This window comes from Stenotrophomonas sp. 28608_Sma (assembly GCF_056486185.1).
Genome location: NZ_CM151308.1, coordinates 171432 through 286774, shown reverse-complemented (window position 1 = coordinate 286774; position 115343 = coordinate 171432). Strand labels below are relative to the sequence as shown.

Sequence of the window (115343 nt, the reverse complement as noted above, 5' to 3'; positions counted from 1 at the left end):
CGCCATATCGAGATCCAGGTGTTCGGCGACAGCCACGGTGAGGCGGTCTATCTGTTCGAGCGCGACTGCTCGGTGCAGCGCCGCCACCAGAAGGTGCTGGAAGAGGCGCCGGCGCCGGGCATGAGCGCAGAACGTCGTGCTGCAATGGGCAAGGCGGCAGTCGATGCCGCGCGCGCGGTGGGCTACGTCGGTGCCGGCACGGTGGAGTTCATCGCCGGCCCGGACGGCGATTTCTACTTCATGGAAATGAACACCCGCCTGCAGGTCGAGCACCCGGTGACCGAGTACATCACCGGCACCGACCTGGTGGAGTGGCAGCTGCGCGTGGCCTCGGGCCAGCCGCTGCCGCTGCGCCAGGAACAGCTGGCGATCCACGGCCACGCCATCGAAGCGCGCCTGTATGCCGAAGATGCCGACCGGGGCTTCCTGCCCTCCACCGGCACCCTGCGCCGCCTGCGCCTGCCGACCCCGTCGGCCCATGTGCGCGTGGATACCGGCGTGGAGGAAGGCGACAGCATCACCCCGTACTACGACCCGATGATCGCCAAGCTGATCGTCTGGGACGTGGACCGCGAGGCCGCACTGCGCCGCATGAGCCAGGCGCTGGCCGACTGCCAGGTGGTGGGCGTGACCACCAATGCCGGTTTCCTGCGTCGCCTGGTCAACACCGATTCGTTCGCGCACGCCAAGCTGGACACCGCGCTGATCGAGCGCGAGCAGGCGGCATTGAGTGCAGTGGGCGACACGGATGATGCCCTGTGGCTGCTGGCCGCTGTGGCTGCGGTTGCAAGCACGGGCGGCGCCAGCACCGACGCGCGCGATCCGCATTCGCCGTGGCAGGCCCAGGACGGCTGGCGCCTTGGCGCATCGGCACCGCGCGTGCTGCCGCTGCAGCAGGGCGAACGCAAGCAAACACTGAAGGTGTGGGCGCAGGCCGATGGTTGGCGCGTGCAGCGCGATGACGCCGCGCCGGTGCAGGTGCTTGGCACGGCCGATGCACAGCATCTGACCGTGCAGCTGGGCGAGCGCCGCTGGTCACCGCAGCTGCTGCGCGAAGGCGACCAGCTGTATCTGTTCGGCGCCGATGGCCAGCACCGCTTCACCCTGCACGATCCGGTGGGCGAATCGGACCACGCCGTGGCCGATGCCGGCAGCCTGCTGGCGCCGATGCCGGGCAAGATCGTCGCGACACTGGTCGCGGCCGGCACCGAGGTCAAGCGCGGCACGCCGCTGGTGGTGCTGGAAGCGATGAAGATGGAGCACACCCTGCAGGCACCGGCAGACGGCACGGTGAAGGGCTACCGCGCCAAGGCCGGCGACCAGGTGGGTGATGGTGCGGTGCTGGTGGACTTCGAAGCGGCGTGAACGATGACGCGCCGGGCCCTAGGGCCCGGCTGCATCGGCATTCCCTGCGCGTGGGTCCGCCCGCGGCCACACGTGGCCATCCGGGTCCAGCTCCGCGGTGATCTTTGTGCCACTGCGCCAGCCCAGCCCGCAGATCGCCAACGCACCTTCGGCCATCGGCTGCAGGCCAAGCGCACGCCCGGCCTCGGATTCATTGATGGCCGCTGTAACAAAAGCGCCCAGGCCCAGTGCGGTGGCCGACGCATACAGTGCCTGTGAAACATGGCCTGCATCCAGCGTGACAGCGCGGTAGGCCTTGGCATGGTTCCGATACTTCCAGAAGTTGCGCTCGAAGCGGCACACCAGCACCAGCAGCACGTGTGCATCGGCGAACCAATGCTGCCCGGCCAGCAAGCGCTGGCACAGCGACTCCAGGTCCTGTGGCTGTGCCGGCAGCCGGCCCAGCTCGTGCGCCACCGCATGGTAGTGATACAGCCCCGGGGCCATTCCCTCCACGTTGCGTACCAGCAAGTAGGCCTCCAGCGGATGCAGGCTGCCGGCTGAAGGCACGTTCTTCTTCAGGAACCGCACACCTGGATCGGTTTCCACCTCGGCCTGTGCCATCAGCACCTGCTGCAGCACGCGCGCCAGCAGTGGCAACGGCAGCGCACGCGCGCTATCGAAGTTGCGGCAGGTAGCCCGTGCCTGCAGCTGCGACTGCATCGGATCATCCTCGTAGCACGGCAGTGCCTGTGCTCCATGTATACGCGGAGGTGCCTCGGGTGGCGGACTGCCGTAGCTGCGCACCAGATCGCGTGCGGTCACCAGCTGGTGCTGCTCCATGTCCTGCACGCTGTCCACCTCGTCCCAGCACGACTGCTGGTAGTGCAGCGCCGACAGCGGCCACCAATGACTATCGCGCAGGCGCTGCTCGGCAGCGCAGGCCTTGGCGTGGGCCGGATCATCGCTGACCAGCAGGCCCTGCTGCAGCAATGACAGCACCCGACCGCGCGCGTCCGCTGCTTCCGGCAACGGCTGCCACTGTTCGGCACTGCAGGCCAGCAACCAGGCACAGCTTTCCGCGTCGATCACCTGCACCGACGGCAGGTGCGCCGCACGCACCTGCAGGACCGGCTGCAGCTGCACGCCGGTACCACCAGCCAGCAGTTCCTGCAGGTTGAAGGACGGGCGTTCGACCGGCTCGACGAACAAGGTCCGGCAACGACGGAATCTCATCGCAATGGCATCCGAGGGCTGTTCGGGGCGCCGATCATAGCGTGGCGGGTGCACGTACCCATCAACTTCGCGGCGCCACCGCCGATAATTCCATTTTCCCATTCTGCTGGTGCTGATCCCATGTCTGCTTCCCCCCTTTCCGCCGACGTTGTCCAGCAGCTGCTGGAGCGCCTGGCCAGCGATGATGCCTTCCGGTCCGAGTTTGCCAAGGATCCCGGCCTGGCCCTACTCGCACTAGGTGCGGACGAAGACACCGTGCGTGCCTGCCGTGCATCACTGGCGTCCCTGGGCAGCAAGATGGAGTTCGCCCAGGCCGCATCACGCATGCGGACCCTGCTTGGGACACGCGCCGCCTTCAATGTGCCGTTCCTGTTCGAGGATGGCTTGCCTGGTCTCCAGCAGGAGTAACGATCAGGGTGCCGCTGCGTCCGGGCTGCTGTGAGAGGCCACGGGACTCTCGATCAATGCCAGCCGCTGCACGTCGTTCACGTTCAACGGCAGCAGTGCGTAGTCGCCGATGTTCTCTGCAAAGGCCAGGCCGGCATGGTGTTGAAGCCAGCGCAGCTGACGCTGCGCTGCATCGTGCTGACCCTGGGATCGCAGCAGATCCAACTGCAGCACGCGCCACTGGAACAAACTTGCCTGGCGCTGCTGCGCCAACAACTGCTGTGCACGCAGCGTTTCTCCAGCGTCCAGGGCCATGCGTGCCTGCAGCAGGTTCCACAGTTCGCGCAGGCGCGGATCGTCGTCGCGTTCGGGCAGCGCCTGCAGCGCGTCCCTTCGCTGCATGACCACCGTTGCCTGGCCGGCGCGCAGCGCATGGTAGGCAGCGGCAAGAGCGATGAATGCGTTGCGCCGTGCCGGTGCAGGCTGGTCACGATCGATCGCCGCGAGCGCGCGATCGAGCACCTGCTGGTACTCATGTCCCGGCACGGAAACGCCTTGCCGTGCACGCCAGGCCAGCGCCTGCAAAGCGAGGATGTCACACATCCCACCTGCGCTGGGGCACTGCGACGCAGCCTGCTGCATGTCGCCCGCAGCTTCAGCGCTGCGACCCTGCATGGTCAGCACGGCAGCCCGCTCCATGCGTGTCCCGGGGCCCAATGGCCCCATCGCGGTGAACCCGGCGTTGGCCGCGTCGAAATCGCCAGCCAATGCGGCAATCACCGGCTCCATGCCATCGCCGTTCCAACCCGGGTGCAGCCGCGCACCGCGCAGGGCTGCTTCCGCTGCGGAGGCTTCGCCACGGGCCAATTGGATGCGTGCAACAAACGCCAGCACCAATGCACGGCGCGAATGCTGGCGTCCCAGCAGCGGCTGCGTCGCGGCCAGTGCGCCATCGTAGTCACCCTGCGCGAACTGCACCATCGAGTAGTTCATCCAGCCGGCCGGGTCGTCCGGGTACAACTCGGTCAGCATGCGCCATTTGTCAGCGATGCGTGCAGGCGGTGCCCCTTCGAAATCGGCCGCCCAGGCATCGAGATAGAGCTGGTCGCGCGCGGTCAGGTGCGTACGTTGGCTGACCGCCTTGCGGTACAGCGCCGCGGCCTGCTCCAGATTGCCCTTTGCGTGCTGGATGTTCATCTGCCCGACGTAGGCGAAGGCAAAGGCAGGATCCAGCCGGGTCGCCTGCTCGAAGAACATCAACGCATCGTCATAGCGCGCGGCAGCCGTTGCATCGACGCCCTTGGCATAGGCATGCAGTGCGTCCAGATTGGCGGTAGCCACGGTTGGCAGCGGCCGCTGGTCTGCGCCGACGTCACGAAGCGCTTCGCCAAGGTCCGTACGCAGCGCCGCAACCACGTGATCCGTCGAGGCGAGGATCGAATCCAGCCCGCGACCGTCGGCAAAGCGTGTGTAAACGGTCTGTCCGCTACGCGGATCCACGACTTCGACACTGACCCGTACTTTGCCATTGAGCTCCAGCACACTGGGGATCAGTACCGCACGAACTCCGTCACGCAGCGCGACCTCGATGGCCAGCCTGCGGTCCAGCCGCGCCTGCGGAGGGCGCTGCATCAGCTGCAGGGTGTCACGCACCTTCAGCTCGCTGAGGATGTTGACGAAACGCGACTGCCCCAGGCTGATGTACAGCGCCTGCTCCAGGCTGCTGTCCAACTGGGGATATGCCGTGGCGTTGTGCACCGCCGCCACGATCACCCAGTCGCGTTCGGCGAAGGCGATGGCCGGTGCCGGCCGAAACAGCGTCCACAGCACTCCGCATAGCGCCAGCATGAGTGCCGCCTCGGTCACCAGCGCCGCTGGGCGACGCCACAGCGGCAGATCCCGCCACGCTTTTTCACCCGAGCGCGGGCGACGTAGCGGGGCGCTGCCACGCAACCCCACTTCGAATACTTCCTGGCGTTCGCCGATGCCCTTGAAGCGCCAGCAGCCGTGATCCTTCCAGCGCAGCTCGTCAGCCGCCCAGGGCAGTTCGCTGGCTGCCCGACGCGTCATCTGTTCGGCGGCCGCGGACAGCAGGACCTGTCCAGGCCACGCCAGCTGCATCAGGCGCGCAGCCATGGGCTTGGCCAGGCCTTCCACCTCCACCGGTTTTGCGCCGTGGGCAACGGCCTCGGCACTGTTGTTCCACAGCAGCACGTCACCCACGTGCAGGCCGGCGCGTGCACGCAGAACAACGCCACGTTCGCGCCCCAGTGCATCAACGGCGTTCTGGTAGGAAAGAGCAAAGCCGATGCCATCGATGGGACGTTCGAACAGGATGAACAATCCGTCAGACCGATCGATCAGCTGGCCGTTCCAGCGCTGCTGCAGGCCAAGCACCAGGCGGTCATGCTGCTGGAACAGCTCAGCGGCGGCAATGTCACCGATCCGCTCGACCAGCTGCAGCGAATCGCACAGATCGGTGAACAGCAGAGTCCGCACCTGCGAACTCTGCATCGGGAGAAAATCCGGAATGCCGTCCATTGCCACCTCTGCTGCTCATTGTCCGCTTTCGGAGTCGCCGCCCCAGCGCAGGCAGTTGCCACCATCGCGCTTGGCCTGGTACAGCGCGCGGTCCGCGTTGGCGTACCACTCGCTCCAGCCTGCCTCCGGCGCCAGCAGGCTGGCACCGATGCTGACCAGGCTGACGTGCGGCGTGCCATGACTGCGTTCGAGCAGGCCATGCACCGCGCTGAGGATGAACTCGGCCGCGTGCTGCACGATCTCATGGTTGCCACGGCGCAGGATCAGGCAGAACTCATCGCCGCCGAGGCGGCAGGCCAGGTCCTGCTCACCGGCCATCGAGCGCAGGATGTTGCCCATGCTCTGCAGTACACGGTCGCCGGCCTGGTGGCCGTGGCGATCATTGATCTGCTTGAAGCGGTCGCAGTCGATCAGCAGCAGTGCCTGCGGCAACCCTTCGCCATCGGCGCGGCATTCCTGCAGGTACAGGGTGAGGCCACGACGGTTGTGCAGCCCGGTCAGTTCATCGGTACGTACCAGTTCACGGGTGTGGGTCAACTGGTGGGTGGTGATGTACAGGTTGTCCAGCGCGGTTTCCAGATCGTGGTTGCGCCGACGCAGCTGGCTGATCAGCGCCTGCTCGTTGGTCAGCACGCGCATGATCGTACGGCGCAGGAAGTAGGCGACCAGGCCGGGATCGGATTCCACCAGGCGATGGAAGTCGGCCGGGCCCAGCTCCAGTACTTCACAGTCGGCCAGCGCGCGTGCACTGGCGCTGCGCAGGTGATCGCCGACCAGCAGGCCAAGCTCACCGAAGAACTCATGCTGGCCGAGCGTCTTGATCACCAGGTCCTCGCCGAAGTCCAGTTCGATCTGGCCTTGGAGGATCACATACATCCGTTCGCCGCGATGGCCACGCTGGAACAGCCATTGTCCGGCATGAAGCTTGCATGGACGGGCAAATCTGGCGAACAATGCGACCTCGGCAGCGGACAGCAGCGCGTGCACGATCTCGGCCATCGCCACCCGGGCGATACCTGACGTCACATCACTGTTCTCGGCCGCACCCCTGCCGGTCATTCCCTGCACCCGCCGCCAGCGTCCCCTGGTGAGCCGCGGAGCATAGCACCGCTTTAAAGTGTGCGCCCTATCTCATTTTGACCCGTCTGCCGATCTTGATTGATGTGAAGATCGGTGGTGGCCCGTTCTGGTCACGGGTGTCCGGGCAAAACCCCTGCTGGATCAATCCGATGCTGGGTTTCACAGGCTTTCGGCCAAGTTGCCGGCACGCGGGGGTGCGCCTGATTGACGCTGGCTGCGCGCTGCTCCCTTGCATCGATACAACAACGCCGGCAGGTCCCCCGACCGGCCGGCGTTGTCTGGCCCTTCCCTGGCCACCCTGATCGGATTTCGAGGCTTCGGTAGCGCCGGCCGCTGGCCGGCTTCCCTGTGGTGCCCGAAGGATCGCGTGGTTGCCGGCCAGCGGCCGGCACTACCGCATCACGCCGCGCGTTCGCTGCGCCCGCCGTGGAACTGCTCTTCCTCAGTCGAGCCGGTCAATGCGGTGGTCGACGACTGGCCCTGCTGGATCGCCTGGGTCACCGCATCGAAGTAGCCGGTGCCAACCTCACGCTGATGCTTGACCGCAGTGAAGCCGCGCTCGGCCGCTTCAAACTCGGCTTCCTGCAGTTCCACGAACGCGCTCATCTGTCGACGTGCATAGCCGTGGGCCAGATTGAACATGCCGTAGTTCAATGCATGGAAGCCGGCCAGGGTGATGAACTGGAACTTGTAGCCGTAGCTGCCCAGCTCGCGCTGGAACTTGGCGATGGTGGCGTCGTCCAGGTTCTTCTTCCAGTTGAAGCTGGGCGAGCAGTTGTAGGCCAGCAGCTTGCCCGGGAACTTCGCATGGATCGCCTCGGCGAACTTGCGCGCGAACTCCAGGTCCGGCTTGCCGGTCTCGCACCACACCAGGTCGGCGTAGGGCGCATAGGCCAGGCCACGACTGATCGCCTGGTCCAGGCCGTTGCGGGTCTTGTAGAAGCCTTCCACGGTGCGCTCGCCGGTGGCGAATGGCTTGTCGTTGCCATCGATGTCGCTGGTCAGCAGATCCGCGGCTTCGGCATCGGTACGTGCCACCAGCAGGGTCGGCACGCCCAGCACGTCGGCGGCCAGGCGCGCAGCGTTGAGCTTCTCGATGGCCTCGCGGGTCGGCACCAGCACCTTGCCGCCCATGTGGCCACACTTCTTCACCGAGGCCAGCTGGTCTTCGAAATGCACGCCGGCGGCACCGGCCTCGATCATCGCCTTCATCAGTTCGAACGCATTGAGCACGCCGCCGAAACCGGCTTCCGCATCGGCCACGATCGGCTGCAGGAAGTCAATGTCGTCCTTGCCTTCGGCGTGGTGCAGCTGGTCGGCGCGCAGCAGCGTGTTGTTGATGCGCTTGACCACCGCCGGCACCGAATCGGCCGGGTACAGCGACTGGTCCGGGTACATCTGCCCGGCCAGGTTGGCGTCGGCCGCCACCTGCCAGCCGGACAGGTAGATCGCCTTCAGGCCGGCCTTGACCTGCTGCATGGCCTGGTTGCCGGTCAGTGCACCCAGCGCGTTGACGAACTCGCGCTCATGCAGCGATGCCCACAGCTTCTCTGCACCCAGGCGGGCCAGCGAATGCTCGATGTGGACGGTGCCGCGCAGGCGCACCACGTCGGCGGCGCTGTAATTGCGCTGGATGCCTTCCCAACGCGGGTTGGTATCCCAGTCGTGCTGGATCTGTTCGGCAGTGGGCAGCTTGCTCATGTCTTTCTCCAGTTCGGTTCGTGCGTGCAGCGGGGAGGGAAACGGCGGGATACGCGGGCGGCGATCAGTCGATGCGCGCGTAGGCCGGCAGGGTCAGGAAATCGGTCAGTTCGTCGCTGCGGCTCAGTTCGCCGAGCAGGGTGATGGCCTCGCCGATGCGTGCACCACCGGGCAGCGCGGCGGTATCGCCCAGCCGTGCCGGCAGCTGCGACAGGGTGGAATCCAGCAGCGCCAGGTCGATCGCGGTGCCATCGTCCAGTTGCTGGCCCGGCGTATGCAGCCACTGCCACAGCTGGCTGCGGCTGATCTCGGCGGTGGCCGCGTCCTCCATCAGGTGATGGATCGGCACGCAGCCGTTGCCATCCAGCCACGCCGCCAGGTAGCGCACACAGACTTCCACGTTGCCCTCAAAGCCGGCACGGGTGATGGTGCCCGGCGGCCGCGCGATCAGTTCGTCGCGGCCGACGCGCACATCCTGGCGCAGCACGCTGTGCTGGTTTGCACCGGGCATGTGTTCGTCGAAGATCGCCATCGCCACCGGAATCAGCGCCGGGTGCGCCACCCAGGTACCGTCGTGGCCGGCAGTGACCTCGCGCAGCTTGTCAGCGCGCACACGGGCCATCGCCTGCTCGTTGGCAGCGGCATCGTTGTTGATCGGAATCTGCGCGGCCATGCCGCCCATCGCATGCGCACCACGGCGATGGCAGGTCTGGATCAGCAGCTCCGAATACGCCTTCAGGAACGGCTGGGTCATGGTCACCTGGCCGCGTTCGGGCAGCACGCGGTCGGCATGGCGGCGGAAGGTCTTCAGGTACGAGAAGATGTAATCCCAGCGCCCGCAGTTCAGGCCGACGATGCGGTCACGCAGCGCGTGCAGGATCTCGTCCATCTCGAACACCGCCGGCAGCGTTTCGATCAGCACGGTCACCTTGATCTGGCCATGCGGCAGGCCGAGCATCCCTTCGATGTGCGACAGCGCGGTCTCCCACAGCGCCGCCTCTTCCATGCTCTGCAGCTTGGGCAGGTAGAAATACGGGCCGCGATCCTTGGCCTGCAGGGTGCGGGCGTTGTGGAAGGCAAACACCGCCGCGTCGAACAGGCCACCAGCGATGAACTGGCCATCGATGCGCACGTGCTTCTCGTCCAGGTGCCAGCCGCGCGGGCGCACGATCAGCACCGCCTGTTCGTCGAACGGGCGCAAGGTGTAGTGCTTGCCGGCCTTCCCGTTGGATGCCGGTGCGGTGTACTCGAGATCGCCACGCACCGCGGCGGCCAGCGACTGCTGCCCGGCCAGCAGGTTGCGCCAGGTCGGCGAGGTCGAATCCTCGAAGTCGGCCATGAACACCTTGGCGCCGGAGTTCAGCGCGTTGATGACCATCTTCGGGTCGGTCGGGCCGGTGATCTCGACGCGGCGGTCCTGCAGCGCGGCCGGCAGCGGGGCAACACGCCAGTCGCCGCTGCGGATCGCGGCGGTGTCCTCGCGGAAGTCCGGCAGGCCGCCCTGGTCGAAGAACGCCTGGCGCACGCGGCGTGCCTGCAGCCGTGCCTGCCGGCCCGGTTCCACCGCACGGTGCAGCGACACCAGCAGGGCCAGCAGCGGCGCCGGCAGCAGGGTGTCCTGGCCGGCCACGCGGGTCGCCAGGGCGATGCCGGGGGTGGCCTTGCTGGCGGGGGTGGGAACAGCGGAAGCGACGGCGGACATGGGGCGACTCCAGCGGTGGGGGAACGCCTCCACGGTGCCGTCGGCGCCGAGTATTTGGCAAAACAGTTTTTGCAATGCTCTACATAAGTTGTGCTAATACTTGTGACGCCATGACCACGCGCCCTTCGCCAAGTCCTCGTTTTTCCTACAAATCCGACCGGTTGAAGCCGCTGCGCGCGTTCTGCCAGACCGTGCGCCTGGGCTCGGTCTCACGGGCGGCTGAGGCGCTTTTCGTCAGCCAGCCGGCCATCAGCCTGCAGCTGCAGGCGCTGGAGCGTGAGCTGGGGGTACCCCTGTTCGAGCGCAGCGGGCGCCGCCTGGTGCCCAGCCGCGAGGGCCAGCTGCTCTACGAGATGGCACAGCCGCTGGTGGAGAGCCTGGACGGGCTGGAGGCGCGCTTCCGCGACAAGGTGCGCGGCCTGGACGCGGGCGAGCTGAACATCGCCGCCAACAGTTCGACCATCCTGTACCTGCTGCCGAAGATCGTCGAACGCTTCCGCCTGCACCATCCGGATGTGCGGCTGACCCTGCACAACGCGATCAGTGCCGATGGCACCGACCTGCTGCGCGAGGATGCCGCCGACCTGGCGATCGGCTCGATGACTGATGTGCCGGCCGATCTCAGCTACGCACCGGCCTACCGTTTCGAGCAGGTGCTGATCGCGCCGCACGACCATCCGCTGGCCAGCGGTGGCGAGCTGGAACTGGCCGACATCGCGCGTTTTCCGCTGGTGCTGCCACCGAAGCGGCAGATCACCTACCGCCTGGTCGACCAAGTATTCCAGCGCCACCGCATCGCCTACATCGTGGCATTGGAAGTGGGTGGCTGGGAGGTGATCAAGCAGTACGTGGCGATGGGCATGGGCATTTCCATCGTGCCGGCGCTGTGCCTGAACGAGGCGGACCGCGAGCGGCTGGCGGCGCGGTCGATGAAGCGCTGGTTCCCGGAGCGCAGTTACGGGGTGATCGTGCGGCGTGGCAAGGCGCTGTCGGCGCAGGCGCGGGCGTTTGTGGAGCTGATCCAGCCGGAGTTGTTCAGTCCGCGCGACTACGACCAGAGCGGGCATTCCGAGCGGTGAGGGTTGTTCGGCAGGGCTGCGCCCTGCACCTGCCGAATCAACGTCAACGGCAACTGCAACGTCAAAAGGCGGGCTTCCGTGAGATGGCGGGGTAGGTCCGGTTGCGGGGGACGCTGCAAGTACGTCCCTGTAAGCTCGGTCGCCGCTTGCTCGTGTGCGCTGTCCTGCGCACACGGCAAGACCGGGGTTGGGCGTCTTGCCCAACCCGCCCGAGGCATGCCTCGGGCCCATGCGGCTCACGCCCCCGCAACCGGACCCACCCCGCCTTCGACAGATCACTAGCGCAGTTGGTAGGTGTCGACCTTGGTCGACACGGTAGATCCACGCCATGCGTGGGTGACGTACAAATGATCGAACTGTTGGATCCACGGGCTCTGACCCTGCGTGAAGCTCACGGCGGGAGCGATTACGCCGTGGGACCGTGCACGATGGCGAGCCATTGCGCGAACGCGGTGTCGAAATGTGCGGGCTGCAGGTTGGTCCAACTGCATTGGTAGATCCGCTGCTCTGATTCAACATCGAGAATCTCGGCATCGCATTCGCCGGAACTCCAGTAGGTGATGCGGGCGATGACCTGCGCGGTACCGATGTCAAGCCTGCCAGCCGTGTTGGCGGTGGGGGGACAGCGCGTGGCGATGCCATGGGGTGCAGCCCAGGCCAGGAAGGCGTTCAACCATTCGCGGTGGATTGTCGGGTCGAAGGGCATGGGGTTCCGGCCAAGGTGGATTCCTGACCGTAAGATAGGCAGGCCGACCGGGCGCGTCATCTGCCGCTGCTGCATGTCCATCGAACTCCGCCATCTGCGCTATTTCCTCGCCGTTGCCGATACGCTGCACTTCGGACAGGCGGCGGAGCGGCTGGGCATGTCGCAGCCGCCGCTCAGCCAGCAGATCCGCCAGCTGGAAGATCTGATCGGTGCGCGCCTGTTCGTGCGCAGCCATCGTCGTGTGCAGCTGACGCCTGCCGGTGAGCTGCTGCAGGAACGTGCACGCGCCATCGTGCAGCAGGTGGAAACGGCGGTGGACGAGGTGCAGCGCGCGCAGCGCGGTGAGCAGGGTGAGCTGCGCATCGGATTGACCCGCGCCACGCCGCTGTCACCGCAGATTCCGCGTTCAATCCTGCAGTACCGCCAACGCTATCCGCAGGTGCGGCTGCAGCTGAGCGAGATGAACACCCTGCAGCAGATCGATGCACTGCTCGATGGCAGCCTGGACGTGGGCATCATCCGCAAGCGCGCGTTGCCGCCGGAACTGGTGGCGCACAGCCTGTTCGTCGATCCGCTGGCGTTGATCGTGCATGCCGACCATCCTGCCCTGCGCAGACTGTCGAAGCAGGGCACGCTGTCGATGCGCGACTTCGCGCAGGAGCCGTTCGTGGCGTTCCGCCGCAGTGCCGGTGCCGGCATCCACGACCACATGATCGCGCTGTGTGCGGCTTCCGGGTTCACTCCGCGCATCGTGCAGGAAGCCGGTGAGGCATCGACGCTGATCAGTCTGGCCGCTGCTGGCCTGGGTGCGGCGATCCTGCCGTCGTCCTGCGATCACATCCGGGTGGAAGGCGCGCGCTTCGTCGCGCTGGCCGATGCCGGTGCGCATTCGGAAGTGCAGCTGGCGTGGCACCGCGAGGGTGTGACGCCGTTGATCCGCAACTTCGCCGGGCTGTTGCGTGAGGCGTTCGCGGAAGGGTGAGGTGCAACCCACCCGGTAGCGGCCAACCTTGGTTGGCCCACGGCCACAGCGCCGACCAAGGTCGGCATCTACCAGAGCAGGATCACGCCGTCACCGGCTGCGGGGCGCGCTGCTGCAGCGCCCAGACAATGCCACCGCCGATCAGGGTCAGCACGGCGGCGAACAGGCACACGCCCAGCCAGTCCCACGCCGCATAGGCCAGGCCGCCTACACCACCGAGCACGCTGGAACCCAGATAGTAGGCAAACAGATACAGCGCCGAGGCTTCCGCGCGCATTGCACCTGCGCGGCTGCCGACCCAGCTGCTGGCCACGGAGTGACCGCCGAAGAACCCAAACGTGACCAGCGCGATACCCAGTGCCATCGTGCTCAGCCACGGCATCGCCAACAGCGCGATGCCGGCACCAATCAGTGCGAACGAGATCGACAGGATGCGCCCGCGCCCGTAACGCGTCGCCTGCTGGCCCATCCACGCCGAACTGAAGGTGCCCACCAGGTACACGCTGAAGATCAGCCCCACCACGGTCTGGCTGAGGTGGTACGGCGGCGCCAGCAGGTGATACCCGAGGTAGTTGTAGAGGGTGACGAACACGCCCATCAGCACGAACGAGGTAGCGAACAGCCACGGCAGCCCCGGGTCGGCGAACAGCGTGCGCCAGCGCGACGGCAATTGGCGCAGGCCGCCGCGACGTGCATGGAAGTGCCGCGACGGTGGCAGCTGCAGCCACAACAGCACGGTACTGGCGATGGCGATGATTGAGACGACGCCGATGCCCCAGCGCCAGCCCCAGTGGTCGGCGATGATGCCGGCCAGCAGGCGCCCGCTCATGCCACCGATGGCGTTGCCGCCGATGTACAGGCCCATCGCCAGGCCCAGCGCGCGGCTGTCCATTTCCTCGACCAGGTAGGTCATCGCCACTGCCGGCACGCCGCTCAACGCCAGGCCGAGCAGGGTGCGCAGTACCAGCAGCGTGGTCCAGTCATCCACCAGTGCCGTGCACAGCGACAGCGTGGCCGAGGCCAGCAGCGCGGCGATCATCATCGGGCGGCGGCCAACCGCGTCGGAGAGCAGGCCGGCCAGCAGCATCGCCACTGCCAGCGTGCCGGTGGTCAACGACAGCGACATCGCGCTGCCGGCGGCGGACACGCCGAAATGACGGCTGAACTCCGGCAGCAGCGGCTGCACGGTGTACAGCAGGCCGAAGGTGGAAAAGCCGGCCAGGAACAGCGCCAGCGCGGTGCGGCGGAAGGCTGGCGTGCCCTGCTGGATGCGGGTCTCGGCGATGGGATCGACAGTGGGGGGGCGGCGTTCGACGGCCGCCGCGGTTTCGCCAGTCATGGGATCGATGGGCCGGTGGGGCGGCCAAGCGTGGGAGGGAACGGGCCTCAGACTAGGCCCGTCGATCCAGTCGATCCATAACCTGGTAGGTCAGGATTGATACATAAGAAGTATCAATTCAGCTTACAGACGCTGCCACTCGAAACCGTCGCCACGACGGTAGTACACCGCCACGGCGCGGCCGTAGAGCTTGTCGGCGTCAACGAAGCCGAAGAAGCGACCGTCGAAGCTGTTGCCACGGTGGTCACCCAGCACCAGTACCTTGCCGTCCGGCACCACCAGGTCAGCGATGTCCGGGCCGCCGCCCATGTCCAGGTCGAGGCGGGCATGGCGGTCGCCGAAGGCTTCCACGTCCTGCAGGTCGGCGGTCTGCAGCGGCTGGCCGTTGATGCTCAGATGGCCTTCGCGCAGCTGCACATGATCACCGGCCACTGCAGCCACGCGCTTGATCAGGCGGGTGCCGTCGGCCGGCGAGTCGAATACCGCCACTTCGCCGCGCTGCGGGGTGCCGGTCGCCATCAGTTCCTTGCCGGTGAACGGCAGGCGCAGGCCATAGGCGCGCATGTCCACCACCACCCGGTCGCCGGGCTGCAGGGTCGGCTGCATCGAGCCGCTGGGCACCACGTAGTGGTTGGCGAGGGTATCGCGGGCGGCGGCGAGCAGGCCGAGCATCACCAGCAGCGGCAATGCTTCCTTCTTCAGCCAGGCCAGCGCGCGTTCGGAAAAGGGAGGGCGGGCAACAGCATCCATGACAGGCTCCGGGTAGGTGATAGCGGTATCAGACCACACGCAGGCGCCGCAGGTTCCCGGTAGCGCCGGACACGGGTTACGCAGGTTTTACGCCCCGGCCCGGCAGCGGGCATCGCACCTTTACGGGCAGCACGCGCATCGTGTGCCCACCGCGCCGCAGGGCGCATTCCGCAAGGTGTTGTATGACCCTCCTGGTGATCCGCCACGCATCTTCGTCGGCGCCGCGTCCGCAGCTGCCGGCACAGTTGGCCGGCCATCGCGTGCTGTGCAGCGACTGCGCCAGCCTGTCTGAAGTGCGCCAGTGCCTGTGCCAGCCGCAGGCGCGCTCGGCCGACTGGGTGCTGCTGGATGTCGGCGTGGCCGACGAGGCGCAATGGCAGGCCGAGGGGGGCGCGCTGCAGGCGGCGCTGGAACGGTTGCCGGCGCAGTACATCGAACTGCAGTCACCCAGCGAACCCGGCCTGGATGCGCGCCTGCGCCTGCAGCATGGTCCTGCCGCGGTAGTGGTCGACCAGCGCAGCCAGCAGGCCGGCTATCCGCTGTCGCTGGCCATCGTCGGCCGCCGCCTGGCACAGGAGGGCTGAGCCATGTCGATCTTCATCATCCGTGGCCCGGAAGCGTCCGGTGCGTTGATCCGCACAGCAATGCCGCTGCCGGCGCCGGTACTGAAGTCGCTGGTGCATCGCGCGATCGACGCCGGTACCAGTGTGGCGATCCGTGCCTGCGGTTCGGAACAGGAACTGCTGGATGCGCTGCGTGTGGCCGACCACAGCCGCGGCGAGGTGACCCTGCTGGATCCGGGTGCATGTGCCAACAGCCTGCGCCTGCAGCGCCTGCTGCCCTACCTGCACAACGCCTATGTGGAAGTGCATGACGACGGTGCAGTGGCCGAGCCGTGCCTGCCGGCCGGTGTCGGCCAGCGCCTGGGCATCGCCGCTGGTTACGGCGCGCAGAGCTATGTGCTGGCGCTGGATATCGCGCTGGATCACCTGGGCCTGGCCGAGCAGGCGAACCGGGTGCACGTGGGGACGTAAGCCGCTTGTGTAGAGTCGAGCTTGCTCGACTGGCTTTTCGCGGAAAGACCGTCGAGCAAGCTCGACGCTACACAAAGAAAAACGGCGGGGTTGCCCCCGCCGTTTTCTGTTTCTTATTTCAGCCCGCGGAACTTCAGCAGCGGTTCCACCGACGGGTCCTTGCCGCGGAAATCGCGGTACAGGGTCGACAGCTCCACGCTGTTGCCGCGCGAGAGGATCTTGTCGCGGAACTCCTGGCCGTTGGCCGCGGTCAGGCCACCGTGTTCGGTGAACCACTGGTAGGCGTCATGGTCCAGCACTTCGGCCCAGAAATAGGCGTAGTAACCGGCCGAGTAACCGCCACCCCAGATGTGATCGAAGTAGGTAGTGCGGTAGCGCGGCGGCACCTGCGGCAGGTCGACCTTGAACTTCTTCAGCGCGCTGGCTTCAAAGGCGCCAACATCCTGTAGCGGGGCGTCAGCCTTCTGCGTGTGCCAGGCCAGGTCGAGCAGTGCGGCCGACAGGTACTCGGTGGTCGCATAGCCCTGGTTGAAGCTGCGTGCCTTGAGGATCTTGTCGACCAGTTCCTGCGGCATCGCCTCGCCGGTCTTGTAGTGCTTGGCGTAGTTGGCGAACACCTTCGGATCCAGCGCCCAGTGCTCGTTGAACTGCGACGGGAACTCGACGAAATCACGCGAGGTGGCGGTGCCGGCGATCGACGGGTACTTCACGTTCGAGAACATGCCATGCAGTGCGTGGCCGAACTCATGGAACATCGTGGTCACGTCGTCGAAGCTGATCAGCGCAGGCTGGCCGGCGGCCGGCTTGGTGAAGTTGCAGACGTTGTAGACCACCGGCTTGGCACCGGTCAGGCCGTCCTGCTCGACGAACACGTCCATCCAGGCACCGCCGGACTTGCTGTCACGCTTGAAGTAGTCGGTGTAGAACAGGGCCAGCGAGGTGCCGTCCTTGTCGAACACTTCGTACACCTTCATGTCCGGGTTGTAGGTCGGAATGTCGGTACGCGGCTTGAACGTGATGCCGTACAGCTGGGTAGCGGCGTAGAAGACGCCGTTCTGCAGCACGTTGTCCAGTTCGAAGTACGGCTTGATCTGCGACTCGTCCAGATCGTACTTGGCCTTGCGCACCTGCTCGGCGTAGAAGTCCCAGTCCGAAGCAGCGACCTGGAAACCACCCTTCTGCGCGTCGATCACCTTCTGGATCTCGCCGGCTTCGGCACGCGCCTTGGCAGTGGCGGCCGGCACGGTGTCGGTCAGCAGCTTGAGCGCGGCAGCCGGGGTCTTGGCCATCTGGTCGCCCAGCTGGTAGTCGGCGAAGGTGTCGAAGCCGAGCAGCTTGGCCTTCTGCGCACGCAGCTGGGCCAGGCGCTGCACGGTCTGCCGGGTGTCGTTGGCATCGCCACGCTCGGCGCGGGTTTCCGAGGCCTTCAGCACGGCGGCACGCTGGTCGCGGTCACTCAGCGAGCCGAGCACCGGCTGCTGGGTGGTGTTCTGCAGCGGCAGCAGGAATTTGCCATCCAGCTTGCGATCCTTGGCTGCATTGGCGGCATTGTTGATCGCATTCTCGTCCAGGCCGGCCAGCTTGGCCTTGTCGTCGACGACAACGGCCGCAGCGGCGGTGGCCGCCACCAGGCGGGTGTGGAACTGGGTGGAAAGGGTGGTTTCTTCCACGTTGAGCTTGCGCAGGCTCGCCTTGTCGGCGTCGGACAGCTGCGCACCGGCGCGCACCAGACCGTCGTAGTAGTGCTCGACCAGGCGCTTCTGCACCGGGTCCAGCTCCAGCGTGTCACGCTGGTCGTACAGCGACTTCACGCGCGCGAACAGCTTCGGATCGAGGTTGATCTCGTCCTGGTGCGCGGCCAGCTTCGGCGCCACGTCTTCCTGGATCTTCTGGCGCGCATCGTTGGTATCGGCCTGGACCAGGCCGAAGAAGATGCGCGACACGCGGTTCAGCGTCTCGCCGCTGCGCTCCATCGCCACGATGGTGTTGTCGAAGGTGGCCGGCTCGCTGCTGTCAGCGATCTTGCGCACGTCGGCCAGGTGCTGGCGCATGCCTTCTTCGAACGCCGGCAGGTAGTCGCTGTCCTTGATCTTGTCGAACTGCGGCGCCTGGAACGGCAGCGTGCTGGCGCTCAGCAGCGGATTGGTGGAGGCTTCGGCCGGCTGCTGGGCCGGGGCTTTCTGGGCATCGGACACGGGGGTGGACTCCTTGCCGGAACAGGCCGCCAGCGCCAGGCTGATGGCGGCGGCCAGGACTACGGTACGCGACATGTAAAACACTCCTTGGGCAGACGGTACGGGATACCAGCCCTCCACCCTACTCCTGTCGCGCTCGCCCGGCATGTGCCGGACGTGGCGTCTATGCGGCGGCCTGCGGCTGGCTCAGACCGTACCGCGGGTCTTGCCGATCCAGGGCCGGTAGAACTCGCGGATGGCGGCCATGTCGGCGGCGTCATCGCCGGTCGGCGTGAACAGCGGGCCGATGCCGATGGTCTTTTCCGGGTAGTGGAAATACGCGGCCAGGATCGGCACGTCGGCCATCCGCGCGATCTTCAGGAAGCCGGCCTTCCAGTCCTTCACGGCCTTGCGGGTGCCCTCGGGCGTGATGGCGAACCACATCTTCTCGTTGTTGCGCAGCAGGTCCACGGCCTGGCCGACGGTGCCCTGCGGCGAGCTGCGGTCCAGCGGGATCACGCCCAGCTTGTGCAGCAGCGGGCCGAGCGGCCACCAGAACAGCGATGCCTTGCCCAGCACCTTCACCTTCATGCCCAGCGCGATCTTCGCGGCCATGCCCCACAGGCCATCCCAGTTGGACGAATGCGGGGCGATGATGAAGACCAGCCTGGGGATGTCAGGCAGGGTACCGGTCACCTTCCAGCCGCCCATGCGCAGGGTGCAGCGCGCCAGCCAGCGCAGGAAGGCGTTGGGTTTGACCTGCGGCATCTGCGGCGGCACGGCCGGCAGCAACGAAGTCGGGTTGTTCAAGCAATCACTCCCAGTCACGTGATGAGCGCCCGCGCTTGATCTGCGCGCGCCCGCGTTTGGCGTCCAGACGACGCAGTTTCGACCCGAGGGTCGGCTTGGTGGCCTTGCGCGGCTTGGGCACGCTCAGCCCGGCCTGGATGAAGGCCGCCAGCCGATCGCGCGCATCCTCGCGATTGCGATCCTGGGTCCGGAAACGTTGCGCGTCGATGACCAGCACGCCTTCGCCGGTCATGCGCCGGTCACGCCGCGCCAGCAGGCGCGCGCGCAATGGTTCGGGCAACGAGGGCGAGTTGGCCACATCGAAACGTAGTTCCACCGCGGTGGAGACCTTGTTGACGTTCTGGCCACCGGCGCCACTGGCACGCACGAACCGCTCGACGATCTCGCCGTCGGGGATTTCAAGCTGCGCGCTGATGGTGACCGGTCCACTGCCCATCCGCGCATTGTAGCGGCAGCCACGCACCGGAGTGCGGCATCGCGCCCCGTATGCCGCCGATCAGGTACCGAACACGCCGCCTTCGCCTTGGCTGCGGGTATGCTGGCCGTCCCATGTACTGCAGGAAGCCCCGCATGACCCGCACCGCACCCGCCCTGCCGTCCCTGCTGCGCCGCGCCGCCCTGCTGCTGGCGCTGGCCGTGGCCAGCGTTCCGGCCCTGGCCGCGCCACCGACCGATGGCGACATCAACCGCCTGCTGTCGGCCTCACGCGCGCAGAGCATGATCGACACCATGCTGCCGCAGATCGAGGCGATGCAGCAGCAGCAGTTCCAGCAGGTAGCCGCACAGCGCCAGCTCAATGCCCAGCAGCAGGAACAGCTGAAGCGGATCCAGGCACGGACCAGCCAGACCCTGCGCCAGGCCCTGTCCTGGCAGCAGCTGCGGCCGATGTACGTGGACCTGTACAAGAAGACCTTCAGCAAGGAAGACGTGCTGGCGATGGCCGAGTTCTACGAGAGCGCGGCCGGCCAGAGCCTGCTGGACAAGACCCCGGCGCTGATGCAGAACGTGATGGTGGCGATCCAGGCGCGCATGCAGCCGCTGTTCGCGGACCTGCAGAAGGATCTGGAAGCGATCGTCAACGAGCCGGAAAAGAAATGAGGTAGTGCCGGCCGCTGGCTGGCTCCCCATTACATCTGGAATCGCGCAGATGCCGGCCAGCGGCCGGCACTACCGTCAATCGATATCCACCTGCCAGCCGAACAGGTCCAGCGCCTTCTGGAACCCGCCGTCCAACGGCGCACGCACGTCCACCGTGCCACCGTCCGGATGCGGGAAGCGCAGGCGCTCGGCGTGCAGCAGCATGCGGTGCACGCCCTGCATGCGGAAGATGCGGTTGTGGCGACCATCGCCGTGGCTGGTGTCGCCGATCATGTGATGCGAGAGGTGCTTGAGGTGCCGGCGGATCTGCCGGAAACGCCCGGTCTGCGGCTGGCAGCGCAGCAGCGCGTAGCGCGAGCTGATGAATTCACCGACCGGCACCGACAGCTCGCCGGTGGCCAGGCGCTGGAAGTCGGTGATCGCCGGCTTTTTCACCGGCTTGCCCGGGCCGCCGTCCAGATCATGATCGACCTGCCAGGCGAGCTCGGCCGGCCAGCCCCGGCAGACCGTCAGATAGTCCTTCAGCACTTCGCCGCCCATCAGTGCCTTGCCCAGCGCGCTGGCGGTGTCGCGGTCGAAGGCCAGCAGCAGGCAGCCACTGGTGGCCCGGTCCAGGCGATGCACGAGGAAGATCGGGCGGCCCAGCTGCTCGCGCAGGCGGTCGGCCAGGAAGTCGTCTTCGCCACGGGCCAGCTTGCTGTCGTGGACCATCAGCCCGGCAGGCTTGTTGACCACGGCCAGGCGCTCATCCAGGTGCAGCAGCTGCAGGGGCGCGGTGTCGGTCTCGACCGCGGCGAGGGTATCGGGTTCGGTGCTCACGGCAGGATTATCGGGGCTGGGCATTGAATGGGGTAGAGCCGGCCGCTGGCCGGCTGTCTCCGGGCAGTCGGATGGCTGCGGTTGCCGGCCAGCGGCCGGCAACAGCGTGCCAACCAAGATTGGCACCTACCTGTAGAGCGGTCAGGCGCTGCGCACGGCCAGCAGCTCGCCGTTGCCCACCGGCACCAGGCTGGTGCTGAAGTCCGGATCAGCGTCCAGCAGCACGCGCAGCGGTTGCATCTCTTCCGCATGCGAGGTGGCGTTGTCCACCACCAGCAGGCCACCCGGGCGCAGCACACGACGCAGCTGCGGCCACCAGCCGGCGTACTGCCCGCGGTCCGAATCGAGGAACAGCAGGTCGATGCAGGCATCGGCGGCCTGCGCCAGCCAGAGCCCGGCATCGTCGTGGACCAGCGTGATGCGATCGGCCAGACCACTGCGCGCGAAGGTATCACGCGCCATCGCCACCTTGTCCTCGGCGTATTCCAGCGTGGTCACGTGGCCGTCGATGGCGGCGGTTGCCTCGGCCAGCCACAGCGTGGAATAGCCGTTGGACGTACCGATTTCCAGCACCCGGCGAGCGTTGCCGAAGCGCACCAGCACCGACAGGAATTCACCGGTGTCGGGCGTGATGTTGAGCATGCGTCGGCCGCGCTCGCTCTCGCGTGCGTCGTTGTCGGCGCCGAAGCGGATCAGTTCGTCCTTGAGTGCCTGCAGCATGGGGCCTACTTCCACCACGCGCGCAGCAGCGCCACTGCGCCGAGCGCACCGGACAGCCAGCTCCACGCCGGCACGTCGCCCCAGTACCAGCCCGGCGGCTGCAGCACATACATCAGTGCAGCGATGGCCAGCAGGCCGACACCGGTGATCGCGCCGACCGCATGCTTCTGCAGGCGCTGCACGCTGGCATCCAGTGCGGCTAGGTCGCGCGAACGCATCGACAGTTCGTGGCGGCCTTCCACCTGCTGGGTCAGCCAGGCGTGCACCAGGCGCGGCATGTCCGGCGCATGGGTCATGATTTCCGGCAGGCGCTTGCCGATCTCGCGTACCACCCGGCGCGGGCTGTAACGCTCGCGCAGGATCTTCGCCAGCACCGGCTTGGCCACCGCCCAGATGTCGATCTGCGGGTCGAGCTGGCGGCCGACGCCTTCGATGTTCAGCAGGGTCTTCTGCAGCAGGATCAGCTGCGGCTGCAGGGTCAGCTGGTAACGCTGGGCCACGCGGAACAGCTTCATCAGCACTTCGGCCAGCGAGATCTGCGACAGCGGCCGGGTGAAGTACGGCTCGCACACCGAACGCACGGCGGCCTCGAGGTCATCGATGCGCACGTTGTCCGGCATCCAGCGTGCCTGCACGTGCAGTTCGGCGATGCGGCGGTAATCGCGGTTGAAGATGGCCATGAAGTTCTCGGCCAGGTAGTACTGATCTTCCTGCGAGAGCTGGCCCATGATGCCGAAGTCCAGCGCGATGAAACGCGGGTTGGCGCGGCGCGCCGGATCGGTGTCGACCCAGATGTTGCCGGCGTGCGCATCGGCGTGGAAGAAGTTGTCGCGGAACACCTGGGTGTAGAACACCCGCACGCCCTTGGCGGCCAGCGCCTTGCGGTCGATGCCGGCCTTGTCCAGTGCGGCGATGTCATCGGACGGGATGCCCCACACGCGTTCCAGGGTCAGTGCCCGCTCGGCGGTGTGGCTCCAGATCACTTCCGGCACGTACAGATCGTCGCTGTTTTCCCAGAAGCGGCGCAGCACGCTGGCATTGGCGCCTTCGCGCTGCAGGTCCAGCTCGGCAGCCAGGGTGTTCTCGACTTCGGCCACCACTTCGCGCGGGCGGATCTTGTCGGCGCGCGGGTGGGTGCGCTCGACCAGGGCAGCCAGCGAATTGAGCAACGCGATATCGGCGTCGATCTGCTTCTCGATGCCCGGGCGCAGCACCTTGACCACCACCTGGCGGCCATCGGCCAGCGTGGCTGCGTGCACCTGCGCGATCGAGGCCGAGGCCAGCGGTTCGGTATCGAAGCTGGCGAAGGCCTCGCTGACCGGCAGGCCCAGCGCTTCCTCGACGATGCGACGCGCGGTCTCACCATCGAACGGCTTGACCCGGTCCTGCAGCAGGGTCAGTTCATTGGCCACATCCGGCGGCACCAGGTCGCGGCGGGTGGACAGGATCTGGCCGAACTTGACGAAGATCGGGCCCAGATCCTGCAGCGCCAGACGCAGGCGTGCACCGCGCGACTGAGCGGCGATGTCGGCCGAGGCGCGCGGCACGAACGGCTTGGCCAGGCGCAGCCAGCGCTCGGCAGGAGTGCCCTGCAACAGGTCGTCGAGGCGGTAACGCAGGATCACCCGGCCGATGCGGCTGGCACGCAGCACGGCCTTCATGCGGCACCCCGCAGACGCTGCACGCGTGCACCGAGGCGTTCGACGTCGTCGCGCAGCACGTCCACATCGTCGTGGAAGGCATCCAGCTCGGCACGCGGCACCACGTCGCGCGATTCCTCGGTGATGAACTCGGCGGCGCTGTGGGCCAGGTCGATCGCGCCCTGGCGCGCATGCTGCAGGGCGCTGCGCAGGGTGTTGGCCACCTGCACGCCCAGCACGTCGCCGAACACGCTGACGAACGGCTGCTGCCAGTCAGGATCGAAGCCCTTGGCCAGCTGCTGCAGGCGACGCGCCAGTTCGGCATCACCGGCCACGCGCACGCGACCCTTGCCGTTGTTGTCGCCGCGCCGTGCGTTGGCCAGCAGCGGCAGCTGCGCCAGCACGCCGGCCAGGCTGCTGCGCACGGCCAGGTCGGCTTCCTGCGCGTCCACCGGGCCGACCCGCAGTGCATCACCGTCGACGCTGATGCGCATGGCCAGCGACGGCGCTTCCAGGGTCAGGTCGATGTGCCGGCCGTCGAGGCTGGCCAGTGCATGGCGGGTATCCGGATCCAGCGCCAGCGCGCGGTTCAGGGCGATCTGCAGGGCGCGGCCAGCGACCGGCTTGAGGGACTTGAGCAGGGAGAGAGCCATGTGCGCATTCTACCTGCGTGGGTGGGGGGCTTGGGCCGGGCTGCCGCCCGGCACCCGCAGATGCCACTGCGAGAGCAACATCAAAGGCTGGCTTCCTGTGGAGAGGCGGGGTGGGTCCGGTTGCGGGGACCGCTGCAAGTACGTCCCTGTAAGCTCGGTCGCCGCATGCTCGTGTGCGCTGTCCTGCGCACACGGCAAGACCGGGGTTGGGCGTCCTGCCCAACCCGCCCGAGGCATGCCTCGGGCCCATGCGGCTCAGGCCCCCGCAACCGGACCCACCCCGCCTTCGACAGGTTCCTGCGATCTGCCGGAACGTGCTCTGGTAGATGCCGACCTTGGTCGGCGCTGGATTTCCGAGGGTGCCAACCAAGGTTGGCCGCTACTCGAGCCGGCCGCCAGGCGGTTCATCTGTGCCTCACCTGTGCGGCAATGGAAGGTTCATGCTGTACGGCCACGCAACGCACAGGACATCGCAACACCATGGCACGGACCCGGGTCGGCATCATCTTCGGGGGCAAGTCCTCCGAGCACGAAGTTTCGCTGCAGTCGGCGAAGAACATCCTCGATGCGCTTGATCGCGAGCGCTTCGAGCCGGTGCTGGTCGGTATCGACAAGCAGGGCCAGTGGCATCTGAGCCAGCCGGATACCTTCCTGATCAATGCCGATGATCCGTCGCGCATCGCGCTGCATCGGTCCGGTACGTCGCTGGCGGTGCGCCCGGGTGTGGAACAGGCACAGCTGCAGCCCTCCGATGCGGCCAGCGCGCTGGGCCAGATCGATGTGGTACTGCCGATCGTGCACGGGCCGCTGGGCGAGGACGGTGCGCTGCAGGGGCTGCTGCGCATGGCGAACCTGCCCTTCGTCGGTTCGCCGGTGCTGGGCTCGGCGATGGCGATGGACAAGGACGTGACCAAGCGCCTGTTGCGCGACGCTGGCCTGCAGGTGGCGCCGTGGCTGTGCATCCGACGTCACCAGGCCGCTGACGTTGATGTCGATGCGGTGATCGCGAAGCTCGGCCTGCCGTTGTTCGTGAAGCCGGCCAACCAGGGTTCGTCGGTGGGTGTGAGCAAGGTCAAGGATGCGGCGGGCTTCGCCGCGGCACTTGCATTGGCGCTGCGCTATGACCATAAGGTGCTGGTCGAATCGGCGGTGGCCGGCCGTGAGATCGAGTGCGCGGTGCTGGGCAACGAACAGCCGCAGGCCAGCCTGTGCGGCGAGGTGGTGGTGCACGACGAGTTCTACGCCTACGACACCAAGTACATCAACGAGGATGGCGCCGAGGTGGTCGTGCCGGCGGATATCGATGCTGCAACCCAGGCGCGTATCCAGCAGATCGCGCTGCGGGCCTACCAGGCGCTGGAGTGTGCGGGCATGGCGCGCGTGGATGTGTTCCTCACCGCAGACGGCGAGATCGTCATCAACGAGGTCAACACGCTGCCGGGCTTCACCCGCATCAGCATGTACCCGAAGCTGTGGGGCGCCAGCGGTGTGGACTACACCACGCTGATCACGCGCCTGATCGAACTGGCGCTGCAGCGCCATGAAGCCGATCGCGGATTGCACAGCGCTGTGTAGCAGCGCTCTCTGTAGAGTCGAGCCATGCTCGACTGCTTTTCATGAGTCGAGCATGGCTCGACTCTACAAAGATGCGTGCCGACCGACGGTCGGCACCCACCGGAAAGAACAGTGCCGGCCAGCGGCCGGCACTACCCAGCGGTCTTCTAGCCGCGCTTGCGGAACATCGAAATCACTGCCAGTACCAGGAACACAACGAACAGGATCCAGGCGATGTTGCTGGCGGCACCGGCGATGCCGGAGAAGCCGAGCACGGCAGCGATGATGGCGATGACGAAGAAAATAACGGCGTAATGCAGCATGGTGCTCCTCGCAGATGTCCGGGCCGTTGGATGGCGTGGGTCCATCCTCCCGATCTGGCGGTGTGCAACCAGTGATGGCGACCTATGCGGCAGATGAAGCCTTCAGCCTGCGCAGCCCTTCTTCAATGCTGACCTGCGGCACGTAGCCGAAGTCACGGCGCGCCGGCTCCATGCTGTACCAGTGCGGCGTGCACAGCTGCTCGGCCAGGAAGCGGGTCAGCGGCGGCTCGCCACGCAGGCGCAGCAGCGGCCACAGCCGCTCGCAGACCGCACCGATTCGATAAGCGGTCTTGAAGCTGATCGCCTTGTCCACCGTTGGTGCCCCCACAGCGGACAGCAGCTTGTTGACCAGCTCGCGCATGGGCAGCGGTTCGCCGTTGGAAATGAAGTAGGCCTTGCCCGCACACGCGGCACCCGGTGCCAAGGCTTCGAAGGCGAGGAAATGCGCGAGCGCGGCGTTGTCGATGTAAGTGGTATCGACCTTGTTGTTGCCATCGCCGACCAGCCGCAGGCGGCCCTGCCGCGCACGTTCGGCCAGGCGCGGCACCAGCTGCTGGTCGCCCGGGCCCCAGATCAGGCGCGGGCGCAGCGCCACCGTCGCCAACGAGGCGTCATTGGCCGCCAGCACGCGCTGTTCGGCGATCGCCTTGGTCGCCGCATACGGTGCCTGGAAGTCCTCGCCGTACGGCACCTCGTCAGCCCCCAGGCCTTCCACCGGGTGGGTCGCGCGGTGGGTCACGCTGGGCGTGGAGGTGTAGACCAGCCGGCTGATGCCGTGCGCGCGGCAGGCGGCGATCACGTTGTCGGTGCCGACCACGTTGGCCTGGTGGTAGCTGTCATAGCTGCCCCAGGCGCCGGCCTTGGCGCCGTTATGGAATACCGCATCGACGCCGGCCACCGCGTGCAGCACCGCCTGCGCATCGGCCAGATCGCCACGGATCTGTCCCACCCCCATCGCCTGCAGTTCCGGGTAGTGGCTGCGGTTGAACGCCAGCACCTGGTGGCCACGTTCGACCAGCCCGCGGCACAGCGCCTGGCCAAGGAAACCACCACCACCGGTGACCAGGATCTTCATGCGCGCTTCTCCAGTTCGGCGCTGGCCCAGACGGCGAGCTTCTCGCGGCCGATCTTGGCGTTGTGACGGATATCGACGGGGAACGCGGGATGCATCAGGAAGTGCTGCAGGCCGGCTTCTGGCGTGCGGGCTGCTGCGTGCGCACGCAGCGCTTCCTGCAGCGCCGGGCTGTCTGACTGACCACGTTGCAGCTCCACGCACAGCACCGGCACCTGCGCACCCGCCGGGCCAACGCCAACCAGTGCCGTGCGCGCCACGCCCGGCACGGTGTTGAACACCGGCTCCACCTGTTCGGTGTACAGCGGCCCCTGTGCGGTTTCCACGCGATGGGTCTTGCGGCCGCAGAACCACAGGCGGCCCTGCGCATCGAAGTAGCCCACGTCACCCATGCGATGCACCACGCGCGTGCTGCCATCGGCCAGCGTCTCGCGGATCTTCGCCGCCGCGGTGGCCTGCGGGCGGTTGAAGTAACTGTCGGTAGCGGTCGGTCCGGCCACGGTAATCTCGCCCACCTCGCCGGTGGCCAGCACGCGCGCCTGCGACCAGTCGGCCAACGGTGCGTCATCGATGGCGATGATGCGCACCTCATTCGGTTCAACCACGCTGCCCACGCAGGTACCGGCACCGGCCTCGGTGGCCGCGCGGGTACGCTCCAGCTCGCGGCCTTCCACCACCGCCACCGGCAGGCACTCGGTGGCACCGTACGGGGTCCAGAACTGCGCATCGGCCGGCAACAGGCTGCGGATGGTGGCGACCACATCCGGCGGCACCGGGGCGCCGGCCGAGGTCACCCGGGTCACCGTCGGCAACGGCCGGCCGTGACGGGCCAGCACCCGCATCAGCGCAGGCGAGCCAAACAGTTGGGTCACGCCGAAACGCTGGATGGCATCGTGCAGGCGTGCCGGGTCGGCCTGTGCCGGCCGGGTCGGGTCCATGTCCGGGATCACCGAGGTCAGGCCCAGCGCCGGGTCGAACAAGGCAAACGGCGGGAAGGTCGGCAGGTCCACCCCGCCCGCTTCCATGCCAAAGGCACTGCCCAGCAGCTGGATCTGGCCGACGAAATGACGGTGGCGGTAGACCACGCCCTTGGGCACGCCGGTGGAGCCGCTGGTGAACAGGATCGCGGCCATGTCCTCGCCATCGGTGGCGGCCAGCATCGCCCCCCCGTTGGCACCGGCGCGCTCCAGCGCGGCCAGCGTGGTCCCGCCCCAGCCGAGGCGGCGGCCGACGGTGACCAGGCGGGTCGCCGAGGGCGCCCAGCGCAGCGCCAACCGCGCCACGTGTGCCAGCGGAATGCCAATGAAAGCCTCCGGCTGCGCCTCATCCAGGCACTGCTTCAGCGCGCGTTTGTCGATGCCCGGGTCGACCAGCACCGGCACCGCACCCAGTTTGAACAGGGCAAACATCAACAGGAAGAACTCCGGCGACGGCCGCACCATCACCACCGTGCGCACCCCGCGACCGATCCCGTAGCCTGCCAGGCCAGCCGCCATGGCGTCGCTGCGGGCGTCCAGCTGGCGGTAATCCAGGGTCACGTCGTAGGCGGCCATGCCGTTGCCGGCGCCACGGCGGCCCGGGCAGCGGATGGCGATCTGGTCGGGCCGTTCACGCGCCAGTTCAGGCAAACGGGCGGCAATATTGCAGGGTCGGTTCATCCGTTCATTGTCGCCGCTTACGGAATTTCTTGCGCGGCGGCCCACTTCGTGGAAAATCCGCACCCTCGTTCCTGATTCCGACTGCCGCCCGAGGCGGCTTGCCCATGCAACATCCCTGCATGACCTGCGGCGCCTGCTGCACCCAATACCGCGTGGCCTTCCACTGGATGGAATCAGACGAGGTCACCCCCGGCGGCGTACCGCACCAGCTGACCGAGGTGCTGGACCCGCATCGCCTGTGCATGCGCGGCACCCACTCCAAGCCGGTGCGCTGCGTGGCGCTGGATGCGCAGATCGGCGTGTATTCACGCTGCACCATCCACCCCAACCGGCCCAGCGTGTGCCGTGAGGTGGATGCATCGTGGGAGTACGGCAAGGCCAGCCCGCAGTGCGACAAGGCGCGCATTGCCTATGGCCTGGATCCGTTGACCCTGGCCGACTGGCGCTGGCGCGACGAAGCGGGCAACGACGACGACCACCCGGACGACAACGGCAACAGCCCGTCACCGCAGGCGCCGATCGCGGCGTAGGGGTAGTGCCGGCCGCTGGCCGGCAACCTCATGAACCCGGCGCGCATTGCGCGCTTGCCGGCCAGCGGCCGGCACTACCGGGATCCGATCAGAGCGGGTTGGCGTCCAGGAACGCGCGGATTTCCGGCACCAGAACTTCATGCTTGTCTTCCAGCACGTAATGCCCGGCATCCTCGAAGGCATGCACCTGGGCCTGCGGTAGCGCGGCCTGGAAGCCCTTCAGGAAGTGGTGGTCGAACACGAAGTCGCGCAGGCCCCAGCCGAGGAAGGCCGGGCGGTCCGCGAACGACGGCAGCGCTTTGCCGGCACGCTCCAGCAGCGACCAGGCCTTGTCGGCCGGCGACAGCGGGATGTCCTGCATGAAACGGATGGTGCTGATGCGGTTGGCGTAGTTGTTGTACGGCGACACGTAGGCGCGGCGCACATCGGCCGGCATCTTCCGCTCCACACCCAGCCACGAGGCACCGGACGAGAACGCGTTGAAGGTGCGGATGATCCACTCGCCGATCTTCCAGTGCCGGCCCAGCGCGATCTGCCACGGCATCGTCTTCGCCGCCGGCATCGGGAACGCGGCGGTGTTGAGCACCACCAGGCGCTTCACCTGGTCGTGGTGCGACAGCGCCCAGCCGAAGCCGATCATGCCGCCCCAGTCGTGCACGGCCAGGGTCACCGGACCGGTGATGCCCAGGTGCTTCAGCAGCGCATCAAGGTCGTCCACGCGCGACTGCAGCGTGTACTCGTAGCGGCTGTCATCGGGTTTGTCCGACAGGCCCATGCCGATGTGGTCCGGCACGATGCAGCGGTACGTGTCCGACAGGCCGGCCACCAGCGTGCGCCAGTAATAGCTCCACGACGGGTTGCCGTGCACCATCACCACCACTTCGCCATCGCGCGGGCCTTCGTCGAGATAGTTCATCGACAGGCCGGGGCGGACCTCGAAGCGCTGCGGGTGGGCGGGGTAACCGGGAAGCTGGGACATCGGATCGCACCTGTAGAAAGGGCCGGTAGAACCGGCCCTTGGACACTTGGAAGATCATCGCTGTCCGTCGCGAGCGATTGGCGAGGCAATCGCGCAGCAGGTCAGCGGTGACTTTTTTACCAGACCACTTCAGCCATCGAGCAGTTCAGGCCCGAGCCAATGCCCAGAAGCGCGATGCGATCGCCCTTCTTCAGCTTGCCCAGCTGCTTGAGCTTGCTCAGCACGATCGGCACCGAGGCCGGGCCGATGTTGCCGTGCTCGCCGAAGATGGTCATGACCTTCTTCGGGTCGATGCCGAAGTTCTTGATGAACGCAGCAGTGTGCGGCTGGCTGACCTGGTGGATCACGAACTGGTCCAGCTCTTCCACGGCCCAGCCCAAGGCGATCTTGGCGGCGGTGAAGGTCTTCTGGGCCAGCTTGATGCCTTCGATCAGCAGCAGGCGGGTGTCGGTGACCATGCGGTCCAGGTTGCCCAGGCACAGCTGGTTCCACTCGGTGGCCGAGCGGGTCACGCCGCCCTTGTAGCGCGGCGCATCCGGCACCAGCTCCGAGCGCGCCATCACCATCGCGGCGGCGCCCGAACCCGTGGTCAGGGCGGCCAGCTCGTTGCGGAAGTCGTCGGCGGTGACGTCCGGGGCGGTCATGCGCTCCAGGGTCTTCTCGTACACCAGGTTGGCGGTCTCGCCATCCACCACCAGCGCGTAGTCGATGTCGCCGCGCTCGATCATGCGCGCCGCGATATCCATGCCGTTGATGAAGGCCAGGCAGGCATTGGCGACGTCGAAGGTCATGCACTCGTCGCTGACGCCGAGGTTGCCCGACACGATGGAGGCCGTGGACGGCTCCAGGTAGTCGCGGCTGACCGAGGTGTTGACCAGCAGGCCAACCTGCGTTGCATCGATGCCCGCGTCTTCCAGCGCCTTGCGGCCGGCCATGGTGGCGGCATCGGACGCAAGCACGCCGTTGTCCCACAGGCGGCGGGCATGGATGCCGGCGATATCGCCGAGCACGTCGGTGCGGATACCGAGGCGATCCAACGTCGGCTGCAGCCGCTCGTTGATTTCCTTGGTCGTCAGCGTGTGCGGCGCATCAACGTGTGCCAGGCCGGCGATCGAGACATTCTTGAAGAGCATCGAGGTTAGCGCCAAGGCTCAGGCAAAAGGGGGCGCTATTCTATAACCCCCGGGGCCTTCACCGCATCTTTACGAATTCAGGCTTGGCCGTATGGTGAAGGGTTCAGCGCGGCGGGCACTGGAAAGCGGCGAAGCGCTGACTGCCATCGGCCGGAGCCGCGGCGGCCTGCACGGCATTGGCACCGGCGCTCGGCGCCTCGTTGCGGGCCAGGGTTTCCAGCTCTTCCTGCACACGCAGCGGGTTGCGGTTGTAGAAGCCGACCTTGCTCTTCACGGTGACCACCACCTCGCCCTTGGCGATGCAGCCAGCGGGAACCGGGCCTGCCGGCAGCACGCGGGTCGCCTTGCCGGCCGGTTCGATCGGCACCCAGGTACAGGCGGTGACGGTGAGCAGCAGGGAGGAAAGCAGCAGAACGCGCATGGGCAGATCCTGGAAGGGTATGGGGGGATTCTGCCTGAACAGCCTGAATCGGGGGTAGCCGGTGGGTGGGGTCAGATCCCCCGCAGGGGAGCCTGACCCCGCCTTCGGGTCACGGAGTTGCCGGCCAGCGGCCGGCACTACCAGAGCAAGGTTGCCGGCCAGCGGCCGGCACTACCCGGGGAGGCCTGCCCGCGGGGGCGGGCAGGCGCATCCCTTATTTCTTGACCGGGTTGCCTTCGGCGTCGATCACGGTCACCTCGCCCAGGTTCAGCGCGCGCACGGCCGCTTCGGTCTGCTTGAGGTCACCCACCACCACCCAGGTCAGCGCCTGCGGCTTGATCTCGGCGGCGGCCTGCTGCACCTGTGCCGGGGTCATCGCCTCGATCTCGGCCTTGCGGCGCAGCACGTAGTCATCCGGGCGCTTGAACTGCACGATCGAACCGATGGTCGACGCCACCGCGCTGGCGGTCTCGTAGGCACCGGGCAGGCTCAGGGTCTGGATGTTGCGGATGCGGTTGACCTCGGCGGCGGTGGCCGGCTTGCTGCCGTCGGCGAACGCGGCGATTTCCTTGCGCATTTCCGCCATCGCCGGGCCGGTCTTGTCGATCTGCACCGGCGCGCTGGCCATCCACGGGCGCTGGCCCACCGAATTGATCGCGCTGCTGCGCGCACCATACGACCAGTGCTTGTCCTCACGCAGGTTCATGTTCAGGCGCGAGGTGAAGTCGCCACCGATCACGCCGTTGGCGATATCGAAGCGGGTCGAGCTGGTGGCGCTGGACGGCGCGACCACCTGGCCGGCGAACAGGTTGGCCTGCACCGCGCCCGGCTGGTCGATCAGGAACACACGCGGGCCCTTCGGCAATGCGACGTCGGTCGCCGCCTTCACCTGCGGAGCATCGCCGGCAGCCTTCCAGTCGCCCAGCTGCTTGTCCAGCAGCGGCACGATTTCCGCCAGCGTGGTATCACCGACCACGATCAGGGTGCCGTTCTGCGGGCGCAGCCAGTCGTGGTGGAAATCAACCAGATCTTCGCGGGTCAGGCCGCTGATCGCCGCCTCATCGCCACTGCCGGTGAACGGAATGGCATACGGGTGGCCCTTGCCATACAGCAGTGGCGGCAGCACGCGCATCGCCACCGCACCCGGGTTGACCTTCTCCTGCTGGATGCCGGCGATCCAGGTCGCCTTGACCCGGTCGATCTCACCCTGCTCGAAGCGCGGCTCGCGCAGCAGGTCGCGGTACAGCGCCAGCGACGGTGCCAGGTTTTCCTTCAGTGCCGACAGGTCCACGCTCATCGAGTCCAGGCCGGCCGAGGCATCCAGGCTGGCGCCCAGCGCATCGGCAGCATCGGCGAAGGCCAGCGAGCCGAGCTTGCCGGCGCCTTCGGTCATCAGGCTCATGGTGAAGTTGGCGGTGCCCGGCTTGCGGCCCTGGTCGGCGCTGAAGCCGCCCGGGAACTGGTAGCTGAACTGCACCACCGGAATCTCATGGCGTTCGGCCAGGATCACCTGGGTGCCGTTCTTCAGCGTGGCGCGCTGCAGCGCCGGGAACTTCAGCTGCGGGAACTCGCGGGTCTGCGGTACGCCGGCCTTGCGGTCGACCTGCTCCGGCAGGGTGCTGTACTTGGGGTCCACCGCGGGAACGTTGAACGGCTTCGGCGCCTGGCTCGGGTCTTCCTTCAGCGCCACACGCTCACCCGGTGCGATCACCAGGGTGTGGCTGCCCTTGTCCAGCCACTGCGCGCCCAGCCGGCTCAGATCAGCGGCACTGGCCTTCTCGCTGTTGGCCAGCGAGGTGCGGAAGCAGCCCGGGTCGCCGGTGAACACCGCGCACTCGGCCAGTGCGTCGGCCTTGCCGCCGAAGCCGCCGATGCGCTCGATGCCGCGGATGAAGCCGGCGCGGGCACCGGTCTTGGCGCGCTCCAGCTCGGCCGCGGTGGGGCCCTGCTTGATCAGGCGGTCCAGTTCCTCGTCGATGATCTTCTCGACCTTGGCCGGGTCCTGGCCCTGCTTGACCGTCGCCATGATCACGAAGTTCGAACCCAGCTGCGAGGTCGAAAGACCCGAGGCGATGCTGTCCACCAGTTTGTCCTGGTGCTGCAGGCGCTGGCTCAGGCGCGAGGACTTGGCACCGCCCAGGACCTGCGCGAACAGCTGCAGCTGATCGACATCCGTGGTGCCGACCTGCGGCACGTTCCAGGCGCGGTAGATGCGCGCCTGCGGCACCTTGTCGGTCATCGTCTCGCGCGTGTCGGCGTTGCGCTTGGCCACGTTCACTGCCGGCTGCGCCATGGTCGGGCCGGCCGGGATGCTGCCGAAGTACTTGCCGACCTTTTCCTTGGCAGTGGCCAGGTCGATGTCGCCGGCCAGCACCAGCACCGCGTTGTTCGGGCCGTACCAGGTGCGGAACCAGGTCTTCACGTCATCCAGCGACGCCGCGTTCAGATCGTTCATCGAACCGATCACGCCGTGGTGATACGGGTGGCCTACCGGGTACAGCGCCTTGTTGAGCTGGTCCCAGGCCTGACCGTAGGGCTGGTTCTCGCCCTGGCGCTTCTCGTTCTGCACCACGCCACGCTGCTCGTCCAGCGCCGCCTGGTCGATCGCACCGACCAGATGGCCCATGCGGTCCGACTCCATCCACAGCGCCATGTCCAGCGCGGTGGTGGGCACGTTCTCGAAGTAGTTGGTGCGGTCGGTATTGGTGGTGCCGTTCTGGTTGGTGGCACCGACCTGCTTGAACGGTTCGAAGAATTCGCCGTCGTGGTTTTCGCTGCCCTGGAACATCAGGTGTTCGAACAGGTGCGCGAAGCCGGTACGGCCGGCCGGTTCGTCCTTGCTGCCCACGTGGTACCAGACATTGACGGCGACGATCGGCGCCTTGCGATCGGTATGCACGATCACGCGCAGGCCGTTGGGCAGGGTGAACTGCTCATACGGGATATCGACCTTGGCCGGTGCGGCCGGCTTGGCCGCCAGCGCATGGGAAGGCACAAGCGTGCCCAGGGCGGTGCTGAGGGCGACGGCCAGCAGTGCAGCGCGCGGGCGAAGGGCGAGAGACATATCCGGATCCTTGGTCACATAGGTGAACCCCGATCCTAGCCTGCGCAGGCAGCGGCAGGAATCGGTCGCCAGTCACTGGGGGTGTTTGCCCCGATGGCCATCCAGCCCGGCGCCCACGGACGCTCCTGAAACGTCACATGCGCCGGCTTAAGGCGTCCGGACAGTGTCCGCGGCACATCGAATGGACAGGTGTCCGCCCACCGGACACTTTCCGATGAACATAAAACCCTTATAAATCAACAACTAAAAGTTGGCACAGGGATTGCTTGGTACTTCCTGCGCCAGGAAGGGCTTCAGACGAAAGCTGACTGAAGACTGAACAAATGCAGGAAACCGAAAATTTTCCTTGCAAGCCCAGAATCGGTGTACTACCTTACTACCACACCACTGATCACCAACACTAAACAGGCCCCGTCATGAACACCAAGACCATTGCCATCGCCATCGCCCTGATCGCCGGCACCGCGGTTGTTTCGTCGGTGCAGGCCTCCGAATCCATCAAGACCCTGTCCACCGTGCAGGTCCGCCCGGCCGCCGACCAGCTGGCCCAGCAGGCCTGGGAACAGGCCAGCGGCATCCCGACCCTGGCTACCGTGGAAGTGCGTCCGAGCGCCGACCAGCTGGCCGAGCGCAACGGCTACGTTGCCGCCCCGGTTGCTGCCGCGATGCCGATCACCACCCTGGCCTCGGTGGAAGTGCGCCCGAGCCTGGAACAGCGCGTCGCCCTGGCCGCCGAAATGGAAGCCCAGCGCTACGCCGCCACCCTGGCTGCTGCCGCCACCAACGTCGCCAACTCGGTCATCGTCAACCTGCCGGCCCTGCAGGTGCGCCCGAGCGCCGCCGACCTGCAGGCCCTGGCCACCGAAACCGCCCAGGTCCTGCTGCGCCCGTAAGCGGTGCCGCCCTGCCCAGCGCAGGGCGTGCGCCGTAAAGGCGGCGGTCGTCGCAGGTACACTGCGCCGATGAATGCCGCGCCCCAGTTCCATGTGATCCTGTTCCAACCGGAAATCCCGCCCAACACGGGCAATGTGATCCGGCTCTGCGCCAACACCGGCGCGCAGCTGCACCTGGTCGAGCCGCTCGGCTTCGCACTGGAAGACAAGCAGCTCAAGCGCGCCGGCCTGGACTACCACGAGTACTCGCGCCTGCAGGTGCACCCCGACCTGGACACCGCGCTGGCGCGGATCGCACCAAAGCGCTTGTTCGCACTGAGTACCCGGGCCAGCGTGCGCTACGACAGCGTGGCCTTTGAAGATGGTGATGCCTTCCTGTTCGGCCCGGAAAGCCGCGGCCTGCCGCAGGACGTGCTCGATGCCTTGCCCGATGGCCGCCGCCTGCGCCTGCCGATGCGGCCGGACAACCGCAGCCTCAATCTTTCCAACACCGTTGCGGTGGTGATGTACGAAGCGTGGCGGCAGCACGGGTTTGCGGGCGGGGCGTAACGCCACGCGTCTCTCTTCTGCCTGGTCGTTGCTGTGGCGGGCGCATGCGTTCATGGGCGTTACTTTTCTTTCCGCGCGGAAAGAAAAGTAACCAAAAGAAACGCGCCGCCATCCGCGAGCCGGTGCTGCGCACCGGTGCCCTGCGCTCCTCGGCCCGCCGGGGGACGGCGCGGAACTCGCTGCGCTCAGACACCCGCGCCTCTTCGCCCCCGCCGGACCTGCGGTGCTCGGCTCGCTTCAAGGCGGACCCAACAGCCGCGCGGTACAGGCTGTCCTTGAACCCATCTCGGTACGGTGCGCGGTTCGGTACACCGATCGCTCGCCTGCGAATACGCTACTGGGCAATGCCGGCCAGCGGCCGGCACTACCGGTGCACTCAGAACGCGTTGATGCCGGTCAGTTCGCGGCCGATCACCAGCTGGTGCACGGTCTCGGTGCCTTCATAGGTGATCACCGATTCCAGGTTCAGTGCATGCCGGATCGCCACATGCTCGGTGGTGATACCGGCCCCGCCCAGCAGGTCTCGACACTCTCGGGCGATGTCGATGGCCATGCGGCAGTTGTTCCACTTGGCCAGGCTGACCTGCTGCGGCTGCAGCTGGCCGGCTTCCTTCAGGCGGCCCAGCTGCAGGGCCAGCAGCTGCGCGGTGGTGATGCGACGGGCCATTTCGGCCAGCTTGATCTGCGCGCTCTGCGTGGCGGCCAGCGGGCGACCGAACAGCACGCGTTCCTTGGCATAGCCCAGCGCTTCATCCAGGCAGGCAATGGCAGCGCCGATCGGGCCCCAGCTGATGCCGTAGCGGGCCTGGGTCAGGCAACCCAGCGGGCCCTTCAGGCCCTTCACGTTCGGCAGGCGGTGGCTGTCGGGCACGCGCACGTCGTCGAAGAACAGCGCGCCGGTCAGCGATGCGCGCAGGCTCATCTTGTGCTTGATCTCCTGCGTGGTGAAGCCGGCCATGCCCTTTTCCAGCACGAAGCCCTGGATGCCGTCCTCGGTCTGCGCCCAGACGATGGCCAGATCGGCCACCGGGCCGCTGGTGATCCACATCTTGCTGCCGCTGATGCGCCAGTCGCTGCCGTCGCGCACCGCGCGGGTCTTCATGCTGGCCGGATCGGAACCGCCGTGTGCCTCGGTCAGGCCGAAGCAGCCGATCAGCTCACCGCGCGCCATCGCCGGCAACCACTGCTGGCGTTGCTCCTCGCTGCCGTAGGCATAGATCGGGTACATGCACAGCGAGCTCTGCACCGAGACGAAGCTGCGCAGGCCCGAATCGCCGCGCTCCAGCTCCTGGCAGATCAGGCCATAGCTGACCGCACCGAGGTCGCCGCCACCGTATTCGGCCGGCAGGGTGGCACCGAGCAGGCCCAGCGCGGCGATCTCCGGCACCAGCTCTGAAGGGAAGCGGGCCTGGTCGAAGGCATCGCCGATGATCGGCAGCACGCGCTCGTTGGTGAAGCGGGCGACGCTCTCCTGCACCGCGCGCTCTTCCTCGTTGAGCAGGGAACGGACATCGAACAGATCGTACGGATGCAAAGCCATGGCACTCACGCGCAGTCAGGACCGGGCCATTGTCGGTCATCCGGGCAGAACGTGCCGGCCAAGGTCGGCACCCACCAGAGCCACGGCCCTACGCTGCATTGCAGCAATCCGGGTGTGAACATCGTCGATCTAGCTCGATCACGCGCGGCCCGGTACCCTGACACATTCAAACAACCGTTTCGCTCGTGGCTGCACGCGCGATTCCCAGGCACCGCCGGTGGCCCCGATGCCGGCCCTACCCACGAGTCATGCAATCGATGAGCGCTGAAGCCAACGCCCTGCCCCCGCGTGAAGTAATGGAGTTCGACGTGGTGATCGTCGGCGCCGGCCCCGCCGGCCTGGCCACCGCGATCCGCCTGCGCCAGCGCGCGATCGAAGTCGGCCGCGAACTGTCGGTGTGCGTGCTGGAGAAGGGCTCCGAACCGGGCGCGCACGTCCTGTCCGGCGCCGTGATGGATCCGCGCGCACTGACCGAACTGTTCCCGGACTGGGCCGAGCGCGGCGCACCGCTGAAGCAGAAGGTCACCCGCGACGAATTCCTGTTCCTCAGCGAAACCGGCGCACGCAGCACGCCCAATGCGCTGCTGCCGGAGTGCTTCCACAACGAAGGCAACTACATCATCAGCCTGGGTGAAGTGACCCGCTGGCTGGCGCAGCAGGCCGAAGCGCTGGAAGTGGCGATCTTCCCCGGCTTCGCCGCAGCCGAGGTGCTGTACGGCGACAACGGTGAAGTGATCGGCGTGGCCACCGGCGACATGGGCATCGAGAAGGACGGCAGCATCGGCCCGGCCTTCGAACGGGGCATGGCGCTGCAGGCCAAGTACACGATCTTCGCCGAAGGCGCACGCGGCCACCTCGGCCGCCAGCTGATCGCGCGCTACAAGCTGGACGAAAGCAAGGACCCGCAGGCCTACGGCATCGGCATCAAGGAACTGTGGCAGATCGACCCGGCCAAGCATGAGCCGGGCCTGGTGGTGCACGCCGCCGGCTGGCCGCTGGACAGCGACACCTACGGTGGTGCGTTCCTGTACCACGCCGACGGCGGCAAGGTCGCCATCGGTTATGTGGTTGGCCTGGACTACAGGAACCCGTGGCTGAGCCCGTTCGAAGAGTTCCAGCGCTTCAAGACCCATCCGTCCATCCGCAAGCACCTGGAGGGTGGCACGCGCATCGGTTACGGCGCGCGTGCGATCACCGCCGGTGGCCTGCTGTCGCTGCCCAAGACCGTGTTCCCCGGTGGCGCGCTGGTCGGCTGCGAGGCCGGCTACCTCAACGCCAGCCGCATCAAGGGCAGCCATGCCGCGATCAAGACCGGCATGCTGTGCGCCGATGCCGCATTCGACGCGCTGGCCGCCGACCGCCAGCACGATGAACTGAGCGCCTACCCGAAGGCGTTCGAAGCCAGCTGGCTGTTCACCGAACTGCAGCAGGCCAAGAACTTCAAGCAGTGGTTCAAGAAGGGCCAGACCGTGGCCACGCTGATGACCGGCGTGGAGCAGTGGCTGCTGCCGAAGCTGGGCGTGCGCAATCCGCCGTGGACCCTGCACCGCACGACGCCGGACCATGCCTGCCTGGAGCCGGCGGCCAAGCACACCCGTATCGCCTACCCGAAGCCGGATGGCGTGCTGACCTTCGACCGTCTCAGCTCGGTGTTCCTCAGCAGCACCAACCACGACGAGAACCAGCCCAGCCACCTGACGCTGAAGGACCCCAGCATTCCGGTGAAGGTGAACCTGGCCGAGTACGCCGGCCCGGAAGCCCGCTACTGCCCGGCGGGTGTGTACGAGTTCGTCGGTGAAGCCGATAACGCGCGCCTGCAGATCAACGCGCAGAACTGCGTGCACTGCAAGACCTGCGACATCAAGGACCCGACCCAGAACATCGTCTGGGTGACCCCGCAGGGCGGTGGCGGCCCGAACTATTCGGGCATGTGATTGCTCCGGGCTGCGACCGCGTGTCGCAGCCCACCTGCCCCGCTGCGTCGCTATCCTGCCCGCCCATGCGTGCTTTCCGCCTGCTCATCACCATTGCTTTGACCCTGGCGGCCACGGCCTGCCAGCGCCCGCCTGCGGCACCGGCCACGCCGGAACAGGCGCAGCAGCAGGCCATGCAGCGCGCGTTCGAGCTGTGCGCCGGCTGCCACACCGTGCAACCTGGTGGCATCCACCGCTTCGGACCCAATCTGCACGGCGTGATCGGCCGCCGCGCTGGCAGCCTGCCGGACTATGGCTATTCCGACGGCATGCGCCGCGCCGATATCACCTGGACCGCGCAGACCCTGGATGCGTTCCTGCAGTCGCCCACCCACGTGGTACCCGGCACGCGCATGTACAACGCCTTCCCCAGCGCCGAACGCCGCGCACTGGTGATCGCCTACCTGCAGCAGCAGTCGGCTCAGTGAGCCAGGCGCTGCAGCTGTCGCTGCAGCCGTGCCACAAATTCCGCCACCGCCGCGAACAACGGCGCCACATCGGCTTCCGCCGCATCCTGCAGACGCTCCACCAACGCATTGGCCTGCCCGGCCAGCACTGTCGCTCCCACCGCGCCCAACCCACCGGCCTGACGATGCAGGTGCAGTGCGGCCGCCTCGCGATCTCCAGCCTGCAGCGCGCGCTGCACGGCGGCAAGATCGCCCTCGCTGGCCTGCAACAGGCTGTCGCGCAGCTGCTCGGCCACCGCACGTGAGCCGAAGCGCCGCTGCAGGCTGTCCAGATCGGGCAGCGCCCCAGCATCGTCGACGGCGGACTCGGCCTGCGGCTCCTCAAACGACTGTCCCTGCGCCTGCGGCAACCAGCGCAGCAGTGCGGTGCGCAGCGTGGCCAGTGACAGCGGCTTGGCCAGCACTTCGTCCATGCCGGCCTCGCGGCAGCGCCGTGCATCGTCATCCAGCACGCTGGCGGTCAGCGCCAGCACGGTCAGCCGCGGCTGGCCGTTGCGGCCCTCGCGTTCGCGCAGCAGGCGGGTGAAACCGAAGCCATCGAGCACCGGCATCCGGCAGTCGGTGATCACCAGATCGAAACTCTCCGACGACAGCCGATCCAAGCCCTGCTGGCCGTCACCGACCATCACATGCGGCACCCCCAGCTGCTGCAGTCGCCAGGCCATCATCGCCTGGTTGGTCGGGTGGTCTTCGATCACCAGCACCCGCGCCTGGCGCAGCGCCGGCGGCAGCAGCGAGGCCTGTTCCTGCTCGGCGACCAGCGCTTCCACATCACCGCTGCCGGCTTCCACCAGCGACAGCCGCACCTCGGCGCGGGTCCCTTCGCCCAGCGTGCTGTGCAGCTCCAGCTCGCCGTCCATCATCTGCACCAGGCGCTGGCAGATGCTCAGGCCCAGGCCGGTACCCCCATGGTCGCGCTGGATGTAGGCACCGGCCTGAGTGAACGGCGCAAACAGGTGCTGCAGCTGTTCCGGCGCGATGCCGATGCCGGTGTCGGTGACGCTCAGGCACAGCGGCTGGCTGCCGTCTTCGGCGGTCGGCCCCAGCACGTCCAGCTGCAGCCGCACTTCGCCGCGCACGGTGAACTTGATGGCGTTGCTGAGCAGGTTGAACACGATCTGGCGCAGGCGCACGCCATCTACTTCGTGCGCGGCCGCCAGCTGCGGGTCGATCTGCACGTGCAGGTCCAGCCCACGTGCACTGGCCTGCGCCGACAACAACCGGCACACGCTTTCCAGCAGTGGCCGCAGCGGCTGCGGCACCGGTTCCAGGCGCAGCGCGCCGGCCTCAAGCCGCGAGTAGTCAAGAATATCGTCGAGGATCTGCCGCAGCATCTGCGCCGAATCCTCGATCACCCCGAGGATGCGCTGCTGCTCGGCATCCAGCGGCGAATGCGCCAGCACTTCCAGCATGCCCAGCACGCCACTCATCGGCGTTCGGATTTCATGGCTCATGGTCGCCAGGAAACGCGACTTCGCCTCCGCCGCCTGTTCGGCGTCGGCCTTGGCCGCAGTCAGGGCCTCGGCCTGTGCACGCGCCTCGCTGACATCCACCCAGTATCCACTCCAGGTGACCACGCCCGCTTCCGCCGCATAGGGATGGGCCTGGCTGCGCACCCAGCGCGCGCCGGTGCCTTCAGGTCGCAGCCGGAACTCGAGAACAAGCGGTGCGAACTGGCGCGCCGCCTGCTCGACCGCATGCAGGATGTGCTCGCGGTCGTCTTCCTCGATGCGCTCCAGCAGGCACATTGCGTCCTGTTCGGCCTGCTGCCGGCTGATCCCGAACAACGCCTGCAGGTCACCGGCAATGAACGGGAAGCTGAGGGTTCCGTCTGCCGCGCGGCGAGCCTGATAGACCACGGCAGGCAGGTTGTCGGTGACTTCGGCCAGGCGCTGTTCCAGGTGACGCCGTCCGGCCACCTCGCGGCGCAGCCGCCAATGCCCGATGGCGTGCACCAGCAGCGCGGTGAGCAGCACCAGCAGCAGCGGCACGCCCCAGCGCATCGCGCTGTTCCAGTCCAGGCCGTTGCGGTACTCGACGGCCAGCCAGTCCCCGCGCAGGGCCTCGCGCTTGCGCGGCGTCATCTGCAGCAGCAGGCGGTCGAAGGTGGTGGCCAGGGCGGCATGGCGGCGCTCAACCGCCAGCACCAGCTGATCGTTGAAACCTGCCGGTGCCGCCACCTGCAGGCGCCCCGGGAAGCGGTTGCGCAGCAGATGGTCAACCAGTGCCAGGTTGCCTACGTAGGCATCGGCATCGCCATTGATCAGGCGCTGCAGGGCCTGTTCCGCACTGCGTGCCGCGATGATCCGCGCCTGCGGCGCCTGCTGCAGCACATAGCCACGCACACGTTCCGGATCGGACAGCAGCACCCGCTTGCCCTGCAGGTCGGACAGGCCCAGCAACGCCGGGCTGTCACGCCGGCTGACGATCACGTTCGGCACGCTGATGAAGGGCTGGCTGAACACCCAGTCCGGGCCCAGGTAGCGAGAATCGGCAGGAATGCCCATCACCGCCTGCAGCTCGCCGCGGCGCGCCTTCTCGCGTACCTCGTACCAGTCGTGGCTGTTTTCCACCTGCAGGTTGGCGCCAGCCTGCAGCAGGCGCCGCAGGTATTCGCTGGCCAGGCCACTGGGGTTGCCATCCTGGTCCGCGAACGACAGCGGCGCCGCGTTCGGCGCGAAGCCGATCTTCAACGGCTGCTCCAATACCCGTTTCTCGGCCTGGCTCAACGCCAGCTGTGCCGATGCCGACCACTGCGGAGGTGGCAGCCAGCGCTGCACCAGGGCATCGCGCTGGGCCTGGCTGGTCGCAGCCAGTGCCAGGTCCAATGCTTCGGCCAACGGCTGCTTGCTGTTGGGAACACCGAAGTGCAGCCGTTCGGGCGGCAGATCGCTGGGACGCAGCAGCACGACCCCCTGCAGGTCCTCGCGTGCGATCAGTTCGGTGGCCACGTAGGCATTGCCGATGTAAACGTCTGCCTTGTCGTCTCTGACCATCTCCAGCGCCGCCAACGAGCTGTTTGCGACAAGCTGTCGTGCCCGGGGAAAGCGCGCCCGCACCTGCGGGCCGGTCAGGAAGTCCTGCTCGATCACCACCCGCAGTCCATCCAGGTCGGGGATGTCGGAGGCACGCAGGTCATCCGGGCGTCCCACCAGGGCCAGCGGTGCCTCGCCATAGGCGGCGGTATAGACCATGCAGCGGGTGCGGTCGGCACTGAGACCGACATTCATCACTACATCGATCTCGCCACGACATGCCGCATCCAGCACGGATGTCCAGTCGGGATAGCGCCGTGCCTCCACCTTCACGCCCAGCTGACGGGCGAGAAGCGACAGATAATCCGGGCCCAGGCCGACCTGCTGGCCATCACGGAGGGACTCGAACGGCGGCCAGCCACTGTCATACTGGCCCACGACGATGCTCGGATGCGCGGCAAGGTACTCGCGCTGCAGCGGGCTGAGCGGCAACAGCCCAGGCACTGCCTGTGCCAGCGCCGCAGGCAGCACCAGCACGGCCAGCAGCAGGACCAGCCCGCGAACAGCCCAGCTACGCATCGGCGTTGATCTCCTAGAATCTGCCAGGAACCGCGATGGTCGCGGTCCGGCGTGCCCGGTGGCCATACTAGAGCATGAGCTTGCGCATCATCATCGCAGACGACCACCCGGTGGTCCGTATCGGTACCCGTGCCGTCATCGAATCGAGCGGGGTGGGCCGCGTGGTCGGCGAAGCCGACAGCGCGCAGGCGCTGATGGCCCTGCTCGGCAGCCAACCCTGTGACCTGCTGGTCACCGACTACTCCATGCCGGGCAGTCCCCAGGCCGACGGCTTCGCCATGATCGGCATGATCCGCCGCCGTCATCCCGACCTGCCGGTGCTGATGCTCAGTGTCTCCAACAACCTGGCGATCCTGCGCATGGTGCTCGACAGCGGCGTGCTCGGCCTGGTCGACAAGAGTTCGTCGATGGACGAACTGCCACAGGCCATCCAGGCGGTCTACCGGGGCCAGCCCTACATCAGCCGCAGCCTGCGCGAGCGGGTCGAGGCCGCTGGCAGCTGGCGCATGCGCGAGGGCGACGGCAAGCCACTGTCGCCACGCGAGGTGGAGGTGCTGCGGCTGCTGGGCACCGGCATGACCGTGAAGGAAATCTCGCTGCAGCTGCACAAGAGCGTCAGTACCATCAGCCGGCAGAAGGGTGACGCCATGCTCAAACTGGGCCTCAAGGGCGACGCCGAGCTGTTCGATTACCTGCGCGACGGCAAGATCTGAGAGCCAGATCACACAAGAAGGGCAGCTGCCACCGCCCTCTTTGACCGGCCGCCGATCTGTGCCAAGATGGTCCGGCATGAGTTCTCAATGCGAGGTCGAAGGAATCGACCGGCTCATGTCCTCGCTCCCGTTCCTGGTGGACGTGGCGCGGTTTCCTGCCGGCCGTCTGGCCCGGCAACGCTGACCATGGAGAGGCGCATGCATCATCCCCCCAAGCTATGTTGGACCCTGCCGTTGCGGCCTCTGCGCGCATTCGCGGCGTGCCTGCTCGTCTCTCTTTCCGCTGCCGCCTGCAGCGCCGCCGATCCGGCCCCCTCGTCCTCCCAGCCCGGCGCCCCTGCGCAGGCTGCCAATGCGCCCCGACAGGATGTTGCCCCGATGCAGACCCCCACCCCCGATGCCGCCGCCACCCCGCCCGACGCGCCGACCGTGATGTATTTCACCTACCAGGTGGACGGCGATGGCGCGACCTCCTATGAGGTCCAGAACGGCAGCGTGGCGACCTTCTGGTTCGGCCACACCTTCACTCTCGATGGCACCACGTACTACACGGGGTTCTCCTGGGATACCCGCGAGCACTACGGCAAGCCGGGCGAGCAGACGCCGGCCGGTCCGGATGACCGCGCCAACCTTGCCGAGGCCACCTTCGTGCTGGCCGGCACCGACGCCAGGAAGCCATGGAAGTTCCGTGGCCAGGAATGGACCATCGGCGCACTGGGCGCGTACGACAAGGCCGACGATGTCGATACCCGGCGCAAGCCGCTTGAACATCGCACGGCCGATGGTCGCCTGCTGCTGGCGGTGCCGACCAGCAGCTTCGACCGCGGCATCAGCAGCACCGGCTATGCGCTGCTGCTGTTCAACCCCAGGCGCAGCGAAGACGACGTGGACAGCAAGGTCTGGCGCTATGTCGGTTCAGTGCGCACGGGTGAGGACAACAGTGCCGCCTGCGACGACGGCAACGTGATGCCCTGCACCGACAGCGATGGCGAACTGGCCTTCGCTGCCGACGGCAACGGCCTGCCGCGACTGACCGTGACCTTCAAGGGCACCACCATCGAAGGCCCCGGCAAGACCCGCGCACTGGGTGCCGGCGACGCCGTGCACTACACCTTCGACAGCGCGACCCAGCAGTACGTCGCGCCCTGATAGCACCCGCCACGCGCGGGTTCCCTGTTGACCGACATGTTCTTGACTCACGGATGAGTCCGGTTGGCGATTCGCGGCACGCGCCGCTCCATCAACCCCGAGGAAAACGTCATGGCACAGCATGACTACAGCAGAAAGGAAGTCCTGGACATCGTCGAGCAGGTCGCCAGGCAGAAGGGCATCCCTGTGGATGACTTCATGCGCTTCGCGCACATCGAGACCGGCGGCACCTTCAACGAGCGCGCCCACAACACCTCATCCGGCGCCAAGGGCCTGTTCCAGTTCGTGCCCGGCTCCGCGCGCCAGTACCACCTGACCGGCCACGAGTTCGACCCCACCCGCAACACCGAAGCGGCCGCACAGATGTACCAGGACAACCTGGACTCGATGGCGCGCCGCAACGAGCGCACCGGCAACCCGTACCTGTCCGGGGGCAACACGCCCACCGGACTGGACCTGTACCTGGCCCACCAGCAGGGCAGCGCCGGCTACGGCTCGGTGCAGACTGCCATTGCCACCGGCACCTTCGGTGTGGTCCGCAACAGCCACGGCGACGAGATCAACATGCGCCGCAACGTGCTGAACCAGATCGGCTCCGACGCGAAGGCGCTGACCGGCCACACCCTGGCCGAGATGCGCGGGATGAACGACGGCGACCTGGCGCGGACGTTCTCCAGCTATTACATCCACAAGTACGCAGCGATCAGCATTCCGGAAAAGAACATCGAACCGCAGGCGGTAGTGCAGGGCCAGGGCCAGACCCCGGCAGCACCTGCGCAGGCCAGCGCAGCCGTGGCGGCGGGTGCAGCCACGCTGGCGGCAACCGCAACGGCAGCTGCCACACCGAAGCCAGGCATTGAACTGCAGGCCGCCTACGAGGCCGGCGTGAAGTACGACGACGTCAAGTACGCCATCAACATTCCGGGCCACGCACTGTACGTACCGGGCAAGACCGGCAAGAACGTGGAGCAGGGTTACATCGACTGTTCCGGCTGGGTCGGCACGCTGCAGAACCGGACCATGGACGAGATCAACCAGAAGGCCGGGCACGCGGTGTTCAGCAAGGCTGATCGCATCGACCTGGGCAACCTCGGTTCCGGTGGCATCGTGCGCAAGGCGTTCGACCAGTCCGGCGTGCTGCTGGACCGCGACGCGATCCTGAAGCCCGATGCGCTGAAGGAAGGCATGATCATCGGCCTGGATACGGCCAAGACCCGCCATGAGCACTGGAACGGCATCGACCACATCGTGATGGTGGTGCGCGACCCCAACACCGACAAGCTGCTGATCAGCCAGTCCACCGGCAGCAAGGGCGTGCACACCATGCCGGTGGAGGACTACCTCAAGCAGGTGAAGGACCACCCGAACTGGAAGCTGTACGCCTCCGATCCGCTGTCCAAGGCCCGCGACCTGCTGGAAAACCGCACCCAGTCCCACGAGCAGACCCAGGGCAAGCCTGCGGCCGAGCACAAGGCCGCTGCCACGCCGCACGCCGAACTGTACAAGCCGGGCGCGCACAGCGAGGGCGTGCGCAAGGTGCAGGAGCAGCTGGGCCACCTGGGCTACGTCGGCGCCGACGGCAAGCCGCTGGTCGAAGATGGCCGCTTCGGCCGCAACACCGACGCGGCAGTGCGCCAGCTGCAGAAGGACAACGGCCTGGTGGTCGACGGCATTGTCGGGGCGAAGACCCTGGAGGCAATCAAGGACGCACGCGAACGGCCGTTGCTGAACGACGAGCGGCACCCGCGCAATCCGTTGTTCATCCAGGCCAGCAAGGGTCTGGAACTGCTGCCGGCCGGGACCTTCAAGGACCGCCACACGCTGGAAAGCGCTGCTGCGGCTTTGACCAAGGAGGCGCATGCCGCCGGCCTGCAGCGCATCGACTCGGTGGTGCCCAGCCCGAACGGTGAGCGCCTGTTCGCCGTGCAGGGCACCATCGGCGACCCCGCCGCCAGCCGCGTGGCGGTGGAGACCCGTGCCGCCAGCGAGCAGAGCCTGGCGCTCAGCAGCGGTGCCGTGCAGGGCGCGCCGAACGTGCTGCATCAGCAGCAGGACGCCCAGCAGGAGCAGGCCCGGCAGGCCCAGAAGGCGATGGGCGTCTAAGCCCGCGGCACCTTGGGAGAGAAGGGAGGGCCACGTTCGCGTGGCCCTTTCCCTTTCTGCCAGCTGAGCGGCCGGGGCCGCTTTCAGCCTTGCTTCATGCCGCCTGCCGCTAGATGAATGCGCAAGCCGCACGGTGGACCAGGCAATGTTCCGGCAATGTTGGAACGCCAGCGTGGACATCACGGCAGCCGGGGCGCCCCGCGCCCTCCCTGCCCAGCGTGGCATGCACCTCACAGGAGAACGAACATGCTCAGTACTTCCGCACTCAGCTTCCGCGGTCTGGCGATGGCTCTGGCACTGGTGGCCGGTGTGGCCGTGGTCAGCGATGCCAGCGCGATGTCGAGGAAGGACAAGCGCACCCTGGTCGGCGCCGTGGTCGGTGGCGTGGCCGGCAACCTGCTCTCCAACGGTGATCCCGCTGCCACTGTCGGCGGTGCCGTGGCTGGCGGCGCGATCGGCAACCTGACCACCTCCGACCGCCGCGACCGTCGTTACTACGACAATCGCCGTTACGACGACCGCTACGATCGCCGTTACGACCGTGGCTACTACCGCAGCGGCTACTACGACCGCGGTGACGACCGTCGCTGGCAGCGCGAGCGCTACTACGACAACCGCTACTACCACGACCGCGGTCGCCATCGCGGCTGGTAAGCAGCGCGGCATCCCCCATGCCGATGCACGGACGGGCGGGTCGATGACCCGCCCGTTTGCGTTGGCCGCGGCCATGGCGTTGAATGCGCAGCCTTGGATGTGATTTTCCCCACTGGGGCTGCGGCATGACTTCTTCTTTCCACCGGGTGCAGGGCCTCAACAACGACGAGGTCGCTGCCGACTGGCCGCCGATCAGCACCGCAGACCTCGCGTGGCTGCGCCGGCGCTTTCCGCAGCTGGATGCGGACAGCCATCCGCACTGGCACAGCCCGCGGCCACTCTCGGCCGCTGCCATCGTCAATGGCAGGGGCGGCGCGGTGTTCATCAAGCGCCACCACCACAGTGTGCGCAGTGCGGCCTGCCTGGAAGAAGAACACCACTTCATCGCCCATCTCGCTGCCGCCGGCGTACCGGTGGTGCAGTTGCTTGCGGCAGCCGATGGCCACACCGCAGTCGAGCACGGCGAATGGACCTTCGAGCTGCATGCCGTGGGCGTGGGCGAGGACCTGTACCGCGATGCCGTGTCGTGGTCGTTGCTGACCGATGTCGCGCAGGCCCGCGAAGCCGGCCGCATGCTGGCCCGGTTGCACCGTGCCGCCGCCAGCTATCACGCGCCACAGCGCAGTACCCATCTGCTGGTCGCGCGCGACGATCTGATCCGCGCCGACGATCCCATCGCCGCGATCAAAGCCGAACTGCCCACACGACCGGGGCTGGCCCGCTATCTCGCGCGCATTCCGTGGGAAGCACAGCTGCAGCGCGACGTGCTGCCTTGGCACACGGGCCTGGCCGAGCGCCTGCGCGACGAGCCACGGCTGTGGGCGCACAACGACTGGCATGTCTCCAACCTGCTGTGGCGCGACGGGCAGGTCAGCACCGTGCTGGATTTCGGCCTGGCTTCGCCCACCAGCGCACTGTTTGACCTCGCCACCGCGATCGAGCGCAACGCAGTGGCGTGGCTGGAACTGGAGCGCGGCATGGAGGCGGTGCGCATCGACATCGCACTGGCGTTGCTCGACGGCTACCGCGAGGTGCTGCCGCTGTCGGCGGCACGCGTGCAGCTGCTGGCCGACCTGCTGCCGATGGTCCATTTCGACTTCGCACTGTCCGAAGTGGAGTACTTCGAAGGCATCACTGGCTCCACCGCAAACGCGGATGTGGCGTGGCAGCCGTTCATGCTGGGGCATCCGGCGTGGTTCCACAGCGCGCCGGGACAGGCACTGCTGCAGGCGTTGCACGCGGCAGCCTGAAGGGCACCGGCTCGCAAATCCGTACCATTTGTAGTGAAATGGTCACCTGAAGCGGGGGTGCCTGGATCTGCCAGGCTGAGAGAGTCCCTTGGAACCTGATCCGGTTTGCACCGGCGTAGGGAGCTTTGAGCCGCAGCCACACCCCCGTCATGGGCCGGTGCACCTGCGCGCCGTCGCTTCGTCTCCCTTGTTGTCCGAAGACGAACCGAATGAACCGCTGCCTGCGCCCCACTCTGCTCTCCCTCGCCCTCTGCGCCGCGCTGCCGCTGCACGCCAGCGAGGCCGAGGCGTCCCCCGATGCGGCTGCCACCGGCGCCGAGCGCTCGCCCACCGAACTGGCGGCGGTACGCGTGCAGGCCGGCAAACCGAAGGCCGATACCTCACGCGTGAACGCCTTCGGTGGTGGGTCCTGGAAGGACACCCCGGCCTCGGTGAACGTGCTCGAGCGCGACTATCTCGACCGCCGGCAGGTGCGTTCGCTGTCCGAGCTGGCCAGCAACGATGCCTCGCTGGGCGATGCGTATGCGCCGGTGGGTTACTACCAGAACATCGCCATCCGTGGCTTCGCCCTGGACGCCGCCACCGGCTACCGCTTCAACGGCCTGTCCATCGCCGGCGAACAGCGCTTGGCGCTGGAGAACGTGCAGTCGGTGGAGATCCTCAAGGGTGAAGCCGGCCTGGCCGCAGGCGTGATGGCGCCCGGCGGGATCATCAACTACATCGGCAAGCGCCCGGCCGAAGTGCGCACCGCCACGCTCGGTACCGACTCGGAAGGCTCGCGCTACGTCGCCGTCGATGTCGGCCACTGGATCACCCCGCGTTTCGGCCTGCGCCTGAATGCCGCATGGGATTCCAGCAATTCCTACGTCGAGCACGCCGATGGCCGTCGCAACTTCTACTCGCTGGCCGCCGACTGGCTGATTGGCGAACGCGGCAAGCTGGAAGTGGATGCCAACTACCAGACCAGCTCGCAGCGTTCGGTGTCCGGCTACCAGCTGCTGGGCGCGCGTGAGCTGCCGCACGGCGTGGATCGCGAATTCCTGCTCGGCTACCAGCCGTGGCAGCGCCCGGTGGATATCGCCAGCACCAACATCACCGCGTTGCACACCTACGACTTCAACGATGCCTGGCAGTCGCGCGTCTCGGTCGGCCACAGCCGCTCGGTGATCGATGACAACGTCGCCTTCGCCTACGGCTGCTACTACGCCACGCAGTGTGCCGATGGCAGCGTGCCGGGCAACTACTTCGCGCCCAATGGCGACTACGACGTCTACGACTACCGCAGCCCGGACGACACCCGCCGCAACCAGCAGGCCCGTGCCGAGCTGCGCGGCCGCTTCGAGACCGGCAGCGTCGGCCATGAGTTGACCATCGGTGCCGACTACTTCCGCCGCACGGTAGACAAGCGCCCGAGCGTCAACGAGTACGTCGGCACCAGCAACATCCACGACGCACAGGTGCCGGTGTTCGCGCCGTCGCCGAAGATGCCAGGGCCGTCCGCACGACGCCTGGACAGCCGCCAGACCGCGTTCTTCGCGCTGGACCGGATGAGCTTCGGAGACGAATGGCAGTGGCTGGCCGGCGGCCGCTTCGTGCGCCTGGACGAGCGTGCCTACGACAAGCGTGGTACCCCGCAGCGGCACAGCCGCCTGTCGCGTTTCCTGCCGCAGACCGCCGTGGTGTGGAAGGCCACCGATCAGCTCAACGCCTATGCCAGCTACGTGCGCGGCATCTCGCTGGGCCAGGAAGCGCCGTTCTGGACCAGCAACGCCGACACCTTCCTGCCGTCGGTGCAGTCGCGGCAGCTGGAAGTGGGCGTGAAGTACGTGCCGGTCGAGGCGCTGACGCTGGGCGCAGCCGTGTTCCGCATTTCGCAGCCGTACCAGTACGCCAGGCCGGACAACAGCGACGTCGGCTACACCTTCGTCGAGGAAGGCACGCAGACCCACACCGGCCTGGAGCTGACCGCCAACGGCCAGCTGACCGATGCGCTGCAGATCGTGGCCAGCGCCAGCGTGCTGCAGGCGCGCGCGCGCGACACCGGCACCCCGGCCTATGAAGGCCATCAGCTGGTGAACGTGCCGAAGGTGCGCGCCAGCGTGCACGTGGCCTACGCGCTGCCGTTCGTGCAGGGCCTGGATGTGACCGGTGGCTGGCGCTATGCAGGCGCCAACGTCGCCCGCGCCGATGGTGGTGTGCGCGCACCGGACTACTCGGTGTTCGATGCCGGCCTGCGCTTCCAGCATCGCCTGCACGAACGTGCGGTGACCTGGAACCTGTCGGTGGACAACGTGTTCAACCGCTTCTACTGGCGCGATACCGGTAGCAGCGGCGGTGACTACTACCTGTTCCCCGGCGCACCGCGACAGGCCCGCCTGTCGGTGACGTTCGCGCTGTGAGCGGCGTCATGCTCGAGTGGACCGCCGCGCTGTGCAGCATCCTCGGCGTCTGGCTGATGGCCAAGCGCCGGCTGGTGGCGTGGCCGGTCGGCCTGCTGTCGGTGACGCTGTACGGGCTGGTCTTCGCCGAGGCCAAGCTGTACTCGGACACCCTGCTGCAGGTCGCCTTCGGTGGCTTCCTGGTCTACGGCTGGCTCAACTGGCGGCAGCACGCAGCGGATGAGGGCAGCGTCCGCATCGTGCCACTGGCGCGCGGCAAGCTGCTGCGCGACCTGGCCATCGGCCTGTGCGGCGGCGTGGCGCTGGGTGCGGCCATGCACACCTTCACCGATGCCGCGCTGCCGTGGCTGGACGCGATGCTGACCGCGCTGAGCCTGGTCGGCCAGTGGTGGCAGGCGCGCCGCCACGTGGCCTGCTGGTGGGTGTGGATCGCGGTGGACGTGGTCTATGTGGGTGCGTACCTGTTCAAGTCGCTGCACGTGACCGCCGCGCTGTACGTGTTCTTCCTCGGCCTGGCCGTGTTCGGCCTGCGCGCGTGGAGCGCAGCCGCGCGTGAACCGCAGGTGGCAACGCAGTAGAGCCACGCCGTGCGTGGCCGGGGTTTACCGGTTGTCGCCAACCTTGGTTGGCACACGCCTGCCGACCAAGGTCGGCATCTACCCAACACATCCACGCAGGGCGTGGATCTACTGCACCCGCAAGATCAGTAGAGCCACGCCGTGCGTGGCTTGGGTTTACCGGTAGTCGCCAACCTTGGTTGGCGTGCGCCTGCCGACCAAGGTCGGCATCTACCAGGCGCATCCACGCAGGGCGTGGATCTACTGCACCCGCAAGATCAGTAGAGCCACGCCATGCGTGGCTTGGGGCTACCGGTAGTCGCCAACCTTGGTTGGCGTGCGCCTGCCGACCAAGGTCGGCATCTACCCAACACATCCACGCAGGGCGTGGATCTACTGCACCCGCAAGATCAGTAGAGCCACGCCATGCGTGGCCGGGGCCTACCGGTAGTCGCCAACCTTGGTTGGCGTGCGCGTGCCGACCAAGGTCGGCATCTACCAGGCGCATCCACGCATGGCGTGGATCTACTGGGTAAGCAGCAGGCCCAGCCGCAGCGGCTGGCGCATATCGGCCGGTGGCGCGGCCTGCAACGGCGCGGACTGCAATGTCGCGCGCAGGTCGGCGTCGACCTGGGCGTCGCCCAAACTGTCGAATTCGAGTTTCGAGATGCGGCCATCCGCAGCGATCCACACGCTCACCGGCAACGGCGTCGGTGCATCAGGGTGTGCCTGCAGCCATTCCAGCACGCGCTGCGCCTGCGGGTTCTGCTCCTGCTGCAGGCGCTGCTGCAACTGGCCGCCCACGGCGGCGGCATAGGCCATCCAGTGTGCGGGAGCCTCCTGCGCGGACACCGCGGCGCTCCCCAGTGCGAGCGCACCGAACAGCGCGGCCAACGGCCGCCACCAGCGGCGTGCGCCGGTTGTGTTCCTTGCCATCGCCATCGCCCGCCCCTGCGCTCTCATCCAACGTCTGATGGTCGGCGCGGTAGATGACAGGCAGATGGCGGGCGGCGCTGCCCGGCGCGATCAATCGCCGAGGTCGGCCAGCACCTTGCGCGAGGGCGCGAAGAAGGTCACGCCGGTGGTGGCGGTGGAGAAGTCGAGGATGCGGTCATGCAGCGGCGCGGGATTGCCGATGAACATGCGCTCGAGCATCGTCTCGATTACCCACAGGCGGCGCGTATAGCCGATGAAGTAGGTGCCGTACTCGCCGCGGCCCGGATTGGCGAACGGCATGTTGTCGCGCAGGATCTCGTGCTCGCCGTCGGCGTCTTCGATGGTGCACAGGGTTTTGTGCGATTTCTGCGCATCGGCCGGTGCATCGTCCAGCTCGATGTTGTCGTGCTTGGTACGGCCGATGATCGCTTCCTGCGCCTCGGTCTTCTGCGCGCGCCAGGCATCAAGATTGTGCAGGTACTTCTGCACCACGACGTAGCTGCCACCGGCATGCTCCGGATCTTCATCGCCCACGATGGTGGCTTCCGGCAACGACAGCCCTTCCGGATTGGCGGTGCCGTCGACGAAGTCGAGCAGGTCACGGCCATCGAAATAACGGAAGCCGGCCACATCATCGACCGTTTCCACCGCGTCGCCGAACGCCATCAGCAGGTTGCGCTCGAATGCCACGATCAGGTCCATGGTGCGCGCACGGATGTGGTACAGCAGGTCACCCGGCGTGGACACCGCGGTGTGAGTCGCGCCCTTGATCTCGCGGAACGGCTTCAGTTCACGCGGCGGCGTGGTGCCCACCAACGGCTGCCACACGCGGTGACCAATGGCCACATTGCAGGTGAAGGTGCGCTCGATTTCACGGATGGCGGTGTTCTTGATCAGGTCATCGGTGCTGGCCAGCACCTCGCGTGCCTTGGCGATCGACGCCTCGTCATCCTTCACTTTCAGCACCAGGAACGCCGCCGAATGGGTGAGCGGCGCGGTGATCTGCTGCGGCTCGTTGTCGAGCGTGTGGTTGAGGGCGGTGATCGGTGCGGGCTGGGAGTTCACGGCGGTTCCTGCTGGCTTGAGGCGGGCGCATCGCGTGTGGCGATGTGCGGGCGATCATAGCGGAACCGCCTGACCGGGGACGGAGCGGTTCTCGTTCCGTCCACCGGCGAAGGTACGAAGACCTCAATCCATATCACTCCAGACCGCCAGCTCGTAGCCATCCAGATCGCGGAAGTGGAAGCGGCGGCCACCGGGGAAGGCGAATACCGCCTGCACCACCTCGCCACCGGCGGCAATCACGCGCTGCTGGGCGTCGGCAAGGTCCGCGCAGTAGAGAATCACCAGCGGGCCGCCCTGCGCACGTACCGGTGTGTCGGACACGAAGCCGCCTTTCAGGCGGCCGTCGTCGAACTCGGTGTAGGCCGGGCCGTAGTCCGTGAATTTCCAGCCGAATACCTCGCCGTAGAAGCGCTTGCTGCGGGCGATGTCGGCGACGTTGAATTCGATGTTGTCGATGCGGCGCTCGGCATCGCGGGGTACGGCGTGGCTCATGGCGTAACTCCTGGGTGGGAGCCCCAGCTTCGATCAGCGCGGCACTGCGGTCTTGAACAAAACGGCCATCATCGGCCCCATTCCAGGCGCAGCTGCCGTGCGGTCATGCTGGCAAGCTCGCGCGCCTCACGGCTGAGGTGGGCCTGGTCGGCATAGCCGGCATCAGCGGCCAGCATCGCCAACGAGTGCTGCGGCAGCGCGCGGCTATGGCGAAGAAAGCGTTGCAGGCGCAGGATGCGCTCCAGCGTCTTGGCGCCGTAGCCGAACTGCGACTGGCTGAAACGCCGCAGGCTGCGCGGGCTCAGGCCCAGGTGCGCCGCCAGCGTATCCAGCGTGGCGTGACCCCCGGCGAGCGCCTGGAACAGGACATGTGCACGCTGCGCCGGGGTGTCGAGTGCGGCCGCGCCCATATGCTGCTGCAGGCAGTACGCCATCCGCTGCAGGCGCTGCGCAGGCACGGTGTCACCGATGGAAGCCGCAGCTTTCTTCGCCCACGTGCCCTTCAGGTCGGCCAGTGGCACCGCCTGGCCGATGATCCCGGCCAAGGGCAGGCCGAGCGCGGCCAATGCCTGGCCGGGACGGAAGCGTGCGCCCAGCACCTGCGCACCGGGTGCCAGCGCTGGGTGCGCGGCCACGCGGTCCGGGCCGACGACGAACAGCGCACCGTCGCGCCAGAGGATATCCACGCAGCCATCGGGCAATACGGTGATGTGCCCATCGGCATCGGCAGGAAGCTGGCTCTGCCACAGCTGGCCGAAGTGGCCGCGCAGCGGCGCAGGCGCCAGATGCTCCTGGTAGGTCGTGCCGGTGCCTGCAAGAGAGGAAGGGTCGCCCATGCCGCATTGTGGCGCCACGGGGCCCATAAAAGTGAAGCCCGGCGCGAGGCCGGGCTTCGGTTGGCGTGTGGGAGAGAGAGAGAGAGTCACACGCCAGCACAACACGCACTAACGACAGGCGTTTGTTACCAGGTGAAGCGCGGGCCCACGAACCACTCGCGGTCGCCGGCCTTGGCCAGCTTCACTTCGCCACTCAGGCCCCAGTTCTGGTTGAACTTGGCGGTGGCGCCGACACGGCCATAGAACTCGCCGTCCGGGTTGATGCCGTGCTTCTTGCTGAAATCTTCGTAGCCGGCCATCACGTAGCCTTCCACGTACGGGTTGAACGCGGTGCGCACGCCCACTTCGGTGGAGTAGCCGTTGAAGTCCAGGCCGCGCTTCTCGTCGTACTTCTGGTACGCAACACGGGCCACCAGGTCGGTGTTCGGTGCGATGCCGTAGTTGTAGCCGACACCCAGGCGCCACTGGTCGACGTCATTCTTGAACTTGTCGGTTTCCTGGGCGCTGTAGTCGCCAAAGACGTGGAAGTTCGGGTGCACCGCAACGGAACCCTTCACCTTCCAGCCATCGGCGTCGCCGCCCTTGGCATCGGTGTTCACGTAGCCGCCTTCAACGTAGTTGTACGACAGGCCATCGGTTGCCGATGCAGCGAACGGCAGAGCAGCCAGAAGACCCAGGGCAAGCAGCGAATTCTTGTTCATCGGGACACACCTTTAATTATTTTGGTTTCGTCGACCGCCTCCCGGGAGGGGGAGAGAGAGGAGGCGGTCGACAGGTGTGAATTATCCGTTAGGGGGTCTAATCAACCCTGAATATTGAACTGACTGGTGTATAAATAAGGCTGGCGTTCAGGGAACTCCGCATGGCATTGTAGCCACGTGCCCATAGTTGGGCACTTGAACGCCAACTATGGGAACACATCGGCGTCCCAACTATGGGAACACTCTCGGGCACCGACTAGGGGTACGCCCCGAGTAGCCTGGGCGAGCGGCACTGAGACCAAGAAGATCTAGGCGTGAATAGCCCTGAGGCTCACTCAGACCTTCCGCTCAGATCGCCGGCAAGGCCGCCGACGCGCAGCGAGCCAGCAGGCCCACCCGACAAAGAAGACGGCAAAAGAAGCGATAAACAAGCCGACGATCAGGATATCTCGATCAATTGCGTTCATGTCCTCGCCACCGTTTGAGGTGATTTTCTTGACTATCTGATGATATCGAAATTGGTTTGGCTCTGCGAACGACCTCAAGCACCTCGGCCCATTGCTTTTGAGAGATGGCGGCGATGCAGACGAATCCGTCAACCAAATCAATCAATGTGCTGCCCTCAACACTGCGCAGCATGCAAGGATCTCTCTTCGTCTGCCCGATAGAGCGCCGCCAACTAGAATCTGGCAATCGTGGTGGAACATTGGACACAATTCTAGCCAGCTACCCCTGCTGCGCAGTTGTCCTACTCCGTCAGACTGAAGGGAGCGCATCTTCTCTCCAGCTCCTAGGTCACTCCAATTCCATTCCGCCTCCTGCTACGGTAGCGGGTACGGAGAATTCGCCGAACGAAATCGGCTGAGCATTGACTTCGTCGCAAATGGAAATGAAAAATTTCTAGGGGGGATACATGCATATAAAGAAGATCACGCTACATCGCTTTAAGCAGTTTCGGGACACAGAGATAGAGATTGATCAAGGCCTTTCGCTTGTTGTTGGAGGAAACAACTCCGGCAAGTCCTCGATTCTGCAAGCTCTCGCTATCTGGCAGTTCTGCAAGACTATGCTAGAGATCGAGAAAGGGCGATCCAGCTGGCTGCAAACCAAGAACAAAACTGGCCTGGGCATGGGTATTGCGGATTTCACGCCGATGCAAATTCCATCGCTCAGCCATCTCTGGACCAATCTGAAGACTAGCAAGGACGACGAGCCCGACGGCTATACACTGAAGATTGGCGTCTATTGGGACCTGCCCGACAAACAGGAGCGGCACTTGGAGATAGGTCTGTCACAGGCCAATGATCGTCTCTTTGTGCGAACCACTTCAACGAATCTGGTAGCTGCTGAGATCGTCAACGCAAAGGGCGAGCCGATCGATGGCAACGTCCCGCGAGTGGGATATCTACCGCCATTCGCTGGCATCACTGATCGTGAAGGCAGACTGACTCCTGCCATGAGAGAACGTCTGATAGGCCAAGGCCTATCGGGTGGAGTCATTCGCAACGTCCTATTCGATCTGCACGAACACAACAGGAGGGAACGTGAACGCCTGCGTGGAAACAGCAGAAAGTTGAAGGATTCCTCGCTGAAATGGCTGCGCTCGAACGACCCTTGGGAGATCCTGCTACGCACGATGCAGTCCATCTTTGCCACTGATTTGAGGGTCGTTCCTTTCAACGAGAGATTTCACAGCTACCTTCGTGTAGAGAGCGCCAAGGGTGAACTGAAGGGTGACACATTCAAGCGACACCCCAAATACACTCCAAGAGACCTTATGGTGGAGGGAAGTGGCTTCCTCCAATGGCTGAGCGTGTACGCCCTCGCACTCTCACCCGATGTCGACGTCGTTCTTCTCGATGAGCCGGATGCACATCTGAACGCGACCCTGCAGAGGGAGCTGCTTATGTCCCTCGGGCACGTTGCAAGCCTCCGCAACAAGCAAGTACTGATGGCCACACACTCTCCTGAACTGATTCGCTTTTACGATCATGGGAAAATTCTGGCTGTCGCAGAAAGAAAGGCAAAGTACCTCCAAGAGGAAGTGGGCAAAGTCAAGGTTCTTGGCGGGATTGGGACGATCCAGACCCCTACCCTGCACTCCTTGATGGAGCACAGACGTATGCTGATCTTGGAAGCCGAGAGCGATTGGCGCTTCCTCCAGCTAATCGCTAAACAAGCAAACTTTGCGTGGCCCAAGAACGTTGTCCCTTGGTACTGGACGGGATCTGCCGGCGAGAGGCAGCAACTCTACCTCCAGCTGTTGGCGGAGATTCCTGGTCTTCGGGCAATCAGCATTCGGGATCGCGACGATGAGCCACATGCGACGGTCGGTAATGATCTTATCGACAAGTCTTTCACTTCCAAACAACCCCATTTCAAAGCCATGAAATGGCGGCGTAGGCACATTGAGAACCATCTCCTCTGCACGAGCGCCATAGCTCGCGCAGCTGGATCACCTCAAGGCGATGTCACCGCCTTCTTCGCCGAGCACGCTCTTGTTATCCCTGCTGATCCAACAGCTAGCGATATCGCACTACCAATCCGTGATGCGCATGGGAAAGAAATATTCATAAGCGGAAACTCCGTTCTTAAAAAATTCCGCGTAAGCAGAGAAGACGTCGCCAGGAATCTAACCTATGGAGAGGTACCCCAAGATATGCATACCTTCTTTGCCGAATTGAGTCAGCTTGCACAGCCCTGAATCCACGCGTCAGCTCAACGTATGCATATAGGTTAGAAGGGGAAGGATGGTCCGGCCCCTCACAATCCGGACCATCCTTTGCAGCCTACTACTTCTTCTTGGCTGCAGACTGCGCCTGAGCGTCGCACCTGTCCTTCAGCGCCTTGGTCTGAGGATCGGCAAGATCCACCTTGAACTTCGTCCGGTCAGCCAGCTGTTCACACGTAGCAGGCTTTGCCTTAGGCGCCTCCTTCACTTCCGACTCGGCATGAAGCGCCGGATCATGTGCGAAGGCCGATGCGGACGCTGCAATGGAAGCGAAAAGGACGCTGATGAGGGCAAAACGATTCTTCATGTTGCTTCTCCTAGGTTGATTTCGGCGTTATGCCGGGTGTCACGGCTGGTAGAGGTCGGCTTGGTAGCCGGTAATTTGCACCTCGATGATCACGGGGGTGCTGCCGCGGTTCTGCCAGTACCACCCATGGGTACCTTCAAAGGGAGCAATGAACGTTCCCTCAGCCTGACGCTGGGCGCCTTCAACGGCGTAGCTGGTCCAGGGGCCCTTCACGTCGGGACGCTCGCCGTGCATGTCCACGGCAACATCAGACGTGGCCTTCCAGCTGAAAACCATCCCAGCGCCCTGAGCCATATGGGCCTTCACCTCCTGGCCCTTACCAGGGGCAAGCTCGATCGTCAGTGAGTCCTGCCGTAAAGGAGTGCTGGCGAGAGAGACAGCGGCGGGTTCGAAGGTCTGCTTGCCATTGCTCCCGAAGGCAACCTTGGCCTTCTCGAACAGCGCCGAGACGGCTTCGGCGCTGCCAGCAGATGCCGGAACTGGGGGAGCTACGGCCTCTACCTGGTCAGTGGAGGCTAGGGCGTCCAGACCCAGAACCTTGCCTACGCCCGTAGGGTCGATTCCGTACTCCGCGGGAAGCACGGTGGTGAGCAGAATCACCCCTGCAACGGCAGCGGCCAGGGCGGTGGATTTCAGCAGCTTGCGAGTGCTGGGCAGCTGATTGGAAAGCGTGATGGACATGAGTACCTCTGTAGATTCAGGAAACGAAGTAGCCGGTGAGCTGCATGCCAACAAGCACGAAGCCGGCGCACATAAGGGCGGTGTTGATGCTGTACGCCTGTCGATGGAATGACGGCAAGCGGCGCCAGAAGCCCATCACGATCAAGATGCCTGCGAGCGCGAGCAGCTGTCCGATCTCGACCCCCACGTTGAAGGCGAGCATGTTTGGGACAAGCCCGTCAGGTGAGAGCGAGAAATCCTGCAGCTTTGTCGCTAGACCAAAGCCATGGAAGAAGCCAAAGATCAGCACGGCGGCTTTGGTGTTGGGCTGTACCCCAAACCAGCGCTTGAACGCGCCCATGTTGTCCAGCGCCTTGTAGACAACCGACAGGCCAATGATTGCGTCGACCAGGTACGCATTCACATGCAATCCGCCCAGGACACCTAGCAACAAGGTGGTGCTGTGGCCGATCGCGAACAACGTCACGTAGATGCTGACATCACGCATCCGGTACAAGAAGAAGATCACCCCGAACAGAAACAGGAGGTGGTCGTATCCAGTCACCATGTGCTTGGCGCCGAGGTACGTGAACGCGATGAGCTGCAGGCCGGTACTGTCTTCCAGGAAGGCCTGGTCGCCTTCACTGACGCCATGCGCCCAAGCAACGCAAGGCAGAAGGATGGCTGCAAGCAGGTAGAGCCACGCTTGGGTTCGTTTGGAAATGGTCAACTGCATGTTCCTGGGAGGGGTTGAGATGGACGGGTTCACGCTGCGTCCTCCTTCCGCTCATCCCCTTCGCGGTGGATGAGGCGATAGAGCGCCGGCAACACCAGCAAGGTCAGCAGCGTGGAGGAGATGATTCCGCCGATAACGACCGTCGCCAGCGGGCGCTGAACTTCCGCGCCAGCCCCAACGTTTAGGGCCATTGGCAGGAAGCCCAGGCTGGCAACCAGGGCCGTCATCAGCACGGGGCGCAGCCGGGTCAGTGCACCTTCGGTTACCGCTTGGTGCAGGGGAGTGCCCTGTTCCCTAAGGCTCTTGATGAAGCTGATCATGACCAGGCCGTTGAGCACGGCGACGCCCGACAGCGCGATGAACCCCACGCCTGCAGAAATGGACAGGGGTATGTCACGCATCCACAGAGCCACCACGCCACCGGTCAACGCAAGTGGAACGCCGCTGAACACGATGGCAGCATCCTTGCCCGAGCCGAACGCCATGAAGAGCAAGCCGAAGATCATCACCAGGACGACCGGCACGACCACGGACAGCCGCTTGCTGGCAGAGATGAGCTGCTCGAAGGTACCGCCATACTCAATCCAGTAGCCTTCCGGCAACTGCACCTCCTGACCAACCTTCTCTCGCAGCTCCTCTACGAACGAACCAAGGTCGCGACCACGTACATTGCTGGTGATGACGACGCGACGCTTGCCGTTCTCGCGACTGACCTGGTTTGGGCCTGGCGCAACTTCAACTTTAGCCAGCTGCCCCAGCGGAACGAACGCTCTCTGTTCGCCGGAACTGGCCCCGAGGGCGACGGCTACCGGTAGCGATGCGAGCGTCCGGGTGTCCTGACGCAGGTTCTCGGGCAGACGAACGACGATGTCGAAGCGACGATCACCCTCAAAGACCTGACCGACCGCCTCACCGCCCAGCGCAACAGAGATGGTCTTCTGGACCTCGTCGATCGAAACGCCATAGCGGGCCAAAGCATCCAGGTCAGGCGTGATGGTCATAAGAGGCAGACCACTGATCTGCTCTAACTTCACGTCTGCGGCGCCTGGGATGGAACCTGCGGCGTCCTCGATCTGGCTGCCGATCTGCGCCAGCTGATCCAGGTCGTCACCGTACAACTTCACCGCCACCTCGGCGCGTACACCGGCAATCAGCTCGTTCATGCGCATCTGCACGGGCTGGGTGAACTCGTAGTTGTTGCCGGGAATTGCTCGGACAGCCTTCTCCAGCTCAGCAATGAGCTGCGCCTTTGGCTTGCGGGGATCAGGCCATTGGTCGCGATCCTTGAGCATGATGAAGGTGTCTGCGACCGACGGTGGCATGGGGTCGGTCGCTACCTCTGCTGTGCCGATCTTTGCGACAACCTCATCGACCTCGGGGAACTTCTTGATGGTCGCTTCAAGCTGGCGCTGCATGCCGATGGCTTGCGTCAGACTAGTGCCGGGAATGCGCAGCGCGTGAAGCGCAATATCACCTTCGTCCAGATTCGGAATGAACTCAGTGCCCATGCGACTGGCCAGAAGACCCGCCAGTACGGTGAGAACGGCTGCACCACCCACAACCAGTTTGCGAGCACTGACTGCCCGTTCCAGCATCGGGCCATACAGCTTGGTCACGCCCCGCATAGCCTTGGTTTCCTTCTCCGAGACCTTGCCCGTGACAAACTGAGCAACCGCAGCGGGAACGAACGTGAGGGACAATGCCATCGCACCAGTCAGCGCGATAACGACGGTCAGGGCCATCGGGTGGAACATCTTTCCTTCCACGCCGGAGAGCGCAAAGATCGGGATGTAGACGGCGGCAATGATGAACAAGCCGAACAAGCTGGGCTTGATCACCTCGGCACTGGCGCTGGCGGCCAAAGCAAAGCGCTCATCCCGGGTCAACAGACGCCCCAGGGCGTGCTGACGCTCGCCGAAGCGGCGCAGACAGTTCTCAACAATGATGACCGCGCCGTCGACGATCAGACCGAAGTCCAGCGCACCCAAGCTCATCAGATTTGCTGAGACACGGTTCTGGACCATGCCGGAGATGGTCAGCAGCATGGTCAAAGGAATGACCGCGGCCGTGATCAGTGCGGCGCGAAGATTTCCGAGCAGAAGGAACAGCACCGCAATGACCAGCAGGGCACCTTCCAGCAGGTTCTTCTTGACGGTTTCAATGGTGCGGTCGACCAGCTCCGTACGGTCATAGACCGCATGCGCGCGGACACCTTCTGGAAGCGTCTCGTCGATCTCCTTCAGCTTGGCAGCGGTTCGCTGAGCGACTTCGCGGCTGTTCTCACCAATGAGCATGAATGCAGTACCAAGTACCACTTCCTTGCCATCTTTGGTCGCTGCCCCCGTTCGAAGTTCGGTGCCCTCGTGAACGTCTGCGAGGTCACCGACGCGAAGCGGCAGCCCCTCGCGATTGGCGACCACGATCTTGCGCAGGCCGTCCATGTCCGCCACTTGGCCAGGAACGCGTACAAGGTACTGTTCACCACTCTTTTCAATGTAGCCGGCACCCACGTTCGCATTGCTGCGCGCCACGGCCTCCATCACATCCTGCATGGTCAGCTCGTACGCCTGAAGCTTGCGCGGGTCAGGCGTGATGTGGAACTGCCGCACATAGCCACCGACGGTGTTGACCTCTGTCACACCTTTCAGATGTCGCATCTGGGGGCGTACCACCCAATCCTGGAGGGTACGAAGCGCCATCGGCGTCCAGGTCTCTTCAGCACCCTTCTCGGCTTCCACGGTGTACATGAAGATCTCACCGAGACCGGTGGCGACCGGGCCCAGCGTTGGCTTCAGCCCAGTTGGGAGCTGGGATGCGGCTTGCTGCAAGCGCTCGGCCACCTGCTGCCGCGCGAAGTAGATGTCGGTACCGTCTTCGAATACAACGGTGACCTGGGAGAGACCATAACGCGAGATGGACCGCGTGTACTCCAGCTTGGCCAAGCCGGCCAAGGCTGTCTCGACGGGGAACGTTACCCGCTGCTCTGCCTCCAGTGGAGAGTAGCCTGGTGCTTCGGTGTTGATCTGGACCTGGACATTGGTGATGTCAGGGACGGCGTCGATTGGCAGCTTGCTGTAGTTCCAGATGCCCAAGCCTGACAGCGCCAGGACCAGAAGCAGCACAAGCCATCTATGCGCGATGGACGCGCGAATGATTCGCTCTAGCATGATGGATCCTTAGTGGTCGTGGCTGGCGCCAGACTTCTCGATGTCTGCACGGATCAGATAGCTCTGCTCGGCGACGTACCGCGTTCCGGGCTTCAGTCCGCCAAGAACCTCTGCCCACTCGCCATCACGCTTTCCAAGCTCAAGCATGCGCACCTCATAGGTATCGCCCACCTGCGCAAATACGACGGTAAAGTCGCGAAATCGCTGGAGCCCTGACTCTTTGACGGCCAGTGGAACAGGTGTCTCGGCAATGATGACCTCGGCCGAGACAGCCATTCCTGGACGCCACTTGCCGTCACCATTGGGGATACTCACGCGCGCAACCACGCTTTGGCCGCTGCTTGCCAGCGGAAGCAGGCTTTGGAGCCTACCTTCAGTCTCCAAGGCACCCGTGGCGGAACGGATCCGCACTGCTTGACCTGGAGCGAGACGCTCGGCGTCAGTGCCCAGAGCTCGTAGATCGACCCAGACCTCTGACAGATCGGCAACGTCGAACAGTGTGTTGTCGCCGGCCACATCACCAACACTGGTGTTGCGCGCAAGAACGATGCCGCTGAAGGGAGCAATCACCGCGTAGGTGCGCATGCTGTCATTGCCTTCAACCGTCGCCAGCGTCTGCCCTGCCGAAACGCGTTGGCCCATCTCGACCGACACGCTGCGGACAATACCTGGGAATCGTGCTTTGACGGCGGCCTGGCGGCCAGTGTTGACCGCGATGTTTCCCATCAGCGTGACCGTATCGCGGATAGTGCCAGCGGTAGCCTCTTCCACCACCACACCCGCATCCTTGGCAGCGCTTGGCTCGATGGTGGTACGGCCTTCATAGGACTGATAGGACCAGGTGTGTGTCTTTCCTCCTACCACTGCGTCTGCCTTCACGTCGAAAGAATGAGGTTCCACGACCTCGCCGTTCCCTACGAGATAGTCGTTTTCGGCGGTGAAAGTGAAATCATTGACCTCACCGTCGAGGCGCTTCAACTGCATTGTTGCCTTCACCTCATTCGGTGAGATCGGCTTGTCATTTCGATAGGCGTAGAGGCGGAACTGAGGAGGCGTGTTGGTTTCATAGACGGTGACTTCAAGTGCGAAATCACCATCGCGGAGCATGCGACCGCGGTTGGGGCCGCGCTCGTAGTCGCCGGCCGCGGCGGCGGATTCTGCGGCTTCTTTCTCAACCGGCTTTTCACCGCCACAGGCGGCCAGTGCCAGCGGAAGCAACATAAGAAGGGCGTAACGATTCATGGGCGGATATCCTGGGCGGAGGCGGTGAGGCGATCTGCCTCGACCAGCAATCGGAGATAGAGTGCGGCGGACTCGACTTCGCGCTCACGAAGGTCGAACAGCGTCTTCTGCGCCTGGCTCAATGCGAGATAGGAGAATCGACCCTCCTCGAAGCCACGACGGCTCTGATTCATCGCCTGCTCCGCCTTGGGGAGCTGCCGCTCACGAACGGAGGTGACCTCCAACTGCGCTTGGCGCAGCTGTTGATAGACTCCGAACAGCTCCTGGTTGAGCTCCAACATTTGTGCTTCACGGCGTGACTTGAGCGCACTCAGTTCGTAGTCGACTTCGGATACCAAGTAGGCTGATCGACGCCGGGTTCCCAAGGGAACCGAGATCGACATGACCAAGCCACTGTCCTTCGTTGCTTCAAGACGGCGAAGTCCAAATCCAACACTCACGTCAGGCTTCGCGCTGGAAACGGCGACATCGCGGCGCGCGGCAAGAACTCTGGACTGGGCATCGAAGGCACGTTGCTGTGGCGCGTTCTGAAGGCGTTCGGACAGCGTCTGGTAGTCATCCAGCGGAGGGAGGATGTTTGTATCGCCGGCGACGGTGTCGAAGTCAGCGGTGAAAGAGCCCCAGGAAGACGCAAGCGCCATGCGCGAGGCCTCCAACCGCTGGACTGCTTGATCACGCTTGAGCTCTGCATCGGCCAGGGCAATTTCAGCGGCCCTCAGGTCTGAATCCGGGTTCCGTGCCGCAGAGACCCAGCGGGCCACCTCTCGCTGAAGCGCGCGGGCCATACGAATCCGCTCTTCCGCATGCTCGACATGCTCCTGCGCCGCAAGCACGTCGATGAATCGACCAGCGGTGCGTGTGGCGATGGCCACCCGGGTCACATCAGCCTCTCGCAGGGCTGCATCCACCTCGGCGCCGCCAAGCGCTTGGCGGGCCGCCCGCTTGCCACCCAGTTCCAGAATCTTGGATACCCGGAACGTTGCCTCGGCAGCGTCCATACCTCGCACGCTGCCACTACCGGCCACGTTCTCCAGTTCTCCGCCGAGCACCAACGGGGCTGCTAAGCCCTCTCGCGCCGCACGGTTCTTTGTCGCCTCTATTTGTGCGGCATCTGCCTGCACGCTTGGGTGAGTGCCCAGAGCGCGGGCGACCGCATCCTCCAGGCGCAGCACTTCGGCGGCGTAGCCAGGAACGGCCACACCGCAGGCGCCGGCAACAGCCAGCGCCCACACACTACGGAATTTCACGGAAGCCTCCGGAAAGAAAGTCAGAACGACGCGCCGCCTTCCGCTACACGGGAGGCGCGCTCAGGCTGCTAGAGCGCAGCTAGGGTCGTCAGACGATCGGAGGTCGGAAGGGTGACGCCGGGTGCCCTGCAGGCACCCTCAGAAGTCGCAGAGCATGGACTTCACCGGCCAGCGGTAGTGAAGCCAGGTAGACGTGGGGCGTGAACAGGCTTCCAGCGAAACTCGCATCTGCCTGATGCAGTACCGCATGAGCGCCAGTGGCGTGATCCGGGTCCAGATTGTCGCCCGCACCGCCGGCATGTGAATGGCCATGATCCACCGCTGCTGCGATGTCATGTTCCAATCCGTGCAGTTCGCTGAGCTGGATCACCATCGGCCGCGCAACGACACTCAACAGCATCAGCGCAAAGAAGCTGATCCTGAGGGCAAGGCCGTGGCGGGCGGAAAGACGCATATAGGTTAGCTTAAGCGGGGCTGGCTGGGGTTGTCGAGGGGGCCGAAACTGGGCGCAGCCCATCGGAAATACCGCACATAGGGCGGTGGCCGGGCCTTAAGCGCACCCGGCCACCGCTAACCGCTGCGGTTTACATCTTCTTGATCAACTCGTACTCCCCTCCGGTGCGGAGCAGAAGCGTTACGGGCTCCTCGCCCCTGTTGCGCCAGAACCATCCGTGGTTGCCGTCGAAGGCAGCCAGGAGCACCCCCTGCTTGGTGGCTTCCCCTCGACCCTTCTCATAGCTGATCGCTCGACCGCCGCCGTCTCCGTGGGCGTCGAAGTTCACGACGCCGCCTTCAACAGACCACTGGTAGCTGGCGCGCTCGCCCGCCTTCATGACGAGCTTGATCTCGGTGCCTTGGCCCGGCGCCAGGACAACCTGTTCTTCGTCCCGCCATTCAGCAGCGGTGGCCGCATTGCTCGCGGCAGGCTTCTGAGCAACTTCAACGGTCTTACGGTTCTGCGTGGACACCTGCGTCAGCAGGGCGGCTGCCTCGTCTTCGGCGGCCTTTGCGTCCATCGCAGCGTCAGCTGCCGCTTCCTCGGCAAGCTGTTCCTTGATCTCCCCCATTTCCTTCAAGCCCAGTACCCGACCAACACCAGTGGGATCGATTCCGTACTCAGATGGCATCACCACTCCAACCAGGAGGACAATGGCGATGCCGGCGGCAATTGCGGTGGTGCGTCCCAACTGGCGGCTGGTGGGGAGGTCGCCTTCGGCGGGCTTACTGTTGTACATGATGTAGTTCTCTTGAAAGTCAGGAAACGAAGTAGCCAGTGAGCTGCATGCCGATCAGAATGAATCCGGCGCAGAGCATGGCGGCATTGGCGGTGTAGGCGTGCTTGAAGAAGCTGGGCGTGCGGCGCCAGTAGCCCATTGCGATCAGAATCGCGCCAAGCGAGAGGATCTGGCCGATCTCCACGCCGACGTTGAACGCGAGCAGGTTGGGCAACAGACCATCGGGTGAGATGTCGTACTCGATGATCTTGGTTGACAGACCAAAGCCGTGGAACAGGCCGAAGATCAACGTCGCAACCTTTGTGTTTGGCTGGAAGCCGAACCAACGCTGGTAGGCGCCCAGATTGTCCAGGGCCTTGTAGACCACAGACAGACCAATGATCGCGTCGATCAGGTAGCTGTTGATGCCCACGTTGAACAGCACACCCAGCAGCATCGTTGTGGAGTGCCCGATCGCGAACAGCGTCACATACAGCGCGACATGCTTCATCCGGTACAGGAAGAACACCACGCCCAGGAGGAACAGGATGTGGTCATAGCCGGTGGCCATGTGTTTTGCGCCCAGATAGGCGAATGCGATCAGATTTACTCCAGATATTTCCTGGATGTAGCCCTTGTCGCCTTCGGCGATCGCGTGAGCCAACGCCCCGTCAGCTGTGAGTAGCAGCATGAACAGGGAAAGCAGTGCGAGTAGAGTTCGCGGCCAGTGCGACCGTAGTGGGGGTTGGAGAAGGACGCGCGAGAGCGCCCCGGATTCAGAACTGGGGATCATGATGAGGATCTACGAATGCGGTCAGCGGACCTCCGCCAAAGCTATCCGCTACGACACTGGGAACCGGCGCAACGTGCTACGAGTGCGCAGAGGGCGCGCACGGCACGTCACACGGATCACTGCGTGTAAGCGGGGTCCGGGCGGGGAACGAATGAATAATTTCTTGCAGCGACGAACGTCCAGTAAGGATTGACTGGACGGGCGCTGCCAAGCCTCTGCTCAGTGCGAGCACGAGGCCTGGGTCTCAGGCGATAGGAGGCCTGAACAGGGATGAGCGATGATGCTGAAGCTCTGCCGCTGGCTGGTGCCAGGGATGGATATCGCTCAGATCAACTCGAGCGGGTCCAGCAAGGCTGGCCAAGATGCCTACAGAAGCCGTCAGATCGGCCTGGTGCAACAGGCTGTGCAATCCAACCGCGTGTTCAAGATCACGGTCTGCGGCATCACTCACCCCAACATGGGGGTGACCATGTTCCACCGCAGCCTGCACGATGTGCTGCAAGCCGTGCAGCTCACCCAGATGATTCAGGACGGGTCGCACGAACAGACTCGCCACCAGCATCATGAAGATGCAGCTGCGCAACAGCACGCTGGTTGGTAGACGAAGGGATCGCACGGGCAAAGACTAGAGGCTTGTTCTGGCAAAGTCGATATGACAACGTCGGGCGCGAGCGGTGAAAGTGCCCTCTCGCGCCCCTTGTTCAAGTTTCCGTCATCCAGGCCAACGAGGGTGCACGTCGTCGATGACATACCGATGTGAGTGCTTGCCGTTGGAAGAAGCGTGTTCCGCCCAGTGGGGATGGTCCGCAGCCAGATCGTCGTGACCGTGGGAGATCTCGTCCGGGTCATGGGCGGGCCAGATTCTCCAGGCGAACACGAATCCGGCGATGCCGACTACTGCCAGTGCCATGATCGCCACTGGCATTCCAAACTTCGCACCCACGGCTCCCGCCAGAGGGTAGGCAATCAGCCAACACACGTGGGAGAGAGAGAACTGCGCTGCGAACAGGAATGGCAGATCGGTGGATTCCGCTGATCGCCGCAGCAGTCTGCCGCCAGGAGTCACCAGCCCCGCATAGCTCATCCCCAACAATGCCCAGCCGGCGAGCACGATGGGCCAACCTATGGAGGAGGGCGAGAGCAGCCAGGTAAGCCCGAGGGTCACAAGTACGATGCACATTGCAAGGGCTGAGGAGAGCATCACGCGCCTGTCAGCCACCCGATCGAGAACCTTGGGGAGGACAAGCGCCGTCAGCATCGAGCCGCCACCGAAAGCTGCCAGCGCCCATGCCACCTGTGACTCTGCTCCGCCGAGAACGTTGCGCACCACAACGACGGTGTTCACGAACACCATGGCGCCGCCGGCGGCCGCACACAGATTAAGGGCAAGCAACCCTTTCAGCCTGGGCGTCTTCAGGTAGATCCGCATTCCTCGAATCGCGCGGGCGTAGGGACCGTCCTTTCTTAGGGACGGAGCAACGAAGGGGAATGCAGTTGAGAACACCAAGATGGCGGATATCACGAAGCCTACGGACGTACCAGCGAACAGGCCGTGGAAGCTGATCAGCGTCAGCAGAGCAGCGGCCAACGCGGGACTCAGCAGGCTCTCCAGGTCATAGGCCAGGCGCGACAGGGACAGTGCTCGGGTGTAGTCGCGTTCCTCCTTCAGGATTTCCGGGATCGTCGACTGGAACAGAGGGGTGAAGCACGCCGAGGCCGACTGCAGCAAGGCAATGAGCAGGTACACCTGCCAGATCTGGTTGACGAACGGCAGACAAAGCGCCGCGCCCGCCCGCACCAGGTCGAGGGCAATAAGCACCGGTTTGCGTAGATTTGCCGGGACGATCGCTCCGGACAGAGGGGCCAACAGCACGTAGACAATCATCTTGATTGCCAGAGCCGTACCTAGCACAGCGCCCGCCTCAGCCCCCGCCAAGTCATAGGCCAAAAGAGAGAGCGCCACGGTAGCCAAGCCCGTGCCGATCAGCGCGATAACCTGCGCAGCGAACAGGTTCCTGAATGTTGGAAAGCGTAGGACCTCGATCATGGCTCACCTCTAGATGGAACAGTGGAAAGCGCCGCTGCCCTGCGGATCGTAATCCGATCCGCAGGGCAGGACGTGAAGCCGTGGAAGGGGCTTGCGCTCAATCGACTTCGGGTACCGGCAAGGGGTCTTCAATGCCCGCGGCCTTCCTGCGCGCAGTTCTTCGGAGTACCAGCCCGCACAGCGCAGGCAGCACGAACAGCGTCAGTACGGTTGCCGTGGCAAGACCCCCGATAACCACTGTAGCCAGTGGCTTCTGCACTTCGGCGCCCGTACCTGTTGCAATCGCCATCGGGACGAAGCCCAGGGAGGCAACCAGCGCGGTCATAAGAACCGGTCTAACGCGCTCCATTGCACCCAGTTCGACCGCCTCATCTGGCGGAAGCCCCTCGTGCAGGCGTTTCTTGATCGCGGAGATCAGAACCAGGCCGTTGAGCACCGCGACACCAGATACCGCGATGAAGCCCACAGCAGCTGAGATCGAGAAGGGGATTCCTCTCAACGCCAATGCGAAGAATCCACCGGCCAGAGCAAGTGGCACCGCAGTCAGTACCGTACCTGTCAGCAAACCGTTGCCAATCGCCATGTAGAGGACGGCTGCAATGAGAATGAAGCAGAGAGGCACAATAATCGCCAGTCGCTTCGTTGCTGCCTGCAGATTCTGGAACTGCCCGCCCCATTCGATCCAGGAACCCGTGGGCAACTGCACCTGCTGGGCAATAGCCGCCTTGGCGTCGTCAACGAAGCTACCCAGGTCACGCCCGACCACATTCGCTTCCACATAGATTCGACGTTTGCCATTGTCGCGGCTCACTTCGTTCAGACCCTGTGTGAAGCGGAAACTGACCAATTCACGAAGCGGAACAGACTGACGGCCTTCCTGACTGCCTGGCGGCAGCATAACCGGAACGGCTCCTAGTACATCGAGATCGCTGCGGTCCACACGGGGCAGACGAACCACCACGTCGAAGCGCCGATCACCTTCGAAGATCTGGCCCGCCATGCGACCTGCCAGAGCAGCAGACACTGTGTCGGCCACTTCCTTGACGGTGAGTCCGTAACGGGCGATCGCGGCCCGGTCGAACGCCATGTCAAAGGTCGGGAAGCCTCCCGTCTGCGCCACACGGACATCCGATGCGCCCGGAATCTTCTTGAGGACGGCCGCAATCTTGTCAGCGCTGCCGGCAAGCGCCGTCAGGTCTTCGCCATAGATCTTGACTGCAACGTCGCTACGAACGCCGCCGATCAGCTCATTGAAGCGCATCTCGATGGGCTGGGTGGCGTCATAGTTGTTACCAACAAGAAAGGCTGTCTTTTCTCGAATCCTCTCGATCACCTGCTCTTTGGTCTTCACTCCATCCGGCCATTGGTCCTTGGGCTTGAGGATCACGTAGTTGTCGGACGCATTGGGCGGCATGGGATCTGCGGCCAGGCTTGCGGTACCGGCCTTGGAGTACACCGTCTGTACCTCCGGCAACGTCATCAGTGCCTTCTCAAGAGGAAGGTCGATGGCGACGGACTGCTCGATCGATGTGGACGGGATGCGAACGGAGGACAGGTTGAGATTCTGCTCATCCAATGTGGGCATGAACTCCCGACCCACAAAGCCAAAGGCCACAACGCCGGCCACCAGGACGCCAAGACCACCGGCCAGGTAGGGCATGGGTTGGCGGATTGCGCTGCGAAGCATCGGCTGATAGCGGCTCTTGGTAGCAGCTACTACCCGTACTTCCTTCTCGGAAATGTGGCCCTTGAGCATGACCGCCACCATCGCCGGAACGAAAGTGAGGGAGAGCACGAATGCAGAGGCCAGCGCCAGCATCAGGGTAATGACCATCGGAGAGAACATCTTCCCCTCGACGCCCTGGAAGGTCAGGCAGGGCACGAAGACCAGGAAGATGACCGCCTGCCCATATACGGTCGGGCGGACCATCTCCTTGGACGAGGCGATCGTTTCATGCAGGCGCTCCGATAGATTGAGCGGGCGCCCAAGTGCATGCTGTCGCTCTGCCAGGCGGCGCAGTGCGTTCTCGACGATGATGACCGCGCCGTCGATGATCAGGCCAAAGTCGAGCGCACCCAGGCTCATCAGGTTGCCAGAGATCCCGAGCTTGTTCATGCCGATCGCGGTGATCAGCAGGGACAACGGAATCACCAATGCAGCAATGACAGCAGCTCGCCAGTTTCCGAGCAATGCACACAGGATGACCACGACTAGAAGAGCGCCTTCGGCCAGGTTCTTGGCGACGGTCTTGATCGTTGCGACAACCAGCTGGGATCGGTCCAAGGTGGGAACAATCGTCACGCCCGGCGGCATGGTCTTGCCGATCTCCTGCAGCTTGTCACCCACCGCCGCCGCCACAGTTCGGCTGTTGGCGCCAACCAGCATGAGTGCACTGCCGACGACAGTCTCGTATCCATTGCGGCTGGCAGCACCGCGGCGGAGCTCACCGTCAACGACCACACGTGCGACGTCACCCACCGTTACGGGAACTCCGTTGCGATTGCCCACAACGGCACGGGCAATCTCGTCCACGGAGCGGATGCGGGCGTCTGCGCGCACCAGATAGGACTCGCCCGACCTCTGGATGTAGTCTGCTCCGACCGACAGATTGGCATCCTGCAACGCGTCGGCCAGGTCGGTATAGGAGAACCCGTACTCCGCGAGCTTGCTCGCATTGGGCTCAACGACATACTCCTTGACGTAGCCGCCGAGGCTGTCGACGTCTGCTACGCCTGGCGTCGTGCGCAGCTGAGGCCGCACAATCCAGTCCTGGACTGTGCGCAAGTAGGCCAGACGTGCCATGTTGTCCGTCAGCCGTTCCCCTTGATCAGTCAGGAACGAACCGTCGCTTTGCCAGCCAGGCTTACCATCATTTCGCGGGGCATCTTTGCCATCTGGGTGGGTGAATTCAACGCTGTAGTGGAATACTTCGCCCAACCCGGTCGAAACCGGGCCCATCAGTGGTTCGGCACCCTCCGGCAACTGGGGCCGAGCCTGAGTCAGACGCTCGGTGACCTGTTGGCGCATGAAGTAGAGGTCTGCGCTCTCATCGAAGATCACCGTGACCTGGCTGAAGCCGTTGCGCGAGAACGACCGGGTGTTCGCGACGCCCCGAAGTCCTGCCATCGCGGTCTCGATCGGGTAGGTAACGCGCTTCTCGACCTCCACTGGACTCAGCGTCGGGATGACGGTGTTGATCTGGACCTGCTTGTTCGTGATATCCGGAGTCACGTCGATCGGTAGCAGGTTCAGTTGCCACCCGCCGATCACCGCAATCACCAGTGTGATCAACAGAACCAGCCAGCGGTGCCGTACGGCACCCGTGAGTACTTGCTCGATCATTACTCGTCTCCGCCCGACTTTTTCATCTCGGCTTTCACCAGAAACGCATTACGGGTAGCAACCGGGGTTCCCGCAGTGACGCCAGAAAGGATCTGCGCCATACCACCGCTACGGAGGCCAATGAAGACCGGCTGTGCAGTGAACCCCTTACTGGTTCTGACGAAGAGGACGTCTTTTCCGTCGATGTTCTGGACCGCCTCTTCCGAGACAGACAGCCCCTCACCCGATCCGGAAGCGGTGACCAGCCGGACCTGCACACCGTCACCCACAACCAATCCGTTCGCCTCTGCGCTCGGGGTGATTACGACTGTGGCAGCCCTTGTCAGCCCACCTACGGCGGCAGCAACTGAACGGACCTTTCCTGAGGTGACGCTTCCGTCGGAGCGGGTAATGGACACGCTGTCGCCGGCCTTGATCCGACCGGTGTCACCCGCACGAACGGAGGCCTGAATCTCCACGCCATTGGAACCTGTGACCCTATAAAGGGAGGCCTGCGGCTCGACGAAAGCGCCCAGAGTCACTTGCGAGCTGCTGATGGTTCCATCGATAGGGCTGATGACGTTGACGCTACCTCCTCCATCCACATTGGCGGTGCGTGCCACCAGGGCAGCGCGTTGTGCTTCTGCTTGCGCTGTGAGATAGGCGGCGCGACTCGCCTCAGCCTCTTGTCGTGCCAGCACGCCCTGTGCGAGCAACGACTCATCGCGCTTGACGTTCTTTTCGGCGAGGGAGAGGCTGGCGCTGGCCACACGAAGGTCAGCCGCAATACGGGCCCCATCAGGGCTGGCTACGCGTGCCAGCACTTCGCCCTTCTTCACCTTGTCGCCCACCTGCCGGATGACATCGGTGACGTTACCGGCCGCACGTGCCACCACGACGGCCTCACCACCGGGGATTGCCACGACCGAACCCGATGCGGTGATATTCGCCGCTACCTGAGCGGAAGTGACGGGCTCCACCGAGATCCCGGCAGCGGCAAGATACTCCTTGGGAATCGCGACTTCCTGAGCTGCCTCCGCCTCCGCCGGCGCACTGGCGCTGGCTTCGTCTTTCGCGGGGTCGACCACCGTCTCTGAAGGGGCGGATAAGCGTGCAATGCCAAATCCCGCGCCAAGCGCCAAGGTAGCCACGCCGATCATCGTCAGGGTGTTAACAGCCGGAATACTTCTCTTCATCTACATGTCTCCAAAGGCAATCTGACCGCTGGCCACGGCGAGCGATGCGTAGGCGGCAACGCGTGCGAGTCGTGCATCCACCACGCTCAGCCTCGCGTCCGTCAGCGTGCGACGGCTAAGCAGCAGCTCAACCAGTGGGGTTCTACCGGCCTCGTATCCCAAGCGCGCCATTCGGTAGGCTTCCGTGGCTGCTTCCTCTCCCTTGGAGGCAGCGATCAGTCCTCGCTTGGCGGCGTCAACACGCGCAAGCGCAGTCGCACGGTCCGCCTGGCTCTGGAGGCGTGCTGCATCCAATCGAGCACGGGCGGCGTCGCTCCGTGCTCGAGCCGCGCTGATCCCGCCGCTGTTCCGGTCAAACAATGGGATGCTCAGAGACACGCCGACGACCAATGCGTCCCCACCGGCGGCGAAGTTGCGACGGCCTGCGGTGAGGTTAAGGTCCGGTGCCCGCTTGAAGCGTTCAGTGCGCAGAACCGCATCGCTCGCATCGACGTCTGCCTTCGCAGACAGGACAGATGCCGAATCGACGTTCGCAATTGCGGGCGCAACCCACTCGCGCACCAGGAGTGACTCGGACGTGCCTGAGTAGGGTTCAGCTCTTCCCGCCAGTACTGACAGTTGCTCGAGAGCTGCAGCCGCCTCTGCCTCTCTTGAGGCGGCAATCGCTTCTGCTGAGCTCAAGCCGGCCTGGGCTTGTGCTACGCGCAGGCTGGCCTCCTTTCCTGCGTCAACCAGCGCCTGAGCTGCCTTCAGGTCGCCTCTGGCGCGATCAACATCTTCGGCAGCAATGTTTCGCCGTATCAGCCCAGCCTCGGAAGACGCGTAGGCAACAGCCAAGGCTGCGGCGAATTCGACTTGTGCCTGGTGCTGGCGAGCTTCGGCCGCCTGCAGCCCTTTCTCTCCCGCCTGGATTCGAGCCCCACGTTGGCCAAAGATCTCGAGTGGCTGGCTGATGGTGTAGGTCGTCTGCCGCTGGCTCGCGCCATTGCTGGGGGGAGCGTTGAGATTCTCTGCGAGGGCATCAATGGTGGGGTTACGTAGCGCTCGCGCTTGGCGGGCTTCGCCCGCAGCGGCAGCTGTGTCGAACCCCTTTTCCTGAAGGAAGGGGGATTGGGCCCTGCTCTGCTCGAGCAACGCGCTGAAGTTCGGGGCGTCCGAGGCATAGGCCGCAGAGATACTGGTCAGGGCCAGCATCACCGTCAGGGCAAGCAATGATGGTTTCATGAGGATCCGGTGCAGTGGGGCCGCAATCTCGGCCGTCTTTCTGCACTACGCGGCCTGCGCGGCCTTCCCCTCGAATCCGGCGAAAATTTATTTCCCGCGGCTCAGTGCATCTGTCAGCTTGGCCCGTGCTCTCAGTACGCGACCCTCTATTGTTTTGAGACTGATACCCAGGGCGGAAGCTGCTTCAACCTGGGAAAGGCCGACGAAGGCAGTCAGAACCAGGGCTTCACGCAGGCTCGGGTCGATCGTGTTGAGAACCCTTCTTACTTCTGCGAGCTCAAGCTGAGAGCCGGCAACCTGCTCTGGCCCGGCCTGCTCGGAATGCAGGGCGCGTCCTTCCTCGTCATCCAAAGGCTTGGCCCGGAACAGGAAATGGCGGACGCGTCGAAACCGTTGCGTATCACGAACCTTGTTGATTCCAATACGCATCAGCCAGGGAAGTACCGAGCGCGTCGGATCGTACTCTGACAGGCCTCGCCAAGCGGCAACGAATGTCTCCTGCACGACATCATCGACGTCGGTTTCGGGCAGGCCCATGCCTCGAACCATCTGCTTGATTGCTGGCGAGTGACGGCGGACCAGGCGAGCGAAGGCCTCAGCATTACCTGCCGCAGCTTCAACTGCCCAGTTGTTGTCGTCCTCGATGGTCACAACGTTTGTGTGGCTCAGGGAGAGTCGGTGCGAAGTGCTTCAAGGAGTGCCTTGTCGTAGGCCGGCCGGTGCTCGGGTTTCAAGCCCTCGCGCATCTCGAACACATGCTCGAGCGTGATGCGCTGGAGATCGCCCGCAGCCCGCTCCACCTCACGACTTGCACGTTCCACCTGGGGGTTCCATTTGGGGTCAGCCGCGATGGCGTCCGCCAGCTGGCGGTTGGCAATCCGCAGGCGCGCTTCGATCTCACCTCGCCTTGTTGCGAACAGCTGTTCCTTGGCCTGGAGGATCTGCTTCTCCGAGTCGTCCAGAGGCACCACGGCGTGAAGGCGTTCATGGAGATCGCTGTGCCCAGGATTGAGCGAGTGCCAGGTCCAGCCGATAGCCAGCGCGCACACGACGCCAATGATGGCGCCAGCGATTGTTGCCAGCGGCAGCCTCATGAGGGGTCCGATTGCCATCAGCGTTCCACCAGTAGAGCGTATGGGGACATGGAAGCTGGGGCCGCGACCCATGTCGGGCGCGAGGGTGCCTGGGTGACAAAGAAGGCGGAGCCTACTCCTCCGCAGGTAAGCACCGCCGCGAGCGCGGCGCATGCGAGTGCCCGGCGGAACTCTCGCTTACCGGCCCATTGCGAAGGGGAAGCTTCTTGGGACAAGCGCTGAACTAGCACATCAGTGGCCTGCTCATTGCCGCAGGGCCGAGTGGCAGCCGAGGCCCTTGTCAGCCATTCATCTACGTCACTCATTTGAAGTTCTCCTCATCTGCCCTTCTTTATACGCACGCCAATCCCCCTTCCCCTCAAAGCTGCACATCAGTTCCCTCCAGCATTCGTGCTTGAGTTCCCCAAGTCCCGCCCTGAAGTTCCCCAAGTCCCGCCCTGAACCGTCCAGAAAGCCCTGCTCTGGGCTGGGAGGCAATGCCACCTCAGATCGAGGTCCTGTTCCCCTAATCACCGACCTTGCCGCCCCGCGCCTCAATTTGCTGAGTCAACACCGAGAGCAGCTGCTGGAAGGCCGCGTTGAAAATCCACCCGCCCTCCGGCCCGTGAGCCTCAGTGATCCCAGGAAGAATCGAGGCCCAGGCTCTCGATAACAAGTCTGGATACGGATGCGTGATGATTAGCGTCCGCACCCCGTACTCCAGGGCCTTCAAGTAGCCACGGTGCGCCGCAAGATCTGTCTCGCACGCCTCTAAGCGAGCCTTTAAGTCAGAAATCTCAAAATTCATTCCAATGTGCTTCTAGATGGACAATCGTCACAATCCGCATGATATTGCCGCAAGCCAGTGGAGCGCGCGCACTTGAGTATCCTGAACGTCCTGCTTAGCCCTGAACGGATGCTGGTTGCAGTTGACACTCTCGCCGAGGATGCACTCACCGGCGCCAAATCGTCCGGCGCGAAGTTCTTATTGATTCCACAACACAACGTGGTGCTTGCCTGCCGCGGTAGCACTCAATTCTTCCTTCGGATCTACGCACTTATGCTGCAGGCCAGCTTTCGGGCGGACTTCACAATGGAGCAGCTAGCCAAGGAACTGACATTGGTGATCGACCAGCTTTGGCCTGAGTACGAGAAGGCAGCCCTTGAAGCAGGCCTGTCGAGGCAAACCCTAGGCACCGAACTGGTACTTGGAGGGTGGTGCCCACGCGCCGGACGAATGATAGCCACCGCCTACGCCAAGTCCAACAGCACCGCAGCAACGGTGGTGCAACCCTTGGTCGGAGGTCTGGCGTCACCCGGCGAGCCCTTGCGGGCCATGCCTGACAGCTTTGCGGCGGATGCGGTAATTGAGGCGGGCAGGATTCAAGCGGCATGGTTAAACAGCGCCGCTGGCCGGCAGGTCGCAGGTGGTCGCCTGCTGGCAATCGACCTGCGCCAAGGGCGATCGGTCGTCCAAGATCTTGGACAGCTCTGATGCTCTGCGCATCCGTCGACGTAGCAAACAGCACTTATGCCACCCTTCGGCACTATTGCTGACACCTCGCAATGAATCGCCCAGGGTTTTCTAGACAGTCGTCAGCCGTTTAGTGCGTACTGCTTCTCGAACTCTACCGGGGACAGCCCGTCGTTGGAACTGTGCCGCCGTTTTGGGTTGTAGAACATCTCGATGTACTGGAAGACGTCGGCCCGTGCCTCGTCGTGATTGCTGTAGATCCTCCGCTTAATACGCTCCCGCTTCAGTAGCTGGAAGAAGCTCTCCATCGCTGCGTTGTCATGGCAGTTTCCTCGTCGACTCATGCTGCACACGATGTCGTGCTCGCGCAGGAAGCTCTGCCAGTCTTCGCTGGTGAACTGGGTTCCCTGGTCGGAGTGAAGCAGAAGCCCGGGGCTTGGCTTGCGCCGCCACACTGCAGCCAATAGCGCCTGCAAAACCAGGTCCGTATGTTGAGTTGGTCGGGTTGCCCATCCAACGACCTGACGCGAAAACAGATCAAGCACTACCGCCAAGTACAGGAAGCCGTCGTACGTGCGGATGTAGGTGATGTCCGTGACCCACGCGCGATTTGGCTCACTGACTTTGAAGCCGCGAGCCAGAACGTTCTTGGCGACTGATCCAACAGGGCCGCTCAATGGGCGTGGTCGCCGACCGTAGCCGACCATTGCCCGCAGCCCCTCGCTCTTCATCAAGCGTGCCACGCGATGACGACTACACGTCTCGCCAAGCTCGCGCAGATCTGTGGTCACTTTGCGGTGGCCATACACAGAGCCGCTTTCCAGCCAGCTGTGCTTGATTAGGCCGAGCAACCGCTGATCGTCCTTGTCGCGAGCGCTTGCCGGCTCTTTTAGCCAGGCGTAGTAGCCACTGCGATGGACGCCAAGCATCCGACACATCGCCGCGAGGCCGAACTCATCTGCGTGTTGCTTCATGAAGGCGTACTTTGCTCTTACCCCTTTGCAAAGTACGCGGCGGCTTTTTTTAGGATGTCTCGCTCTTCAGTGACCCTGCGTAGCTCAGCCTTGAGGCGGCGCACTTCCGCGTTCTGGTCCTGCTCGACACGCCGGCCAACATCGCCTTTGCCTTGTTGCCGCTTCCAGCCGTAAAGACTATGGATCGACACGCCCAGTCGCTCGGCAACCTCCGCTACCGGACGGCCGTACTCAACGATCTGTCGGACCGCCTCGATCTTGAACTCATCGGTGTACCGCTTCGTGCTCATAACCACCTCCGCCTAAGCCATAGTTTATGGCTGCGAGGTGTCTACGGAACCCTGGGCGATTCACAACCGTGGAATGCACTCGTGTTCGTCAGGCAGACGGGGCATCTAAGACCAAGAGACTTCTAAGACCACCAGGAAGGCTTCAGCTCATAGATTGGGTATACGAGCTACGCCCTTCATCCCTCCCACTGGGAGAAGAAGGCTACAGGCAAGTTCCGCGGATCGCACGATGTTCGATGCGACATCCATCTCGATGTGGATTCGTTTTGCCACGGCTTCGGATATCAGCAGCTGTCCTTGTAGCGAAAGTTTCAACTGACATGCAAGACGAAATGCTCTGTTTATCGTTCTTCGCGAAACACCGCGAATCATCATCTGTTGCCGCCTTAGCCGGACCGCATAGTGAGCGTGGTGGTGCGGTAGGCCAGACTTGAACGACCCTCGTCTTCCGCTCAGCTGCGCAAGCACCTGGAAGGATGGAAGGACGCACTGGTCATCACCAAGCAGAGCGTCAATCAATCGAGCAAACTCTCTTCGCTCATCTGCCACTCGACCGCGTCCTAGTGGGAGCTCCGGATTCGATCCAATTCCAGGCAGAAGTTCGGACGCAGATTCGATAGGCTGGAGAAGAATGTCCAAGACAGAAACGCACTGATTTGCCGATAGATTGAGTAGCTCATTGAACTCTAATCGACTCGGATCATTCCTTCTAAAGAGTCTGAAGCAATTCACTCTAGTCCAGCTCTTGTAGTCAGAATAGCTTGCAGGCAAGCGTGCAGGAGGTCGGTAATCCAACTTTCGCCCCTCGCCTCTAGCCACGACTGCCTCTATAAACACCTCCAAGTTCGAGAGTTCAAGCCTCTGATTTGGATGATTTGAGCACCAAGAGATCAGTTCCTCTATGCACTGATTGATCCAGCGCTGAGTCGGGTTCGCCGAGTCAAAGCGTGTGCGCCTGTCTAGGCGATCTCCGCAGGATGGGCACTTTCTCAATGCAATGCTCTTCAACTTCCCGAGTCCACAATTGGAACAGCTGTTCTCAATCCTGGCGTCGTGCAGCGAGCAGTGAGAATAAGCATCGAAGCTCCAAATCAGCCTCTCTGTGGCGCTCTCGTCCATATCGCTAGCTCCGATGCAAATCGGACACCAAGCGGCGTGTCGACTCCAGCTCGCTGCCCTTGAGGAGACGATCTCTGAGAGTCCATACAAAGTAGCACCGACAAGTGACTGCCCAGTCAGCTTCTCTAGTGAACGCGCACGCCGTACTGACACAGGCCCGAGCCCATCGAGTCTGCGCTGATCAATGTATCTAGACGGCACCTCCGACGAGTGGGTGTCGATAAGCTGAAGCATCTTGCACCACGAAATTCCGCTGAGCTTAGCCAAGCGATTTGCGTATCCATTGAGCGACTCTGTCCAGGGAGTACCTGCATCACGAAGCTCAAGAGGTGGAAGTACCGTCCATCTTGGTGGTTCCATCCTCACAGATCGCCTTCGCTAGGCAATGAGCCCTTGATGGTCAAGAAGTCCGCTAGGCGTAGAGAACGCTTGCCATCGGCAAGTCTATTGAACGCGTCTATCTCTCCCCAGAGCAGCCTGTGATTCCTTTCGGTTCCAGACGCTGCTCGCAGATGCCCGAGCTCGATGGTATTGGAACCATTGCGACAACGCTCTTCATTCGCCCGCATCAAGTACCGCAGAGTTGGGCCAAAAATTCCTCCTCCATTGAGAGCAATGAGCTCTAGGTTTTCCTGGAGAAGGCTACCTTTTGAAAGTGGAAATCCCTTGCCGATCGCCTTGATCAGAGAGGCGTAGGATCGCAGGTCGTCATTGTCATTCAGACCGTACGGACGCATATAGAGAACGTCAGATCTATTGAACACCTCTTGGGAATCCTCATAGAGCGTGGACGCTTCATGGGTTCCTATCATGATCGCCACACAACCAATTTCTTCAACAAGCGCCATGATGCCAAGCATGTAGTTGCGTGAACTCTGACTCTTCGGAACCCTGCAGATGTTCGCAGCCTCCTCTATGACGATGTACCTCAATCCGCGAATTCTAGACATGCGCTCAAACGAAAGACGAAGGTCTCTCTCCGCTGTTCTCGCGCGCACTTCACGCCAGAACACTGAAGAGGCTCGCCGCTCTGCGGCCACGTGCGTTTGGTCAGGATCGCCACCGGTTTCCATAGCATTAGTCCAGCTAGTGTCGGGCTCAGTTATTTCCTGATGTAGGCGCAAAGCGAAGTCTTTCGGATTGAACTTGTCGCCCTGATTCAGGATTGCCCTTACGGAGATCAGCGGCAAGTGGCCTGTTGGCCAAAGTTGGGGATTTCCTCCGAGCTCAGGCAACAGCTGCCGACGCAACTCGCTCTTTCCTGACCAGGAGGGCGCTATCAACCAAACAAAGTCTCCTGGCCGAGCTCTCGAAACTGATTTCAGTAGGCTGTGCTGGGTAGTTAGAAAGCGCTGATGTGGTATGAAAGGGAAGCTCATCTCATCAGCTGGAAAATGGGGCAGGATGCTAGCGTCCATGCGAATCCCCTTCCACAATGAGATCGGGGAGCTCATCAAAGTTGACGACCAATCTCGCTTGAACCTTCGATCGACTCGCATTTGGCGGGGCTTGCGTTTCCTTTCCACTTGCTAGCCCCATATCATTGGCTCGCTGCCTGGCGTTGGCCATGCTCGTCCTCTCATAGTTCTTACGCTGCAGCTCCTCCTTCTTGCTCTCAACATCCGGCGTGATGAACTGCTCCCACATTGCCTCGAAGTGACGATCCTGCTCGGAGTAGTGACCAATCTCCGAGACCTTCGAGCACCATGCCTTGTAGCGTCTCTTCGTGGTCTGAATCCAAACGAATGAAATATCCTCAGGATCACGCCGAGCACTGAGGATCTTCTCTTCATGCGCGCGCGACGCGAGATCCGCGTTCGTGTAGCTTCTCCTCCAGTGTCTGATCCCCCTTGTTCTTTCATAAGAGCATGATTTCAATTTCACTGAAGTTTGAAATAGGAAGTCATCGTCTACAACCGTTGGTATTCCAGAGTTTGGAGCAGTCAACTGACTGTTCTCAAATCGCTCTCGCGCACCTGCGAAGCCATCCACGGGCATCTCGGGCATCAGGCTGTACAGAAGGTGGTGAATTTCGGATTCTACGGTCGAGAAATCTAGGCGCGCGGTCGATCTGCTTTTGAATTTTCCATCGACACTTCTACCGGCTTTATCTGGCTTTGTGCTCCCAATCAATTTGTGGCTGACCATGGAATTGATAAGCCCTTGAACCGTCTCACACTGTGAGTTGAAGCGACTCGCGCCTGTCGGCACTGTGAGTATGGAGATGCCATAGGTTCGACAGAGATCACCTAAGGCTGACTTCAGATCAGTGCCTCGATCGATCACGATTGCGTGTGGAAGCTTCGCGTGCTCGCGCACATAGTTCCTCAGCAAAATTAGTGGCCCTTCGCGCCGAGCGGGACCGAAGACAAAGGCATGGGCCATAACCTTAGACGACGCTTCGTCACGGCCGCAGTACAGTACCGGGCAGTGGTCTTGCTGCCCTTCGTCTTCTTGTGTAAAGACTCGGTTGTCAACCTTGGTTGCATCGATGTGCAGGACAGAGTGCACAGCAAGCGCTTGGCCTGATCTAACCCGAGCGTCGGAACGCGGCCTATTTGCTTGATAGTTTCGCTTACCGCCGACAGCAAGATCACGTTGCCCCCTTGAAACGGATCGAACTCTTCTGACGAGCGCCTTCCGGCCAGGCACAGGAACGCCAGCGCACTCGCACTGCAGGGCTAGCTCACGATACAGATCGGCTAGCGTCGCAACCTTACCCTTTAGCCAATGTGAGCCAATGACTCCGCGTACAAGTTCTGATTGCGCGTGAGTGAGACGACTGGATCGGTTCCCGCACTTTGCGTAGTTGGTGATGAGATCATCTAGAGGATTGCGACCCTCTGCGCGCGCTAGTCTCACCCGCTCCTCCAACTTCCTCATCTTGGGTGTCGCTCGCTTTCCTTCACGAGCAAGGCATTCAAGCTTCTTCAGCCTTGCAACTGCCTTTGCCACATCAACTGAACTTGCGAGCGCAACTGGGCCGCTAGCTTCGGCATACAGGTTGTTGATGTTCTTACAGCACTCGGCCGCAATCGCCTCCGCCTGCTCTTGACTTAGGCTTAAGAGAAAGTTGCGCGTATCGGTAATCGGTATGTGCCCTATGGGCCCGTGGACTAGCCTATCCGCCAAGAGTCCTGCTGCGACCCCAGCGTTGAACCAAGGGATCTCTTCCATAAGAAACGCGATGCTTTTTGGCCCCATGTAAAGCTGCTTTTCCACCGCAGCAAAGCCCTCTCGGCGCACCATTGAGAGATCTTCATCCCAGTTTTGGTAGATGAACTGCAAGTTCCTATGGTATCGGCTGATGTTGCTGGGTGAGGCCCAGATCTTGTACTCGATCCCATGGGATGCTGCCCATCGCTCATACACCAGATTGCGATATTTCCCACCGTCCAGCACCCACTCTTCGGGCTTTCTCTCCACAAGAGTGCTGAGCTTGGAGATGGGCTTACATTCCACGATTTCCACGGAGGACCGTCGAACCACAAAGAAGTCTGCATGGGCGGTGCACACATGATTGCCGCGCCTTATGCCACGACAAGTGACCTGGCAAACATATGAGATGACGTCAGGATCAATTTCTAGCTCATATGCAAATGTTTGCTCGACTGTATGGCTTTCCAGCCTGCGAACATCGCGACACTTTCTTGAATAGAAGTCGACGACCACATTGTCCAGTGCATAGGCGCCAACGCTGCGCCCTGGTTCCTGGCCAAAGAGCTCGAGTGCGAAGGACCTATCTTCTACTGATAGATCTAGCGTTCTTAGATGATCCCTCAGCTGATCTGGGGTCATTGCCATCTCCCTCATGGTGGGAGATGGCTGCACGGCCCCCTCCCGCTTTGACGAGCACTTGAAAGAAGCACGGGTCGGGAGTAGATTCAGCTACGCGGAACTAAGCGCTAGCTGCGAACAAGCCCTGGCCTGCCAGCCAGGGTTTGTTGTTTCTTCTCCCCAGAGATCTTTCTTACTTAGCTCATTGCACGGGCTCCTTGATAGGTGCCTGCCGAAGGGACAAACGTCCACGGCGACCTGGAAAGTTCACCGCTTCGATGCCTAAGCGCCCCTGCACTGCAGCTCGTCTACCTGCATCTAGGCTACGGAATCCAAGTAGCTGCCTGGCATCCCCCACGCGAACACAGATCCCAGACTCATCAACGATCCTGTCTGCCAGTTCCTCTTCTGAGGACGCTTCAAGTGCCGCTCTTTGCAGGGAAAGTGCGTTCATTCCTCCAACATACGCAAACCAATGCTCGTTGCAAGCTCGTTGAGTCCCTCTGCATTTCGCAAGCCATAAATGGTTATACCTCCTTTAAAATCAATCCATTACAATCCTTGAAGCCTTAGTACGTCGAGCGTTCTCCGGACGAGTCGAATGCTAGATTGGAGCCCATTGCGCGAGTGGAACTAACAGTGGCTTTTCATTTGTGGGTCCATGCCACATTGATTAGCGACTTCTTGCATTGCGCGTTGCGTCCATCCGAGATCCGTGCTGCCTCACTAGGTTCAGCCACGTCTTCACAACCTTGCATCGGAATCCAGGTAGGTGGCAGACGCCAGCAGACTGCACGGTCTGGAGAGCGGATATTCATTCGCGTACCCATAGTTGGTTCAGCTATGAAAGAAGTCTCCAACTATGCAATCATTTCCTTCGATATCAATTAGCTACGCTACGAGCGCCCCGACTATGGGGCCAAAGTGCTAATAGTCGGTGAATGTAGAGCCTCGGCTGCACCCAACTATGAGGCCAAAACGCGCTCTAACTATGGGCACGTGGCTAATTGCTGTTAGACGGGCAACCATAGGTTTGCGTTTTGGCTGAACCTATGGTTGCGCAAGGGCTGAGAACCTATGGTTGCAGTGACTTAGGGGCAGAGCTGACGTCCGCGGCTGATTGGCCCTCGCCAACAGCCCAGGAGGCAAGCGCCGCCGTGACATCGGTCCAACCTTGTCGGTCCTTAACAAGTAAGGAGCCCCTTTAGGTGCCCTACGAGGGTTCGCGGGGAGTCGGACGAAGCATGCGGTTGGCCTTAGCGACTCAGGACTAGTAGTGGTCGACATCGCTAGAGTCTCGTCCGCTACGGGCCGTACGCTGACGCGCCTCGCTCCTCTTGAAGTTCACGGCTGCTTCATGCCAGAAGCTGACATCGCTAGGCTACCTCCGACGCTTCTCAGAGGCCTTAATATCAAGCCCGCCTTAACGCTGCATGCGGCTAAGACCGGCGGCACTCCATCTACTAAATGGGCCCTGCGTCGGGCCGGCATTGTGGAGCGCGTTGCCGAAGGGCTATGGAAGGTGCCGGACGACCTGGCCGAGCGTGGCCGCCAGTACGACGCGCAGCGCCTGGGCGGCGTGGCCGTGGAGCTGAAATCGCACTTGCCCATCGAGCGGCAGGCCCGCGTGATCGGGGCCACGTGGCTCGACCAGCAGTTGATCGGCGGCGGCTCGGGCCTGGGCGACCTAGGCTTTGGTGGCGAGGCCAGGCCATGCAACAGCGCGCCGACTTCCTGGCCGAACAGGCGCTGGCCGAGCGGCGCGGGCAGCGCGTGATCCTGGCGCGCAACCTGCTGGGCACGCTGCGCAACCGGGAACTGGCACAGGCCGCGAAGGACATTGCCGCTGAAACCGGCCTGGAGCATCGCCCGGTGGCCGACGGGCAGCGTGTGGCTGGCATCTACCGGCGCAGCGTCATGCTCGCCAGCGGGCGCTACGCGATGCTGGACGACGGCATGGGATTCAGGTTGGTGCCGTGGCGGCCGATGATCGAGCAGCGGCTGGGGCAGCATATCGCCGCCGTGGTGCGCGGTGGCGGCGTATCTTGGGAGCTTGGACGGCAGCGCGGGCCAAGTATTTCTTGAGACCCTTCATCTACTTGTCGAACGGCCGAGCGCCTTCATCAGCCCCGGCTTCTGGCTCGCAAAGGTGCCATAGAAGACCTCATTACCGATGAGCGTGATCGGAGCCACGCGCACGCCGGTTCGTGACTTGGCTTCCGCAGAAATCTTCGGGTCGGTCAGGTCGCGTTCTTCAAACACGATGCTCTGCTGGGACAGCCACTCCTTCAGCACCCGGCAGTCCGGGCAGGCTGGAGTGCTATAGATGATGATGCGCGGGGTGCTGGCTTGGTTCATGGTCGTGCCTTCACTTTCCCCGAGCGGCAAGCCAGCTCTTCATCATGGCGATCTCTCCTTCCTGCGCAGAGATAACCTCCTGAGCCAACTCGCGGACCTCCGGGTCCTTGCCGTACTGCAACGCCACCTTGGCCATGTCGATCGCGCCCTGGTGATGCGGGATCATGCCGCGCATAAAGTCCACATCGGCATCGCCGCTGAAGTCAATCATCATGTCGGCGTGCATGCGGTCATTGCCGGCACGGTAGGCGGTCGTCGAGGCGTCGCCCGAGCTGCCGGTCCCCGCCTGTTGGCCGCGTTCTCCAAGCCACTTATTCATCATGGCGATCTCGCCTTCCTGCGCAGAGATAACCTCCTCGGCCAACTTGCGGACCTCCGGGTCCTTGCCGTACTGCAACGCCACCTTGGCCATGTCGATCGCGCCCTGGTGGTGCGGGATCATGCCGCGCATGAAATCGACGTCGGCGTTTCCAGTGAACTGCGCTCCCATCCCCGCGTGCATCTGGTCGTTCACGGCGCGATACGCGGTCGTGGAAGGACTGTCATTGGCCGAGGCGCTGGAGGGCATCGCGTGCCCATGGTGACCTCCGCTCGCATTGGCCTGCATCACTTCACCCGACGGGACCACCTTCTTCTGAACGGCCCTCAGGCCGATGGCGACCACGACGGCGCCCGCAATGAACAACAGGCTGAACTTGTTGACTCTCATGAAAAACTCCTTGAATGAGGTTGATGGAGTCACTGTAGGGCCTCCCATTGTTGGAAGGTCAAGGCCCTCATTTCGCCGTTGATGCCGATGAAAACCCTCGGCGCAAGATCCAGTCCTTCACTTCCGCCGCCTACGACAACGCGCTGTCGAAGCTGCAGCGGTGGAGGCAGGTGATGTAGCGCCTGAGGTGACCGCTAGATGGAACACCTTCCGCATCGGCCCGATCAGCCCGGACCTAGCCGCACCGGCTTTCGCGCGGTCTGCCACAGCAGCGGCACCAAGATCAGCGCCAGGGCCGGGAAGATCATCCAGTTGACCGCCTGCCAGCCCGAGTTGTGCAGGATCGATCCCGCGAGGAACGACACGGCTGCCGTGGCGGCGAAGACGAAGAAATCGTTCATGCCCTGCGCCTTGCTGCGCTCGGCCGGGGTGTGGCAATCGGTGACCATCGCCGTCGCGCCAATGAAGCTGAAGTTCCAGCCGATGCCCAGCAGCGCCAGCGAGCCCCAGAAGTGGGACAGGCCGAGCCCGCCCAGGGCCACCACCCCGGAGGCGGCGAGCAGCACCATGCCCACGGCGGTCACGCGCTCCTTGCCGTAGCGCACCATCAGCCGCCCAGTGAAGAAGCTCGGCCCGAACATCGCCAGCAGGTGCCACTGGATTCCCAGGGCGGCGTTGTCCACCGAATGCCCGTGGTTGACCATCGCCACCGGCGCGGCGGTCATCACGAACGCCATCACCCCATAGGACACCACGCCTGCGGCCACGGCCAGCGCGTAGCGCGGCATCGCCAGGAGCTGCAGCACCGTGCGGCCGCTGTCGGCGGCGGCTTCGGCCGGGGTCTGGCGCGGCGTGCGCAGCATCAGCAAGATCGGCAGGGCGATCAGCGGCAGCAGCGCCTGGCTGAGGAAGCTGCCGACGTAGGGCGTGCCCGCTACCGCGTCGCGCGTGAAGATCACCAACTGCGGCCCGATGATGGCACCCGCGAGAGCCCCCACCATCACCCAGGAAATCGCCTTGGCCTTGAGCGCGTCCTCGGCGGTGTCGGCGGCTGCGAAGCGGTAGCTCTGCACATACGCGCCGTAGAAGCCCGCCAGGAAGGTGCCGGCGCAGAAGATCCAAAACGAGGCCAGCATGATGCCCAGCGCGGCGATCAGGCCCGAGGCCACGCCGAAGCCGACCCCGACCACGTATCCGTTGCGGCGGCCATGGCGCCGCATGATGAACGCCGCAGGCAAGGTGCCGATGGCAAGACCCAGGCCGAACAGGCTCACAGGCAAGGTGATCGAGGCCGAGTCCTTGGCAAGCTGCTGGCCGACCAGCCCGCCCAGCGACATCACGATGGGCGCGCTGGCGCCACCGAGCGCCTGCGCGGCGGTGAGAACGCCGATGTTTCGGCGCGTGATGCTCTGGTCGGTCATGGGCGGTCCTTCTTGTTCGTTTGTCTGGCCGGAATTATTACACACATGAATATATGTTCAGTTATTAGACAATGATTCGGCCATACGATGCTCATGAACCGCCGCAGCCTGGCCGCTCCTCGCAAATCTCCCGAGCGGCAGAAGAAACAGCCTGCCGTTCCAATGCGAGCAGGTGCTCTTTCACCCGGGTCAGTTGCGCCATGCGTTCCTCGACACAGGCGAGATGGTCCCGGACAGCCTGCGTCAGCAGCTCGGGTTCCGGGGACTCGCGATGCGTCCAGCCCAGCAAGTTGCGCATGTCATCCAGGCCGATGCCCGACGCGCGGTAGTTGCGAATCAGGTAAAGCCGCTCGACATGGGCCGGGCCATAGCGCCGGTAGTTGTTGCGGGACCGCTCGGGAGCGGGCAGCAGGCCCTCCCGTTCGTAGAACCTGATGTTCTCAGGGGCGTGCCGGTCAAGCGCGCGAGTTCACCAATCCTCATCCAGCTCTCCGCGCGCAGCGATGGGGGACGCCACCGCTGCGCGCCGGCCCTCATCCCGGCGACCGGGCGGGCTGCTGCGCCGTGGCGCCCGATTGCACCGTGTGCTCAGTCCAGCCGCCGCCCAGCGCCTTGTACAGATGGATGAGGTTGTTCAGCCGCGTCAGGCGCGTGCGCACCAGGGTCTGCTGCGTGCCGTAATGCGTGCGCTGCGCGTCGAGTACAGTGAGGTTGTTGTCCACGCCCTCCTGGAAGCGCTGCTCGGCCAGCTCGTAGGCCTTCTGGCTGGCCGCCACCAGGAGCTGCTCCGCGCGGATCTGCTCATCGAGCGTGCGCTTGCCCGCCAGGCCGTCGGCCACCTCGGCGAAGGCCGCCTGGATGGACTTCTCGTAGTTGGCGATCTCGATGCGCTTCTGTACGTGCGCCACGTCCAGGTTGGCGCGCAGCGCGCCGCCGCGGAAGATGGGCAGCGTGATCTGCGGCAGGAAGCTCCAGGCCCGCGAGCCCGAATCGAACAGGCCGTCCAGCGAAGCGCTGGCCGTGCCCGCCGAGCCCGTGAGGCTGATCATCGGGAAGAACGCGGCCCGCGCCGCGCCGATGTTGGCGTTGGCGCCGATCAGCATCTGCTCGGCGGCGCGGATGTCCGGCCGGCGCGCGAGCAGTTCGGACGGCAGGCCGCTCGGCAGGCCGGTCGGCACGATGTCGTCCGGCAGCGCCATGGCCTCGTCAAGCTGCCGGGACAGCTCCGGCGTCAGCGGCTGGCCCAACAGCAGCACCAGCGCGTTGCGGTCCTTGGCCGCCTGCCGCGTGTAGGCGGCATGGTTGGCCTCGGCGGTGCGCAGCGCGATCTCTGCGCGGCGCAGGTCGAGCTGCGTGGAGTTGCCCACTTCCACCAGTTGGGTGGTCAGCCCGTAGGAGCGCTTCTGCGTGGCGAGGGTGTCGCTCGTCAGGCGCAGCAGTTCCTGGTCGGCACGCAGCGTGAGGTAGGCGCTGGCCACCTCGGACACCAGGCTCATCTGCGTGGCGATGCGGGTCTCGTCGAGGGCCAGGTAGGACGCCAGCGCCCGGTCGCTGAGGCTGCGGACGCGGCCCCACAGGTCCAGTTCCCAGGCGGCCGTCACCCCGGCCACGTCGTAGCGCCGGAGCACGTCGCTTTGCCCCGTGGTGCTGAGGTCGGCCGGTGCGCGCTCTGACGCGCCGCGGGCGGAAACGCCCAGGTTCGGCAGCATCTCGGCACGCTGGATACGGTACAGCGCCTGAGCCGCCTCCACGTTGAGCGCGGCCTTGCGCATGTCGCGGTTGTTCTCCAGTGAAATGCCGATCAACTGCTGCAGCAGCGGGTCGCGGAAGAAGTCCCGCCAGCCGATCTCGGCCGTGATCGCGTCGTCGGGCGTCGCGGCCGCCGGTTCCACATAGGCCGCGCCCGAGGGATAAGCCGTGTCGATCGGCGATGCGGGCCGGTCATACTTCGGTGCCATGGAGCAGCCAGTCAACGCCGTCGCGAGGGCGAGCGGCGCCAGCGTCCTGGCGGGTCGTGTGAATGCGAAAGATGTTTTCATGTCGTATGTCCTCCTGGCCGTCATGCGTGCTGGTCGGTCATGCCGACACGGGCATGGCGCGCTTCGCGGCGCAGCGCCAGCTTGCGCACCACGACGTAGAACACCGGCGTCAGCACCAGGCCGAATACCGTCACGCCCAGCATGCCGGCGAACACCGCGATGCCCATGGCGTGGCGCATCTCGGCGCCCGCACTGCTGGCCAGCACCAGCGGCACCACGCCAGCGATGAAGGCGAACGACGTCATCAGGATCGGGCGCAGCCGCAAGCGCGCGGCTTCAAGCACGGCTGCCAGCGGATCGGCCCCTTCGCTTTCCTTCGCGCGGGCGAACTCCACGATCAGGATCGCGTTCTTGGCGGCCAGGCCGACCAGCACCACGAAACCGATCTGCGTGAAGATGTTGTTGTCCCCCCCAGAGAGCCAGACGCCGGCGATCGCCGAGAGCAGCGCCATGGGTGCAATCAGCAGCACAGCGAACGGCAGCGACCAACTGTTGTACTGGGCCGCCAGGAACAGGAAGGCGAGCAGCACCGCCAGCGCGAAGATATAGATAGCAGTATTGCCAACTCGCTTTTCCTGGAAAGTCAGGTCCGTCCATTCGTAGGTCATACCGTCCGGCAGCGATTCGCTCACGATCTTCTCAATCGCGGCGGTGGCCTGGCCGGATGAGTAGCCCGGCGCTGGCCCGCCGCTGATGTCGGCCGAGGGGAAGCCGTTGTAATGCATCACCCGGTCGGGGCCGGAACTGCGCTCGATGGTCGCGATCGCGCTCAGCGGGATCATGTCGCCCGCTGCATTGCGCACCTTGAGCATGCCTATGTCCTCAGCCTGCATGCGGAACTGCGCATCGGCTTGGGCCATTACCCGGTAGGTGCGACCGAAGCGGTTGAAGTCGTTGACGTAGAGCGAGCCAAGGTTGACCTGCAGGGTGTCGAACACCTCGGTCAGCGACACGCCCTGCGACTTGGCCTTCACCCGGTCGATGTCCACCTGCAACTGCGGCGCATTGGTCTGGAAGCTGGCGAGCATGTTCGCCAGCTCGGGCGCCTGCATGGCCTTGCCCATGATCTGGCCCTGTGCTTGTGCAAGCGCCTCGGGACCCAGGCCCGCCCGGTCCTCGATCTGCAGCTTAAAGCCGCCCATAGAACCCAGGCCCGGCACCGGCGGCGGCGGGAAGATGCCGACGAAGCCGTCCGGGATCTGGCTGAACTTGCCCATGAGCTTGCCCTGGATGGCGAAGGCCGACAGCGACGGGTCCTTGCGCTCATCGAAGGGCTTGAGCATGGCGAACATCAGCGCGGTGTTCGGCTGGTTCACCGGTCCATTGACCGACAGGCCCGGGAAGGCCACCACGCTCTCGACGCCCGGCTCAGCCAGTGCGATCTTGGTCATCTCCTTGACGACCGCCTCGGTGCGATCCAGCGAGGCGCCGGTCGGAAGCTGGGCGATGCCCACGAGGTAGTACTTGTCCTGGGCGGGCACGAAGCCCGCAGGCACCTTGTGGAAGCCCAGCCAGGTCAGGCTCAGGAAGCCGACGTAGAGCAGCAGCACGATGGCGCTGCCGCGCACCGCGCGGCGCACGCCCCCGACGTAGGAATTCGAGGCGCGGTCGAAGAAGCTGTTGAAGCGGCGGAAGAAGCCGCCGAACACGCCATCGATGATGCGCGTGACGCGATCGGGCTTGGTCGCGCCGTGGTGCGGCTTGAGCAGGATGGCGGCCAGCGCTGGCGACAGCGTAAGCGAGTTGATCGCCGACAGGATGGTCGAGAACGCGATGGTTAGCGCGAATTGGCGATAGAACTCGCCCTGCAGCCCCGACAGGAACGCCGAGGGGATGAAGACCGCTGCCAGCACCGAGGTGATGGCCAGGATCGGGCCAGTCACTTCATCCATCGCCTTGCGCGCCGCGTCCTTGGGTGATTCGCCCAGCGCTATGTGGCGCTCCACGTTCTCCACCACCACGATGGCGTCATCCACCACGATGCCGATGGACAGCACCAGTCCGAACAGCGACAGTGTGTTCAGCGAGAAACCGAACATGTGCATCACCGCGAACGTGCCGACCAGCGAGACCGGCACGGCGATCAGCGGGATGATCGACGCGCGCCAGGATTGCAGGAACAGCACCACCACGATCACCACCAGGAAGATGGCCTCCAGCAGCGTGACGGCGACGGACTGGAGCGAGGCGCGCACGAAGACCGTGGGGTCGTAGGCGACGCTATACTCAATGCCGTCGGGGAACTTGGCTTGAAGTCGGTCCATTGCCGCGCGCACCGCGCTAGACACATCCAGCGCGTTCGCGCCCGGGCTCTGGATGATCTGTATCCCCACCGCCGGCTCGCCATTGAGCAGGCTGCGCAAAGAGTAGGAATCGGCCCCCATCGAGATGCGGGCGACATCCCGCAGGCGAGTTACCTGGCCGTCGGCGCCCGTCTTCACGACGATCTCGCCGAATTGCTCCTCGCTCGACAGTCGGCCCAGAGTGTTGACCGTGACCTGGAACGCCGCCGAGGCATCCGGCTGCTGACCAACCGAACCAGCGGCAACCTGTATGTTCTGCTCGCGGATGGCGGCAACCACGTCGCTCGCGATCAGCCCACGAGCAGCGACCTTGGCGGGTTCGAGCCAGACCCGCATCGAATACTCCCCGGCGCCCCAGACTAGGACATCGCCGACGCCTGGCGTACGAGCCAGCTCATCCTTCACATGAAGTGTGGCGTAGTTGGAGACGTACAGCGGATCATATCGACCTCCAGGCGAAAGCAAATGCACCACCATGAGAACGTCCGGCGACGTTTTCTCGGTGACAACACCGATGCGCTGAACTTCAGGCGGTAGGCGCGGCAACGCCCGCGAGACCCGGTTTTGCACCTGGATCTGCGCAATGTCGGCGTTGATATGCTGCTCGAAGGAGACGGTGAGCACCATTTTCCCGTCGGTGGACATCTGAGACTGCATGTACATCATGCCTTCTACGCCGTTGATCGCCTGCTCCAGCGGTGATGCCACGGTATCGGCGATCACTTGCGGGTTGGCACCGGGATAGCTAGCGGTGACCTGCACCGTGGGAGGCGTGACCTGCGGGTATTCGCTCAGCGGCAGCTGGAAGTAGCTGATCGCGCCCGCGATCAGCATCAGCAGCGACAGGACGATGGCGAAGACCGGCCGGTTGATGAAGAAGCGGGGGAAATTCATTTGCGGGCCTCCGCCGAGCCGGCCGCGCCGTCAGCCTTGGCGGGGTCCGCGCCGCCGGCCTTGGCAGGCGCCGCAGCGGGAGCCGGAGCGTTTGCCGCAGCCTTGGTCGCGCCGGCCGCGCCTGCGGCCGGTGCCGCGGGCGCCTGCATGGGCACCATGCGCGGCGTGACCGCCATGCCGGGGCGCACGAGGCCCTTGATGATGATCTTCTCACCGGCCTGCAGGCCGCCGTTGATGACGCGCAGCCCGTCCACCACCGGCCCCAGTTCGATGGGCCGGTACTGGGCCTGGTTGTTCTCGCCCACAACCAGCACGTAGTTGCGCCCTTGGTCGGTGCCCACGGCCTGATCGTCGATCAGGACGGCCTCGCGCGCCGCGCCGGTGGACAGCTTGGCCCGGACGAACATGCCGGGTGCCATGCGCCCATCCGGATTGGGCACAACGGCGCGCACGCGGATCGTGCCGGTGCTTCGGTCAATGGTGTTGCCCACGAAGTCGAGCGCGCCCCTGTGCGGGAAACCCTTGTCCGTGGTCAGCCCGACCTGCACGGGCAGCGAGGCCTTGCCGCCGGCGTCCGCAGCGGGCCGCGAGCGGCTCACGACGTTGAGGTACGTGGCTTCGTCGATGTCGAAGTACACGTGCAGCGGGTCGATGGACACGACCGTGGTCAGCAGCGTGGCCGCGCCGGCGACACCGCCGCTGACCAGGTTGCCCTCGGTCACGAGCACGCGGTCAACGCGCCCGGCGATGGGCGCCGTGACGCGGGCGTAGGACAGATCCAGCCGCGCCGCAGCGACGGCGGCCTTGGCCGCTTGCACCTGGGCCTGGCGCGCACTGCGCGCGGAGACGGCATCGTCGTAGGTCTTGCGCGCGACAGCGCCGGTCGCCACCAGGCGCTCGGCGCGGTCGAAGTCGGCCTGGGCCTGACTGGCCAGCACCTCGGCCTGTTGCAGTTGCGCCGCAGCCGTGTCGAGCGAGACCTGGAACGGCCGGGGGTCGATCTGGAACAGCAGTTGTCCCTTGCGCACCAGTCTGCCCTCGGGGACGCTCACAGCATCGACGGCGCCGCCGACCCGCGAGCGCAGCTCGACGGTCTTGGGCGCGGCCAGGAAGCCGGTGTACTCGGCCGATGGCGCGACCGTGCGGGTGATGACCTCGGCCACGGGCACCTGCGGCGCCATCGGCGCGTCCGCCGGGGGTGCCGCGGCCTTGCTCTCGTCCTTGGCGTCGCGGGCGGCAATCGCTATGCCCCCGACGGCTGCGATGAGGCCTGCCACCACAACGATTCTGATTTTTTTACGCATGGAAGTGCCCCTTTCTTGGATGCAGGACTCCGGCCCTTCCGAAGCGCTCTGCAGAAATTTGTGTGGAGGCTGGGCGTTACAACGAAGGCAAGGTCAAGCCCTTTGGGTTGCCCTAGCGGGCAGGCTGCATGGACAAGGTGGTGGGGAACCCCGCGTCGTCGCCGTGGCCACTCCGACATCCAGCTCACGAATGCCGTTATGCGGTTGAACCGGTCGGTCTTGTGGGTGATTGCGAGCGCGGGAGGCTCAGGCGTCCAAGCTGCCGCCGCCCATTGCTGTGCCTGCGCGGCATCCCGGCGCCCAGGCAGGGCCCGCGATTTAGGCTGTTGCGCCCAGGCCGCATCGAGGACGTCCTTGAGGCTAACCGGCGGCGTGGGTACCGGCGCCTCGCAACCTGCCATTCGCCTGGGTGCTTGGGCCTGGTCAGTCGTCGGCTTTGTCCTCGGAAATGTGGACCGCCATGTCCTGCAGCACCTGGCTGACGTGCTGGTCCGCGATGCTGTAGAAGATGTGCTTGGCTTGGCGTTCGCCGCGCACGAGGCGCGCTCCGCGCAGCAGCCGCAGGTGATGGCTGACCAGAGACTGCGACAGGTCGAGCGCTTCGGCGATGTCCCCCACGGCGACCGAGCCATGCATGCACTGCAGCAGGATCTTCAATCGCGATTGGTCGCCCAGCAGGCGGAAGGTCTCGGCCAGAACAGCGACGTCACTTTGCGACATTGCGAGGGCATCGGTCGCCGCGTCGTGGCTGGTGGTCGAGCATTGCGAGGTGTCGGCGCTGGTGGTTTCGCGGGACGTCATGGATGCAAATCCTCAAGTGGAGTGCGAGCCGGCTCGCGCGGCCTCAATGCCTGTGACCAGGAGCGGAATGGTCGTGGTCATGGCCGTGGCTGTGCCCGCCGCCATGCTTGTGATTGCCATGATCATGGCCGCTGTGGTCATGACCGCTGTGATCGTGGCCGCTGTGGTCCTGACGCTCCGACGTGGGCTGCAAGCTGCAGACGTTCTCGTCGGTGCCCGAGTTCCAGTCGATCCCGACCGTGGCGTGTTCGATGCTGAATTGCTCTCGAAGCACCGCTTCGACGCGTTTGACCACGGCGCGTGCTTCCTCGTCCACGTTGGGGCGAACGTGCAGCGTGGCCATCGTGCGCCCGGAGGTGAGCTGCCACACGTGAACGTGGCTGACGGCCGCCAGGCCCGGCACGGCGCCCATCAGGCCTTGCTCCACCTTTTCCGGCGAAGCATCCTCCGGCGCGCCTTCCAGCAGGATGTGGATCGACTTGGCGAGCAGCTTCCATACGCTGCGCAGGATCAGCGCCGCCACCAGGACCGACAGGATGGGATCTATCGGCGTCCAGCCCGTGAGGTAGATGACGATCGCAGCGACGATGGCGCCGACCGAGCCGAGCAGGTCGCCCATCACGTGCAGGATGGCCCCCTTCACGTTGACGTGATCGGTCTCTCCGCGGGTCATGATCCACAGCACGAGCACGTTCACCAGCAGGCCGAGCACGGCGACGATCATCATCGGGCCGGCCAGGATCACGGGCGGCGCCTGCAGCCGCTCCCACGCCTCGTAGGCGATCCAGGCGACGATCGCGAACAGGGTCACGGCGTTCAGGAAACCGGCGATGACCTCGAAGCGCAGGTAGCCGAAGGTGCGCTTGCTGTCGGCCGCGCGGCGGCCGAACCGGAATGCTGCGTAGGCCAGTGCGAGCGCCGCGGCGTCGGTCAGCATGTGGCCCGCGTCGGCCAGCAAGGCCAGCGAGCCCGACAGCACGCCTCCGACGGCCTCCACAACCATGAAGCCGAAGATCAGGAAAAAGGACAGCAGGACCTTGCGCTCGTTGGCGCTGGTCACGGTCGGGGTGTGGTCATGATCATGGTCGTGATCGTGACCATGGTCATGGTCATGGTCATGGTCATGTGCGTGGGATTGGGACATGGGGCCTCGGGAAACTGGGTCTTTGACTGTGGCTCAAAATATAACACATGAATATGTGTTCATGTGAATTGATTTGCACATTTGTGTCCGCGTCTCACCACGGCCGGGATGCCGCTCCGGGCAATTGCCTTAGCCTGGCTCGGCGACCATTCCCCACGCTTGGCAAGCAGCCGTTGATCTAACATCCAGTGGCAATATCCCCCCTGGGGGGATATGATTTCAGCATGGAAGACATGCATAAGCACACCACCCATCCCGACCTGGTGAAGCGGCTCAAGCGCGCCGAGGGGCATCTGCGGCACGTCATCGGGATGATCGAAGGGGGAGAAACCTGCCTCGACATCGCCCGCCAGCTCGCGGCGGTGGAAAGCGCGGTGACGGCGGCCAAGCGCGTCCTGATCCACGACCACATCGACCACTGCCTGTCCCATGACGAGGACTCCGTTCTGACCGAAATGAAGGCGCTGACCAAACTGCTCTGAGGCCGTCCGATGCTCTCCGTGCTGAAGAACCGCACCTACCGCCACCTGTTCACCGCCCAGGTGATCGCGCTCGTCGGCTCCGGCCTGATGACGGTGGCGCTCGGCCTGCTGGCCTACGAGCTGGCCGGCGCGGATGCAGGCGCGGTGCTCGGGACGGCGCTGGCCATCAAGATGCTGGCGTACGCGGGGGTCGCGCCGGTCGCGCAGGCCTTCGCCGACCGGCTCCCGCGGCGCTCGCTGCTCGTGGCGCTGGACCTCGTGCGAGCGGCCGTCGCGCTGTCCCTGCCCTTCGTCACCGAGGTCTGGCAGATCTACCTGCTGATCTTCGTTCTGCAGGCGGCGTCCGCCGGCTTCACGCCGACCTTCCAGGCCACCATCCCGGACATCCTTCCCGACGAAGAGGACTACACGAAGGCGCTGTCGCTGTCCCGGCTGGCCTACGACCTGGAAAGCCTGATTTCCCCGATGCTGGCCGCCGCGCTGCTGACCGTCATCAACTTTCACAACCTGTTCGCAGGAACGGTGCTCGGTTTCCTCGTTTCAGCCGCTCTCGTGGTCAGCGTGCGGTTGCCCACGTCCGTCCCCGGCCGGCGCCGCGGCATCTGGGAGCGAACGACGCGCGGCACGCGCATCTACCTCGCCACGCCACGCCTGCGGGGCCTGCTGGCGATCAGCCTGGCCGTCTCGGCGGCAGGCGCGATGGTGTTCGTGAACACGGTGGTGCTCGTGAAGGCGCGTTTCGGCCTGGGCGAAGTCGAGGTGGCGTGGGCACTGGCGGCGTTCGGAGGCGGCTCGATGGTGGCCGCCTTCGTCTTGCCGTCCCTACTGGAGAAAGTAGCCGACCGACCCGCGATGCTCACCGGCGCCGCTGTCCTCGTCGTGGGCACGGCGATCGGCGCACTGCTGCCGAGCTATGTGCTGTTGCTGCCGCTGTGGCTGGTGATCGGCTTTGGCTACAGCGTGGCGCAGACGCCATCCGGCCGTCTTCTGCGCCGCTCGGCCCACGCCGAGGACCGTCCAGCGATCTTCGCGGCCCACTTCGCGCTGTCGCACGCCTGCTGGCTCATCTGCTACCCGCTGGCCGGACGCTTCGGCGCGGCCACGGGGCTGCAATCGACGTTCGTCGTCATGTCCTTGATCGGCCTGGCTGGCGTGGCGCTGGCGCTTCGGCTGTGGCCGGCCAGCGACCCGTCGGACTTGGCCCATGACCATCCGAACCTGTCGGCGGATCACCCCCACTTGCGTCAGCACGCGAACCAAGGCGGGCACCATCACGTGCTGGTCGTGGATGACTTGCACCGGATCTGACCGAAAGGATAGGCCTCACGGGACGCGGTAAGGGCTGTTTCGCACCAAGGCTAGTCGTCGCTGTTGTCCTCAACGATGTGGATGGCCATGTCCAGCAGCACCTGGCTCACGTGCTTGTCCGCTACCTCATAGAAGATCTGCTTGGACTGGCGCACGCCCCTGACCAGACGGGCTCCACGCAACAGTCGAAGGTGATGGCTGACCAACGACTGCGAGAGTTCGACGGCTTCCGCGATGTCGCTTACCGACGTGGACCCCTTCATGCAGCACAGCATGACCTTGAGCCGCGACGGATCGCCCAGGAGCCGGAAAGTCTCGGCCAGGATGGTCACGTCATTCTGTGACAGGGAGGCCAGATCGGTGCTTGGGCCCTTCGGTGGGGCACTGACTGGTTTGCGTGGAGTCATCTCTCAAAAATTCCTACCCTCGAACGGCTGTTCGTGCCCTTCAGGATCAACGAGGCTGCGACCGCTTGAGCGCGCGCACAGCCCGGGACCAGGGCGAGCCTGGCGACCAAGGCCCCTCGTTTCCCCCGTGCGCCGGGCCATTTCTGAAACCTGACAGTACCCGAAAAAAGCGCTTGACCTTCCCACGATGGTAAACCCCAAGCTCCCCCCGTGTCGAATATCAACTATGGGAAACAACCATGAGCATGCCAATAACGAGTGATGCTCGTGCCACCGCAGCAGCGATCAGCCTACCCATCGAGGGCATGACCTGCGCGAGCTGCGTCGGCCGAGTCGAGGCCGCCCTGGCCAAGGTGCCGGGCGTGGACAGCGTTTCCGTCAATCTCGCCAACGAGCGGGCGGACATCCGCCTGGCCGGTCCTGTCGATCGCATCGCGTTGATCCAGGCGGTCGAGAAGGTCGGCTACGACGTGCCGGCTGGCACCGTCGAACTGGCGGTCGAGGGCATGACCTGCGCCTCCTGCGTGGGCCGCGTCGAGAAGGCACTCAAGGCCGTGCCCGGCGTCACCGAGGCCACGGTCAACCTCGCGACCGAGCGTGCCACCGTGCGCGGCGTGGCCGCCGTGGCGGACCTGATCGCGGCCATCGAGAAGGTCGGCTACGAGGCCAACCCGGTGGATACCGGCGCGCAGGCCGACGAGGAAGCCGCCGAGAAGAAGGACGCCGAGCGCGCCGAACTCAAGCGCGACCTGACCCTGGCCGCCGTGCTGGCGCTGCCTGTGTTCGTGCTCGAAATGGGCTCGCACATGATTCCCGGCATGCATGAGTGGGTGGCTTCCACCATCGGCATCCAGCAGAGTTGGTATCTGCAGTTCGTGCTGACCCTGCTGGTGCTCGCCATTCCGGGCTGGCGCTTCTACGAGAAGGGCTTCCCGGCGCTGTTCCGCCTGGGTCCCGACATGAACTCGCTGGTCGCGGTCGGCACGGCCGCGGCCTTCGGCTATTCGATGGTCGCCACATTCGCGCCCAGTCTGCTGCCGGCCGGCACGGTGAACGTGTACTACGAGGCGGCCGCCGTCATCGTGGCGCTGATCCTGCTGGGCCGCTTTCTTGAGGCACGGGCCAAGGGCCGCACCTCCGAGGCCATCAAGCGCCTGGTCGGCCTGCAGGCCAAGGAGGCGCACGTGCTGCGCGACGGCCGCATCGTGGACATCCCGATCAACGACGTGGCGCAGGGCGACATCGTGGAAGTGCGCCCCGGCGAGCGCGTGCCGGTCGATGGTGAAGTGACCGAGGGCCGCAGCTTCGTGGACGAGTCGATGATCACCGGCGAGCCGATTCCCGTGGAAAAGGCGGAAGGCAGCACCGTGGTCGGCGGCACCGTCAACCAGAAGGGTGCGCTGACGCTGCGTGCCACCGCCGTGGGCGGTCAGACCATGCTGGCGCAGATCATCCGCATGGTCGAGCAGGCGCAAGGTTCCAAGCTGCCGATCCAGGCCGTGGTGGACAAGGTGACACTGTGGTTCGTGCCCGCCGTCATGCTGGCCGCCGTGCTGACCTTCTTGGTCTGGCTGGTGTTCGGCCCGTCGCCCGCGCTGTCCTTCGCGCTGGTCAATGCCGTGGCGGTGCTGATCATTGCCTGCCCGTGCGCCATGGGTCTGGCGACGCCGACCTCCATCATGGTCGGCACGGGCCGCGGCGCCGAGATGGGCGTACTGTTCCGCAAGGGTGAAGCCCTGCAACTGCTCAAGGACGCCAAGGTGGTGGCCGTGGACAAGACCGGCACGCTGACCGAGGGCCGCCCGGTCCTGACCGACCTGGAGATTGCCGACGGCTTTGACCGCAACCAGGTGCTGGCGAAGGTCGCCTCTGTCGAATCGCGCTCGGAGCATCCGATCGCACGCGCCATCGTCGAGTCGGCCGTGGAAGGTGGCATCGCGCTGCCGACGATGACCGACTTCGATTCGGTCACGGGCATGGGTGTGCGTGCCACCGTGGACGGCGCGCGTGTCGAGGTCGGTGCCGATCGCTTCATGCGTGAGCTGGGGTTGGACGTGAGCGGCTTCGCTCGCACGGCCGAGCGCCTGGGCAATGAGGGCAAGTCGCCGCTGTACGCCGCGATCGACGGCCGACTGGCCGCCATCATCGCGGTGGCCGATCCGATCAAGTCCAGCACGCCCGCGGCCATTGCTGCGCTGCACCAGCTCGGCCTGAAGGTGGCGATGATCACCGGCGACAACGCGCGTACCGCGCAGGCCATCGCCAAGCAACTGGGCATCGACGAGGTGGTGGCCGAAGTGCTGCCCGAGGGCAAGGTCGAAGCCGTGCGCCGCTTAAAGGCCACCCACGGCCAGATCGGCTACGTGGGTGACGGCATTAACGATGCGCCGGCGCTGGCCGAGGCCGACGTGGGCCTGGCGATCGGCACCGGCACCGACGTGGCGGTGGAGTCGGCCGACGTGGTGCTGATGTCCGGCAACCTGCAGGGTGTGCCCAACGCCATCGCGCTGTCCAAGGCCACCATCGGCAACATCCGCCAGAACCTGTTCTGGGCGTTTGGCTACAACACGGCCCTGATCCCGGTAGCTGCTGGCGTCCTATACCCCGCATACGGTGTGCTGCTGTCCCCAATTTTCGCGGCCGGAGCGATGGCGCTGTCCAGCGTGTTCGTGCTCGGCAACGCGCTGCGCCTGCGCCGCTTCCAGCCGCCGCTGGCGGCGGATACCGCTCATTGAGAAAGGAGGAACACCATGAACATCGGTGAAGCATCCAAGGCCTCGAAGGTCTCGGCCAAGATGATCCGCTACTACGAGCAGATCGGCTTGATTCCCCCGGCCGACCGGAACGATTCGGGCTACCGCGCCTATAGCCAGGACGACGTACACCGGCTGCACTTCATCCGGCGTGCGCGCGACCTCGGCTTCTCGGTGGCCGAGATCACGGACCTGCTGGGACTGTGGAACGACAAGTCGCGCCAGAGTGCCGACGTCAAGCGCCTGGCGCAGCAGCACATCTCCGAGCTGGACCGGCGCATCGCGAGCATGTTGGAGATGGCCGAGACGCTCAAGGCGCTGATCCGGTGCTGCGCCGGCGACGAACGGCCCGACTGCCCGATCCTGCACACGCTGGAGCAACTCGATACCAGCGACGACGAGCCCGAAGCGCGCACCGGCGCCGTGCCACGGCGTACAAGTGGCAACGCAGCGGCAACGAAGCCGCGTGCGCACTGAGCAGCCGGGAGAGACATGCCCAAGATCACCGTCTTGCCCCATCCTGAACTGGCGCCCGAGGGCGCCGAGCTGAACGTGCCGGTCGGCACCTCGATCTGCGAGGCGCTGCTAGACAACGGCATCGAGATCGAACATGCCTGCGACATGAGCTGCGCCTGCACGACCTGCCACTGCATCGTGCGCAAGGGGTTCGATTCCCTCAACGAGGTCGAGGAGTGCGAGGACGACCTGCTTGACCGGGCCTGGGGGCTAGAGGCGCAATCGCGCCTGAGCTGCCAGGCCATCGTGGCGAACGAGGACCTGACCGTCGAGATCCCGAAATACACGATCAACCATGCCAAGGAGAACCACTAGGACCCAGCGTGCCGCCGCGGGCGCGCCGGCCTGCGGCGGGGTTGCTCTGGCAGACGGAGGACTGACGGCGTTGCAGCCTGACGACCGACCCGCGAGCCAGATGTCTACACCCCCTTGCACCACCGCCGGTTAGGCTGGAAATGTCGTCAAAGTCCTTCAATCCGTGATAGTCGGCGCTGCGGCCGGCCCATGAAAAGTCCCACAGGAGAAGTCCAGCATGTCTGCGCCCAAACAAGCCACGCTCTACCGGATGGTCATGCCCGGCCATACCTGCCCCTACGGGCTGAAGTCGCTCGATCTGCTCAACCGCAAGGGCTACGAGGTCGAGGACAAACACTTGGCGAGCCGCGAGCAGACGGATGCGTTCAAGAAGGAGCATGGCGTCGAGACCACGCCCCAGGTCTTCATAAACGGGCGGCGCGTGGGCGGCTACGACGACCTGCGCAAATTCTTCGGCATGTCCGTGAAGGACAAGAACGCCGTGACCTACATCCCTGTGATCGCGCTGTTCGCCATGGCGGCCGCGATGGCGCTGGCGGCGAGCTGGGCGGCCTTCGGCCAGCTCTGGAGCATTCAGGCGGCAGAGTGGTTCGTGGCCTTTGCCATGTGTCTCCTGGCGCTGCAGAAGCTCAAGGACGTGGACGGCTTCGCGACGATGTTCCTCAACTACGACCTGCTGGCCAAGCGCTGGGTTCGGTATGCCTATTTCTACCCGTTCGCGGAGGCCATCGCAGGCGTCCTGATGGTCGCGGGCGTGGGGATGTGGGTGTCGATTCCGTTGGCGCTGTTCATCGGGACCGTCGGGGCCGTGTCGGTTTTCAAGGCGGTCTATGTCGATCGCCGGGAACTCAAGTGCGCCTGTGTGGGCGGGGACAGCAACGTGCCGCTGGGCTTTGTGTCCCTGACCGAGAACCTGATGATGGTGGCGATGGCCCTGTGGATGTGGGCCAAGGTCGCCTACCTTGGGATGCACTGAGCGCCGCGCCAGGTACGGCACAGCGCACGTGCTCGCATCGGTTGTCCTGTGTGCAGGCCGGCCACGACGCGGTGTTACTACGCGCGCGGCGGGAAGCCAGCTTCGCTCAGGGCCGCGGCGATCTGCTCTTGCGAGGCCGAGGTCTGGACCTCGACACGGCGGGTCGGCGGGTCCGTGACGATCTTAGCGTTGGGGTCGATCGTTTGGATCGTTTTCGTAACGGTGCGGGCGCAGCCGCCGCAGGTCATGTCTTCGAGATGGAATTGCATGGAAAACTCCTTTCGGGTTTGGGTGTTTGAAGTCTGGTCCTTGCCAAGGTTGGAAGGTCAAGCGCTATTTGCATCCCCGCTACACCAATCGGCCGAATGCTCATAGGGGCAAGGCCGTGGTGCTCTTTACCCGATCCAGCACGAAGCTTGTCTTGCAGTCCTGCACGCTGGGGTGCTTGAGCAGCGTGTCGAGCACGAAGCGAGAGTAGTGAGCCATGTTCTTGACGACCACCCGCAGCAGATAAGGCGTGTCCAAATCCAGCATCGTCGCCGCCGCCTTGGCGTCCTGGCTGTCGCCGGACGCGGCCGACCAGCGCGAGGCAGCCATCGCCAAGCGATTGGATCGGCTGTCGCGCCAAGCCGAGCGCATGGAGCGCGATCAGAACATCGCCATCGAAACGCTGGCGCTGTTCATCCGCTACTACCTCACCGTCAGCACGCCGGTTCCCGAAGCGCACCAAGACGCGGCCCGCGCGCAGGGCAAGGCGCGATTCGAGCAGTTCACCGAGCAGCTTGGCCGCCACCTGATGCGCGGGCGCAGCCTGGTGCGTGACGTGGTGGAGGAACTGCACCCCGACCCGATGCGGATGGAGGACGCAGCGGCAGCCGCTCAAGCACGGGAGCGTGCGTCATGAGCGCCGTTCCCCAATCCATGAGCGCCACGTCGCTCGACCGGCGCATCCAGATGCTGCGCACGGCAATGGGGCCGCTGATCGCCACCGCGCTCGAAGACCCCGACGTCGTGGAAATCATGCTCAACCCGGACCGCACCCTTTGGGTGGATCGCCTGTCTGTAGCCACCTCGCATCCATGGCAGTGTTCGCTTCGGGTCGAATAGGGGCCCTAGCATTCCTGATCGCGTCGTCGGCGCCAGCTCGTCTGCTTTCGGCCGGAACCTACGCGTATGCTAGCAATCACAGTCCACAAAACCTTGTGGCGATTCAACTTGAATGAACTGCTATGCGCCAGCTTTGGATTGAAGACGAGTGATGTGGTCGAAGGCAGCGAGTTTCGCCTCCGCTTGAGACTTGTAGTTGCGGCGAGCGTGCAGGACAGTTGAGTCGTCTAGCGCAGCCAAGGTACAGGCCCATTCTCCGCCGCGCGGGTAAACGGTAATGCGGAATCCATCCGAAGTGATATGCGGATTCCCCTTTGCCGAAACTTTCCACGCACGCGCAGTCCAACGCTTGCGCTTTGCTGCGCTGCTTTTCATAGAGGCTTCACGGGCTCGCGAGGCCGCCAGGTCGCCTTCCATGTGGCCGGCACATACACACCCAACCTCGAGAACGTTCGGGTAATCTGGGTGCTCCATGTGATGGACGTAGCGGATGGTTTGCGACTCGCACATCTCGCAATCGATCTGCGGCTCTCCAAGATCCTCAATATCTACGCAAGTCCAGCCGCGATGCGGCACTCCGGCTACAGACCACTTGCCTCGCCTATGCGCGACCAGCTCTTATTCTGTCAGAGGATTAGTTACTGCCATAGACCCTGACTACCTAGTAGCCGGACCCTAGAGTCCGGTCAAATGAATTATTCACAGCGCACCTTGTGGCAGGCTATCCCCTGATACCGCTCGATCTTATGTCCGCTGCGTCCGGGTATCAAGCACATGCATACCCCCACCACGAACAGGGCGGGAGCGAGCCCTTCAGCGGAGGTCTCCCTGGAGTCGAAACTGGAGGCTAGCATCGCTCGGGCCGAAACCTGCCTCAGTGCCCGCTTCTGGCCAGAACCGGACGTTCTGCACGAGTAGCGAGCATGTCTGCAGAGAGATGGCGGTTAGGTGGTCGGGTCCCGACGCTGTACCTTACTTGGCTCCAGCGGGCTGATCCGACGAAGCGGTGGTTGGGGCCTCGGCCAGTTCAGGCGAAATGAAGTTGGCATGCACCAAGGCAAGCTGCCCACCTTCAGCAGCGTAGTACTCGGTGACCCCGCAGTTGGGCACATCGCCTTCGCGGTCAAGGTCGAGGATGGCATCCTCGTCCATGCCTTCTAGAAGGTATCGCATGCAATTCACAATCACTTGGTGCGCGACGATCATCACGCGTGCACCGGCGTGGTTCCGTTGGAGATCCCCGACAACGCCGCGTAGCCGCAAGATGACATCACACCAGCTTTCTCCGCCCGGTGGGCGAAAGTAGAACTTTCCGACCAGCCGTCTCTGCGCGGCCAGTTCCGGGAAGGTAGCGACGATGCCACTGGAGGTGTAGCGGTCCAGAACGCCGAACTCCTTCTCACGCAGGCGCTCATCAATGATTAGACGGTGGCCAGGGCCAAGCGCGTCGGCCACGGCTTGGGCGGTCTGCCTTGCACGCATGTATGGAGAAGTCAGCACGATTTGCGGGCGTTGGTGCTCGGCAAGTCCCAGTACCCAAGCACCCAGTGCTTGCGACTGGCGCTCCCCCAGCGAGGAGAGAGGCACGTCCGCGTCGCGGTGTTCCAACTCGATTAAGGTGATGTTATTTGCCTCAGCGTGGTCTCGCGCAACGTTTCCGGCGCTTTGGCCATGCCGTACCACCCAGATCCGCTCTGGCCACCGCGCGGCAACCCCCTCCATCGCACTGTTCTGCTGCATATCAATCTCCCGCTTATCTGTCCGGGCGTTGTAGCGGGCATAAAGTCCTGCAAACGACTGGGTTGAGACATGGTTGAGACCTTGTCGACGACCGAGCCACCTTATCCCCGCTTGACGAAAAGCCGATGTCCGCTGCAAGCGCTCCCTTTCGCAGCGAAGCGCTATGCCTTTGCCTAAGCCTCCACATCGCGCATTGTTAGCGCCGTTTCAAGGCCGGTTTAGTGTCGGCTGCATCGGGCACATGCGCGGCGCAAGAAGGAAGTTCTGTATGTCATTGGGGGAGAGCGCGACACTGTCATAGCATTCGAATTGACTGCACCCCAAGCGAAACCTTTCAACTTTGAAGTCTTCCCGAGCTGCTTCAATGCCCTCCCCCAAGCGAGAGCTGAGCTAGTCGCTCATCGATTCTTAACCGCGCCAGATCCAACCCCGTGTCATCGTTGGCGTAGGGTGAGCCAAACAACGGGACCTCTACCCACCAGCATTCCTGACCGGGGTGTACGTAAGGCGCATGATCGTCTAGCAGAAGGGCCTCCCCGGCGTGAGATGTAACAAATCGCAGGTCCTTAGTTGGTCCGTACCATGAAACGTAGTGAAGCTTCCCAAACCAGCTCGGGGCCACACCCTCCGCTACGAGAAGCCTACAGATTTCTCGCACTCTTGACTCCGGAACAGTCGTAAAGAGTACTAGCTGACTGAACTTGATCCGCATCGCTTCCAGGAACGCGAACAGGCCAGGGCGTGGGATCTGGCTGACCGCATTTGAGATCAGCGTTCCTTCTAGGTCCATTGCAAGAATGGTTGGTCTCATACATCCCTCTGATCTTTAGCCAGACCTGCACGAAAGTCAGACCGCTTCAGGTGCGCATGAACAACAGTCAGCAGTACGACCGTATTCCAGCGTCCATGGTAAATGGCACCCCTTGCCTAGGTGCTGACGTGCTGCCCATCCAAGTAAGATCGCACATCCCGAAGTTCGCGCAAGCCTCCGCGACAAATAAAATCCAGCACGGTGTTACCAGCAAACATGGGCGCCATGTTAGGTCGCCTTATCCAGCCATCCGCCTGAATGGGGTCAGGCAGAAGGATATGAAGAGCTTTGTAAATGCCGAGTAGATAGCTAATCCGCACCAGGACCTCGGCATCGATATGCTCGTAGGCCCCTCGCGCCCATGCCTCATAAAAAGCATCGGGTGGGCTTCCAAGCAAAGCTCTCTGCTGAGGTCCGGACAGTTGCCATCGCGCAGCGAGGTTGAAGAACGCTCTCAATGCTGAGCCTGAAAGCTCTTCGCGACTGAGCTCATCTGTAGGGATGGTCATCATGTACTCATCTTCCAATCAACCTCCCTTAGAGGCACATCGTGGCGCAGCACAACCCCACGCCTACAGGTGCGCCGACATCTCTTTCAACAGTCGGCAGCATGCCCATGCTAGCGCAATCCACAAACTGTATTGCGTACTAAATCATCTGACATGCCAGCCGCTGTAGCAGCATGCATATCAGATGATCTGATACGTGATCAGATAATCTGCGCCCCACAAGCAAGAAGATGTGCTCGCTGTTTGCAATATGAAAGAGAGTGAGTGATGCTCGCCTACATGGTGCCCTTGTCGATACAAACGCTAGCACTTCGCGCAACGACTCCTGACCAGCTCGCCGAGCAGGTGGCGGAGGAGTACGGGCTCTATGTCCGGCTCTCAGAAGTGTGGATGCTGCTTGGCTACAACAGCATCAGCGCGGCCAGGCGCGCGGCGTATGACAACCGCCTGGGAATAGCAACCTCGACCATTCCCGGCAGGAAGGGGCGCATGATCCGATCCAGGGATCTCGCCCAATGGTTGTTCAATGCATCACGCGGCGCAGATCCCGTAACCAGTCGGCGGACCGCTCAATGATCCCAATCTGCCCATGGAGGTCCTCCAGATGAGCTAAGAAGACTCTCTGGGGCAGAAAAGACAAACCCCGGCTGGCAGGCCGGGGTCTGTTTAAGGCGCAGCGATGAGAACCGCTATGCCGAATCTACCCCCTTACCCCGATAAGAATCAACCCCTAGGCATTCCGGGAGGGAGGCGGCTGCCCGCCTCCCAGTAGATAGGCAGGGTTCCATGAATCAAGAAGAACTGGCCCAGCGTCTGCGGGAGCATGAGGGCCTAACTGTCGAACAGCGACAGCACATCCTTGAGATGGCTAGCTCGAGTCCAGCGCGGAAGCCAGGAAAAGGCGCGCTGAACAACGTTGTGACCCACTTCAACTCAGTCAAGTGTGGCCAGCTCATCACGCTGGAGAGTCATACCGTTGAACATATGTTCGCGCTGACTCTGGAGCTGGATCCGGATGTGCTTGGCTACTTCCCGCAGGTTGCCTGTAAGGGAGTGAGACTTGGCAATCATGTAAGGAGCGGCACCTTGGATTTTCTGGTCGTCCGCACCCGTCGCATTGAGCTGGTCGAATGCAAGGCCGGCTCCGCTCGTGACAGCTTGCTTGCGGCAAAGTCCGGTGAATGGGTCGACGTCGATGGAAATCTTCAGAACCTTGCCTATGGCCCTTGGGCAAGGCAGCGCGGCATGGAGCACGTCCTGTGGCTCAGTCCCTCCCGCGTCGACACGCCACTCCGGAACCTACAGGTCATCTATAACGAGGTGCGTATGGTACCCGCCAACGAGGCTCAAGCCTTGGGCAGACGCATCCATGCGCATCTCGCCGACGGCCCCAAGAGCCTCGATTGGATGATCGAGACTATCGAGGGATTCAACGTGAGCCAAGCGGCGCTTCTGCTTGGAACCCGCTGGGCCTTCGGTCCAGTTGAGCATGTTCCGCTCACGGACACGAGCAACTTCTTTTTGACCTTGAGTCAGGCTCAGGCTATTGAGATAGGAAGCAACTTCTTTGAGGTTGCCAGGCACTCTCGCAATCAACTGAACTCTGCGTTCGCAACGGCGACGCTAGTCGACGCCACCAACGCCGAAAAGCGGCTCGCATTGATTCAATCCGCGCATGCGAAGGGTACAGCCGTCCCCAAACACCTGCGTGAGATAGCGCGGAAGGTGATCGAGGCGCGAAGCAGAGGTGACAACGAACTCGAGCAGTGCCTTACCAGGTTTCATGCAAGCGGAAACCGAATGAGCCGGCTTACCCCCGTTCAGGAGAAGCGGACGGCTGAGGCAATTCGCGCATACGCCGCAGGCAAGTATTCACAGAAGAAGGACGCATACGCTGCGCTCAAGGAGGCCTGTGAATCTGACGGCGAGTCGCCACAGAGCCGCCAGGCCTTCGAACGCAGGCTCGCTGATCCGCGCCTGGAGCTGCGTAAGGTCCTTGCAACGCAGGGAATGCGTGGCTACCAAAAGCAAAGGCCGCGCTCGGACGCGCGCGACCGGTCGGGTACAGCCTTAGCTAAACATGCAGTCCTGCACGTGGACAGTACCAAAGTCGACGTGAGGGTGGTGAGCGACGATGGAATGGAAGCAAGCGCAGAGTCCCCTCTGATTTATCTAGGGACAGATGAGGCGACTGATCTGCCGATGGCGCATTCCATTGTCTTCGGGCCAGCACGGCGCGATGGTTTGGCCATCCTGATACGTGACTACGTCCGCAGACATGGACGACTGTTCAACAGCATCTTTGTCGATCGAGGAACGGAGAATCAGTCACACTTTCTCATTGCTCTGGCTTTGCGATATCAGTTCTCAATCCATATCTGCCCAACGGCAGGTTCGAGGTTCAACTCGGACGTAGAACGCTACTTTGGAAGGTTCAATTCCCAGGTCAGCCATGAGCTTGTCGGTAGCACCGATCCCGACAAGGCGGGCCGAGGCGTGGATGGGAAGTTCAAGAGCTACAAAACTGCCAAGCACCGCTTTGAAACCGTTCATACGGTTGCCAGGGAAACGCTTTATGAGCACTTCCCGAGCGTCCCTGTACAAGGCTTCGCAAGTCCGGCCGAACGGGCAGCCCACGCAGATCTTCTCTTTCCTAGTGCCGGCCTGCACGCATTGGTTGACGAAGAATTCCTCTTCAGAACCGCGATCCCGCACAGCAATAACAAGTATGTACCCGGACGAGGGTTCGAGGTGAATGGTCGGTACTTTCACTCCAATGAACTGAGGGAGCTCGACGCGTCATTCGATGTTGAGCAGCTTCGAACAGACCCGGAGGACCCGAGCTTCATCTGGGTTAGGACGAATCGTGGACTGTTCAAGGCGTTCTGCAACTTGATCGGGCCTCTAGCTAATTCCACCCTGATTGAGCGGTCATTCAGAGGTATGTATGACCAGCTCTACGCGCCATCGCTCCGCGAAGCAAAGCAGAGCGCGAGGCACGCTCAGGCGATGCGTACGGCAGCCGCGAACGCGAAGCCCAACACCGCGGCTCAACCCAAGCCGGGGGAGGCGGACTCCAGTAGCCTCCCTTCTCAATCAAATGACGCTCTTGACGAGATCGCTCTGCGCGGAATCAAGAAGCGAGCGATGGATGACTTTGACGATATTGAGTCGCCGTAGCTTGTGCAATTGGGGGCAAGCCCGCGCCAGTCATTCAAATTCACAGGAACCGATAGTGGACAGCAACTCTGGAATTCCTTTTGTGAATCATAGCCGCATGAGGACGGCTTACTCCGAACTCTTGAATGCCATCCAAGGTGCGCGCCCAGGTACGTTCGTCTGGGCATTGGCTCCTTCTGGCTCGGGCAAGAGTGAGATCAGACAAGCTATTCTTCCCGTCCTTGCCGGGAAGCAGAGCCTCTGGCCAGCTGGCACGCTTCCTTTGATATCGGTGCGTGCAATGGCCAATGATCGGGGAAAGTTCAACTCCAAGGATCTCACGCTGCGCCTCCATCACGCTGTGGTGGAACCAGACTTCGGCTGGCTGGAGAACAAGGACCGATCGGTCAGTACTGATGCGCACCATGTCCAGGCGGAGGCAGAGGTAAACAATCAGCTGTGGAAGAGAGTGAGGGCAACGCAGTCGCAGCCGAGATTGCAGCACAGCTTCGAATCTGTGGCGAAACAACGTCAACTTAAGTACATCTTCCTGGAAGAAGCGGCAACCTTGACGATGGTGCATCTTCATCAAACCAGCTATGGGTACATGTCGAACCTTGTGCGACTGATTGAAGAAATCGGCTGCGTCATAGTGATGCTGGCTACCCACACTGCGGAGAGTTTGTGGGCGGGACACCCCGACGTCTGGAATCGATCCCGGTTCGTCTACATCCGGCCGTATAACCTGAAGAATTCCCAAGACGAGCGGGATTTCGTTGCAGTGCTGAAGGGTATCGGGCAGAGCTTCAACCTGTCCGATCCCAAGCTCCTCGTTAAGAATACTGATTTGATGTACGCCAATGGTGCTGGCGTGTTCGGCCCCACTATCGACGTCGTCCATAGGGCTGAGCTCCGCCGAAAGAATGAGGGAGCGAACAGCATCACTGAAGCGCACTTGCACGCCAGCTCCTCAAGCGAGAAGGAGCTTGGAACCGTGTGGAGCAGCGTGCTGGCCTTCAACAAGCTTGCGGATCAGAGGCCCTTGAATGGTGAGAAGAGAATTGCTGACTTCCTGAAGCGCATGGGTACGGGGGAGTAGAGCGAAAATGACTACGGCACACATGCGGTATCGGTGGACAGCACTGCCGCCAATTGCACCGATCGACGGAGCCACCGCCCAGACTGAGTCACTTGGAGGGTACTTCCAGAGGATGTGCGAAACGACCGGGTTTACAAAGACACACCTCGCAGGAGTGCTTGACAAAGTTGCGGGTCAGCCAAGAAATGGACTGAGTGAGCGAAATAGCTTCGTGGGACCAGGGCAGGTGAGCCTTAACCGCGCGCGCGCGCTAGAGCAGCTGACTAACCAACGCCTGGTCGGCTGCACGCTCTCGCCTTTCATTAATGTCCTGCAGATGCGGGATGGCGGCCTTGCTGGCATCAATCGCCGCTGGTGTCCTGAGTGCCTGCTGGAGGCTGGCGAGAGTAACGGTCTAAGTGAGAGGCTCATCTGGAACTTCCTTCACTACTCGCATTGCTCCTTGCACTCAGTCAGAATCATTGATCGCTGCCAAGAATGCGGCAACAGTCAACAGTTGCGAAGGGGCAACGCGGCCTCGTGCGCCTATTGCGGTTGCAGCCTAGCGCGCGCAACCACGCACGAGAGGCCGAGCGCACTTCAGTCCTGGGCCAACGCCTCGATCGAGGACGTCGTACGCTGGACCGCAACCAACCCTGATGTGGTTATTCCTGCGGAGAACTATCAACGTTTCTTTGATGGGCTCCTTCAAGATGGGACATTGGATAGGCTGAAGATCGTTCATAACAGGTTCTGGAGGGATGCAATTCGCTTCAGACGAACTACTACCACTTTCAGAACGCTACTCAACCTATCCGCCATCAAATCTGTTGACATTATCGGAATTTTGACCGAACCAGTTCCGGCCTCATCGACTTCATTGTTTCCAAGCCATGAGGTGGACGGTGAGATCGCCTTTGATCTAGAGGACTGGGGGGCTCAGGCGAGGAAATTCGAAGTCGTGCTCCACGCGCTCTGCAAGGCCAATACGCGTGTCTTCCCTAGCCAGCAGTTCCTTAGCTTATTGTTGGTTTCTAAACGAAAAAGTTCTATCCACCGTGCGCCGTCATTCAGCGTCTACCTAGATCTTCAGAGGCAACCTGGCCAGGACCTTCTTGCGGGTCGGAACATGGCGAGCAGAATTATGGCCCTGTCCATGACCCTGCTTAAGAGCGGCATGCGCGAGCGGGGCGTAGCAAGTGAAGTTCTGAAGAGATTCGCCATTTCGGCAGAGATCGCTAGAGAGTGCGCCCGGACCGCAGTTGTTATTACAAAGGCCATGCGCTCTCCGGCCTTCCGAGCTTCCGGTGATCCCTTCCCGTGCCGCTGAAGAAGGCCAGAAGAAGACATCACTTCCCTGCGCAGCCGAGCGGGTTGTTCAACCGCGGGGTTCTACCCCGATATCACGGACGGTTCTAAAAGAGCTGCAACCTTCTGGTCCTGCCTGGCGACCCTTCGTCGCATCCTTGGGTTATGGCGTCGCTCTATGTAGTCAAACGCATCCGCTCGTGCTGCATACTTTGTGGCGCAGTTCGTTCGATAGATCCGCTCACGCTTGAGTGGCCCAAAGAGGGCTTCGCAGGCCGCGTTGTCGCCACAATGACCCACAGCGCTCATCGAGCAGATCAGCCCGTTAGCCGCTAGATGCCCTTGGTAGTCGGGCTGCGGAACTGGCTGCCTCAACCCGAATGCAGGATTACCTCATCGCTTCCTTGACGCTGCCACACCGCCATCTGCACAGCCCGGGTCACCATCTGGCGATCCTGTCGATCGTGTATTGACCAGCCCACGATGCGCTGGTCGTACAGATGCAGCTTGCCCTGTCGGGTCTTGATCTCGGTAATATCTGTCACCCACTCGGTTTCCGGCTCCAGCGCGAGAAAATCGCGTTCAAGCAGTTTGACCACGCCCGGCGCTGTCATGGCCGGAGTTGCGCACCGCCCGCGACGCTTGCGCTGGGGCCAGCCCTGCAGGCCGTCGGCGGCCATCAGGCGCGCATCCGTCAGTCATGAGAGCGTGGCCTGAATGACAGGCTTTGAAATTCCGAGAACACTGCAAATTCGATTGGTGGCCACAGCCCAGTTTCCAGATATGAGAAGTTGATTGACTCAGGGCAGCCGATGGGCAGCACCGCTGGAAGAGAAGGCTACGCCAGGCCGTTCCCGAAAGAATTGGCGATCCGGGGACATCAGTGTTACGAATTGCAATAACAAACTGTTGTCCTTCATGAGGGCCGTCGCCAATCAAACTCCGCCA

The 115343-nt window shown here is 63.9% G+C and carries 98 protein-coding genes, 5 pseudogenes and 1 riboswitch (1 of these 104 only partly in view); of the genes and pseudogenes, 36 read left to right on the top strand and 67 right to left on the bottom strand.

Annotated features, from left to right (window positions below; genetic code table 11):
• Positions 1-1365, top strand: the 3' portion of a protein-coding gene (locus ACZLHH_RS01245) for an acetyl/propionyl/methylcrotonyl-CoA carboxylase subunit alpha (protein ID WP_429000439.1). 636 nt of this gene lie to the left of the window's left edge; 1365 of the gene's 2001 nt are visible here — the last part of the coding sequence; its start codon lies off the left edge, out of view; the stop codon is at positions 1363-1365.
• A gap of 18 nt (positions 1366-1383) precedes the next feature.
• Here the strand turns inward: ACZLHH_RS01245 and ACZLHH_RS01240 are convergent, their stop codons facing one another.
• The gene (locus tag ACZLHH_RS01240; protein ID WP_071229560.1) at positions 1384-2580 is read right to left on the bottom strand and encodes a putative peptide maturation dehydrogenase; all 1197 of its coding nucleotides are present in this window, start codon (positions 2578-2580) and stop codon (positions 1384-1386) included.
• 120 nt (positions 2581-2700) lie between these two features.
• Between ACZLHH_RS01240 and ACZLHH_RS01235 the strand changes: the two genes are divergently transcribed.
• Entirely contained in the window at positions 2701-2988 is a 288-nt protein-coding gene (locus ACZLHH_RS01235; protein ID WP_049462810.1) for an NHLP-related RiPP peptide, read from the top strand.
• A 3-nt stretch (positions 2989-2991) separates the two neighbouring features.
• Here the strand turns inward: ACZLHH_RS01235 and ACZLHH_RS01230 are convergent, their stop codons facing one another.
• From ACZLHH_RS01230 to aceB, 4 genes are all read right to left on the bottom strand, one after another.
• Positions 2992-5481, bottom strand: coding sequence for a putative peptide modification system cyclase (locus ACZLHH_RS01230; RefSeq protein WP_180844596.1), 2490 nt, complete (start codon positions 5479-5481; stop codon positions 2992-2994).
• A 42-nt stretch (positions 5482-5523) separates the two neighbouring features.
• Positions 5524-6567, bottom strand: coding sequence for a GGDEF domain-containing protein (locus tag ACZLHH_RS01225; protein WP_071229558.1), 1044 nt, complete (start codon positions 6565-6567; stop codon positions 5524-5526).
• Between the two features lie 420 nt (positions 6568-6987).
• Positions 6988-8289, bottom strand: a complete 1302-nt coding sequence (gene aceA, locus ACZLHH_RS01220) for an isocitrate lyase (protein ID WP_004153647.1) — start codon at positions 8287-8289, stop codon at positions 6988-6990.
• A gap of 64 nt (positions 8290-8353) precedes the next feature.
• A complete protein-coding gene (gene aceB, locus ACZLHH_RS01215) occupies positions 8354-9991 on the bottom strand; it encodes a malate synthase A (protein ID WP_180844595.1) in 1638 nt (545 codons plus the stop codon).
• Positions 9992-10101: 110 nt separating this feature from the next.
• Here aceB and ACZLHH_RS01210 point away from each other — a divergent pair, with 110 nt between their 5' ends.
• A complete protein-coding gene (locus ACZLHH_RS01210) occupies positions 10102-11070 on the top strand; it encodes a LysR family transcriptional regulator (RefSeq protein ID WP_180844594.1) in 969 nt (322 codons plus the stop codon).
• Between the two features lie 406 nt (positions 11071-11476).
• Here ACZLHH_RS01210 and ACZLHH_RS01205 read toward each other — a convergent pair whose 3' ends face one another.
• Positions 11477-11857, bottom strand: a complete 381-nt coding sequence (locus ACZLHH_RS01205) for an immunity protein TriTu family protein (RefSeq protein WP_180844593.1) — start codon at positions 11855-11857, stop codon at positions 11477-11479.
• Between ACZLHH_RS01205 and ACZLHH_RS01200 the strand changes: the two genes are divergently transcribed.
• Complete coding sequence (locus tag ACZLHH_RS01200; RefSeq protein WP_180844592.1) at positions 11850-12758, top strand: LysR family transcriptional regulator; 909 nt, start codon at positions 11850-11852, stop codon at positions 12756-12758. The genes ACZLHH_RS01205 and ACZLHH_RS01200 overlap by 8 nt on opposite strands.
• A gap of 82 nt (positions 12759-12840) precedes the next feature.
• On the opposite strand, the gene ACZLHH_RS01195 is transcribed toward ACZLHH_RS01200, so the two are convergent.
• Positions 12841-14097, bottom strand: coding sequence for an MFS transporter (locus ACZLHH_RS01195; protein ID WP_180844591.1), 1257 nt, complete (start codon positions 14095-14097; stop codon positions 12841-12843).
• 123 nt (positions 14098-14220) lie between these two features.
• Positions 14221-14847: a signal peptidase I gene (lepB, locus tag ACZLHH_RS01190; protein ID WP_180844590.1), complete on the bottom strand. Its 627-nt coding sequence runs from the start codon at positions 14845-14847 to the stop codon at positions 14221-14223.
• 182 nt (positions 14848-15029) lie between these two features.
• Here lepB and ACZLHH_RS01185 point away from each other — a divergent pair, with 182 nt between their 5' ends.
• Both ACZLHH_RS01185 and ACZLHH_RS01180 read left to right on the top strand, forming a co-directional pair.
• Positions 15030-15431 (top strand): hypothetical protein, encoded by a 402-nt coding sequence (locus ACZLHH_RS01185; protein ID WP_021203742.1) that lies wholly within the window; start codon positions 15030-15032, stop codon positions 15429-15431.
• Between the two features lie 3 nt (positions 15432-15434).
• Positions 15435-15881: a 3-dehydroquinate dehydratase gene (locus tag ACZLHH_RS01180; protein WP_032968155.1), complete on the top strand. Its 447-nt coding sequence runs from the start codon at positions 15435-15437 to the stop codon at positions 15879-15881.
• 113 nt (positions 15882-15994) lie between these two features.
• Here ACZLHH_RS01180 and dcp read toward each other — a convergent pair whose 3' ends face one another.
• From dcp to arfB, 3 genes are all read right to left on the bottom strand, one after another.
• Positions 15995-18151: a peptidyl-dipeptidase Dcp gene (dcp, locus tag ACZLHH_RS01175; RefSeq protein WP_107431618.1), complete on the bottom strand. Its 2157-nt coding sequence runs from the start codon at positions 18149-18151 to the stop codon at positions 15995-15997.
• A gap of 111 nt (positions 18152-18262) precedes the next feature.
• Entirely contained in the window at positions 18263-18823 is a 561-nt protein-coding gene (locus ACZLHH_RS01170) for a lysophospholipid acyltransferase family protein (protein WP_223276957.1), read from the bottom strand.
• Positions 18824-18869: 46 nt separating this feature from the next.
• Complete coding sequence (gene arfB / locus ACZLHH_RS01165) at positions 18870-19301, bottom strand: alternative ribosome rescue aminoacyl-tRNA hydrolase ArfB (protein ID WP_032130467.1); 432 nt, start codon at positions 19299-19301, stop codon at positions 18870-18872.
• Positions 19302-19435: 134 nt separating this feature from the next.
• Here arfB and ACZLHH_RS01160 point away from each other — a divergent pair, with 134 nt between their 5' ends.
• Positions 19436-19963, top strand: a complete 528-nt coding sequence (locus ACZLHH_RS01160; RefSeq protein ID WP_010487093.1) for a DUF2059 domain-containing protein — start codon at positions 19436-19438, stop codon at positions 19961-19963.
• 75 nt (positions 19964-20038) lie between these two features.
• On the opposite strand, the gene ACZLHH_RS01155 is transcribed toward ACZLHH_RS01160, so the two are convergent.
• From ACZLHH_RS01155 to ACZLHH_RS01140, 4 genes are all read right to left on the bottom strand, one after another.
• Positions 20039-20782 carry a pseudouridine synthase gene (locus ACZLHH_RS01155; protein WP_180844589.1) on the bottom strand — a complete coding sequence of 248 codons (744 nt, stop codon included), beginning with the start codon at positions 20780-20782 and terminating at the stop codon, positions 20039-20041.
• A 141-nt stretch (positions 20783-20923) separates the two neighbouring features.
• Positions 20924-21502 (bottom strand): O-methyltransferase, encoded by a 579-nt coding sequence (locus ACZLHH_RS01150; RefSeq protein WP_180844588.1) that lies wholly within the window; start codon positions 21500-21502, stop codon positions 20924-20926.
• Between the two features lie 5 nt (positions 21503-21507).
• Positions 21508-23163 carry a ubiquinone biosynthesis regulatory protein kinase UbiB gene (gene ubiB / locus ACZLHH_RS01145; protein WP_107431620.1) on the bottom strand — a complete coding sequence of 552 codons (1656 nt, stop codon included), beginning with the start codon at positions 23161-23163 and terminating at the stop codon, positions 21508-21510.
• Positions 23160-23795, bottom strand: a complete 636-nt coding sequence (locus tag ACZLHH_RS01140) for a ubiquinone biosynthesis accessory factor UbiJ (protein ID WP_032130462.1) — start codon at positions 23793-23795, stop codon at positions 23160-23162. The genes ubiB and ACZLHH_RS01140 overlap by 4 nt, the downstream gene beginning before the upstream one ends.
• A 480-nt stretch (positions 23796-24275) precedes the next feature.
• Here ACZLHH_RS01140 and ddlA point away from each other — a divergent pair, with 480 nt between their 5' ends.
• On the top strand, positions 24276-25370 hold the full coding sequence (ddlA, locus tag ACZLHH_RS01135) for a D-alanine--D-alanine ligase (protein ID WP_180844587.1): 1095 nt from the start codon (positions 24276-24278) through the stop codon (positions 25368-25370).
• 146 nt (positions 25371-25516) lie between these two features.
• On the opposite strand, the gene ACZLHH_RS01130 is transcribed toward ddlA, so the two are convergent.
• From ACZLHH_RS01130 to oleC, 3 genes are all read right to left on the bottom strand, one after another.
• Positions 25517-25672: a DUF1328 domain-containing protein gene (locus ACZLHH_RS01130; RefSeq protein WP_004153593.1), complete on the bottom strand. Its 156-nt coding sequence runs from the start codon at positions 25670-25672 to the stop codon at positions 25517-25519.
• Positions 25673-25754: 82 nt separating this feature from the next.
• Positions 25755-26747 (bottom strand): 2-alkyl-3-oxoalkanoate reductase, encoded by a 993-nt coding sequence (oleD, locus tag ACZLHH_RS01125; protein ID WP_032130147.1) that lies wholly within the window; start codon positions 26745-26747, stop codon positions 25755-25757.
• Positions 26744-28402 carry an olefin beta-lactone synthetase gene (gene oleC / locus ACZLHH_RS01120; protein WP_180844586.1) on the bottom strand — a complete coding sequence of 553 codons (1659 nt, stop codon included), beginning with the start codon at positions 28400-28402 and terminating at the stop codon, positions 26744-26746. The genes oleD and oleC overlap by 4 nt, the downstream gene beginning before the upstream one ends.
• 104 nt (positions 28403-28506) lie before the next feature.
• On the opposite strand from oleC, the gene ACZLHH_RS01115 reads away from it, so the two are divergent.
• Positions 28507-28932 carry a YkgJ family cysteine cluster protein gene (locus tag ACZLHH_RS01115; protein WP_004135417.1) on the top strand — a complete coding sequence of 142 codons (426 nt, stop codon included), beginning with the start codon at positions 28507-28509 and terminating at the stop codon, positions 28930-28932.
• A gap of 88 nt (positions 28933-29020) precedes the next feature.
• Here ACZLHH_RS01115 and ACZLHH_RS01110 read toward each other — a convergent pair whose 3' ends face one another.
• The 4 genes from ACZLHH_RS01110 to ACZLHH_RS01095 all read right to left on the bottom strand — a co-directional run bounded on the left by ACZLHH_RS01110 (position 29021) and on the right by ACZLHH_RS01095 (position 34529).
• Positions 29021-29911, bottom strand: a complete 891-nt coding sequence (locus ACZLHH_RS01110; RefSeq protein ID WP_107431622.1) for an alpha/beta fold hydrolase — start codon at positions 29909-29911, stop codon at positions 29021-29023.
• Between the two features lie 116 nt (positions 29912-30027).
• Positions 30028-31044 (bottom strand): 3-oxoacyl-ACP synthase III, encoded by a 1017-nt coding sequence (locus ACZLHH_RS01105; RefSeq protein WP_014035559.1) that lies wholly within the window; start codon positions 31042-31044, stop codon positions 30028-30030.
• Between the two features lie 103 nt (positions 31045-31147).
• Complete coding sequence (locus ACZLHH_RS01100; RefSeq protein ID WP_005407628.1) at positions 31148-31465, bottom strand: DUF4156 domain-containing protein; 318 nt, start codon at positions 31463-31465, stop codon at positions 31148-31150.
• Between the two features lie 214 nt (positions 31466-31679).
• Positions 31680-34529 (bottom strand): M16 family metallopeptidase, encoded by a 2850-nt coding sequence (locus tag ACZLHH_RS01095; protein ID WP_180844585.1) that lies wholly within the window; start codon positions 34527-34529, stop codon positions 31680-31682.
• 416 nt (positions 34530-34945) lie between these two features.
• Here ACZLHH_RS01095 and ACZLHH_RS01090 point away from each other — a divergent pair, with 416 nt between their 5' ends.
• Positions 34946-35422, top strand: a complete 477-nt coding sequence (locus ACZLHH_RS01090) for an XAC0231 family protein (protein ID WP_180844584.1) — start codon at positions 34946-34948, stop codon at positions 35420-35422.
• A 69-nt stretch (positions 35423-35491) separates the two neighbouring features.
• Positions 35492-35971 (top strand): tRNA (cytidine(34)-2'-O)-methyltransferase, encoded by a 480-nt coding sequence (locus tag ACZLHH_RS01085; RefSeq protein WP_005407625.1) that lies wholly within the window; start codon positions 35492-35494, stop codon positions 35969-35971.
• Between the two features lie 376 nt (positions 35972-36347).
• Here ACZLHH_RS01085 and ACZLHH_RS01080 read toward each other — a convergent pair whose 3' ends face one another.
• A complete protein-coding gene (locus ACZLHH_RS01080) occupies positions 36348-37511 on the bottom strand; it encodes an acyl-CoA dehydrogenase family protein (protein ID WP_071228793.1) in 1164 nt (387 codons plus the stop codon).
• 257 nt (positions 37512-37768) lie between these two features.
• Between ACZLHH_RS01080 and ACZLHH_RS01075 the strand changes: the two genes are divergently transcribed.
• Both ACZLHH_RS01075 and ACZLHH_RS01070 read left to right on the top strand, forming a co-directional pair.
• On the top strand, positions 37769-39445 hold the full coding sequence (locus ACZLHH_RS01075) for an electron transfer flavoprotein-ubiquinone oxidoreductase (RefSeq protein WP_180844583.1): 1677 nt from the start codon (positions 37769-37771) through the stop codon (positions 39443-39445).
• 65 nt (positions 39446-39510) lie between these two features.
• Positions 39511-39912, top strand: coding sequence for a c-type cytochrome (locus ACZLHH_RS01070; RefSeq protein WP_032130140.1), 402 nt, complete (start codon positions 39511-39513; stop codon positions 39910-39912).
• Here ACZLHH_RS01070 and ACZLHH_RS01065 read toward each other — a convergent pair.
• Positions 39906-43505: an ATP-binding protein gene (locus ACZLHH_RS01065; protein ID WP_180844582.1), complete on the bottom strand. Its 3600-nt coding sequence runs from the start codon at positions 43503-43505 to the stop codon at positions 39906-39908. The two genes, ACZLHH_RS01070 and ACZLHH_RS01065, sit on opposite strands and share 7 nt — an antisense overlap.
• Positions 43506-43579: 74 nt before the next feature.
• On the opposite strand from ACZLHH_RS01065, the gene ACZLHH_RS01060 reads away from it, so the two are divergent.
• From ACZLHH_RS01060 to pnuC, 7 genes are all read left to right on the top strand, one after another.
• Positions 43580-44218, top strand: a complete 639-nt coding sequence (locus ACZLHH_RS01060; protein ID WP_032130138.1) for a response regulator — start codon at positions 43580-43582, stop codon at positions 44216-44218.
• Between the two features lie 378 nt (positions 44219-44596).
• The gene (locus tag ACZLHH_RS01055; protein ID WP_049398613.1) at positions 44597-45367 is read left to right on the top strand and encodes a hypothetical protein; all 771 of its coding nucleotides are present in this window, start codon (positions 44597-44599) and stop codon (positions 45365-45367) included.
• A gap of 111 nt (positions 45368-45478) precedes the next feature.
• A complete protein-coding gene (locus tag ACZLHH_RS01050) occupies positions 45479-47470 on the top strand; it encodes an XVIPCD domain-containing protein (protein ID WP_107431630.1) in 1992 nt (663 codons plus the stop codon).
• Positions 47471-47716: 246 nt separating this feature from the next.
• Positions 47717-48124, top strand: a complete 408-nt coding sequence (locus ACZLHH_RS01045) for a glycine zipper 2TM domain-containing protein (protein WP_005411889.1) — start codon at positions 47717-47719, stop codon at positions 48122-48124.
• Between the two features lie 125 nt (positions 48125-48249).
• Positions 48250-49374, top strand: coding sequence for a phosphotransferase enzyme family protein (locus ACZLHH_RS01040; protein ID WP_132808762.1), 1125 nt, complete (start codon positions 48250-48252; stop codon positions 49372-49374).
• 43 nt (positions 49375-49417) lie between these two features.
• A riboswitch (TPP riboswitch) is annotated at positions 49418-49513 on the top strand.
• Positions 49514-49583: 70 nt separating this feature from the next.
• On the top strand, positions 49584-51773 hold the full coding sequence (locus ACZLHH_RS01035; RefSeq protein WP_180844581.1) for a TonB-dependent siderophore receptor: 2190 nt from the start codon (positions 49584-49586) through the stop codon (positions 51771-51773).
• A gap of 8 nt (positions 51774-51781) precedes the next feature.
• Entirely contained in the window at positions 51782-52351 is a 570-nt protein-coding gene (gene pnuC, locus ACZLHH_RS01030) for a nicotinamide riboside transporter PnuC (RefSeq protein ID WP_012509709.1), read from the top strand.
• Positions 52352-52855: 504 nt separating this feature from the next.
• Here the strand turns inward: pnuC and ACZLHH_RS01025 are convergent.
• The 6 genes from ACZLHH_RS01025 to ACZLHH_RS01000 all read right to left on the bottom strand — a co-directional run bounded on the left by ACZLHH_RS01025 (position 52856) and on the right by ACZLHH_RS01000 (position 56999).
• Positions 52856-53272 carry a hypothetical protein gene (locus ACZLHH_RS01025; protein WP_071228800.1) on the bottom strand — a complete coding sequence of 139 codons (417 nt, stop codon included), beginning with the start codon at positions 53270-53272 and terminating at the stop codon, positions 52856-52858.
• 84 nt (positions 53273-53356) lie between these two features.
• Positions 53357-54331, bottom strand: coding sequence for a Dyp-type peroxidase (locus tag ACZLHH_RS01020; protein ID WP_180844580.1), 975 nt, complete (start codon positions 54329-54331; stop codon positions 53357-53359).
• A gap of 123 nt (positions 54332-54454) precedes the next feature.
• On the bottom strand, positions 54455-54823 hold the full coding sequence (locus tag ACZLHH_RS01015; protein ID WP_180844579.1) for a VOC family protein: 369 nt from the start codon (positions 54821-54823) through the stop codon (positions 54455-54457).
• Positions 54824-54891: 68 nt separating this feature from the next.
• Positions 54892-55659, bottom strand: a complete 768-nt coding sequence (locus tag ACZLHH_RS01010) for a helix-turn-helix transcriptional regulator (RefSeq protein ID WP_180844578.1) — start codon at positions 55657-55659, stop codon at positions 54892-54894.
• 125 nt (positions 55660-55784) lie between these two features.
• On the bottom strand, positions 55785-56360 hold the full coding sequence (locus ACZLHH_RS01005; RefSeq protein ID WP_043034956.1) for an OmpO family porin: 576 nt from the start codon (positions 56358-56360) through the stop codon (positions 55785-55787).
• A gap of 453 nt (positions 56361-56813) precedes the next feature.
• Complete coding sequence (locus tag ACZLHH_RS01000; RefSeq protein WP_197655310.1) at positions 56814-56999, bottom strand: hypothetical protein; 186 nt, start codon at positions 56997-56999, stop codon at positions 56814-56816.
• Between the two features lie 274 nt (positions 57000-57273).
• Between ACZLHH_RS01000 and ACZLHH_RS00995 the strand changes: the two genes are divergently transcribed.
• The gene (locus ACZLHH_RS00995) at positions 57274-59064 is read left to right on the top strand and encodes an ATP-dependent nuclease (protein ID WP_014645525.1); all 1791 of its coding nucleotides are present in this window, start codon (positions 57274-57276) and stop codon (positions 59062-59064) included.
• A gap of 88 nt (positions 59065-59152) precedes the next feature.
• On the opposite strand, the gene ACZLHH_RS00990 is transcribed toward ACZLHH_RS00995, so the two are convergent.
• The 9 genes from ACZLHH_RS00990 to ACZLHH_RS00950 form a co-directional block, all read right to left on the bottom strand.
• Complete coding sequence (locus ACZLHH_RS00990; protein ID WP_008267212.1) at positions 59153-59398, bottom strand: hypothetical protein; 246 nt, start codon at positions 59396-59398, stop codon at positions 59153-59155.
• A gap of 39 nt (positions 59399-59437) precedes the next feature.
• Positions 59438-60079: a hypothetical protein gene (locus ACZLHH_RS00985; RefSeq protein ID WP_033835097.1), complete on the bottom strand. Its 642-nt coding sequence runs from the start codon at positions 60077-60079 to the stop codon at positions 59438-59440.
• Positions 60080-60095: 16 nt separating this feature from the next.
• Entirely contained in the window at positions 60096-60794 is a 699-nt protein-coding gene (locus tag ACZLHH_RS00980) for a HupE/UreJ family protein (RefSeq protein WP_008264906.1), read from the bottom strand.
• Between the two features lie 29 nt (positions 60795-60823).
• The gene (locus ACZLHH_RS00975; protein WP_014645523.1) at positions 60824-63961 is read right to left on the bottom strand and encodes an efflux RND transporter permease subunit; all 3138 of its coding nucleotides are present in this window, start codon (positions 63959-63961) and stop codon (positions 60824-60826) included.
• Positions 63962-63970: 9 nt separating this feature from the next.
• Positions 63971-65203: an efflux RND transporter periplasmic adaptor subunit gene (locus ACZLHH_RS00970; protein WP_014645522.1), complete on the bottom strand. Its 1233-nt coding sequence runs from the start codon at positions 65201-65203 to the stop codon at positions 63971-63973.
• A complete protein-coding gene (locus ACZLHH_RS00965; protein WP_014645521.1) occupies positions 65200-66450 on the bottom strand; it encodes a TolC family protein in 1251 nt (416 codons plus the stop codon). The genes ACZLHH_RS00970 and ACZLHH_RS00965 overlap by 4 nt, the downstream gene beginning before the upstream one ends.
• An 88-nt stretch (positions 66451-66538) precedes the next feature.
• Positions 66539-66904, bottom strand: coding sequence for a hypothetical protein (locus ACZLHH_RS00960; protein WP_075075811.1), 366 nt, complete (start codon positions 66902-66904; stop codon positions 66539-66541).
• 130 nt (positions 66905-67034) lie between these two features.
• Positions 67035-67685: a hypothetical protein gene (locus ACZLHH_RS00955; protein ID WP_033835782.1), complete on the bottom strand. Its 651-nt coding sequence runs from the start codon at positions 67683-67685 to the stop codon at positions 67035-67037.
• Positions 67686-67704: 19 nt separating this feature from the next.
• Positions 67705-68355 (bottom strand): HupE/UreJ family protein, encoded by a 651-nt coding sequence (locus ACZLHH_RS00950; RefSeq protein ID WP_223224807.1) that lies wholly within the window; start codon positions 68353-68355, stop codon positions 67705-67707.
• A 379-nt stretch (positions 68356-68734) separates the two neighbouring features.
• On the opposite strand from ACZLHH_RS00950, the gene ACZLHH_RS00945 reads away from it, so the two are divergent.
• The gene (locus ACZLHH_RS00945; protein ID WP_008264507.1) at positions 68735-69058 is read left to right on the top strand and encodes a hypothetical protein; all 324 of its coding nucleotides are present in this window, start codon (positions 68735-68737) and stop codon (positions 69056-69058) included.
• Positions 69059-69169: 111 nt separating this feature from the next.
• Here the strand turns inward: ACZLHH_RS00945 and ACZLHH_RS00940 are convergent, their stop codons facing one another.
• The 8 genes from ACZLHH_RS00940 to ACZLHH_RS00905 form a co-directional block, all read right to left on the bottom strand.
• Positions 69170-70504, bottom strand: coding sequence for an MFS transporter (locus ACZLHH_RS00940; RefSeq protein WP_033836038.1), 1335 nt, complete (start codon positions 70502-70504; stop codon positions 69170-69172).
• A 97-nt stretch (positions 70505-70601) separates the two neighbouring features.
• The gene (locus ACZLHH_RS00935) at positions 70602-73847 is read right to left on the bottom strand and encodes a CusA/CzcA family heavy metal efflux RND transporter (protein ID WP_014645518.1); all 3246 of its coding nucleotides are present in this window, start codon (positions 73845-73847) and stop codon (positions 70602-70604) included.
• Positions 73847-75022, bottom strand: a complete 1176-nt coding sequence (locus tag ACZLHH_RS00930) for an efflux RND transporter periplasmic adaptor subunit (protein ID WP_014645517.1) — start codon at positions 75020-75022, stop codon at positions 73847-73849. The genes ACZLHH_RS00935 and ACZLHH_RS00930 overlap by 1 nt, the downstream gene beginning before the upstream one ends.
• Positions 75023-76246, bottom strand: a complete 1224-nt coding sequence (locus tag ACZLHH_RS00925) for a TolC family protein (protein ID WP_033836037.1) — start codon at positions 76244-76246, stop codon at positions 75023-75025.
• Between the two features lie 87 nt (positions 76247-76333).
• Positions 76334-76897, bottom strand: a complete 564-nt coding sequence (locus ACZLHH_RS00920; RefSeq protein ID WP_049429827.1) for an RNA polymerase sigma factor — start codon at positions 76895-76897, stop codon at positions 76334-76336.
• Between the two features lie 14 nt (positions 76898-76911).
• Positions 76912-77340, bottom strand: a complete 429-nt coding sequence (locus tag ACZLHH_RS00915) for a periplasmic heavy metal sensor (protein WP_087948687.1) — start codon at positions 77338-77340, stop codon at positions 76912-76914.
• A gap of 17 nt (positions 77341-77357) precedes the next feature.
• Positions 77358-77645, bottom strand: coding sequence for a CnrY/NccY family anti-sigma factor (locus ACZLHH_RS00910; RefSeq protein WP_130768358.1), 288 nt, complete (start codon positions 77643-77645; stop codon positions 77358-77360).
• Between the two features lie 200 nt (positions 77646-77845).
• Entirely contained in the window at positions 77846-78127 is a 282-nt protein-coding gene (locus ACZLHH_RS00905) for a hypothetical protein (RefSeq protein WP_033836035.1), read from the bottom strand.
• Positions 78128-78199: 72 nt separating this feature from the next.
• Between ACZLHH_RS00905 and ACZLHH_RS00900 the strand changes: the two genes are divergently transcribed.
• Entirely contained in the window at positions 78200-78814 is a 615-nt protein-coding gene (locus ACZLHH_RS00900) for a hypothetical protein (protein WP_033836041.1), read from the top strand.
• 101 nt (positions 78815-78915) lie between these two features.
• Here the strand turns inward: ACZLHH_RS00900 and ACZLHH_RS00895 are convergent.
• The 4 genes from ACZLHH_RS00895 to ACZLHH_RS00880 all read right to left on the bottom strand — a co-directional run bounded on the left by ACZLHH_RS00895 (position 78916) and on the right by ACZLHH_RS00880 (position 84974).
• Positions 78916-80057 (bottom strand): IS3-like element ISStma9 family transposase gene (locus ACZLHH_RS00895; protein ID WP_087944428.1). Its coding sequence is split into 2 segments (ribosomal slippage): positions 78916-79820 and positions 79820-80057, totalling 1143 coding nucleotides; the frame shifts between segments, so codons are not numbered across the junction.
• Between the two features lie 147 nt (positions 80058-80204).
• Positions 80205-81536, bottom strand: a complete 1332-nt coding sequence (locus ACZLHH_RS00890; protein WP_080052957.1) for a TniQ family protein — start codon at positions 81534-81536, stop codon at positions 80205-80207.
• 2 nt (positions 81537-81538) lie between these two features.
• A complete protein-coding gene (locus ACZLHH_RS00885; protein ID WP_158229108.1) occupies positions 81539-82594 on the bottom strand; it encodes a hypothetical protein in 1056 nt (351 codons plus the stop codon).
• Positions 82584-84974 (bottom strand): hypothetical protein, encoded by a 2391-nt coding sequence (locus ACZLHH_RS00880; protein ID WP_130768356.1) that lies wholly within the window; start codon positions 84972-84974, stop codon positions 82584-82586. The genes ACZLHH_RS00885 and ACZLHH_RS00880 overlap by 11 nt, the downstream gene beginning before the upstream one ends.
• 1336 nt (positions 84975-86310) lie before the next feature.
• Between ACZLHH_RS00880 and ACZLHH_RS00875 the strand changes: the two are divergent.
• Positions 86311-87038: pseudogene (locus tag ACZLHH_RS00875) on the top strand (DUF3363 domain-containing protein).
• Positions 87039-87044: 6 nt separating this feature from the next.
• Here the strand turns inward: ACZLHH_RS00875 and ACZLHH_RS00870 are convergent.
• The 10 genes and pseudogenes from ACZLHH_RS00870 to ACZLHH_RS00825 form a co-directional block, all read right to left on the bottom strand.
• Complete coding sequence (locus ACZLHH_RS00870; protein ID WP_008786730.1) at positions 87045-87311, bottom strand: glutaredoxin family protein; 267 nt, start codon at positions 87309-87311, stop codon at positions 87045-87047.
• Between the two features lie 10 nt (positions 87312-87321).
• Positions 87322-88020, bottom strand: coding sequence for a CopM family metallochaperone (gene copM / locus ACZLHH_RS00865; protein ID WP_071228802.1), 699 nt, complete (start codon positions 88018-88020; stop codon positions 87322-87324).
• Positions 88021-88244: 224 nt separating this feature from the next.
• Positions 88245-89441, bottom strand: coding sequence for an MFS transporter (locus tag ACZLHH_RS00860; RefSeq protein ID WP_049462200.1), 1197 nt, complete (start codon positions 89439-89441; stop codon positions 88245-88247).
• A 91-nt stretch (positions 89442-89532) separates the two neighbouring features.
• Positions 89533-89739, bottom strand: a complete 207-nt coding sequence (locus ACZLHH_RS00855; protein WP_239684303.1) for a hypothetical protein — start codon at positions 89737-89739, stop codon at positions 89533-89535.
• Positions 89740-89784: 45 nt separating this feature from the next.
• Positions 89785-89850, bottom strand: a pseudogene (locus tag ACZLHH_RS00850) (hypothetical protein); the annotation flags it as partial.
• 124 nt (positions 89851-89974) lie between these two features.
• Complete coding sequence (locus tag ACZLHH_RS00845; protein WP_049462201.1) at positions 89975-91480, bottom strand: efflux transporter outer membrane subunit; 1506 nt, start codon at positions 91478-91480, stop codon at positions 89975-89977.
• Between the two features lie 20 nt (positions 91481-91500).
• A complete protein-coding gene (locus ACZLHH_RS00840; protein WP_049462202.1) occupies positions 91501-94677 on the bottom strand; it encodes an efflux RND transporter permease subunit in 3177 nt (1058 codons plus the stop codon).
• Positions 94674-95981 carry an efflux RND transporter periplasmic adaptor subunit gene (locus ACZLHH_RS00835; RefSeq protein WP_049462203.1) on the bottom strand — a complete coding sequence of 436 codons (1308 nt, stop codon included), beginning with the start codon at positions 95979-95981 and terminating at the stop codon, positions 94674-94676. Before ACZLHH_RS00835 ends, ACZLHH_RS00840 begins: the two co-directional genes overlap by 4 nt.
• A 423-nt stretch (positions 95982-96404) precedes the next feature.
• Positions 96405-96782, bottom strand: coding sequence for an ArsR/SmtB family transcription factor (locus ACZLHH_RS00830; RefSeq protein ID WP_049462204.1), 378 nt, complete (start codon positions 96780-96782; stop codon positions 96405-96407).
• Between the two features lie 43 nt (positions 96783-96825).
• Complete coding sequence (locus ACZLHH_RS00825) at positions 96826-97926, bottom strand: cation diffusion facilitator family transporter (RefSeq protein ID WP_478478753.1); 1101 nt, start codon at positions 97924-97926, stop codon at positions 96826-96828.
• Between the two features lie 233 nt (positions 97927-98159).
• On the opposite strand from ACZLHH_RS00825, the gene ACZLHH_RS00820 reads away from it, so the two are divergent.
• Together ACZLHH_RS00820 and ACZLHH_RS00815 are read left to right on the top strand one after the other, a co-directional pair.
• On the top strand, positions 98160-98408 hold the full coding sequence (locus tag ACZLHH_RS00820; RefSeq protein ID WP_169708473.1) for a metal-sensing transcriptional repressor: 249 nt from the start codon (positions 98160-98162) through the stop codon (positions 98406-98408).
• A 9-nt stretch (positions 98409-98417) separates the two neighbouring features.
• Positions 98418-99716: an MFS transporter gene (locus ACZLHH_RS00815; RefSeq protein WP_049462206.1), complete on the top strand. Its 1299-nt coding sequence runs from the start codon at positions 98418-98420 to the stop codon at positions 99714-99716.
• A gap of 50 nt (positions 99717-99766) precedes the next feature.
• On the opposite strand, the gene ACZLHH_RS00810 is transcribed toward ACZLHH_RS00815, so the two are convergent.
• The gene (locus ACZLHH_RS00810; RefSeq protein ID WP_425523792.1) at positions 99767-100048 is read right to left on the bottom strand and encodes an ArsR/SmtB family transcription factor; all 282 of its coding nucleotides are present in this window, start codon (positions 100046-100048) and stop codon (positions 99767-99769) included.
• Between the two features lie 314 nt (positions 100049-100362).
• Here ACZLHH_RS00810 and ACZLHH_RS00805 point away from each other — a divergent pair, with 314 nt between their 5' ends.
• The 4 genes from ACZLHH_RS00805 to ACZLHH_RS00790 all read left to right on the top strand — a co-directional run bounded on the left by ACZLHH_RS00805 (position 100363) and on the right by ACZLHH_RS00790 (position 104683).
• The gene (locus tag ACZLHH_RS00805; protein WP_049462208.1) at positions 100363-102858 is read left to right on the top strand and encodes a heavy metal translocating P-type ATPase; all 2496 of its coding nucleotides are present in this window, start codon (positions 100363-100365) and stop codon (positions 102856-102858) included.
• Between the two features lie 15 nt (positions 102859-102873).
• On the top strand, positions 102874-103353 hold the full coding sequence (gene cueR, locus ACZLHH_RS00800) for a Cu(I)-responsive transcriptional regulator (protein ID WP_049462209.1): 480 nt from the start codon (positions 102874-102876) through the stop codon (positions 103351-103353).
• 15 nt (positions 103354-103368) lie between these two features.
• Positions 103369-103707 carry an ISC system 2Fe-2S type ferredoxin gene (gene fdx, locus ACZLHH_RS00795; protein ID WP_008786744.1) on the top strand — a complete coding sequence of 113 codons (339 nt, stop codon included), beginning with the start codon at positions 103369-103371 and terminating at the stop codon, positions 103705-103707.
• Positions 103708-103924: 217 nt separating this feature from the next.
• Positions 103925-104683 (top strand): MauE/DoxX family redox-associated membrane protein, encoded by a 759-nt coding sequence (locus tag ACZLHH_RS00790; RefSeq protein WP_049462210.1) that lies wholly within the window; start codon positions 103925-103927, stop codon positions 104681-104683.
• Positions 104684-104760: 77 nt separating this feature from the next.
• Here the strand turns inward: ACZLHH_RS00790 and ACZLHH_RS00785 are convergent, their stop codons facing one another.
• Together ACZLHH_RS00785 and ACZLHH_RS00780 are read right to left on the bottom strand one after the other, a co-directional pair.
• The gene (locus tag ACZLHH_RS00785; protein ID WP_049462211.1) at positions 104761-104952 is read right to left on the bottom strand and encodes a heavy-metal-associated domain-containing protein; all 192 of its coding nucleotides are present in this window, start codon (positions 104950-104952) and stop codon (positions 104761-104763) included.
• Between the two features lie 100 nt (positions 104953-105052).
• Positions 105053-105169: an Lrp/AsnC ligand binding domain-containing protein gene (locus ACZLHH_RS00780; RefSeq protein ID WP_239684509.1), complete on the bottom strand. Its 117-nt coding sequence runs from the start codon at positions 105167-105169 to the stop codon at positions 105053-105055.
• 28 nt (positions 105170-105197) lie between these two features.
• On the opposite strand from ACZLHH_RS00780, the pseudogene ACZLHH_RS00775 reads away from it, so the two are divergent.
• Positions 105198-105587 (top strand): annotated as a pseudogene (locus tag ACZLHH_RS00775) (CopG family transcriptional regulator); the annotation flags it as partial.
• Positions 105588-105637: 50 nt separating this feature from the next.
• A pseudogene (locus ACZLHH_RS00770) lies at positions 105638-105745 on the top strand (P-type conjugative transfer ATPase TrbB); the annotation flags it as partial.
• Between the two features lie 1017 nt (positions 105746-106762).
• Here the strand turns inward: ACZLHH_RS00770 and ACZLHH_RS00765 are convergent.
• Positions 106763-107530, bottom strand: a complete 768-nt coding sequence (locus tag ACZLHH_RS00765) for a histidine phosphatase family protein (protein ID WP_134950774.1) — start codon at positions 107528-107530, stop codon at positions 106763-106765.
• Between the two features lie 927 nt (positions 107531-108457).
• The gene (locus ACZLHH_RS00760) at positions 108458-108853 is read right to left on the bottom strand and encodes a hypothetical protein (RefSeq protein ID WP_080356540.1); all 396 of its coding nucleotides are present in this window, start codon (positions 108851-108853) and stop codon (positions 108458-108460) included.
• A 264-nt stretch (positions 108854-109117) separates the two neighbouring features.
• Between ACZLHH_RS00760 and ACZLHH_RS00755 the strand changes: the two genes are divergently transcribed.
• The 4 genes from ACZLHH_RS00755 (at position 109118) to ACZLHH_RS00740 (ending at position 114417) form a co-directional block, all read left to right on the top strand.
• The gene (locus tag ACZLHH_RS00755) at positions 109118-109426 is read left to right on the top strand and encodes a hypothetical protein (RefSeq protein ID WP_049462213.1); all 309 of its coding nucleotides are present in this window, start codon (positions 109118-109120) and stop codon (positions 109424-109426) included.
• 210 nt (positions 109427-109636) lie between these two features.
• Positions 109637-112030, top strand: a complete 2394-nt coding sequence (locus ACZLHH_RS00750) for a transposase (RefSeq protein ID WP_239684304.1) — start codon at positions 109637-109639, stop codon at positions 112028-112030.
• 55 nt (positions 112031-112085) lie between these two features.
• Positions 112086-113108 (top strand): P-loop NTPase family protein, encoded by a 1023-nt coding sequence (locus ACZLHH_RS00745; RefSeq protein ID WP_223224734.1) that lies wholly within the window; start codon positions 112086-112088, stop codon positions 113106-113108.
• Positions 113109-113115: 7 nt separating this feature from the next.
• Entirely contained in the window at positions 113116-114417 is a 1302-nt protein-coding gene (locus ACZLHH_RS00740; protein WP_080356541.1) for a TniQ family protein, read from the top strand.
• A gap of 62 nt (positions 114418-114479) precedes the next feature.
• On the opposite strand, the pseudogene ACZLHH_RS00735 reads toward ACZLHH_RS00740, so the two are convergent.
• Positions 114480-115084, bottom strand: a pseudogene (locus ACZLHH_RS00735) (IS3 family transposase); the annotation flags it as partial.
• Between the last annotated feature and the right edge of the window lie 259 nt (positions 115085-115343).

Bases quoted from the DNA above. Each gene is read 5' to 3' on its own strand.
- fdx (WP_008786744.1), top strand. From the start codon at position 103,369: ATGCCCAAGATCACCGTCTTGCCCCATCCTGAACTGGCGCCCGAGGGC.
- ACZLHH_RS00945 (WP_008264507.1), top strand. From the start codon at position 68,735: ATGATGCTGAAGCTCTGCCGCTGGCTGGTGCCAGGGATGGATATCGCT.
- ACZLHH_RS01095 (WP_180844585.1), bottom strand. From the start codon at position 34,529: ATGTCTCTCGCCCTTCGCCCGCGCGCTGCACTGCTGGCCGTCGCCCTC.
- ubiB (WP_107431620.1), bottom strand. From the start codon at position 23,163: ATGAAGGCCGTGCTGCGTGCCAGCCGCATCGGCCGGGTGATCCTGCGT.
- ACZLHH_RS01230 (WP_180844596.1), bottom strand. From the start codon at position 5,481: ATGCAGAGTTCGCAGGTGCGGACTCTGCTGTTCACCGATCTGTGCGAT.
- ACZLHH_RS01080 (WP_071228793.1), bottom strand. From the start codon at position 37,511: ATGGCTTTGCATCCGTACGATCTGTTCGATGTCCGTTCCCTGCTCAAC.
- ACZLHH_RS00855 (WP_239684303.1), bottom strand. From the start codon at position 89,739: ATGCGCAACTTGCTGGGCTGGACGCATCGCGAGTCCCCGGAACCCGAG.
- ACZLHH_RS01090 (WP_180844584.1), top strand. From the start codon at position 34,946: ATGAACACCAAGACCATTGCCATCGCCATCGCCCTGATCGCCGGCACC.
- ACZLHH_RS01140 (WP_032130462.1), bottom strand. From the start codon at position 23,795: ATGGCTCTCTCCCTGCTCAAGTCCCTCAAGCCGGTCGCTGGCCGCGCC.
- ACZLHH_RS00870 (WP_008786730.1), bottom strand. From the start codon at position 87,311: ATGAACCAAGCCAGCACCCCGCGCATCATCATCTATAGCACTCCAGCC.
- ACZLHH_RS00830 (WP_049462204.1), bottom strand. From the start codon at position 96,782: ATGACGTCCCGCGAAACCACCAGCGCCGACACCTCGCAATGCTCGACC.
- ACZLHH_RS01100 (WP_005407628.1), bottom strand. From the start codon at position 31,465: ATGCGCGTTCTGCTGCTTTCCTCCCTGCTGCTCACCGTCACCGCCTGT.
- ACZLHH_RS00935 (WP_014645518.1), bottom strand. From the start codon at position 73,847: ATGATCGAGCAAGTACTCACGGGTGCCGTACGGCACCGCTGGCTGGTT.
- ACZLHH_RS01170 (WP_223276957.1), bottom strand. From the start codon at position 18,823: ATGCCGCAGGTCAAACCCAACGCCTTCCTGCGCTGGCTGGCGCGCTGC.
- ACZLHH_RS00925 (WP_033836037.1), bottom strand. From the start codon at position 76,246: ATGAAACCATCATTGCTTGCCCTGACGGTGATGCTGGCCCTGACCAGT.
- ACZLHH_RS00755 (WP_049462213.1), top strand. From the start codon at position 109,118: ATGCTCGCCTACATGGTGCCCTTGTCGATACAAACGCTAGCACTTCGC.
- ACZLHH_RS01015 (WP_180844579.1), bottom strand. From the start codon at position 54,823: ATGAGCCACGCCGTACCCCGCGATGCCGAGCGCCGCATCGACAACATC.
- ACZLHH_RS01150 (WP_180844588.1), bottom strand. From the start codon at position 21,502: ATGCTGCAGGCACTCAAGGACGAACTGATCCGCTTCGGCGCCGACAAC.
- ACZLHH_RS01210 (WP_180844594.1), top strand. From the start codon at position 10,102: ATGACCACGCGCCCTTCGCCAAGTCCTCGTTTTTCCTACAAATCCGAC.
- ACZLHH_RS01240 (WP_071229560.1), bottom strand. From the start codon at position 2,580: ATGAGATTCCGTCGTTGCCGGACCTTGTTCGTCGAGCCGGTCGAACGC.
- ACZLHH_RS01000 (WP_197655310.1), bottom strand. From the start codon at position 56,999: ATGCTGCGCAGTGTTGAGGGCAGCACATTGATTGATTTGGTTGACGGA.
- ACZLHH_RS00835 (WP_049462203.1), bottom strand. From the start codon at position 95,981: ATGCGTAAAAAAATCAGAATCGTTGTGGTGGCAGGCCTCATCGCAGCC.
- ACZLHH_RS01040 (WP_132808762.1), top strand. From the start codon at position 48,250: ATGACTTCTTCTTTCCACCGGGTGCAGGGCCTCAACAACGACGAGGTC.
- lepB (WP_180844590.1), bottom strand. From the start codon at position 14,847: ATGGATGCTGTTGCCCGCCCTCCCTTTTCCGAACGCGCGCTGGCCTGG.
- ACZLHH_RS00980 (WP_008264906.1), bottom strand. From the start codon at position 60,794: ATGCAGTTGACCATTTCCAAACGAACCCAAGCGTGGCTCTACCTGCTT.
- ACZLHH_RS01185 (WP_021203742.1), top strand. From the start codon at position 15,030: ATGACCCTCCTGGTGATCCGCCACGCATCTTCGTCGGCGCCGCGTCCG.
- ACZLHH_RS00970 (WP_014645522.1), bottom strand. From the start codon at position 65,203: ATGAATCGTTACGCCCTTCTTATGTTGCTTCCGCTGGCACTGGCCGCC.
- ACZLHH_RS01025 (WP_071228800.1), bottom strand. From the start codon at position 53,272: ATGGCGATGGCAAGGAACACAACCGGCGCACGCCGCTGGTGGCGGCCG.
- oleD (WP_032130147.1), bottom strand. From the start codon at position 26,747: ATGAAGATCCTGGTCACCGGTGGTGGTGGTTTCCTTGGCCAGGCGCTG.
- ACZLHH_RS00915 (WP_087948687.1), bottom strand. From the start codon at position 77,340: ATGAGGCTGCCGCTGGCAACAATCGCTGGCGCCATCATTGGCGTCGTG.
- ACZLHH_RS01130 (WP_004153593.1), bottom strand. From the start codon at position 25,672: ATGCTGCATTACGCCGTTATTTTCTTCGTCATCGCCATCATCGCTGCC.
- ACZLHH_RS01075 (WP_180844583.1), top strand. From the start codon at position 37,769: ATGAGCGCTGAAGCCAACGCCCTGCCCCCGCGTGAAGTAATGGAGTTC.
- ACZLHH_RS01180 (WP_032968155.1), top strand. From the start codon at position 15,435: ATGTCGATCTTCATCATCCGTGGCCCGGAAGCGTCCGGTGCGTTGATC.
- ACZLHH_RS01160 (WP_010487093.1), top strand. From the start codon at position 19,436: ATGACCCGCACCGCACCCGCCCTGCCGTCCCTGCTGCGCCGCGCCGCC.
- ACZLHH_RS00990 (WP_008267212.1), bottom strand. From the start codon at position 59,398: ATGAAGAATCGTTTTGCCCTCATCAGCGTCCTTTTCGCTTCCATTGCA.
- ACZLHH_RS00820 (WP_169708473.1), top strand. From the start codon at position 98,160: ATGCATAAGCACACCACCCATCCCGACCTGGTGAAGCGGCTCAAGCGC.
- ACZLHH_RS01055 (WP_049398613.1), top strand. From the start codon at position 44,597: ATGCAGACCCCCACCCCCGATGCCGCCGCCACCCCGCCCGACGCGCCG.
- ACZLHH_RS00950 (WP_223224807.1), bottom strand. From the start codon at position 68,355: ATGCTGCTACTCACAGCTGACGGGGCGTTGGCTCACGCGATCGCCGAA.
- ACZLHH_RS00765 (WP_134950774.1), bottom strand. From the start codon at position 107,530: ATGCAGCAGAACAGTGCGATGGAGGGGGTTGCCGCGCGGTGGCCAGAG.
- ACZLHH_RS01060 (WP_032130138.1), top strand. From the start codon at position 43,580: ATGAGCTTGCGCATCATCATCGCAGACGACCACCCGGTGGTCCGTATC.
- ACZLHH_RS00825 (WP_478478753.1), bottom strand. From the start codon at position 97,926: ATGTCCCAATCCCACGCACATGACCATGACCATGACCATGACCATGGT.
- aceA (WP_004153647.1), bottom strand. From the start codon at position 8,289: ATGAGCAAGCTGCCCACTGCCGAACAGATCCAGCACGACTGGGATACC.
- ACZLHH_RS01225 (WP_071229558.1), bottom strand. From the start codon at position 6,567: ATGACCGGCAGGGGTGCGGCCGAGAACAGTGATGTGACGTCAGGTATC.
- ACZLHH_RS01200 (WP_180844592.1), top strand. From the start codon at position 11,850: ATGTCCATCGAACTCCGCCATCTGCGCTATTTCCTCGCCGTTGCCGAT.
- ACZLHH_RS00740 (WP_080356541.1), top strand. From the start codon at position 113,116: ATGACTACGGCACACATGCGGTATCGGTGGACAGCACTGCCGCCAATT.
- ACZLHH_RS00780 (WP_239684509.1), bottom strand. From the start codon at position 105,169: ATGGCTCACTACTCTCGCTTCGTGCTCGACACGCTGCTCAAGCACCCC.
- ACZLHH_RS01105 (WP_014035559.1), bottom strand. From the start codon at position 31,044: ATGCTCTTCAAGAATGTCTCGATCGCCGGCCTGGCACACGTTGATGCG.
- ACZLHH_RS01205 (WP_180844593.1), bottom strand. From the start codon at position 11,857: ATGGACATGCAGCAGCGGCAGATGACGCGCCCGGTCGGCCTGCCTATC.
- ACZLHH_RS00785 (WP_049462211.1), bottom strand. From the start codon at position 104,952: ATGCAATTCCATCTCGAAGACATGACCTGCGGCGGCTGCGCCCGCACC.
- ACZLHH_RS00885 (WP_158229108.1), bottom strand. From the start codon at position 82,594: ATGGACGCTAGCATCCTGCCCCATTTTCCAGCTGATGAGATGAGCTTC.
- pnuC (WP_012509709.1), top strand. From the start codon at position 51,782: ATGCTCGAGTGGACCGCCGCGCTGTGCAGCATCCTCGGCGTCTGGCTG.
- ACZLHH_RS01110 (WP_107431622.1), bottom strand. From the start codon at position 29,911: ATGTCCCAGCTTCCCGGTTACCCCGCCCACCCGCAGCGCTTCGAGGTC.
- ACZLHH_RS00890 (WP_080052957.1), bottom strand. From the start codon at position 81,536: ATGGAACCACCAAGATGGACGGTACTTCCACCTCTTGAGCTTCGTGAT.
- ACZLHH_RS00845 (WP_049462201.1), bottom strand. From the start codon at position 91,480: ATGAAAACATCTTTCGCATTCACACGACCCGCCAGGACGCTGGCGCCG.
- copM (WP_071228802.1), bottom strand. From the start codon at position 88,020: ATGAGAGTCAACAAGTTCAGCCTGTTGTTCATTGCGGGCGCCGTCGTG.
- ACZLHH_RS00960 (WP_075075811.1), bottom strand. From the start codon at position 66,904: ATGCGTCTTTCCGCCCGCCACGGCCTTGCCCTCAGGATCAGCTTCTTT.
- ACZLHH_RS01235 (WP_049462810.1), top strand. From the start codon at position 2,701: ATGTCTGCTTCCCCCCTTTCCGCCGACGTTGTCCAGCAGCTGCTGGAG.
- ACZLHH_RS00880 (WP_130768356.1), bottom strand. From the start codon at position 84,974: ATGACCCCAGATCAGCTGAGGGATCATCTAAGAACGCTAGATCTATCA.
- ACZLHH_RS01195 (WP_180844591.1), bottom strand. From the start codon at position 14,097: ATGACTGGCGAAACCGCGGCGGCCGTCGAACGCCGCCCCCCCACTGTC.
- cueR (WP_049462209.1), top strand. From the start codon at position 102,874: ATGAACATCGGTGAAGCATCCAAGGCCTCGAAGGTCTCGGCCAAGATG.
- ACZLHH_RS01070 (WP_032130140.1), top strand. From the start codon at position 39,511: ATGCGTGCTTTCCGCCTGCTCATCACCATTGCTTTGACCCTGGCGGCC.
- ACZLHH_RS00815 (WP_049462206.1), top strand. From the start codon at position 98,418: ATGCTCTCCGTGCTGAAGAACCGCACCTACCGCCACCTGTTCACCGCC.
- ACZLHH_RS01005 (WP_043034956.1), bottom strand. From the start codon at position 56,360: ATGAACAAGAATTCGCTGCTTGCCCTGGGTCTTCTGGCTGCTCTGCCG.
- ACZLHH_RS01035 (WP_180844581.1), top strand. From the start codon at position 49,584: ATGAACCGCTGCCTGCGCCCCACTCTGCTCTCCCTCGCCCTCTGCGCC.
- oleC (WP_180844586.1), bottom strand. From the start codon at position 28,402: ATGAACCGACCCTGCAATATTGCCGCCCGTTTGCCTGAACTGGCGCGT.
- ACZLHH_RS00790 (WP_049462210.1), top strand. From the start codon at position 103,925: ATGTCTGCGCCCAAACAAGCCACGCTCTACCGGATGGTCATGCCCGGC.
- ACZLHH_RS01045 (WP_005411889.1), top strand. From the start codon at position 47,717: ATGCTCAGTACTTCCGCACTCAGCTTCCGCGGTCTGGCGATGGCTCTG.
- ACZLHH_RS00805 (WP_049462208.1), top strand. From the start codon at position 100,363: ATGAGCATGCCAATAACGAGTGATGCTCGTGCCACCGCAGCAGCGATC.
- ACZLHH_RS00760 (WP_080356540.1), bottom strand. From the start codon at position 108,853: ATGATGACCATCCCTACAGATGAGCTCAGTCGCGAAGAGCTTTCAGGC.
- ddlA (WP_180844587.1), top strand. From the start codon at position 24,276: ATGGCACGGACCCGGGTCGGCATCATCTTCGGGGGCAAGTCCTCCGAG.
- ACZLHH_RS01115 (WP_004135417.1), top strand. From the start codon at position 28,507: ATGCAACATCCCTGCATGACCTGCGGCGCCTGCTGCACCCAATACCGC.
- ACZLHH_RS00905 (WP_033836035.1), bottom strand. From the start codon at position 78,127: ATGAATTTTGAGATTTCTGACTTAAAGGCTCGCTTAGAGGCGTGCGAG.
- ACZLHH_RS00910 (WP_130768358.1), bottom strand. From the start codon at position 77,645: ATGAGTGACGTAGATGAATGGCTGACAAGGGCCTCGGCTGCCACTCGG.
- ACZLHH_RS00750 (WP_239684304.1), top strand. From the start codon at position 109,637: ATGAATCAAGAAGAACTGGCCCAGCGTCTGCGGGAGCATGAGGGCCTA.
- ACZLHH_RS00995 (WP_014645525.1), top strand. From the start codon at position 57,274: ATGCATATAAAGAAGATCACGCTACATCGCTTTAAGCAGTTTCGGGAC.
- dcp (WP_107431618.1), bottom strand. From the start codon at position 18,151: ATGTCGCGTACCGTAGTCCTGGCCGCCGCCATCAGCCTGGCGCTGGCG.
- ACZLHH_RS01065 (WP_180844582.1), bottom strand. From the start codon at position 43,505: ATGCGTAGCTGGGCTGTTCGCGGGCTGGTCCTGCTGCTGGCCGTGCTG.
- arfB (WP_032130467.1), bottom strand. From the start codon at position 19,301: ATGGGCAGTGGACCGGTCACCATCAGCGCGCAGCTTGAAATCCCCGAC.
- ACZLHH_RS00940 (WP_033836038.1), bottom strand. From the start codon at position 70,504: ATGATCGAGGTCCTACGCTTTCCAACATTCAGGAACCTGTTCGCTGCG.
- ACZLHH_RS01050 (WP_107431630.1), top strand. From the start codon at position 45,479: ATGGCACAGCATGACTACAGCAGAAAGGAAGTCCTGGACATCGTCGAG.
- aceB (WP_180844595.1), bottom strand. From the start codon at position 9,991: ATGTCCGCCGTCGCTTCCGCTGTTCCCACCCCCGCCAGCAAGGCCACC.
- ACZLHH_RS01010 (WP_180844578.1), bottom strand. From the start codon at position 55,659: ATGGGCGACCCTTCCTCTCTTGCAGGCACCGGCACGACCTACCAGGAG.
- ACZLHH_RS00840 (WP_049462202.1), bottom strand. From the start codon at position 94,677: ATGAATTTCCCCCGCTTCTTCATCAACCGGCCGGTCTTCGCCATCGTC.
- ACZLHH_RS01085 (WP_005407625.1), top strand. From the start codon at position 35,492: ATGAATGCCGCGCCCCAGTTCCATGTGATCCTGTTCCAACCGGAAATC.
- ACZLHH_RS00985 (WP_033835097.1), bottom strand. From the start codon at position 60,079: ATGTCCATCACGCTTTCCAATCAGCTGCCCAGCACTCGCAAGCTGCTG.
- ACZLHH_RS00975 (WP_014645523.1), bottom strand. From the start codon at position 63,961: ATGCTAGAGCGAATCATTCGCGCGTCCATCGCGCATAGATGGCTTGTG.
- ACZLHH_RS00930 (WP_014645517.1), bottom strand. From the start codon at position 75,022: ATGAAGAGAAGTATTCCGGCTGTTAACACCCTGACGATGATCGGCGTG.
- ACZLHH_RS00955 (WP_033835782.1), bottom strand. From the start codon at position 67,685: ATGTACAACAGTAAGCCCGCCGAAGGCGACCTCCCCACCAGCCGCCAG.
- ACZLHH_RS00860 (WP_049462200.1), bottom strand. From the start codon at position 89,441: ATGACCGACCAGAGCATCACGCGCCGAAACATCGGCGTTCTCACCGCC.